We start from the raw sequence: 115343 nt of genomic DNA, 5'->3' as shown, positions 1-115343 counted from the left end.
CCTCCGCCGGGGCCCCCGGGACGACGACGTGCGTCCCGCCCAGCCCGCCCGCGAGCACGAGCAGCTCCCGGTCGCTGCGGCGCAGGCCCTCCGCGGTGTCCAGCACCACCAGTGCCGTGGTCATGGTTCCTCCTCCTGCCCGGGACCGGGCGAGCTCGGGTGTGGGGGCCGGTCTCAGACCAGCTTCTCTGCGACCAGGAACTCCGCCAGGCGGATCCCGCCCTCGCCCTCGTCCACCACGATCCGGCCGGCGGAGCGCGGCGGGCGGGGCACGGCCTCGAGCACCTCGGTGAGGGACCCGGCGAAGCCCACGGCCTCCGCGTCCAGGCCGAGGTCGGCCGCCGACCACGTCTGCACCGGCTTCTTCTTGGCCGCCATGATCGCCTTGAAGTTGGGGTAGCGGGGGGTGTTGATCCGGTCGGTCACCGACACGACGGCCGGCAGCTCGGCGACCACCTCCAGGACCTCGGTCTCGGTGTCCCGGGTGGCGGTGAGCGAGGCGGCGTCGTCGTCGAGGGCCAGCGAGCTCGCGAGGCCCACCTGGGCGAGGCCGAGCCGCTCGGCGAGCTGGCCGGGGACCAGGGAGGTCTCCCCGTCGGTCGAGGCCATGCCTGTGAGCACGAGGTCCACGGGCGCCCCGGCGTGCCGGGCGATCCGCTCCACCGCCGCGGCGAGGACCCGGGCGGTGACCCAGGCGTCGGAGCCGGCGAGGGCGTCGTCGAGCACGTGGAAGCCGCCGTGGGCGCCCAGCTGCAGGGCGCGCTTGAGCGCGCCGGCGGCGCCGGCGGGGCCCATGGTCAGCGCCAGCACCCGGTCCTCGGCGTTGTCGCGCGCCTCGGTGAGCTGCAGGGCCGCCTCGACGGCGTACTCGTCGAGCTCCGAGAGGATCCCGGAGGAGCGGTCCACGACGGGCGGGTCGCCGGCGAGGACGCGCTCCTCCTTGGCGTCGGGCACGTGCTTGACCAGCACGACGACGGTCAGGGGCTGGGTCATGGTCTCCTCCAGGGACTCGTCGGGACGGGCGAGAACGGGCGCGGGACGGGGTCGGGAACCGGGGCGGGCGGCAGGGCCGGGAACCGGGTCAGGCCTCGGCGCGGCGCACGAGCCGCTCGGCGTGGCGGAGCAGGGGCTCATCGACCATCCGGCCGCGGAACGTGAAGACGCCGGCGGCGCCGCGGGCGGCCTCGAGCAGCTCGCGGGCCGCCGCGACCTCCTCGGCGGCGGGCCGGTAGGCCGTGCGGACGGTGCCGACCTGGCCCGGATGGATGCAGGCGGTGGCCGCGAAGCCGACGGCCGCGGCGTCGAGCGCCTCCGCGCGCAGTCCGTCGAGGTCGGCGATGTCCACGTGCACGGCGTCGATCGCGGGCTTGCCCGCGGCGGCCGCCGCGAGCAGGACGGCCGAGCGGGCGTGGCGGGCCACGTCCCGGTAGCCGCCGTCCGGGCGGCGGGAGGACGTCCCGCCGAGGGAGGCCACGAGGTCCTCCGCGCCCCACATCAGGGCGACCACGTTCTCCGCCCGCGCGATCTCCGCCGCGTTCACGACGCCCTCGGGGGTCTCGCACAGCGCGACGACGCGGTGCAGGCCCAGCTCCGCGGCCACGGCGAGCCGCTCGGCGGAGACGGCCTTGGGCAGCATGACGGTGGTGTAGGCGGTGTGCCGCAGGGCGACGAGGTCGTGGGCGAAGTCCTCGGTGTCCTCGGCGTTGAGGCGCACGATCGTCCGGGCGGGGTCCAGCGGCGTGGCCACGAGGGCGTCCCGGGCGGCGAGCTTCGCGGACGGCGCCACGGCGTCCTCCAGGTCGAGGATCACGGCGTCGGCGCGCTCGGCGGCCTTGGCGTAGCGCTCGGGGCGGTCGGCCGGGCAGAAGAGCAGGGCCGGGCCCGGTGGGAATGTGCCGGTCATGGGAGGCTCCTTCGCCGGAGGGTCGGTGCGGATGTCGGTGCGGATGTCGGTGCGGATGTCGGTGCGGATGTCGGTGCGGATGTCGGTGCGGATGTCGGTGCGGATGTCGGTGCGGATGTCGGTGCGGATGTCACTGCGGGGCCGCGTCGCGGCGCCACACGAGCACCGAGCGGGTGCACTCGGCCACCACGGCCCCGTCCTGGTTGCGGGCCGTGTGCTTGACCCGGACGATCCCCTGCCCCGGGCGGGAGGAGGACGGGCGCTTGCCGAGGATCTCGGAGGAGGAGTACATCGTGTCCCCGTGGAAGAGCGGGTGCGGGAAGACGACCTCCTCGAAGCCGAGGTTGGCCACGATGGTGCCCTGCGTCAGCTGCGCCACCGACGCCCCGACCAGGGTGGCGAGGGTGAACATCGAGTTCACGAGCCGCTGCCCGTAGGGCTGGCGAGCGGCCCACGCCGCGTCCAGGTGCAGGGACTGGGTGTTCATGGTGACCGTGGTGAACAGGACGTTGTCCGTCTCGGTCACGGTCCGGCCCGGGGCGTGCTCGTAGACCGTGCCCACCTCGAACTCCTCGTAGTAGAGCCCGCGCTGGCGGACCACCTTCCGGCCCTCGTGCGGGGTCTCCTGGTGCATCGTCACGGCGTCCTCCTGGCAGGTGCGGGTCCCGGCCCCGGATCGCGGGCCGGTGTCACAGGCCCAGATCGCGGGCGATGAGCATGAGCTGGACCTCGGTGGTGCCCTCGCCCACCTCGAGGATCTTGGAGTCCCGGTAGTGGCGGGCCACCCGGAACTCGTTGATGAACCCGTAGCCGCCGAAGACCTGGGTGGCGTCGCGGGCGTTGTCCATCGCGGCCTCCCCGGCCACGAGCTTGGCGATCGCGGCCTGGGTCTTGAAGGGCCGGCCGGCGAGCATCCGGGCCGCGGCGTCGTAGTAGGCCAGGCGGGCGGTGTGGGCGCGGGCCTGCATGCGGGCGATCTTGAAGGAGATGGCCTGGTTCGCCCCGATCGGCTGCCCGAAGGAGGTGCGCTCCTTCGCGTAGCGGATCGACTCCTCGACGCAGCCCTGCGCCGCGCCCGTGGCCAGGGCGGCGATGGCGATGCGCCCCTCGTCGAGGATGGACAGGAAGTTGGCGTAGCCGCGGCCCTCCTCCCCCAGCAGGTTCTCCGCCGGCACGCGGACGTCCTGGAAGGACAGCGGGTGGGTGTCCGAGGCGTTCCAGCCCACCTTGCTGTAGGCCTTCTCGGCCCGGAAGCCGGGGGTGTCCGTGGGGACGATGATCGTGGAGATCTCCTTGCGGGTCCGCCCGTCCGGCAGCTGCGCGGTGCCGGTGACGGCGGTGACGTTGACCAGGCGGGTGATGTCCGTGCCGGAGTTGGTGATGAACTCCTTGGCCCCGTTGATGACCCACTGCCCGTCCTCCCGTTTCGCGGTGGTGCGGGTGCCGCCGGCGTCGGAGCCCGCCTCGGGCTCGGTGAGCCCGAACCCGGCGAGCGCCTGCCCGCTCGCCAGCTGGGGCAGCCACTGCCGGCGCTGCTCGTCGGTGCCGAAGCGGTAGATCGGCATGGCGCCGAGGGAGACGCCGGCCTCGAGGGTGATGGCCACGGACTGGTCCACGCGGGCGATCTGCTCGAGGGCCAGGCACAGGGCGAAGTAGTCCCCTCCCATCCCGCCGTACTCCTCGGGGAAGGGCAGGCCGAACAGACCCATCTCCCCCATCTGCGCCACGATCTCGTAGGGGAACGCGTGCGCCTCGTCGTACTGGGCGGAGACGGGGGCGATCACCTCGTCGGCGAAGTCGCGGACGGTGTCGGAGAGGTCCTGGTACTCCTCGTCGAGCTCGGTGTTCATGCGCTCTGCTCCTCTGCGGTGGGGTCGGCGGACGGCGCCGGACCGGCCGGCGCGGCGCCGGTGTCCTGCGCCGCACCGGCGGGCGCGGCGCCGGTGTCCTGCGCGGCGCCGGTGGCGTGGGGGACGTCGGGAGCCACGCGGGCGAGCAGCTGGTGGAGCTTGACCTGCTCCCCCTGCCGCACGAGGACGTCCACCGTGCCGGCGGTGGGGGCGGTCAGGCGGTGCTCCATCTTCATGGCCTCCACGACGACGACGGTCTGCCCCTCCGCGACCCGCTCGCCGGTGGCGGCCGGGACCGCGACCACCGTGCCGGGCATCGGCGAGTGCAGCTCGGGGGCGGCGGTCCCGGCCGTGCGCTCCAGGGCGGCGAGGGCCCGCTCGAGCTGCTGCTCCCGGGACAGGACGGCGAGCTCGACGGCGAACCCGTCCTCCCCGACCCAGACGCTGTCCCCGGCCGGGGCGGCGGCGAGGTGGACGACCCGGCTCGTGCCGTTCGCCTCGAGCAGGTGGGCGTGCGGCCGGCCGGGCAGCGGGGTCAGGCGCACGGAGCCGTCGACGACGGTCCGCCTGGGCTCCTCGAGCCAGTGGGCCAGCACGACCGCGGGCCGGGCGCGGCCGGTGGCGCGCCAGCCGTCGGGCCGCGACCAGGGACCCTGGTCCTCGGACCGGGGCCGGTCGGCGGGACGGCGCCGTTGCAGGAATACGGCCGCGGCGGCGTAGTGGGTCTCGTCCGGGGCGGTGAACACCAGCTCGGGCAGCCGCCGCTCGATGAGCGTGGTGTCCATGTCCCCGGCCCGCACGGCGGCGTCGTTGATCAGGGCCCGCAGGTACTCGGTGTTGGTGCCCACCCCGAGGACCACGGTGTCCGCCAGGGCGAGGTCGAGCCGGTCCAGGGCCTGCTCGCGCGCAGCGCCCCAGGCGACGATCTTGGCGAGCATCGGATCGTAGGCCGAGCCCACCGCCAGCCCCTCGGCCAGGGAGGAGTCGACGCGGATGCCCGGGCCGGACGGCTCCTGGAGCGCGAGCACGGTCCCGGCAGTGGGCAGGAAGCCCCGGGCGGGGTCCTCGGCGTAGAGCCGGGCCTCCACCGCGTGGCCGGTGAGCACCACGTCCTCCTGCGCCAGGCCCAGGGGCTGCCCGGCGGCGACGCGCACCTGCTGCTCCACGAGGTCCACGCCCGTGACCAGCTCGGTCACGGGGTGCTCGACCTGCAGGCGGGTGTTCATCTCCATGAACCAGAAGGTCTCCGGGCGGTCCGCCGGGACGAGGAACTCCACGGTGCCCGCCCCGGTGTAGCCCACCGAGCGGGCCACCCGGCAGGCGGCCTCGCCCATCCGGGCCCGGCCGGCGGGGTCCAGCGTCGGCGAGGGCGCCTCCTCCACGACCTTCTGGTGGCGGCGCTGCAGGGAGCACTCGCGCTCCCCCAGGTGGATCACGGTCCCGTGCGCGTCGGCGAGGACCTGCACCTCGATGTGCCGGGGCCGCTCGACCAGCCGCTCGATGAGCAGGGTGTCGTCCCCGAACGCCGCGGCGGCCACGCGGCGGGCCGTGGCGAGGGCCTCGGGCAGCTCCCCGGGGGTGCACACCACATGCATCCCCTTCCCGCCGCCCCCGGCCGAGGGCTTGAGCAGCAGCGGGTAGTCCATCCCGGCGGCGGCGGCCACCAGGGCGTCGTCGTCGAGGCCCGGTTCGGAGACCCCGGCGACCGTGGGCACCCCGGCGGCGGCCACGTGGTTCTTGGAGCGGATCTTGTCGCCCATGATCTCCAGGGCCTCGGCGCCGGGGCCGATGAAGACGATCCCGGCCGCCGCGCACGCCCGGGCGAAGGCGGCGTTCTCGGACAGGAAGCCGTAGCCGGGGTGGATCGCCTGGGCGCCGGTGTCCCTCGCGGCCGCGACGATCGCGTCGATGCGCAGGTAGCTCTCGGCCGGGGCGGCCGGGCCCACGCACACGGCCACGTCCGCCTCGCGCACGTGCACCGCGCCGCGGTCGGCCTCGCTGTAGACCGCCACCGAGCGGATCCCCAGGCCCCGCAGCGTGCGGATGATCCGCCGGGCGATCTCCCCGCGGTTGGCGACGAGCACGACGTCGAACAGCTGACCGGTCACGGCGCTCACATCCTGAACAGGCCGAAGGCCGGCTCGGGCAGCGGGGCTCGTGAGCAGACCTCCAGGGCCAGCCCGAGCACCTCGCGGCTGTCCTCCGGGGCGATCACGCCGTCGTCCCACAGCCGGGCGGTGGAGTACCAGGGGTTGCCCTGCTCCTCGTACCGGGCCCTGATGGGGGCCATGAACGCCTCGCGCTCGGCCGGGTCCCACTCCTGGCCGCGGGCGGCCATCTGCTCCGCCTTCACCGTGGCCAGCACCGAGGCCGCCTGGGTCCCGCCCATCACCGAGATCCTCGCCTGCGGCCACAGGAACAGGAACCGCGGGGAGTACGCGCGCCCGCACATCGAGTAGTTGCCGGCGCCGAAGGAGCCGCCGATCACCACGGTGAGCTTCGGGACCCGGGTGGTGGCCACGGCCGTGACCATCTTGGCCCCGTGCTTGGCGATGCCGCCGGCCTCGTAGTCGCGGCCCACCATGAAGCCGGTGATGTTCTGCAGGAACAGCAGCGGGATCCCGCGCTGGTCGCACAGCTCGACGAAGTGCGCGCCCTTCAGGGCCGACTCCGAGAAGAGCACGCCGTTGTTGGCGACGATCCCCACGGGGTGGCCGTGCAGGTGGGCGAAGCCGGTGACCAGGGTGGTGCCGTACTCGGCCTTGAACTCGTGGAAGCGGCTGCCGTCGACGAGCCGGGCGATCACCTCGTGCACGTCGTAGCCGGTGTTGGGGTCCACCGGCACCGCCCCGGCCAGCTCGTCCTCGGCCACGGCCGGGGCCTGTGCCTCCTGCACCGGCCAGGCGCGCGGGCCCGGCGGGGGAAGGGTCGCCACGATGTCGCGGACGATCTGCAGGGCGTGGACGTCGTTCTCCGCGAGGTGGTCGACGACACCCGAGGTCGCCGCGTGCAGCTCCCCGCCGCCGAGCTCCTCGGCGGTGACCTCCTCGCCGGTGGCGGCCTTCACCAGGGGCGGGCCGCCCAGGAAGATGGTGCCCTGCTCGCGCACGATGACGGTCTCGTCGCTCATCGCCGGGACGTAGGCCCCGCCCGCGGTGCACGAGCCGAGCACCGCGGCGATCTGCGGGATCCGGGCCGCCGAGAGGGTGGCCTGGTTGTAGAAGATCCGCCCGAAGTGCTCGCGGTCCGGGAACACCTCGTCCTGCAGCGGCAGGTACGCCCCGCCGGAGTCCACCAGGTAGACGCAGGGCAGGCGGTTCTCCAGGGCGATCTCCTGGGCCCGCAGGTGCTTCTTGACCGTCATGGGGTAGTAGGTGCCGCCCTTGACCGTGGCGTCGTTGCACACCACCATCACCTGCCGGCCGTGCACCAGCCCGATCCCGGCGATCACCCCGGCGGCGGGGCACTCGTCGTCGTACATCCCCTCCGCGGCCAGGGCGCCGATCTCCAGGAACGGGCTGCCCTCGTCCAGCAGGTGGTCCACCCGCTCCCGCGGCAGGAGCTTGCCGCGCCCCACGTGCCGCTCGCGCGAGGCCTCCGGCCCGCCGCGGGCCACCCGGCGCAGCCGGTCCCGCAGCTCCCCTGCCAGCGCGGCCTGGGCGGCCGCGTTGCCGCGGAACTGCGCGCCGGCGGGGTCGACCCGGCTGGTCAGCACGCGCATCCGTTCCTCCGTCCCGGCGGCCCCCGCGGGTGCCCGTTCCGGTTAGTCCCGGCTAACTTGTCGCTCAGGTTAGTGGCCACTAACTAGAATGTCCAGGAACTGACCGACCCGCCGGAAGAAGGACCCATGCCGCGCACGGACCCCCGACCCGCCCCGGCCCCGCCCACCACGGTGCGGGGCCGGGCCAAGGCGCAGCGGCGCCAGGACCTGCTGGGGGCCTCGGCCACCCTGTTCGCCGAGCGGGGCTTCGCGGGCGTCTCGATCGACGACATCGGCGCCGCGGTGGGGGTCAGCGGGCCCGCGGTCTACCGGCACTTCCCGAGCAAGCAGGCCGTGCTGGGGGCGATCCTGCTGGAGGTCAGCCAGGACCTGCTCGACGGCGGGCGGGAGGTCGCCGCCCGCTCCGCCGATCCCGCCGAGCGGCTGCGGGCGCTGATCGCCTTCCAGGTGGAGTTCGCACTGACCCAGCCCGCCGTGATCGTGGTGCAGGACCGCGAGCTGCCCAACCTCACCGAGGAGGACCGCCACGAGGTCCGCGCCCTCCAGCGCGGCTACGTGACGCTGTGGGCCGACACCCTGGGCGAGCTCGCGCCCGGGCGCGACGCCGCCGACCTCGCCCTGCGCGCCCAGGCCGCCTTCGGCCTGATCAACTCGACCCCGCACTCCCTGCGCGCCCGCCAGCGGCTGCGCGCCCCGCGGGACGCGGGCCGGGCCGACGCCGCACGAGCCGCCCTGGAGGACATGGCCTGGGCCGCGCTCGCCACCGCCTGGGCCGCACCGACGACGCCACCGACAACGCCGACGACGCCACCGCCCGACCCGACCAGCCCCGGAGGCACACCGTGACCGAGTCCCCGTCCGCCCAGCCCTTCCCCCTCGGCGACTCCGCCTTCTACGAGGAGGAGCACGAGGAGTTCCGCGAGGTCGCCCGCGAGTTCGTGGTCCGCAAGGTCGAGCCGCACTACGCCTCCTGGGACGCCGAGCACATGATGCCCCGCAGCCTGTGGACCGACGCCGGGGAGGCCGGCCTGCTCGGCCTGGCCGTGCCGGAGGAGTACGGCGGCATGGGCCTGACCGACTACCGGTTCCGCGCTGTGCTCGACGAGGAGCTCGTGCGCCGGGGCGCCCTCGGCGCGGCCCTGGCCTTCCACCTCAACGACGACTGGGTGCTGCCCCACCTGCTCGCCCACGGCACCGAGGAGCAGAAGGAGCGCTGGTTGCCGCGGATCCTCACCGGGGAGCTCGTCACCTCCGTGGCCTGGACCGAGCCGGGGGCCGGGTCCGACCTGCGCGGGGTGCGGACACGGGCCGTGCGCGACCGAGAGGACTGGGTGCTCACCGGGCAGAAGACGTTCATCGGCAACGGGATCAGCGGGGACGCCGCGCTGGTGCTGGCCCGCACCGACGGCCGGACCGACCGCGCGGGCGAGGACAGCTTCAGCCTGTTCCTGGTGCACAAGGCCGACTCCCCCGGCTACGAGGTCGGCCGGCAGCTCGACAAGATGGGCGTGAAGGCCTCGGACACCGCCGAGCTGTTCTTCGAGGACGTCCGGGTGCCCGGGAGCAACCTGGTCGGGACCCAGGGCGGGGGGCTGCGCCAGATCCAGCAGCTGCTGCCCCAGGGCCGGCTCGCGATCGCCGTGGCCGCGGCCGCCGTCGCCCGGGCCGCCCTGGAGGAGACCGTCCGGTACACGAGGGACCGCACGGCCTTCGGCTCCCGCGTGCTGGACTTCCAGCACTCGCGCTTCGAGGTCGCAGACCTGGTGGTCGAGGTCGAGGCCACCGAGGCGTACGTCCGGCGGGCCGTGCACGCGTTCAACGCCGGCGCGCTCGACGTCGTCGGCGCCTCCAAGGCCAAGTACTGGGCGAGCGAGCGCGCGAAGGCCGTCACGGACCGGTGCCTGCAGCTGCACGGCGGCTACGGCTACATCCTCGAGTACCCGGTGGCCCAGGCGTACCTGGCCTCCCGGCTGCTGACGATCTTCGGCGGCACGAGCGAGATCCTCCGGGAGACGATCGGGCGCGCCGTGGCCGAGGGCTGAGCACGTCACACACGACGGGACGTGAGCCGGGTCACGTACAGTGGCGAGCGCCGGACGACCGCCACCCCCCACCGACCGAGCCGGGAGACACCCGTGGAACTGCTGCACGACAACCTGTCCTACGCCGCAGGGGAGGCCGAGCCGCCTCTCCTGGTCCAGACGATCCCCCGGAACCTCGCGCAGACCGCCGTGCGCTTCCCCGACCAGGAGGCCCTGGTGGACGTGGCCGGCGGGAGGCGGTGGACCTACGCGCAGTTCCACCGCGACGTCCGGCGGCTGGCCACCGGCCTGCACCGCTTCGGCGTGCGCTCCGGCGACCGGGTGGGGATCTGGGGGCCCAACACGTGGGAGTGGGTGCTCGTGCAGTACGCGACCGCCGAGCTCGGGGCGATCCTCGTGACCGTCAACCCCGCCTACCGTCCGCACGAGCTGGCCTACGTCCTCCGCCAGTCCGGGATCAGCACCGTGGTGGCGCACCCGGGGTTCAGGAGCTCGGACTACCCGGGGATGCTCGACGAGGTCCACGACGGCTGCCCGGAGCTGCGGCGGGTCGTCGTCATGGGCACCTCCGCGTGGGACGAGCTCGCGGGCGCCGACGCCGACGACGCCCTCCTCGACGGGATCGGCGAGCGCCTGGACCCGGAGGACGCGATCAACATCCAGTACACCTCCGGGACCACCGGCTTCCCGAAGGGCGCCACGCTCAGCCACCGCAACATCCTCAACAACGGGTGGTTCATCGGCGAGCTGCTCGGCTACGACGAGACCGACCGGGTGTGCATCCCGGTGCCCTTCTACCACTGCTTCGGCATGGTCATCGGCAACTTGGCGTGCACCACCCACGGCTCCTGCATGGTGGTTCCGGGGCCCGTGTTCACCCCCGGGTCGGCGCTGCGGGCGGTCGAGCAGGAGCGGTGCACCAGCCTCTACGGGGTGCCCACCATGTTCGTCGCCGAGCTGGGCCTGGAGCACCTCGGCGACATCGACCTCTCCAGCCTGCGCACCGGCGTGATGGCCGGCGCCCCCTGCCCCGCGCCCACCATGCGCGCGGTGATCGAGCGGATGAACATGGCCGAGGTCAGCATCTGCTACGGCATGACCGAGACCTCCCCGGTGTCCACCCAGACCCGCCGGGACGACTCGTTCGAGCGCCGCACCACCACCGTGGGCCGGGCGGGCCCGCACCTGGAGGTCAAGGTGATCGACCCCGCCACCGCCGAGACCGTGCCGCGCGGGACCCCCGGCGAGTTCTGCGCCCGCGGCTACAGCGTCATGAAGGGCTACTGGGACGAGCCGGAGAGGACCGCCCAGGCCATCGACGACGAGGGCTGGATGCACTCCGGGGACCTCGCCGTCATGGACGAGGACGGGTACGTGCAGATCACCGGCCGGATCAAGGACATGGTGATCCGCGGCGGGGAGAACATCTACCCCCGCGAGGTCGAGGAGTTCCTGCTGACCCACCCGGACGTCCTCGACGTCCAGGTCGTCGGCGTGCCCGACGAGACGTACGGCGAGGAGATCATGGCCTGGGTCCGGCTGCGCGAGGGTGCCGAGCCGATGACCGCGGAGTCCCTCAGGGCGTTCTGCGAGGGGCGGATCTCCCGGCACAAGATCCCCCGCTACGTCCACGTGGTCGACGAGTTCCCCATGACCGTCACCGGCAAGGTCCGCAAGGTGGAGATGCGCGAGGAGTCGCTGAGGCTGCTGGACCTCCAGCACTGACCCCCGGCCCGCCGACGGCTCTTCTCATCCGGAGAGCGCCGGGTCATCCGGAGAGCGCCGGGTCATCCGGAGAGCGAGGGGGCTGAGACCCCGTCCCCGGTGTCCCCCGCGTCCTCCGCGGCCATCCGCGCGTACGACGCCGAGACCCGGCGGTAGACCGGGGTCAGGAAGGCCAGCAGCGCGGCGGCGATCATGACGATCCCGGCCACCAGGAACACCAGGGCGATGCCGCGGGAGGTGCCCTCCCCCAGCAGCGGGGCCAGCCGGGCCGCGCCCTCCGCGGACCGCGCGTACGGGATGATCCAGACCTGGGCGATCGGCGCGATGAGGAACGCGGTGATCGGCGCGGCCGCCGACTCGAACGCCATGGCGAACCCGAACACCCTCCCCTGCCGGTGCAGGGGCACCACCCGCTGGATGATCGTCTGCTCGGCGGCCTCCACGAACGGCACCAGGACCAGGTACAGCCAGATGCCTGCCACGTACAGCCACGCCCACTCGCGCAGCGTGAACACCGCGCCGAGGAACCCCATCGCCACCACCGCCAGGAGCATGGTTCGCAGCGGGTTGGAGCCGAGCCCGAACTTGCCGATCAGCGCCCCGCCCACGATGAACCCGGTGGCCCCGAGCGCGAAGTACGTCCCCCACAGCTCCACGGGGAACAGCTCCAGGCCGTAGGGGTCCATCAGCGCCAGGTAGACGCCGCCGATGAAGTTGTTGAACGTGGAGAACAGGATCAGCGCGAACAGTCCGGAAATGGCCAGCACGGCGGCGAAGGAGCCGCGCAGGTCGAACCCGCCGTGCGCGTCCGTGGCGGCCGCGCGCACCTCCTCGGGCATCCGCAGCGTGAGCAGGTGCCCGAAGGCCAGTGCGGTGAGCACCAGGGCGAGGACGATCGTCCAGCCCATGCCCAGCAGCCCGACCGACAGCCCGGAGAGCACCGAGGTGACGATGAACATCAGCCCCTGCACCATGCCCACCAGCCCGTTGGCGTTGGCCCGCCGGTCCGGCTCGATGAGGATGGTGACCGTGGTGGACAGGGCGATGTTGCGCATGTTCTCCACCACCGCGCCGGTCAGGACGACCAGGGCGAAGACCCAGAACCACGGCCGGGTCAGGTCCACCAGCCGGGCGGTGGGGGTCAGCAGGAACACGACCCCGGACAGCAGGAACATCACCAGGGTGAAGCCGGCCGCGAAGCGCATCACGGACAGCTTGCGGTAGCGGTCCACGAAGGTGCCGAAGCTGATGCTGGAGAGGGCGATCAGCAGCATGTACGCTCCGCCGATCACCCCGGTGGCGATCACGTTGCGCGTCTGCAGGTAGACCCAGAACGTCAGGGCGAACCACAGGTAGCTGGTCGTGATGTTGGCGAGCGCGGTGTTCACCAGGATCCCGGCGAAGGTGCGGGACCGCTGCGCCGGGCTGCGCACGGACGTGTCGACGGCGTCGGGATCGGCCAGGCCCGGGGGCTCGCCGCCCTCGACCGGCGCGGGATTCCCCACGGGCGCGGCGGTTGCGGGGAGTCCCGCACCCCCGTCGGGAGCCGCGGCGGCCCGGGGCGGAGCCGGTTCCTGCTCGTTCATGCGGCCCAGTGTAGTGACGCGCCCGGACACGGTTGCCGGCCGTCCGCTCCACCGACACCCGGGGCGAGATGTGCCCGGAAGCCGTGTGCCGCGGCCGTGAGACCGGCGGGCCTGCGGGCCGGCACCACTACGCCCGGAACGACGCGATCATCGCCTGGACCTGCCGGTGCTCCTCGGACGCGACGTACGCCTGGGCCTCCTCGAGCGTGGCGAAGTCGTGGACCGAGCTGAAGATCACCGTGCGGTAGGTGACGCCGTTGGGGGCGACCACCCCGGTTTCGACCGAGCCCAGCCCGTGCATGACGTGGGGGAGCATCCCCGTGGGCGGCGGCACCTCGGCGTCGGTCAGGGACGTCACGAGCCGCACGCTGTCCGGCCAGCCGTACGCGTTCCGGATCTCGGGGGCGGAGGTGAGGTCCATGGCCACGGAGCGCACCACGAAGTCGCCGCTGGCGGACAGCGGCACGCTCCCCGGCACGTCGCCGAGGTGAACCACCGGCGGCGTCGAGCAGTCGGGTCCGCACTCCGCGCCCCATGCGATGAGGACGGACAGGTGGCCGACCGGAGCGCCGTCCGGCCCGACGACCGCCACCGTGCCGCCGACGTCCGTGAACTCGCCGTCGACCGCCCACGTCGCGGGCAGCTCGAAGGCGAACGCGGCGTCGGCCGCCGTTCCGGTGTACGTCACCAGCTTCACGGGCTCGGCCGGCCCGGCCGGCTCCGTCGGCCCGGCCGACGGGGTGCCCGTGGGAGCCGCAGAGCTGGGAGCCGGAGCGGCCGTGGTCGGCTCCGCGGTGGGAGCCGGTTCGGACGCGGCAGTCGTCTCCGGGGCGGGGCCCGGGGTCGTCGTGCCGGCGCTCGCGTCGTCCGGGGAGGGGGCGCCGCAGGCCCCCAGGAGGAGGGAGGTCGCCACCGCGGCCGCGAGGGCCCCGGACGGTCGAGGCGTGGTGGGTGACATGGCGACCGGTCCTCCGCTCCGGGGCCGTGTGCGCCACGAGCCGTCGCCCGGCACGCCCCCGAGGAGTGCAATCTAGCCAGGCGGGCACGGCCGCGGCAACGGTCCGGCGCCCGGGCCGGTCAATCGTTGTCGAACTGCAAATTCTTCGGCCTGCTCGTCCCCGATGCAGTCCGCACCGGCCACGACGGCCGGGCGGCTTCGGGCTCGTGGAAGATCCCGACCGGCCCTGGGCGGCGTCGGAGAGGCTGAGTACGCTCGGAGCACAGAGGTCGGCCGGTGTCGCGGCGACCGGGGCTGGAGGACGACCATGGACCTGAACGGCGCGAGGATCCTCGTGGTGGGCGCGACCGGAGTGCTCGGGCAGCGGCTGTGCGAGCGGCTGGGCGAACGGACCACCGCGATCGTGGTGACCGGCCGCTCCGCGGCGGCCGCCGAGGAGCTGCGGCGCCGGCTCAGCCTGCGCGCCGCCCACGCCCTGGACCTCGTCGACCACGCCGCGGCCGCCGCGGTGGTGGACCGTGCCGTCGAGGAGCTCGGCGGCCTCGACGCCGTGGTCCTCGCCACCGGCGTCGCCGCGTTCGGCCCGGCCGCCGAGGAGGACGACGCGGTCGTGGAGGAACTGTTCGAGGTCAACGCGCTCGGCCCCATGGCCCTGATCCGGGCGGCTCTGCCCCACCTGTCGGACGGCGGCGCCGTCGCGGTGCTCACCGGAGTGGTCGCAGAGCTCCCGCTGGCCGGGATGGCCGCCTACGCCGCCAGCAAGGCGGCCATGGCCTCGTGGCTCGGGTCGCTGCGGCGGGAGCTGCGCCGTCGCCGGATCGCGATCGTGGACGCCCGGCTGCCCCACATGGACACCGGGCTCGTGGACCGCGCGCTCGTGGGCCTGCCGCCCGCGCTGCCCCCGGGCCACGACATCGACGACGCGGTCGAGGCCGTCGAGCGCGGCCTGGAGCGCGGCATCCACATCCTGCGGCTCGACTAGTCTCCCGTTCCGCCGAGACCCCACGGAGTGGTGGACCACCGGCCACCACCGTCAGGTCCATCATGTCGCGACCGGAAGGACAGGCAATGAGTGAAGAAGACCGGATACAGGAGCTCTACGAGCGCCTCAAGCAGGCGTGGACCGACAACGATGCCGACGCCTACGGTGCGTGCTTCACCGAGGACAGCGATTACGTCTCCTATGACGGCACCCGCGCGATCGGGCGGGCGGCGATGGTCCGGAACCACGATCGACTGTTCCGGGGCGTGCTGAAGGGGTCAGCGCTCGTGGGTGACATCGAGTCGATCCGCTTCCTCACCCCCGATGTCGCGATCGTCCACGGAACGGCATCCGTGCTGATGCCATGGCGATCGACGCTGCCCAGGAGACGCCTGTCGCGGCAGACGCTGGTGGCGCTCAAGACGGACGACCAGTGGAAGTTCGCGGCCCTGCACAACGGAAGAGTCAGGCCGATAGGCCTCCCGGATCCACACTCGCTGCCTTCCCGGCTGTCGCACGCCATGGCCTCCGCGGCTCGGGCCGCGGGCAGGGGTCGCCGCCCCTAGCGGGACGTCGTCAGGTCGACCGTCGGCCTGCTCGTCCCCGGGCCTCCTCGATGGAGGCAGCGTTGCCGGCCACGGGGATCCTTCCCCGGTGCCCACGCGGGACTGGCATCCACGAGGACGCAGGCGTAGCGTCGATGGACACCTGACGGAGGCCGGCCGCGGAGGACCACGGTCCGGGCGGCTCCGCCCGGTGCTGAGCCGTTGACGTCAGTCCCTCGGAGGAGCCGGGAATGGCTGGATGGAATGCCGACACTGCCGCCGGTCCACTGGGGCCCGGGACGGTGACCCTGGTGGAGGGTTCGTCCTTCTGCATCTCCGCGTCGAACGGCGACATCCACCCCGAACACCCGCACGGGGTCTTCTGCGAGGACACCCGCATCCTGTCCCGCTGGCAGCTGAGCGTCAACGGCCGGCCCCTGGAACCGCTGGCGGGGGAGACCAAGGAGCCGTACCGGGCCCTTTTCGCCGGTCGCGTGCCCGGGCCCGACGGGCACGCGGACAGCCCGCTGATCGTGGAGCGTCTCCGCGAGGTCGGTGCCGGGCTCACGGAGCAGATCACGGTCCGGAACTACTCATCGGCCGCGGCCGAGTGCGTGGTCGCCCTCGGCGTCGCCTCCGATTTCGCGGACCTCTTCGAGGTGAAGGAAGCGCGCATCCAGCGGCGCTGGGAGGAGACCCGCCGGCCGGAGGGCGAGACGCTGACCATCCGGGCCGCCTGGCACGGCGTCAGCAAGGGCGTCGTGGTGTCGGCCGGCGGCGCCGACGTCACCCCGGAGGCCCTGACCTACCGCGTGGTCGTCCCGCCGCACGGGCACTGGAGCACGACTCTGAGCGTCCTGCCGACCGTGGGGGGATCCGATCCGGTGGCGCCCTTCGTCCGCCCGGACGACGGCGAGGTCTCTCCGCGCGACCGCCGCCGGCAGGAATGGGTGTCGAGGATCCCGGTGCTGCACATCGGCAACCGCTCCATCGAACGGACTCTGCGGCGCAGCTACGACGACCTGGGCGCGCTGCGCATCGAGGATCCCGAGCACCCGGAGCGGGTCGTCGTGGCCGCCGGGGCCCCCTGGTTCATGGCGCTGTTCGGGCGGGACTCGCTGTGGGCGTCCTTCATGGCGCTGTCGGTGGATCCGTCGCTGGCCATCGGGACCATCCAGACGCTGGCCGACCGCCAGGGCCGCGTGGTGGACCCGATGAGCGAGGAGGAGCCGGGCAAGATCCTGCACGAGGTCCGGCTGGACGTCTCCAGCGGGCTGGCCCTGGGCGGGAAGTCCGCCTACTACGGCAGCATCGACGCGACGCCGCTGTTCGTCGCCCTGCTCGGGGAGGTCAGCCGCTGGGGCTACGCCGCGGAGACCATCGCCGCGCTGCTCCCCCACGCCGACCGGGCGCTGGCGTGGATCCGGGACTACGGCGACAAGGACGGCGACGGCTTCGTCGAATACGCCCGGCTCAACGACCAGGGCCTGATCAACCAGGGGTGGAAGGACTCACCGGACGGCATCAACTTCGCCGACGGCACGCGGGCCGAGCCGCCCATCGCGCTGTGCGAGGTGCAGGCCTATGTCTACAGCGCGTATCTGGCCCGCTCCTGGATGGCCTACGACGCCGGTGACAGGACGCTGGCCGCCGAGTGCCGCGACCGCGCTGCGCGCCTGAAGAAACAGTTCAACGAACGGTTCTGGCTGCCCGACCGCGGCTACTACGCCATCGCCCTGGACCGCCACAAGCGGCCGGTCGACGCGTGCGCTTCCAACATGGGGCAGTGCCTGTTGTTCGGCATCGTCGACGAGGACAAGGCCCCGCGGATGGTCGAGCGTCTGATGTCCCCGGAGATGTTCAGCGGCTGGGGTGTGCGGACACTGGCCACCGACATGGGCGCCTACAACCCCGCGAGCTACCACAACGGATCGGTCTGGCCTCACGACAACGCGATCATCGCCGCCGGGCTCCTGCGCTACGGGTTCGTGGAGGAGGCACAGCGGATCTCCACGGCCCTGCTGGAGGCGGCCGACTACTCGGAGGGACGGCTCCCCGAGCTGTTCTGCGGTTTCAGCCGCGAGACGTTCACCGAGCCCGTGCCCTACCCGACGGCGTGCTCGCCGCAGGCCTGGGCCGCCACCACCCCGGTCCACCTGGTGAAGAGCCTGATGGGCTACTTCGCCGACGTGGCCCGCGGGGGATTGTGGATGGATCCCGTGCTCCCGGAGTCCTACGGCGACCTGCACATCACCAACGCCCCGATGGCCGGAGGCCGGATCACCATCGACATCTCCGGGTGTGAGGCGACGATCCAGGGACTGCCGGAGGGCATGACCTATCACCGCGGGACCCGGCCCTGGGCGGCCGACCTGGTGGAACAGGCCCGCACGGGCGACCAGGCGTGACCACGCCGCCGGGCCGGCAGACCTGGGACGAGCACCCGGAACACCGGCCGGTGTGTCCTGTATCACCGCGGAGCCGGACGGGCTATGCTCCTGCCATGGCACGATTCAGCCCCCTGGAGTGGCCGGTCCTCCGGCAGCTCCGCTCAGGCGACCTGCTCGGTCGCGGACCGGCCGTGACCTCGGAGCGCACGCGCGGGACGACCGCGCGGACGACCACCGCGGACCGCGTCGTGCAGAGCGTGTGCCCGTACTGCGCGGTGGGCTGCGGTCAGCGGGTGTACGTCAAGGACGAGAAGGTCGTGCAGATCGAGGGGGATCCTGACTCCCCGATCTCCCGGGGCCGCCTGTGCCCCAAGGGCTCGGCCAGCGAGCAGCTGGTCAACGCGCCCGGCCGGCAGACCGAGGTGCTCTACCGCGCGCCCCGGGCCACCGAGTGGCAGCGCCTCGACCTCGACACCGCCGTGGACATGGTGACCGACCGCTTCCTCGAGTCGCGCCGCAACGGCTGGCAGGACACCGACGACCAGGGGCGTCTGCTGCGCCGCACGATGGGCATCGCCTCCCTTGGCGGCGCGACGCTGGACAACGAAGAGAACTATCTGATCAAGAAGCTCTTCACCGCCGCGGGCGCGATCCAGATCGAGAACCAAGCCCGTATTTGACACTCCGCAACGGTTCCCGGTCTGGGAGCCTCGTTCGGGCGTGGCGGCGCCACGCAGTCCCTGCAGGACATGGCCAACGCCGACTGCATCGTCATCCAGGGCTCCAACATGGCCGAGTGCCACCCGGTGGGCTACCAGTGGGTGACGGAGGCCAAGGCCCGCGGGGCGAAGGTCATCCACGTGGACCCGCGGTTCACGCGCACCTCGGCCGTGGCGGACAAGCACGTCCCCATCCGGGCCGGCTCGGACATCGTCCTGCTCGGCGCCCTGATCAACCACGTGCTCGCCCACAACCTGTGGTTCGAGGAGTACGTCGTCGCGTACACCAACGCGGCCACGCTGGTGAACGACGACTACCGTGACGCCGAGGACCTCGACGGGCTGTTCTCCGGGTTCGACCCCGAGAGCGGGCAGTACGACATGTCCACGTGGGCGTACGCCGAGGGCGACGGCGGCCGGGTGAGCGGGCCCGAGGGCGACCCGGAGCACGGGGCCGAGTCCGTGCCGGAGGCCGCCGGCCAGCAGCTCGGCAGCGGCGGCCCGCCGATGGAGCACGCCCGCATGCAGCGCGACGAGACCCTGCAGGACCCCCGGACGGTGTTCCAGATCCTCAAGCGGCACTACGCGCGCTACACCCCCGAGATGGTCCAGGAGGTCTGCGGCATCGCCCCCGAGGACTTCGCGTACCTGGCCCGGTCGATCACCGAGAACTCCGGGCGGGAGCGGACCACGTGCTTCGCGTACGCGGTCGGCTGGACCCAGCACAGCCTGGGCGCGCAGTTCATCCGCACCGCCTCGATCCTGCAGCTGCTGCTGGGCAACATGGGACGCCCGGGCGGGGGGATCATGGCCCTGCGCGGGCACGCCAGCATCCAGGGCTCCACCGACATCCCGACGCTGTTCAACCTGCTGCCCGGCTACCTCCCGATGCCCGTCGCCGGCACCCACGACACGTTCGAGGACTACCTGGACGCGATCGCCTCGAAGAAGCAGAAGGGCTACTGGGCCGAGGCCGACGCCTACACGGTCAGCCTGCTCAAGGCGTGGTGGGGGGACGCAGCCACGGCTGACAACGACTGGGCCTACGACTATCTCCCGCGCCTCACCGGCGCCCACGGCACCTTCCAAACACTGACGAGCATGCTCGACGACGAGGTGGAGGGCTACTTCCTGCTCGGCCAGAACCCCGCGGTGGGGTCGTCGAACGGGCGGATGCAGCGCATGGCGATGTCGCACCTGAAGTGGCTGGTGGTGCGCGACCTCAACCTCATCGAGTCGGCCACCTGGTGGAAGGACAGCCCCGAGATCGCCTCCGGCGAGCTGCGCACCGAGGACATCGAGACCGAGGTGTTCTTCCTGCCGGCGGCCACGCACGTGGAGAAGGCCGGGACGTTCACGCAGACCCAGCGGTTGCTGCAGTGGCGCCACCAGGCCGTCGCCCCGCCCGGCGAGTGCCAGAGCGAGCTGCAGTTCTTCCACGAGCTCGGCAAGCGGATCCGGCAGCGGCTGGCCGGGTCCACCGACGAGCGCGACCGGCCGCTGCTCGACCTGACGTGGGACTATCCCACCGACGCGCACGGGGAGCCGGACGCCGAGGTGGTGCTCGCCGAGATCAACGGCCGGCACCTGCAGGGCCCGGACGCCGGCAGGCCGCTGTCCTCGTTCACCGAGATGCGGGCCGACGGCTCGACCTCCGGCGGATGCTGGATCTACACCGGCGTGTACGCCGACGGCGTCAACCGTGCCGCTGCCCGCAAGCCCGGCCAGGAGCAGGGCCCCGCCGCCCTGGAGTGGGGCTGGGCGTGGCCGGCCAACCGCCGGATCCTCTACAACCGCGCCTCGGCGGACCCGCAGGGCAGGCCGTGGAGCGAGCGCAAGAAGCACGTGTGGTGGGACGAGGAGCAGCGCACATGGGTCGGGGACGACGTGCCCGACTTCCCGCTCCACCTCGCCCCGGGCACCCGTCCCGACCCCGACGCCGGGGGCGCGGCCGCGCTGGCCGGCGACGACCCGTTCATCATGCAGGCCGACGGCAAGGGCTGGCTGTACGCGCCCAAGGGCATGGTCGACGGGCCGCTGCCCTCGCACTACGAGCCGCAGGAGTCGCCGGTCGCCAACGCCCTGTACACCCAGCAGCGCAATCCCTCCCGGGTGCTGATGGCGCGCCAGGACAACCTGACCGCACCGAGCGCCGGGGACCCGGGGGCCGGCGTGTACCCCTACGTGTTCACCACGTACCGGCTCACCGAGCACCACACCGCCGGCGGCATGAGCCGGTGGCTGCCGTACCTCGCGGAGCTGCAGCCGGAGATGTTCTGCGAGGTCTCCCCCGAGCTCGCCGAGGAGTGCGGCCTGGAGCCCTACGGGTGGGCCACGGTCGTCTCGCCCCGGGCGGCGATCGAGGTGCGCGTGCTCGTCACCGACCGGATGACCCCGCTCGTGGTGCGCGGACGGACCGTGCACCAGATCGGGCTGCCCTACCACTGGGGCGTGGGCGACGACGCCGTGGTCAGCGGTGACGCCGCCAACGACCTGCTGGGCCTGACGCTCGAGCCCAACGTGCAGATCCAGGACTCCAAGGTCGGCTCCTGCCACATCCGCCCGGGTCGCCGGCCGCGGGGCCCGGCGCTGCTCGACCTGGTCGCGGAGTACCAGGCCCGCGCGGGCGTCACCGTCGAGACCGGCAACACCCGGCTCGACGGGCCCGGCGGCGCGCCGGGACCGGACCCGGACACTGACCCGACCACCCACCCCACGAGGGAGAACTGATGGGCCAGCTGGCCGGACCGACCGACCCCGCCGCCGACGCGCACTGGGAGCACCAGCACCCGCGCAAGGGGTTCTTCACGGACACCTCGATCTGCATCGGCTGCAAGGCCTGCGAGGTGGCCTGCAAGGAGTGGAACCAGAACCCCCAGGACGGCGACCTCCAGCTGCTCGAGTCCTCCTACGACAACACCGGTGCCCTGGGTGCGAGCACCTGGCGGCACGTGGCGTTCGTGGAGCAGGACGGCGAGCGGATCGAGGAGGCCCGCGAGTCCGGGCGCGCGCTGGTGAGCCTGGGCATGCCGCGCGTCGGCCCGCCCGAGGCCCGCGCGGCCGCGGAGCCCGGGGACAGCACCCCGCCGGACACCCCGGAGTTCCGCTGGCTGATGTCCTCCGACGTCTGCAAGCACTGCACGCACGCCGGGTGCCTCGACGTGTGCCCCACGGGCGCCCTGTTCCGCACCGAGCACGGCACCGTGGTGGTGCAGGACGACATCTGCAACGGGTGCGGCACCTGCGTGGCCGGCTGCCCGTTCGGCGTGATCGAGCGGCGCACCGACGGCACCGCCGCGCCGAGGACCGAGCGCGAGGGCCGGCCCGGCTCCGAGCCCGCGGTGCCGAACGTGGGCGTCGCCCAGAAGTGCACCCTCTGCTACGACCGCATGGTGGACGACCAGACCCCCGCGTGCGCGCAGACCTGCCCCACGACGTCGATCAAGTACGGCGACCACGACGACATGGTCGACCAGGCCCGGCAGCGGGTCGCCGAGATGCACGCCCAGGGCCGCACCGAGGCCAGGCTCTACGGCGCGAACGAGCTCGACGGCGTCGGCGGCACCGGGTCGGTCTTCCTGCTGCTCGACGAGCCCGAGGTGTACGGGCTCCCGCCCGATCCGCGGGTGCCCACCGCCGACCTGCCCCGGATGTACCGGCGGGCCGGCCTGGCCGCGGCGGGGATGCTCGCCGCGGCGGCCGTGGCCTTCGTGGGAGGCCGCTCGTGAGCCTCTCCGAGTTCGACAGCTACCGCCCGCCGGAGCCGCCGCGACGCCGGCGGCGCGACGGCGCGCGCCGCCGCGGGACCGGGCCGGGAGGCGGGGGCGACGGCGCGCGCGAGATGCCGATGGTCCCCGAGCCGGAGTTCACCTCCTACTACGGCCGGCCGGTGGTCAAGCCGGCGCCGTGGGGCCACGAGGTCGCCGCGTACCTGTTCCTGGGCGGTGTCGCCGGGGGCTCGGCGCTGCTCGCGCTCGGCGGCCAGCTCACCGGCCGTGACGCGCTGCGCCGCAACGCCCGCCTGGGCTCGGTGACCGCGCTCGCGCTCGGCGGGGCCGCCCTGGTCAAGGACCTCGGCCGCCCGGAGCGCTTCCTGCACATGCTGCGCACGTTCAAGCCGACCTCGCCGATGAGCATGGGGACGTGGATCCTCAGCGCGTTCGGCGCCGGCATGGGGATCACGGTCGCCGCCGAGGCCGACCGGATGACCGGGTCCCGGTTGCCCCTGGGCCCGCTGCGGCCGGTGCTGCGCGCCGTGGAGGGCCCCGCCGGGGTCGAGGCGGCCGTGTTCGCCGGCCCGCTCGCCGCGTACACCGCGGTCCTGCTCGCCGACACCGCCACGCCGACGTGGAACGAGGCCCGGGAGGACCTGGCCTTCGTGTTCGTGAGCTCGGCGAGCCTCGCCTCCGCCGGCCTGGCGATGATCACGACGCCGGTCGACGAGACCGGCCCCGCGCGCCGGCTCGCCGTGCTGGGCGTCGTGGGCGACCTGGTCGCGACGCGGGTGATGGAGCACCGGATGGACCCGGTGGCGGCCGAGCCGCTGCACGAGGGGAAGCCCGGCGCCATGCTGGCCTGGAGCGAGCGGCTGGCGGTCGCCGGCGGGCTGGGCACGCTGCTGGGCGGGCGCCACCGGGCGGTCGCCGCGGTGTCGGGAGCCGCGCTGCTGGCCGCCTCGGCCCTGACCCGGTTCGGTGTGCTGGAGGCCGGCCTCCGCTCGGCCGAGGACCCGCGCTACACGATCGAGCCGCAGAAGAACCGGCTCGCGGCCCGGCGCGCGGCGGGGATCACCGACGACTCGATCACCACCGCCGGCTGACGCCCGGCGCCGGGGGTGGGCTCAGCGCACCTCGATGCCGTGGCCGGCGACGGTGTGCCCCACCACGGGATGGCCGGGCAGCTCCCCGACGACCAGCAGGCCCCCGGAGGTCTGGGCGTCGGCCAGCAGCAGCAGATCGTCTTCGGTGACCCCGGACGCGGACCGCAGGTGCGGGCGCACCCAGTCGAGGTTGCGGCGGGTGCCGCCGGAGACGAAGCCGTCCCGCAGCGCCTGCTGCGCCCCGTCGACGAGCGGCACGGCCGCCCGGTCGAGGACCGCGCCCACCCCGGAGGCACGGCACATCTTGTGCAGGTGGCCGAGCAGGCCGAAGCCCGTGACGTCCGTGGCCGCCCGGGCCCCGGCGGCCAGGGCGGCCCCGGCCGCGTCCCGGTTGAGCTCCGTCATCGTGGCGATGGCGTGGGCGAACACCTCACCGGTCTGCTTGTGCCGGTTGTTCAGCAGGCCCACGCCGATCGGCTTGGTGAGGGTCAGGGGAAGCCCCGGCTCGGCGGCGTCGTTGCGCAGCAGCCGGGCGGGGTCGGCCACGCCGGTCACCGCCATGCCGTACTTCGGCTCCGGGTCGTCGATGGAGTGGCCGCCGATCACCGGGCACTCCGCCTCGGAGGCGACCGCCAGACCGCCGCGCAGCACCTCGGTCATCAGCTCCATCGGGAGCACGTCGCGGGGCCAGCCGACGAGGTTGATCGCCATGACCGGACGCCCGCCCATGGCGTACACGTCCGAGAGCGCGTTCGCGGCGGCGATGCGGCCCCAGTCGTAGGCGTCGTCGACGACCGGCGTGAAGAAGTCCGCGGTGGACAGCACCGCGAGGTCCTCGCGCACCAGGACGGCGGCGGCGTCGTCGCCGTCGTCGAGGCCCACCAGCACGCCGGCCCCGGACTGGCCGGTGAGACCGCGGACCGCCTCCTCGAGCTCACCGGGCGGGATCTTGCAGGCGCAGCCGCCGCCGTGGGCGAAGCCGGTCAGGCGGACCGCTCCCGCCGCGCCGTCGCTGGACTGCCGGTTCTGCGTCCTGGTCTCGTTCACGGCGCCAGCCTACAGGGGGGTGCTAGGTTTGGCGGTGGAGGCGTCCGGGTCCTGGTGGGCCCCCCGGTCTTCAAAACCGGTGAGACCGAGCACCTCGGTCTGGCGGGTTCGATTCCCGTCCGCCTCCGCCAGCTTCCGCACCGCGCGACGAGGAGGACCCGTGGCCCAGGACGACCCTCGTCGTCTGATCCCGCGCACCGACCGTCTCCTGGGCCTGCCACCCGTCCACCGGGCGCGCCACCGCCTGGGCGAGCACGTCATCCTCGCGCTGGTGCGGGAGGCCCAGGAGCGGGCCAGGAGCGGTGAGCTCGCCCCCGACGAGGTCGAACCGGCGGTGCTGGCCGCCGTCGCGGCCCGTTCCGCGACGACGCTGCGCCCGGTGCTCAACGCCACCGGCGTCATCGTCCACACCAACCTGGGCCGCGCGCCGCTGTCCGCGTCCGCCGTCGAGGCGCTGGTCTCGGCCGGCGGATACGTCGACGTGGAGCTCGACCTGAGGACCGGTGCCCGCTCCCGCCGCGGCGCCGGGGCCCGGGCGGCCCTGCTCGAGGCGTGCCCCCGGGCCGAGGACGCGCTGGTGGTGAACAACGGCGCCGCCGCGCTGGTGCTGGCCACCACCGCGCTGGCCGCCGGCCGGGAGGTCGTGGTCAGCCGAGGGGAGCTCGTCGAGATCGGGGCCGGCTTCCGGCTCCCGGCGCTGATCGAGTCCACCGGCGCCCGGCTGCGCGAGGTGGGCACGACCAACCGGACCCACCTGAGGGACTACGCCGACGCCCTCGGCCCGGAGACCGGCTGCATCCTCAAGGTGCACCCGAGCAACTTCCGGGTGGAGGGATTCACCTCGGCCGTCGAGATCGGCGAGCTGCGCGCACTGGCCGAGGCGCACGGCACGCCGCTCGTGGCCGATCTCGGCAGCGGGCTGCTGGCCCCCGACCCCGCGCTGCCCACGGAGCCGGACGTCGCCTCCGCGCTGGACGGCGGCGCCGACGTCGTCATCGTCAGCGGGGACAAGCTGCTCGGCGGCCCGCAGGCCGGGGTGATGCTCGGCCGCTCGGACGTCATCGCCCGGATGGCCGGCCACCCGCTCGCCCGGGCCGTCCGCGCCGACAAGCTCGCGCTCGCCGCGCTCGAGGCGACGCTCGCCGGCGGAGACCCTCCGGTCGTCCAGGCGCTGCACGCCGACCCGGACCGGCTGCGCGGCCGCGCCGACCGGCTCGCCCGGGCCGTGGGCGCCCCGGTGGTCGCCCACGACGGCCGGGTCGGCGGTGGCGGCGCCCCCGGCGTGCCCCTGCCGGGATGGGCCGTGCGGCTGCCCGAGGCCGTGGCCCCCCTGCTCCGGACCGGCGACCCCGCCGTGCTGCCGCGGGTCCACGACCACGCCTGCCTGGTCGACCTGCGCTGCGTGCCCGAACCGGACGACGACCGCCTGCTGGCCGCGGTGCGCGCGGCGCTGGCCGGGCTCGACGGCGCCGGGACCGGGGCCGGATGACCGTGCACGTCGTCGCCACGGCCGGGCACGTCGACCACGGCAAGAGCACCCTCGTGCGGGCCCTCACCGGCATGGAGCCCGACCGGTGGGAGGAGGAGCGCCGCCGCGGGCTGACCATCGACCTCGGCTACGCCTGGACGACGCTGCCCTCCGGGCGCGAGGTGGCGTTCGTGGACGTCCCCGGGCACGAACGCTTCCTCGGCAACATGCTGGCCGGGCTCGGGCCGGCTCCGGTCGTCTGCTTCGTCGTCGCCGTCGACGAGGGATGGCAGGCGCAGTCGAGCGACCACCGCGACGCCGTCGCCGCCCTGGGCATCGAGCACGGCGTCGTGGTGCTCACCCGGGCCGACCGGGCACCGGAGCGCGCGGGCGCCGTGCTCGCCGAGGCACGCGCCCAGCTCGCCGGGACCGGCCTGCACGACGCCCCCGTGGTCACCGTCTCCGCGGTCGACGGCACCGGGCTGGCCGACCTGCGCGCCGCCCTCGACGGCGTGCTGGCCCGGATGCCCGCGCCCCCCGCGGGCCGGCTGCGGCTCTGGGTGGACCGCTCCTTCACGATCACCGGCTCCGGCACGGTGGTGACCGGCACGCTGGCGGCGGGCACGGTCGCGCAGGGCGACCGGCTTCAGCTGCTCGGCCACGACGGGCCCCGGGAGGTGCTGGTCCGCGGGCTGCAGAGCCGCAACTCGACGCACTTCTCGCTGGGCCCGGTGGCCCGGGTGGCGCTCAACCTGCGGGGCGTGTCCGCCCACGAGGTGCGCCGCGGCGACGCGCTGGTCACCCCCGGCACCTGGCCGGTCACCGGTGTCCTCGACGTCCGCCGCGCCACGGGAGCGGCGTTCACGAGCGCGCCGGAGCACGTCGTCGTCCATGCCGGCACCGCGGCGGTGCCCGCCCGGCTGAGTCCCTTCGACGACGACCACGCCCGGCTGGTCCTCGACCGGCCCCTGCCCCTCGTCCTGGGGGACCGCCTGGTGCTGCGCGACGCCGGGAGCCGGTCGGTGCTCGGCGGGGCGCAGGTCCTGGACGCCGACCCGCCGGCGCTGCGCCGGCGCGGCGACAGGGCGCGCCGCGCCGGCAGCCTCGCCGGGATGGACACCGGCGGAGACGTCCTCGTCGAGGTGGCCCGTCGCGGCGCGGTGCAGGAGCAGCACCTCCGGCGGCTCGGTCTGCTGTCCCCCGACGACGCCGGTGTCCCCGACGACGTGCGGGTGCTGGGCGGCTGGTGGGTGCACGCGCCGGTGCTCGACTCCTGGCAGCGCCGGCTGCGCGCCGCGGTGGAGGAGCTGCACGGCCGTGACCCTCTGGCGGCGGGCCTCTCCCGGGGCGCCGCTCGCGACCTGCTCGCGTTGCCGGACGCGGGGCTCGTGGACGAGGTCGTCCGCGGCGCCGGCCTCGAGCAGGACGGCGGCCACATCCACTCGCCGTCCCACCGCGCCGGCCTCGGCGCCGCCGAAGCCGCGGTCGCCGAGCTGGAACGCCGGCTCGGGATCGAGCCGTTCCGCGCCCCGGAGGCCGATGCCCTGGCCGCCCTCCGCCTGGGGGTCCGCGAACTCGCGGCGGCCGAGCGCAGTGGGCGGCTGCTGCGCCTGCGCGACGGCGTCGTGCTGCTCCCCACCGCCCCCGCCCTGGCGATGCGCGAGCTCGCCCGCCTGCCGCAGCCCTTCACCACCAGTCAGGCCCGCCAGGCCCTGGACACCACACGACGCGTCGCGATCCCGCTGCTGGAGCATCTCGACGCACGCGGCTGGACCCGGCGACTGGACGCCGGTCACCGCACGGTGGCGCGCTGAGTCCCTCCTGACGCGCCGGGCCCCTGCGGGCGGTGCCGTGTCAGCTCACGCGGCGGTCCGGAGGGCGGCGGCGCGCAGACCGGCCACCGAGGGGATGTGCTCGGCGAGCTCGGCCAGGTAGCCCAGAGCGTCCAGGCTGCTCAGCGCCCGGCGGAACTGCTCGCAGGTGAGCTGGGCCTCGGCGCTCACGGTCTCGAGGTCGGCGGCCCCACCGGTGCCGAGGTGGTCGATCAGGGCGTCGAGGACGACCACCGCGTCCACGCTCACGTGCTCGTCGTGAATGGCGTCCGCCAGCAGCCGCTCAGCGGCGTAGGTGGCGGCATTGAGCAGACGGAAGGAAGAGGTTTGCATTGTGACAAGTCTACCCGCCGCTCCAGAACGGCGCCCTGACACCGGCTGGCAGGACCCTGTGCCCGTATGCGGCTCCCAGGAGGGGCCACGGACGATCCTCTGCGGGCCCGCCCGGCCGGCTGCTCCACCCACGTGTCATCATGCCGCTCGGCTCCCCCGGCTGCGACGGCCGTGTGCGAGCATCGCCGTATGCAGTGGACGGGCGAGATCGAGCGGGGCGGATGGATCCGCGGACGACTGAGCCGGGCGTGGGGCACCGCGGGCAGCGTGGTGCCCGAAGGCTTCGCGGCCTACGCCCGCATCCTGCACCCGGTCCCGGCCTGCCGACCCGAGGCAGGACCCGGCGCCGACGGCTCTCCCGCCCCTTCTGCTTCGTCCTCCGACGGGGAGGCGGACCCCGAGGAGGCGTGGTGGACCTGGGCGCGGGTGGCGGCGGAGACCGACGGCGTGGTGCACTCGCGGGTGCAGTGGACACGGTTGGCCGGGAGCGTGGAGGAACCCCTGCGCGTGCGCGGCGGCTGGGAGCTGAGCCCCCCGGAAGAGGGGCGTCTGGAGCCCCGCCTGCTGGCCCGCCTGATGCGCCTGGCCGGCACCGCCACCACCACTCCTGAGGAGCTGACCGTCGGGGTGTGGGACGGGTGGGGATGGGGGCGCCCGGGATCCACCGCCGCCCTGGTCCGGGAGGGAGCCACGGCGCGGGAACGGCGTGCGGCCGACGCGGAGGTCCGTGCCCAGGCCGTGGCGGCGGTCGACCCGCAGGTGGCCCGGGCCCTGGCCGCAGGACCGCTCCTGGAGCTGCCGGAGCGCCGGTACGTGCTGCTGCGGGCCACGGTCGAGGAGCTGAGCGATCCGGCCTGGCCCGAGCGCGCCGGGATCGGCTGGCACCATGGGCTGGAGGGGCCGATGCCCCAGCTGGTCTGGCCCGCCGACCGTGCGTGGTGCGTGGCCTCGGAGATCGACTGGGACTCCACGCTGGTGGGCGGGTCCCACGAGCTCATCCGCGCCGTCCTGGAGGACAGCGCCCTCGAGGCCGTGCGGGTCGAGCCCTCCGACGACCTCACGTGGGACGGGGACCACCTGAACCGGCCGCCCTGACCGGCTCCCGGGAACGCGCGGAACGGCTCAGCCCGTCACCGGTCGAAGCGCGCGCCCTCCGGGTTCGAGGGCAGGAGGGTGAGCACGAGCAGGACGATGCCGCCCACGAACGGGATGAGCGCGAGCAGGTAGAACCAGCCGGAGAAGTTCGCGTCGTGCAGCCGCCGGACCGTCAGGGCCAGGACCGGCACGATGCTCGCCAGGAGGAAGCCGAACAGCACCATGGTCAGGAGCGCGCTCGTGACGTCCACGTCATAGGCCCCCGCGCTCTGGAAGAGCCCGGCCGGGATGCCCAGCACCAGGTAGGCCACGGCGAAGAACAGCTGCGCCCACCAGTACTCGGAGCGGCTGGCGCGCCCGGAGAACTGGAAGTACTTCGAGTACATGCGCTGCACGGCCTCGACGGGCCCGACGGGCTTGCCGGACTGGCGGCCGAACCGCTGGGGACCGGCGCCGTACGGGTTCTGCCCGCCGTAGCCCTGGTAGCCCCTCCCCTGGTCGAGGAACCACTGGGCCCCGTAGCCCTCCTGGCCGTAGACCTGGGAGGGGTAGCCGGGCAGCGGAGCGTACCCGGTGTCCTGGCCGTAGCCGTTCTGCTTGCCGTTGCCGGAGCGGGCGGGGTCATAGGGGTTGTCGGTGCTCATGAGCGCTCCCGGGGTAAGGAATATGCATTCGCACACATCCTATGCGGGGGCCTCTCCGCCGTCTCCTGATAGCACCCGCGCACGCCCCATCCGCGTAACCTTCGCGCCGGAACGCTCCCCACGAGCGGGTTCGCTGTCCCGGGAGACGCCGGACGGAGCGTCCCCGGACGGCCCCGCCGGGCGCCCGGCCAACTCCGGCATGCGGAGGACCGGTTTGACCACGTCCCCCGACTTGCTGTCGGCCAGGGCCTTCTCGATCTCGTCCAGGCCGTAGTACCGCACGAGCTCGTCGAACGGGAACCGGCCCTGCCGGTGGAGCTCGATCAGGGCGGGGATGAACCTCCCCGTCCGCCCGCCGCCGCCCAGCACGCCGATGACCCGCTTGCCCCACAGCGTGCGCAGGTGGTCCAGGCTGAACCGGGCCTGTGCGGGCGCGCCGCCGATGAGCACCAGGGTGCCGAGCATCCCGACGCACTCCGCCGCCTGCTCGACGACGGGGATCACCCCGGTGCACTCGAAGGCGTAGTCCGCGGTGCCCCCGGTGATCCGGCGGACCTCCTCGAGGACGTCGGCCCGGGAGGAGTTGAGGATGTGCGTGGCTCCGTAGCGGGTGGCCAGCTCGAGCCGGGAGTCGTGCAGGTCCACGGCGATGATCGTGGTCGCGGCGGTGCAGCGGGCGGCCATCACGGCGGCGAGCCCCACGGCCCCGATGCCGAAGATCACCAGGGAGGAGCCCGCCTCGGGGCGGGCCTCGTTGAGCACGGCGCCGGCGCCGGTGCCCAGCCCGCAGGCCAGCGGCCCGAGCAGCTCGAGCGGCACGTCGTCGGGGGCCTTCACGAGGGCGTCGGCGAGGACGATCGAGTGGGTGGCGAAGGAGGACTGGCCGAAGAAGTGCCCGGAGACCTCCGACCCGTCGGCACGGGTGTAGGCGGAGGTCCCGGCGCCCTCGCCCTTGAACCGGCGCCCCGAGACGAGGGCCTCGCCGGTGCGCAGGCAGTACCGGGGCTGGCCGTCGAGGCAGTTCGCGCACTCGCCGCAGGAGGGCCAGCCGATGATCACCCGGTCCCCGGGCGCCACGGCGGTCACCCCGGGGCCGACCTCCTCGACGATCCCCGAGCCCTCGTGGCCGAGGATGCCGGGCAGCGGAAGCGGCATGTCCCCCTCCCGGGTGATGGCGTCCGTGTGGCAGACCCCGCTCGCGACGATGCGGACCAGGGCCTCTCCCCGGCCCGGCTCGGCGAGTTCGACGTCCTCCAGCTCGAACGGGGCCCCGATCCCGTCGACGACAGCGGCACGGATCTTCATGGTGTTCTCCTCGCGTTCGGCGGATGAGCGGCACGGCAGCGCGGCACGGTCGGGTGACACGAATCACGCTCCGACGCTGTCCCGCAGTCTAGGGCCGGGGCCCCGCCCTGTCGCCCGCCGAGCCCCGGGACCCTCAGAGCCTCAGAGCCTCAGCTGACGCCAGCCCGCCGTGTCCCGCAGCAGCTGCCGGTCGTGCGTGGTGAGCACCACCGCGGCGGCCGTGGCCCGCAGCGCCTCGGTCAGCTCGTCCACCAGGGCGATCGAGAGGTGGTTGGTGGGCTCGTCCAGCAGCAGCACGTGCGGCCGGGCGGCCAGCACCACGGCGAGGTGGAGGCGTCGTCGCTGGCCCGCCGAGAGCTCCGCCACCGGACGGCCGAGGTCCCCTGCGCGGAGCAGGCCCAGGTCCGGGAGCGGCACGACCTCCTCCTCCGCCAGCCGTCCCGCCAGGACGAGCCGGACCAGGGCCTGCTCGTACACCTCCTGCGCGCGGCGCCGGCCGGACACGGCCTCCTCCTGCGCCAGGTGGCCGATCCGCACGCCCGGGGCGGCCCTGCGCTCCCCCGCGTCGGGGGCCAGCCCACCGGCCAGGACCTGGAGCAGGGTGGACTTTCCCGCCCCGTTGGGGCCCCGGACCACCAGCCGGTCCCCGGAGGACAGGGCCGCGTCCACCGGGGTGGGCAGGCGCCCCGCCACCGTCACGGCCTCCGCCGCCACGAGGACCGTGCCGGGCAGGGCCGGGAGCTGGGGCACGGACAGCACCAGCGGCGGCTCCGGGACGTCCACGCGGTGCCGGTCCAGGTCCTCCTGCCGGCGGTGCACCGACCGGACGAGCCCCGGGGCGCGGGTGGCGCGGGTGTGCTTGCCCGTGCCCTTCTCCGGGCGCCACCCGTCCACCAGCCGGGACCGGGCACGCTGCAGGTCACCGGCGAGGCGCTCGTGCTCGGTCTGCTGCTCCTTGTGGTCGTGGATCCACCGGGAGCGCTCGGCGGTCCGGCCGGCGCGCCAGCCGGCCACCCCGCCCCCGTACCAGCGCGGGCGCCCGTCGCGGCTGGGGTCCAGGTCCAGGACGGTGTCGACGACCTGGCCCAGCAGCCGGCGGTCGTGGCTGACCAGGACCACCCCGCCGCGGAACTCCCGCAGCGCCGCGCCCAGGTGCGCCAGGCCCGCGGCGTCGAGGTGGTTGGTGGGCTCGTCGAGCAGGAGGATGTCGTGGACCGTGCCCAGCAGGCAGGCGAGGCGCACGCGGTAGCGCTGGCCCACGGAGAGGGTGGCGAGCACCCGGGAGCGGTCGGTCACGGCGTGCAGGGCGCCCATCGCCAGCTCGACCCGGCGGTCGGCGTCCCAGGCGTCGAGCGCCTGGGCGACCGTCAGCGCCTGCGCGTACTTCTCCGCGGCGCCCGGCTCCCCGGCGGTGACGGCGCGGGCGGCGGCCTCGACCTGCGCGATGGCCGTGTGCTCCGCGGCGAGCTCGAGGTCCAGGAGGTCGCCCACGGTGCCCTCGGGGGGCACGGGCAGCTCCTGGTCGACCACCGCGAGCGTCCCGGTGCGGCGGACCGTGCCGGAGTCCGGGAGGAGGGCGCCGGAGAGCACCTCCAGCAGCGAGGTCTTGCCGCGGCCGTTCTCCCCCACCACGCCCAGGCGGGTGGTGGCGGTGACGGCGAGGTCGAGGCCGTCCAGGACGGTGCGGGAGCCGCGGACCAGGCGGATCCCGCCGGCCGTCAGCTGGGCGTGCTCGCCGGCGGGCACGGCGGGGTGGTGGACGGGAACGCTGGACATGCTTCCTCCGGGGTGCGGAGCGGCGCGCGGCCCGATGGGCCGGGGCTCCTGACGAGGGGTGACGGGTGGACAGGACCAGGGCCCGCCGCGGCGGACGCCGCGCGGCGGGATCGGGAACCCGTCAGAGGAAGAAGTAGGGGCGCATGGTGGATCCAGGATAGTCCCGGCGGCCGCCGGAGTCACCGGTCCTCCCGCAGCGGGCGCGGCAGGACCGGGTTCCGGGTGGACCCGGTGGGTCCTCGGGAACGGCTGACCCCGCCCGGCCCGCGCCGGGTCAGGGGGCGCGGCGCTCCCGCAGGACGCCGGCCGTCAGCGCCGCGACGAGCGCGAAGACCGGGACCACGACCAGCGCGAGGCGCAGCCCGGCCGCGTCCGAGAGCGCGCCGACCGCCGGTGACAGGCCGAGGAAGCTGATCCGCATCATCCAGCTCACCAGGGCCAGGCCGGTGCCGGGCTTGAGGCCGGGCAGGTCGTCGGCGGCGTGGAAGGCGGCGGGCACGAGGGTCGCGCAGCCGAAGCCCGCGAGCGCGAAGCCCGCCACCGCCGCCGTGGGGCCCGGGGCCAGCACCACGAGGAGCATGCCGGCCGCGCTCAGCGCCGCACCGGCGCGGGCCACCGCGGCGCGGCCCCAGCGGTCGGTCATGGGGTCCCCGAGCATGCGGCCCACGAACTGCGCCGCCATCATGGCCACGAGCCCCATCCCCGCCGCCGCCAGGGGCGTGCCGAGCACCGAGGCCAGGTACACGGCCGACCAGTTCGCGCCCACGTCCTCGACCATCACCCCGGCCATGGCGATCGCGGCCACGGGGAGCACGCCGACGACGACGACGCGCCAGGTCCCGCCGCGGCCGGTCCCGTCCCGCACCGGTTCAGGGGCGCGCCGGGAGTCGCCGGGGGCGGCGTCCGGCGTCGTCGTGCCGGCCGCCCCGTCCACGGTGCGCAGGGCGGCGCCCTCCTCGCGGGTCAGGGCCGAGCGCAGCGCGAGGAGGGCCACCGCGCTCCAGACGACCCCGCTGCCGAGGAGGTGCCAGGCGAGGGGGACGCCGAGCGCGAGCGCGGCGGCGCCCATGAGCCCGCCGGCCACGGCGCCCAGGCTCCACAGGGCGTGCAGGGAGTTGATGATCGAGCGGCCGCGGGCGCGCTGGACCTCCATGCCCTGGGCGTTCTGGGCGGTGTCGACGTGGGCGTCGAGCATCCCGCCCAGGAACATCCCGGCGAGGAAGAGGCCGACGCCGACCCCCGTCCCCGCTCCCCAGCCGGCACCGATCCCGGCGAGGGCCAGGCCCGCGGAGAGCAGGACGGTGCCGAGCCCCGCCACGCGGGCGGAGCCGAAGCGGCGGATGACCTTGGCGGGGAGCGCGCCGACGAGGATCGCCCCGAGCGGGAAGGCGACCACCGCCAGGCCGTAGAGGGTGTTGGAGAGCCCGAACGCCTCCTTGACCTCGGGCAGGCGCGGCAGCAGGTTGGCGTAGACGGCCCCGTTGGTGAGGAAGAACGCCGAGACGGCGACGCGGGCGCGGCGGACCCGGGCGGGGGCGAGCGCGGTCCCTGCGGTGCTCAGAGCCACTTCTTCCACTTGAACACCCCGTAGAGCCCCACGCCCATGGCCAGCATGAGCAGCATCGCGAACGGGTAGCCCAGCGGCCAGGCGAGCTCGGGCATGTGCTCGAAGTTCATCCCGTACACCGTGCCCACCAGGGTGGGGGCGAAGAGGATGGCGGCCCAGGAGGAGATCCGCTTGACCTCCTCGCTCTGGGCGAGGGCGGACTCGGTGAGCCGCTGCATCTCGTCGTTCTGCCGCTGCCCCACCAGGGTCGCGTGCACGGTGAGGGCGTTCTGCAGGAGGGTGCGGAAGGAGTCGGCGCGCTCGGCCGCGCGGATGGCGTGGTCCTGCACGTCCCGCAGCCGGGTCTGCAGCTCCCCGTCCAGCTCGTACTTCTCGGAGCCGCGCTGCAGGGCATCGAGCATCCCCACGAGCGGCTGGACGGCGCGCTGGAACTCGATCACCTCGCGCGAGAGCTCGTAGATCCGCCGGGAGACGTCCCGGTCGGCCGCGAAGATCTCGTCCTCGATCTCGTCGATGTCGTTCTCCAGGCCCGCCAGGACGGGGAGGTAGCGGTCCACCACCTCGTCGAGGATCCCGTACAGCACCGCCTGCGGGCCCATCCGCAGCAGCCCCGGCGAGGCCTCCAGCCGGTGCCGCACGGCGGCCAGGTCGGGCGCCTCGGCGTGCCGGACGGTGACCACGAAGTCCGGTCCCACGAAGACGTGCAGCTCCCCGAACTCGACCTTCTCGACGTCGTCCAGGTACCGGGCCGGGCGGAGCACCACGAACAGGGTCTGGCCGAAGCGCTCGAGCTTGGCGCGCTGGTGGCCCTTGAGGGCGTCCTCCACCGCGAGCTGGTGCAGGGAGAACTCCTCCGCCACGGACTGCACCACGGCGGGCTCCGGACGGTAGAGGCCGATCCAGGCCATCCCCCCGTGGTCGCGCATGACCTCGTAGGTCTCCTCGAGGTTCGTGGGGCTCGACGCCCGCACGCCGTCCACGTACACCGCGTTGTCCACCAGGGTCACCGCACACCGCCTCTCGTGCTGTTCGTGCTGCTCGGGTCCGCCCTCCATCATGGCAGGACGGCCACGCAGGGGTCGGCGCCGGACCGGCCGCCGAGCAGCTCCAGGCGGCGTCAGGCGGGGCTGGAGCCGGAGGCGACCACTAATGTTTGCGGTGACGGATTCACAAGATTCACAAGATTCACCGACGTTCACAGGAGGGTCCGTGAACAATCCCTTCCGGCCCACGGCAGGTGCCACTCCCCCGGAGATCATCGGCCGGGAGGGTCTACTGGACGAGTTCGCCTACGGTTTGCGCATCCGATCAGGGGCACCCGGGCTGCTGACCATCTTCACGGGCGCCCGAGGCGTGGGCAAGACCGTCATGCTGGGGGCCGCCGAGGACCTGGCCCGCACGCAAGGCTGGGCGGTGGTGGCCGAGACCGCGACCCCAGGGTTCATCGGCCGCATCGGCAATGCCATGCGCCAGCTGGCCGACGAGCTCGGCCCAGGGCCCGGCGGCCGGCGGGTCACCGCCGTCACCGCGGCGGGCTTCGGCATCACCACCCAGCTGCCACCGGCGCAGCAGCTGGAGTGGCGCGAGGAGGGCGTGCGGCTGCTGAGGCTGCTGGACCAGCAGAGAACAGGACTGGTCATCACCGTGGACGAGATCCACGCCGCGGACAGGCAGGAGATCGCTCAGCTGGCAGCGGACGTGCAGCACTTCATCCGGGAGGGCCTGCCCATCGGACTGGTGTTCGCCGGCTTGCCGGCGGCCGTGTCGGACCTGCTCAACGAGGGCGTGGCCACGTTCCTGCGCCGTGCGGACCGGATCGACCTTCACGCGGCCTCCGTCGAGGCGGTCCAGCAGTCCTATCGGGACACCTTCGATCAGGGCGGTTTCACCCTGGAGCCGCAGCTGGCTCGCCGGGCCGCAGAGGCCACCGGCGGCTACCCCTTCCTGATCCAGCTGGTGGGGTACTTCCTCTGGCAGGAGGCCGAGAAGATCTCCCCCGTTCTCACGGAAGGGATGGTCGATGAGGCCGCCGCGGCCGCCCGCCGTCGGAACGGACGCATGGTCATCGAGGCGGCGCTCTCCACGGCTTCCCGGCGCGATCTCGATTTCCTCGAAGCCATGGCCGAGGACGAAGGACCGTCCACCACCGGGGACATCGGAGCCCGGATCCGGGCCAGGCCGAACACCGTCGGCAACTACAGGATCCGGCTCATCGACGCCGGTCTGATCGAGCCGGCCGGATACGGACTGGTGCGCTTCGCCATCCCAGGGCTTCGTGAGCACCTGCTCCAGGGCCGCGATCAGACCTGAGGGCGGACCGGGGTGCCGCACGCGGCCCCAGGCCGGGGAACGGGTGTCGCCGCGGGGCGGCTCCGGGCCGGGACCCCGCAGCGTCTAGCCTGGGCCCATGGGCTGGCACATCGGCACCTCCGGGTGGAGCTACGACCACTGGGAGCACGTCCTCTATCCCCAGGGCACCCCGCCGGCCAGGCGCCTGGAGATCTACACCCGCACCTTCTCCACCGTCGAGCTCAACGCCAGCTTCTACCGCTGGCCGAAGAACTCCACCTTCGCCGGCTGGAACAGGCGCCTGCCGGAGGGCTTCCTGATGTCCGTGAAGGCCCCCCGGGGGCTCACGCACGCGAAGAAGCTCTACGCCCCGGAGCTGTGGACCGAACGGATCACGGCGTCGTGGCACGAGCTCAACGGCCAGCGGGGAGTGCTCCTGGTCCAGCTCGCGCCCGCCCACGCGCGCGACGACGCGCGGCTGGACTGGTTCCTGGCGGGCCTGCCCGACTGGATCCAGGTCGCCGTGGAGTTCCGCCACGACAGCTGGGCGCACCCGGAGGTGTTCGAGCTGCTGCGCCGCCACGGCGCGGCGTACTGCATCATGAGCGGGGCCGGGCTGCCCTGCGTCCTCGAGGCGACGGCCCCCTTCGTCTACGTCCGCTTCCACGGCCCCGACGCCCACCACCTCTACGCGGGCTCCTACCCGGACGCCGACATGGCCTGGTGGGCGGACCGGATCCGGGAGTGGGACGCCGCCGGCCGGGAGGTGTACGCGTACTTCAACAACGACGGCGACGGCAACGCCGTGCGCAACGCCCTGACCCTGCGCCGCTTCCTCGAGGACGGCTGAGCCCCGGCCGGCCCCTGCCGGCCGCGCCGGTCAGCGCACCGTGAACGTCCGCTCGTGCAGGCCCGTGGCGCCGTCGGGGGCGGGCGGGGCCTCCTCCTCGGTCTGGACGGCCCCGCCCTTGTCGACCGCGCGCACGCGCGCCGTGTGCTCCCCGGCCTGGAGGTCGGGGCGGCGCAGCACCCACTGCCGCCAGGTGTCGTCCGAGCTGACCGCGCCCAGCTCCGCGTCCTGCCAGTCGCCGCCGTCGACGCTGACCTGCACCGCGGCGATCCCCACGGGCTGCGCCCACGCGGTGCCGGCGAGCACCGTCCCCCCGCCGTCGACAGTGGCCCGGGCCCTCGGGACCTCGATCCGGGAGGACATCTTGATCGGCCCGCGCGCCGACCAGCCGCGCGGGGTCCAGTACCCCTCGTCGAGGTCGAAGCGGGTGACCTCCAGGTCCACCACCCACTTGGTCGCGGACACGTACCCGTAGAGCCCCGGCACGACCATCCGCACGGGGTAGCCGTGCTCGAACGGCAGCGGCTCCCCGTTCATGGTCACGGCGAGCAGGGAGTCCCGCCCGGGGTCGGTCAGCGCCTCCAGCGGGGTGCCCGCGGTGAACCCGTCCTCGGAGGTCGACAGCACCATGTCGGCGTCGGCGTGCGGCCCGGCCTCGGCCAGCAGCTCCCGGACGGGCACGCCGGTCCACACCGCGTTGCCCACCAGGTCCCCGCCCACGGTGTTGGACACGCACGCCAGGGTCACCGCCCGCTCCAGCAGCGGCCGCGCCGTCAGGTCCTCGAAGCCCAGGCTCAGCTCCCGGTCCACCATCCCGTGGATCCGCAGCCGCCAGTCCGCGACGTCGATCCGCGGCACGGCGAGCGCGGTGTCGATGCGGTAGAAGTCCTCGGCGGGGGTCAGCCACGGCTCCACGCCCGCCACGCCCACGTCCGTGCCCGGCGGGATCGTCTCCCGCACCGCAGGGGCGGGGATCCGCAGCAGCTCGCGGGCGGCCGGGATCCGCGCCGCCGCGGAGCCCGCCCAGCGCCCCGCCGTCCCGGCGGCCGCGCCGAGCACGGCGACGGCCGCGGACAGCCGCACGAACCCCCGCCGGTCGAGCCCCCCGGGGCCGCTCTGCGGGGCGGCCCTGCGGGTGAGCACCCTCAGGAACAGCGCGCCCGCGGCGGTGCCGACGACGACGGGGACCGCGTCCGCCGGGGAGGACCCCGCCCGCGTGAACACCGCCAGCAGCCCGAGGAGCCCCAGCACGCCGAGCAGCACCGTGCCCATGGGCCGGTTTCCCCGCTGGGCCGCGCCGATGCCGGCGCCGGCCGCCATGAGGCCCAGGGCCATGACGAGCAGGAGCACGAGCTTGTCCGCGGTGCCGAACAGGGCGATCGCCGCGTCCTTGACCGGCGCGGGGACCGCATCCACGATCACCCCGCCCACGGCGGTGAGGGGCGCGCCGACGGGACCGGTGACCCAGGCCAGCAGCTCGGCCAGGCCCACGGCGAGCGCCGTGGCGGCCACCCCGGCGAGCCACCAGGGGTCCCGGGCGGGCGTGGTCACATCGCGCCGCCGGGGGTCATGAGCGCGAAGGCCTCGCGGTCCGGGCCCGCCACCAGGGCGAGCCGGCCGTACTGGAAGTCGAAGGGGTGCTCCATGACGGAGCCGCCGGCGTCGAGCACCCGGCGCACGGCGTCGTCGACGTCCACGATCTGGAAGCAGACCGACCAGACCGCCACGGCGTTCTCCTCCCCCGGGTCCGTGCCGCCGATGCCGCCGCCGGGCCGGTCCCCGCCGGGGACGGTGAACAGCGCGTAGGGCACGCCGCCCTCCCCGCCGCCCTCCCCGATGTCCTGGTAGGTGTAGCCGAACACCTCGGCGTAGAAGCGGCGGGCTGTCTCCCGGTCGGGGGTCGTGAGGTCGCACCAGGTCACGGCCCCCGGCTCGTCGACCACGCGGAACCCGGTGTGCTCGCCCGCCTGCCACATGCCGAAGATCGCCCCGGTCGGGTCGGCCCACATGCCCATGGAGCCGAACGGGCCCACCTTCACGGGCGGGAGCAGCAGCTTCGCGCCGGCCGCGATCGCGTTGTCGGCGTCGGCCTCGATGTCGTCGGTGGCGAGGTACACGGACCAGACGTTCGGGTGCCCGGTCATGTCCTCGGGGGTCGGGGAGAGGCCCGCGACGGGCTGCCCGTCGACGAGTGCGTTGCAGTAGCCGCCGAAGTCGGGCAGCGGCTCGGTGAACGACCAGCCGAGCACCTCCCGGTAGAAGGCCTGGGTCCGGCCCAGGTCCGTGACCATGAGGTCCGCCCAGCAGGGCGTTCCGGCGGGCCAGGGTTCGTTGCGCTCGGCCATGGCGAGCTCCTTTCCGACACGGTCAGGGTACGCCCGGGCTGTGCGATGGAACAGCATCGGAGCAGCAGCGGCCCGGATGCGTCCTCCCGCCGCTCCGGCGCCGCGGCAGCGGGCCGCCCCGGGACCCGGGGCGGTCCGCTGCCGCGCGCGGCGGGTCAGCGGGAGCGCAGGATGTCGAACACCGAGGAGTCGTCGTGCCGGCCGTGGCCCTCGCGGCGGCCCCGCACGTAGAGCTGCTCGGCCGCGGAGGCCAGGGGCACCGGCTGGGCGACCGCACGGGCGGCGTCCGTGACCAGGCCCATGTCCTTCACGAAGATGTCGAGGGCGGAGCGCACCTCCGCCTCCTCGCCCTGGAGCATCCGCGGCCCGCGGTCCTCGAACATGAAGGACGTCGCCGCCCCCGTGGAGAGCACCTCGAGGCACTGCGCCGGGTCGAGGCCCATGGAGTCCGCGAGGGCCAGGGCCTCCCCCGCCACGGCGATGTGCACGCCGCAGAGCAGCTGGTTGACCACCTTGAAGCGCTGGCCGTCGCCCACCCGGGCGCCCACGGCCGGCGCGTTCGCGGCCATGGCGTCGAGCAGCGGGCGCACCGCGGCGACGTCCGCCTCCGCCCCGGAGACCATCACGAGCAGGTCCCCCGTGGCGGCGCGGGCCGTGCCCCCGGAGACGGGCGCGTCGACGATCCGGACCGCGCGCCCCTCCAGCCGTGCGGCGCAGGCCTCGACGGCCTGCGGGCCGACGGTGGACATCACGAGCAGCAGGGTCCCGGGGCCCAGGGCGTCGGCGATCCCGCGCTCCCCGAACAGGACGTCCTCCAGCTGGGCGCCGGTGGCGACCATGACCACGACGGCGTCGGCGCCCTCGGCGGCGGCCCGGGGGTCGGCCAGGACCTCCACGGCGTCCCCCACCTGCTCCTGGGCGCGCGGGGAGACGTCGAAGCCCCGGACGGGGAAGCCGGCGCGGGAGAGCGTGACGGCCATGGGGGCGCCCATGGCGCCGAGACCGATCCAGCCGACGGACAGGGGTGTGCTCATGAGAGGTTCTCCTTCGGGGTGGCCGCCGCGGCGGCGCGGGCGGTGGCGGTGGCGAGGACGTCGACGACGTCGGCCAGGGCGGACTCGCCGCCCACGTTGCCGGGGAAGACCACGTAGGGCCCGCCCCGGGTGTCCTCCGGGGCGTCGACGGGTTCGAAGAGCGAGATCTGGCCGGGGAAGAACTGGCCGACCACCGTGGCCCGGCGGATGCCCAGGGCGCGGTGGGCGATCTCGTGGGAGGTGATGCCGCCCTTGGCCACGACCCAGGCCGGGCGGGCCTGCGCCACGCGGCGGACGACCTCGACGACCGCGTCGGAGACCGCGCGGGCGATGGCCAGCGACTCGTCGGGGTCCTCGGTGCGCACGAGGTCCCGGCTCGTCCAGAGCACGACGTCGGTGCTCGCCAGCGCCTCGACGATGTCCGTGACGGCGTGGTCCACGTGGGCGTCGCGGGCCTCGTCGTCGAGCAGGGCGGGGACGCGCAGCTCGAACTCGTGCAGCCGCCGCCGGGCGCGCAGCTCGGTGAGCTGGCGGTTGGTCAGTCCCACGTGGGAGCCCACGGCCACGAGCCCGTGGGGCAGGCGGCCGGGCCCGACGGGGATGTCCTCGGGGCCCAGGGGCTCGGTGGCCGCGAGCCCCGCCAGCGAGCGCACGAAGGAGGGGCCGCACCGGGTGACGAAGGTCCGGCCCTCGGCCTCGAGGAGGGCGAGGGCGTCGGCGACCGTGTCGAGGTCCGCGTAGTCGGTGGCGTTGACGACGATCCAGGCGCGGCCCCGGGCCCGGCGCAGGATCCCGGCGACCGCGGCCACGCCGCCGGAGCGGATGTCCTCCAGACCGATCGACAGGATCGCCGACCGGTCGAGCGTCCCGCCGGAGCGCTCCACGAGGAAGTCCTTGAGGTCGGAGGAGGCGTAGCCGAAGGTCGCGTCCGCCGCGAAGTCGGTCTCCCCCACCGGCATCGGCCTCCCCTGGAGGACGGCGTAGTGCACGTCGCCCTCCGTGTAGCGGCCGGCCTCGATCATGGCCGGGGCGAAGAGGAACCCGTCGACCGCCACGCCCTGCTCCGCCAGGGCGTCCGCCAGGGCCGCGGGCTCGGCGAGGACGTGGCCGCGCAGCGTGGAGTCGCTGCGGGAGACGAGGTGGGGCAGGGCCCGTCCCTCGGCGGTGAGGGCGCCCAGCACCGCGGTGACGAGGTCCGTGTTCAGGGCCACGGCCTCCGCCTCGGGGCGGGAGCGGCTGTTGGTCAGGACGAAGCAGGTGCGGCCGGGCTCGCGGACGACCTCGAGCACGGGCCCGGGGTCGACCTCGAGGACGACGTCGACGTCGTGCACGCACTGCGACCCGGTCGGGTCGTCGTCGAGCACGAGGAGGGTGCGGGTGGACATGCGCTGGGGTCCTTTCGAGGACGGGGACGGCTCAGGACAGCCCGGAGAGGGCGAACCACAGGACGGAGACGACCACGAAGCCGACGACGGACGTCGCGGTGCACAGCACGGTGTAGGTGCGCAGCGCGACCCCGGTCGGGACCCGGAAGTAGCGGCTCCAGACCCAGAACAGGGAGTCGTTGACGTGGCTCAGGGCCATGGAGCCCACGCCGATGGACAGGGCCAGGAGCGCCAGCTGGACGGGTGCCAGCCCCTGGGCCGCGGCCAGCGGCGCCATCAGCGGCGCCGTGGTCAGGATGGCCACGGTCGCCGAGCCCTGGGCCGCGCGGATCAGCGCGGCCATGATGTAGGCCAGCAGGATGATCGGCAGCCCGGTGCCGCCGAGGACCTCCGCGACGGCCTCGGAGACGCCGGTCTCCCGGAGCACGTAGCCGAACATGCCGCCCGCGCCGGTGATGAGGATGACGGCGGCCACCGGGGGCAGCGCGGAGTTGATGACGTGCTCGGTCTCCTCCCGGCCCCAGCCGCGGCGGTAGCCCAGCAGGATCGAGGCGGTGACCACGCCGATGAGCAGCGCCATCGGGGACGCCCCGACCATGGAGAGCACGGTGCGGACCGCGTCCCCCTCCGGCAGCACCAGCGAGCTGGTGGTCTGCAGCATGATCAGCACCAGCGGCAGGGCGATCATGGAGAGCACCAGCCCGGTGCTGGGCGCCTTGGTCTGGACCACCCCGGTGTGGCCGGTGCCGCCGACGCTCTGCAGGACGTCGTCCTGGGTGACGTCCACGTGGGCGGTGCGGGACAGGCGCATGGCCAGCCAGTGGCCGAACAGCCACATGGGGATCGCGGGGATGAAGGAGAGCAGCAGGACCAGGCCGATGTCGGCGCCGAGCAGCTCGGAGCCGCCCACGATGCCGGGGTGCGGCGGGACGATGACGTGCACGGTCAGCATCGCGATGACGATCGGCAGGGCGTAGGCGAGCATGTTCCCGCCCAGCCGGCGCGCGACGCCGAAGACGATCGGGATCAGCACGATCAGCCCGACGTCCACGAACACCGGGATGCCGAAGATGAAGCCGGTGGCGCCGAGCGCGAAGGGCGCCCGCTTCTCGCCGAACTTCTCGAGCAGCCAGCGGGCCAGGACGTCGGCGCCGCCGGAGACCTCGATGATCCGGCCCAGCATGGCGCCGAGGGTCACGATCAGCGCGACGCTGCCCAGCGTGTTGCCCATGCCGGTGGTCAGGGTCGGGACGACCTCGGCGAGCGGGATGCCGCCGGCGAGGGCGAGGGCGGCCGCGGCGATCATCAGGGCGAGAAAGGGGTGCACCTTCCCCTTGATGATCAGGCCCAGGATGACCGCGACGGCGGCGAGTCCCAGGAGGACGAGTGTGGTGGTGGTCATGGGATCCTCGTTGATCTCCGAGGCCTCGGCCCCGTAGTTGTCAGATATCAGATATCATGTGTGACGCAGGACACGTCGTCAAGGAGGGGCCGTCGCCGGGCGGCCTAGACTGGCACGGTCACCCAGCGAGACCAGGACGGGCACCCACGATGAGCACGCGGCGAGCCGACGACGCCGCCAGGAACCTGCTGGCGTCGATCACGGACGGAGAGTTCCCCCCACGCGCCGAGCTGCCGCCCGAGCAGCAGCTGGCCGAGCGCTTCGGGGTCTCCCGGCTGACCGTGCGCGAGGGCATCCGCGCCCTCGCCGGCCACGGCGTGCTGACGGTGCGCCACGGCAAGCGCAGCGTGGTGAACCCGGTCGAGGAGTGGTCCCCCCTGGACGCCGAGGTGCTGCGCGCCCGGGGCCGGCTCAGCGGCAACGCGCTCGAGCTGCCCACCCAGCTCGTGGAGGCGCGGCGGGCCATCGAGGTGGAGGTCGCCCGGCTCGCCGCGACCCGGGCCACGGACGAGGACCTCTCGGCGCTCGCCGGGACGCTCACCGCCATGGAGGAGTCCCTGGCGGACCCCGGCCCCCGCTTCGCCGAGGCCGACCTCGCCTTCCACGCCGGCGTGGTGGCCGCCGCCCGCAACGTCTACCTCGCGGCGGCGTACCGACCCCTGGAGCAGGTGCTCCACGTCGTGCGGCTGGAGACCTCCCGCGACCCGCAGATCCGGGAGCACGCCCTGCACTGGCACCGCCGGATCCTCGAGGCGCTGCGCGCCCACGACCCCGACCGCGCCGCGGAGCAGATGCTCCTGCACATGCACCAGACCCTGGAGGACATCGCCGAGCGCGTCGGCGGGGCGGCCTTCCGCTGAGGCCACCTCCGCCGGGACCCTGTGCGCCAGGGACCCCTTCCGCAGGGATCCCTTCCGCAGGGACCCTGCGGCCGGGCCCCGGGGCGGCGGTCAGGAGATCTGCAGCCCGCCGTTGATGTCGTAGGTCGCGGCCGTGATGATCCCGGCGTCCTCGCCGAGCAGGAAGCAGATCAGGGCGGCGACCTCCTCGCGCGACGCCACGCGCCCCATGAGCGAGCCCTGGGACATCGCGGCCTTGCGCTCGTCGTCGAGGGTGCCGCCCATGATGTCGGTGTCCACGGGGCCGGGGGCCACCGCGTTGACCGTGATCCCGTGCTCGCCGACCTCGCGGGCCACGGCGCGGGTGAAGCCGATGATGCCGGCCTTCGCCGCGCTGTAGGCGACCTTGGAGTATGTCCCGCCGCCGCGCTGGGCCGAGATCGAGGACAGGCTGACGATCCGGCCGGTGCCGGCCTCGATCATCGCGGGCAGCGCGCGCTGGGTGACGAGGAACGTGCCTTTCATGTTGACCTCGAAGACGCGGTCCCACTCCTCGGGGGTGATCTCGAGGAACGGGGTCGGGGAGCTGATGCCGGCGAGGTTCACCAGGCCGGTGGCCGGCGGCAGCTCCTCCTGGACGTAGCGGAAGGCGGCGTCCACGGAGGCGACGTCCGTGACGTCGACGGTCAGCCCCAGCGCGGGGACCCCGAACTCCGCGGCGATCCCCGCCGCGGCATCCTCGGCGCCGCGGACGTCCAGGATGGCGACGGCGGAGCCCTCGGCGGCCAGCCGGCGCGCGGCGGCGAGACCGATGCCGCGGGGGGAGGCCGCTCCGGTGAGAACGACGGTGCGGGCGGGGGTGGTGGCGGTGCTCATGGTGTCCTCCTCGACGGGGCGGGTCGCCAGATATCTGATATCTGATCTCTACGGAGTGTAATCTGCGTCACCCCTGCTCACAAGGCAGCACCCACCGGCCCCGGCGCATCACACCGCGCAGCTCGAGCCCCCGGTCCACGACCAGCAGGTCCGCGCGGGCCCCGGGCACCAGGGCACCCACCTCCCCCGCCAGACCCAGCACGCGCGCCGGCACGACGGTGGCCGAGCGCAGCGCGTCGTCCAGCGCCACCCCGGCCGCCACCGTCCGGCGCAGCACCTCCAGCAGGGTCGCCGTCCCGCCGGCGATCGAGCCGTCGGACGCCAGCGTCGCCGCGCCGTCCCGGACCCGCACCGCGGCGGGGCCCAGGCGGTAGGTGCCGTCCGCGAGGCCGGTGGCGGCCATCGCGTCGGTGACCAGGGCGATGCCGTCCGCCCCGACCAGCTCGAACACCCAGCGCACCACGTACGGGTCGAGGTGGACGCCGTCGGCGATCAGCTCGACGACGGCCTGCCCGGCCGCCGCGGCGCGTAGGCAGGCGGGCACCGGGCCGGGCGCCCTGTGGTGGAGGGCGGGCATGGCGTTGAACAGGTGCGTCACCGTGGGCACCCGCCGCTCCGGACCGGCGCCCCGGAGCAGCTCCGCCATGCGGGCCAGCGCGTCCTGGACCGTCGCGGCGTCCGCGTCGGTGTGCCCGACCGACGGCACCACGCCGCGGGAGACCAGCAGCTCGGCGAGTTCGCCCGAGCGCGGGAGCTCGGGGGCCAGGGTCATGGTCCGCAGTGCGCCCGCCGCGGCGTCGACGAGCTCCGCCGCGAGCCGGAGGTCCGGCTCGCGCATCCCCGCGGGGTCCTGCGCGCCCCGGCGGGCGGGCGACAGGAACGGGCCCTCGAGGTGGATCCCGGCGATCACCCCCTCCCCCGCGAGGCCCGCCAGCACGGGCAGGGCCCGCAGCAGCTCGCCCCGGGCGGCGGTGACCAGGCTGGCCACCGGCGTCGTCGTGCCGTGGGCGTGCAGGGCACCCAGGGCGCGGCGGATCTCCGCCGCCGGGGAGGAGGAGAAGTCCGCGCCGAAGCCGCCGTGGCAGTGCAGGTCCACGAGCCCGGGCACGACCAGCCGCCCGGACGGCAGCTGGTGATGCTCGCCCCGGTGGAAGTCAGGACCCCCGGCGCGCGGCCCGGCACGGAGGACGCGGCCGCCCTCGACCACCACCACGCCGTCCTCGACCTCGGCACGGCCGGTGTGCAGGCGGCCCGAGAGGACCGTCCTGGGCGGGGCGTCCTCGGCCGGCATCGGCGCTCCTGGGGGTCGGCGGTCGGGGGTCGCGGGATCGAGGGTCCCGGGTCGGGGTGCACCCCCATCGTGCCCCGTCCCACCCGGGCGGTGCACCCCTCCCCGCGCGGCGGCGGGCAGATCGCGAGAGGATGGGAGGAGACGGAACCCCGAGCGCCCAGGAGGCACCCATGACCACGCTGCACGACTTCACCGCCACCACCCTCGCCGGCCGCGAGCAGCCGCTGTCCGAGTACGCCGGGAAGGTGGTGCTCGTGGTGAACACCGCCAGCAAGTGCGGGTTCACCCCCCAGTACGCCGGCCTCGAGGAGCTGTGGGAGACCTACAAGGACCGGGGCCTGGTGGTGCTCGGCTTCCCCTGCAACCAGTTCGGCGCCCAGGAGCCCGGGACCGAGGAGGAGATCGGGGAATTCTGCAGCCTCAACTACGGCGTCTCGTTCCCGATGTTCGCGAAGGTCGACGTCAACGGCCCCGGCGCCCACCCGCTGTGGACCTGGCTGCGCCAGGAGAAGGGCGGCGTGCTGGGGGACGCGATCAAGTGGAACTTCACGAAGTTCCTCGTCGGCAAGGACGGGCGGGTCATCCGCCGGCACGCCCCCACGACGACGCCGGCCCAGCTCACCGCCGAGATCGAGGAGGCGCTCGCCGCCTGACCGGATGCCCGCCGGCAAGGGAGTGCGATTCGATCCCCATGTAGTTGAAGGAGAAACTATTCGGTGCTAGAGTGGGGGCCACGTCAACAGCTGGGATCCCGCCGTCCCGGCTCCCGCGCACCAGCCACCACGAGGGGACACCCCACCATGCCGATCTTCGCCCAGCACCCCGATCCCCGCTCCCTCGCCCAGCGCCCCGCCGAGGACCTGCTGGCCGCCGGCACCCGGATGGGCGCCGTGGAGCTGCTGGTGCACGACCTCGACGCGATGGTCGCCTACTACACCACCGGCGTCACCCTCGAGGTCCTGGAGCACGCCGGGGACACCGCGGTCCTGGGCCGGCACGGCGAGACGGTGATGCGGCTGCGGCAGGTCAAGGACCTGCCGCAGCCGCGCCCCGGCCAGGCCGGGCTGTTCCACACCGCGGTGGTCTTCGAGGACGAGGCCGCCCTGGCCGCCGCCGTCGCCTCCACGGCGACCCACGCCCCGGGCTCCTTCACCGGCAGCGCCGACCACCTCTACAGCCAGGCGTTCTACTTCGACGACCCGGAGGGCAACGGGGTCGAGCTCTACACCGACCGCCCCCGCGACACCTGGCGGCGCGAGGCCAACGGTCTGCTGACCCTGGCCACCAACCCCCTGGACCCCAACGCGTTCCTGCAGTCCCACCTGCGCCCGGAGGACCTGGGCCGCCCGAGCACGCCCCCGGCCACCCTGGGCCACGTCCACCTCCAGGTCGGGGACATCCCCCTGGGCCGGCAGTTCTACGTGGACGTCCTGGGCTTCGAGGTGATGAGCGACATCGGCTCGGCCCTGTTCATCGCCGCCGGCGGCTACCACCACCACATCGCGCTCAACACCTGGAACAGCGCCGGGGCCGGGCCGCGCGCGGCCTCCCTGGGGCTGGGCCAGGTCAACATCGACCTCCCCACCGCCGACGACGTCGCCGCTCTCGAGGCGCGCCTGAAGGACCACCGGATCGCCACCCGCCACGACGGGGCCGTGCTGCGCTTCGAGGACCCCTGGAAGACCCTGATCCAGGTCGGCGCCACGGCCTGAGCCGCCCGGCAGGACGAGAGCGACCGGAGCCCCGGAGCACCGCGACGGCGGATGCCCCGGGGCTCCGGAAGTGGGCGGGTCCGGTCAGCCGATGGCGATGGCGTCGAGGTCCTCCCCGACCACCAGCTCGCCCGAGAAGCTCGCCCCGGCCTTCTCCCACTCCTCGACCGGCCAGTTGCCCGGGACGAGGTGGTTGAGCACGAGCGTCCTGACCCCGGCGCGCTCGGCGATGTCGCCGACGTCCTCGATCGTGGTGTGCGCCCCCACCAGGTGCTGGTACTCGGCCTCCGCCGCCGCGTCGCGGGGCTCGGGGTAGCGCTGGGCCACCCACTGGGCCGCGATGACCTCGTGCACCAGGATGTCCGAACCGGTCGCGAGCTCCACGAGGTTCTCGCTGGGGCCGGTGTCCCCCGAGAAGGTCACGGACCCGGTGTCGGTGTCGAAGCGGAACGCGAAGGCCGGGAAGACCGGGGCGTGCTGGACCAGGGTGGCGGTGACCTTGACCCGGTCGTCCTCGAAGACGTCGACGGGGCTCATCCGGGGGTGCGGGTCGCCGTTGGGGTCGTCGACCAGCTCGGCGGGCAGCGCGATGTCACGGCCGGTGAAGAAGTCCCGGGGCGGCGGGTAGCCGGAGTCGATGATGCGGTCGTTGAAGTCCGTGGCGAAGGTCTTGACCATCGCCTCGATCGTCTCCCGGGTGCCCGGGGTGGGGTTCCGGGGGTTCACGACCTGGTCGGCGGGGATCTGCTCGCCCCGGAAGCTCACGGGCAGGGCGCCCCGGTTGCCCGGGCCGAAGATCTCCAGGACCCGGTCGGGGATGGCCACCCCGTTCTGCAGGCCGGTGCCCAGCAGGTTGTAGAGGTCGGAGATGTGGTCGGAGTGCAGGTGGGAGAGGAACACCGCCACCAGGGCGTCGAGCGGACCGCGCATGTCCGGGGTCCAGGTGCCCAGCTTCGCCTTCTTGATCTGCTTGCCGACCCCGTCCCCGGCGTCCACGAGGTAGTACCGGTCCCCGACGGCCACGGCGGAGGACACGCCCTCGCGGTGGGAGTCGTTCCACCAGGGCGGTCCGCCGCTGGTGCCCAGCAGCACCAGCCGGTTCTGCGCGTCGGTGGTCAGCGGGTCGCGCCCCGGCGGCCGCCCGGGTGCGGCGGCCGGGGGCGAGGACGTGGTCCCCGACGCGCCGGCCCCGGCCGAGGACGCCTGGCTGGCCGGGGAGCAGGCGGTGGCGGCCAGCGGGGTCAGGCCGACGGCGGAGGCCAGGCCCAGGGCCCGGCGACGCGAGATGCCGTTGCCGGGCGTGCCCGGCGGGAGTCGATGGTTCACGGGTCTGTCCGTTCCTCCGGGTTCGGGTGTCCACTCCCCCGGACCGGCACCGCTGCCGTCCGGGAAAGGCCGTGCATGGCGTGGTCCAGTCTCGCGCACGACGGGATCCTCGCAGCCGGCTGGCCGATTTCGGAACCCCATCGTTGTCTCGGGTCCGGTCAGGCCACGGTGGTGCCGAACAGCATGCCCAGGAGGTAGGTGACCGCGGCGGCCCCGTAGCCGATCGCGAGCTGGCGCAGCGCCATCCGCACCGGCGACCCGCCGGACAGCAGGGCCACGACCGCGCCCGTGGACAGCAGCGCCAGGCCGACGATCACCGACGCCACGACCAGCGCGGTGAGGCCGCTCAGGCCGAACAGGTACGGCAGCACGGGCAGGATCGCGCCCGAGGCGAAGAAGCAGAAGCTGGACGCTGCCGCGCCCAGGCCGGTGCCCACCGCCTCGTGCTCGTCGACGTCCGGCGCGGGCGCCGCGACGTCGCTCTCCTGGTGGGGGGCGTCCAGCGCCCGGGCCGCCTTGATCTCGGCCTGCTCCGGGGTCATGCCGCGGGCGCGGTAGATCAGGGCCAGCTCGTTGGCCTCGACGTCGAGCAGCGGCACCTTGTGCCGGGTCTCGGCGTTCGGGGTGGAGGCCTCCAGCAGCTCCCGCTGCGAGCGCACGGAGACGTACTCCCCGGCCCCCATGGACAGCGCGCCGGCGAGCAGCCCGGAGATCCCGGACAGCAGGACCACGTGGTTGGAGACGCCGCTGGCACTGATCCCCATCACCAGGGCGAGGTTGGAGACCAGGCCGTCGTTGGCGCCGAAGACCGCCGCCCGGAAGCTGCCGGCCATGCGGTTGCGGCCGCGGGTGGCCAGGGCCCGGACGACCTCCTCGTGGATCTGCTCGTCGGCCGCCATCGCGTCGGTGGCGTGGTCGTCGTCCTCGTACGGCGAGCGGGACTCGGCCCGCTGCATCAGCGCCAGGACGAAGACGGAGCCGAAGTGCCGGGCCATGAAGCCCAGGAAGCGGGAGCGGAGCGTGCCGCGCTGGGGGTGGCCCACGTGGTGGCCGAGCAGGGCCAGCCAGTGCTGCTCGTGGCGGCTCTCGGCCTCGGCCAGGCCCAGCAGGATGGCGCGCTCCTCGCCGCTGCGCCGGGCGGCGAGGTCGCGGTAGACCGCGGCCTCGGAGCGCTCGTCGGCCAGGTAGCGCCGCCAGCGGCGGATCTCGGCAGGCGTGGGTGCGGGGGTGGTGTCGTGCTCGGGAGTGTTCGTCATCGCGGTCCTAAGGCAGGGCCCGGCCGGATCCGCGCGAAGGGTGCACGAGGCCGGCCGGAGCGGTGTCCGGCCGAAGGTCTCGCTCGCCCGGCACCGTGGATGCTCGGGTGGCGCACCGGGCGTACCGTCCTGGGACGCCAGTATGTCGATGCACCGCAACGTCCGTCCTGTTCGGACGGCGGGAACTACTCCCCTTCGACGCCCCCAGCCTACCGAACACCGCCCCGTGCTGCCGAGCCGGCCGGGAGTGGCCCTCGGCACGCACGCGCCCGGACGACGACGCCCCCGCTCACCGGCCGCTCCCGCGGCCCACGGCCGGGCTCGACGAAAGGTGTGGCGGAAGGTCCATGGCCGGTCCCGCGCCGGCCTGCCTACGGTGGCGGCGGACCACCCCCGCCGTGCCCCCTCGACGAAGGACATCCCCATGATCCGCATCCCGTCCCGCCGCGAGCTGCTCCTCGGCCTGGGCGTGGCCACCCTCGCCTCGACGTTCGTGCTGATCCCCGGCCCCGCCGTCGCGGACGCCGCCCAGGACGCCGCCCAGGACGCGGCGCCGGGCGTGGTCCTGGAGGCCGGGCCGTCGCCCTTCTGACCCACCCCGGCCCGCCCCAGACGTCCCAGGCCCGGCGGGCGGTCGGCTCAGCCCAGGAACTTGATGATCCGGCCCCAGTTGCCGGACTCCGCCGCGACGGCCATGTTGATCAGCCCCAGGCCCTCGAGCCAGTGCGCCATGGACAGCCCGCCCACGTCGATCGGCCGCAGCCCGGCGGCCTCCACGAAGGCGGCCAGGGTGGCCTTGGCGTCGTCGTCGTCGCCCGCCATGAGGACGTCCAGGACCTCGCCGTCGACCTCGCCGTTGACCAGCGGCCCGGCGAAGGTGGTGTTGAACGCCTTGACCACGCGCGTGCCGGTCGGCGCGGCCTTGGCGATCTCCTGGGCGCCGGAGGTGTCGACCGGGACGGTCAGCCCCGCGAAGGTGGAGAAGTCCACGGGGTTGGTGATGTCCACGAGCACCTTGCGGTCGAGGGCCCCGGCGTACAGGGAGACGATCTCCGAGGCCGCCTCGAAGGGCACGGCCAGCACCACGATCTCGCCGGTCAGGGCGTCGCCGACCGCACCGGCCTCCCCCGCGCCCAGCTCCTCGGCCAGGGCGGCGGCCTTGTTCGCGTCCCGGTCGAGGATCTGCAGGTCGTAGTCGGCCGCGACGGCGCGCGCGCCGATGCCGCGGGCCATGTTGCCGGAGCCGATGACGGTGATGCTGCTCATGCTGCACGCTCTTTCGGGGTCTGGGAGGCGCCCGGGAGGCCCCGCGCGCGGACGCCGGGTGGGCGGGTCCTGGGTCCAGCAGACCCGCCCCTGATTTCCTCGTCAAGGGCGACGGCCGATGCGTCCCCCGGAGTCCCGGGCGCGGCCACGCGCGCCGGGCATGGACAGAGCGTGGCGCGAGCCGCCACCATCGACGCAGGGCGCCCGACCGGCGCGCCCCGGACGGGGCCCTCACGGCACGTCCGCACCGGAGCCCAGGAGGATCCATGGCCCCGCACTTCGACGGCTTCGACATCCACGTGGTCCCCGTGTCCGGGGCCGTGATCCACGCCCACAGCGCGGGCGACGGGCCGGCCGTGCTCCTGCTCCACGGCTTTCCGCAGACCTCGCACATGTGGCACCACCTCGCGCCGGCGCTCGCCCGGGAGTTCGCCGTGGTAGCCGCGGACCTGCGCGGCTACGGGCACTCGCGGGCGCACAGCGAGGACTTCACCTTCCGCGCCATGGCCGCCGACCAGGTGGAGCTGATGCGGCACCTGGGGCACGAGCGGTTCCACGTCGTCGGGCACGACCGCGGGGCCCGGACCGCCCACCGCCTGGCCTTCGACCACCCCGGCGCGGTGCTGTCCGTGACCCTGCTCGACATCCTGCCCACCCTCGAGGTGTGGCGGTCGATGGACGCGTGGCTGATGCACAAGTACTACCACTGGGCGTTCCTGGCCCAGGGCGGCGGGCTGCCGCAGCGGCTGATCGGCTCCGACCCGGCGTTCTTCGTGCGGCACACCCTGCAGGGGATCAGCGGGACGGCCGTGGACTTCGACCCGGAGGCGCTGCAGGCGTACGAGGACGCCGCCCAGCACCCCGAGGTCGTGGACGCGTGGTGCCGCGACTACGCCGCGGCCGCGGGGCCCGACCGCGAGATCGACGAGGCCGACGAGCACGAGCAGCGGGACATGCCGGCGCTGGTGCTGTGGGGGTCGAAGGGCGTGGTCGGCGTCCGCGAGGACCCGCTCGCCCTGTGGCGGCGGCGCTTCCCCCGCGCCGTCGGCACCGCCGTGGACGCGGGCCACTTCCTGGCGGAGGAGAAGCCGGCGGAGGTCGACACGGCGGTCATGGACCACCTGCGCGCCTCCTCGTAGCCCTCCTCCCGCGAGGTGCCGCCCGGCGGCGCCGGCAGCGCCGGCGTGCGGCGCCTCGCGGGAGGGTCAGAGCTCCGCGCTCGCCACCACGGGCAGGGTGGGCGTCTGCGAGCCGCCGACCGGCTCGACCGTCATGGCCACCGCGGCGGCGTCCCCGACGTCGCCCTCCAGCCAGGTGCGGACCTCCCCGCCGGAGAAGTGCACGTCCGGGACGGGGACGCCGTCCTCCATCAGCCACAGCTGGTACTCCCGGCCCTCGCCGGGGTCGGGCAGGCCGGAGGAGACAACCAGCGCCTCCCCGGCCTGCCGCGAGGCGACCACGGTGGCGGTCCGGCCGTCGAGCTCGATGGCGCGGGTCACCACATCGGGGGCGCCCAGCAGCCGGTTCTGCCGCGTCTGCTCCTGCTCCTCCTGGGCCGCGAGCTGCTCCTGCTGCCGCTGCTCGGTCTGCACGCCCAGCGCCCAGCCGCCCAGCGCGGCCGCGCCCACGAGCACCGCGGCAGCGGCGGCGGCCGGCAGCGGGCGGCGTCGGCGTCGTCCGTCGAGGGACACGACCGTCGCCCCGCGGTCACCGGCAGGAGGCACGGGAGCGGCAGGTGCGCCGGGCAGCGCCGGCAGGGGCGCGGTGCCGCGGATCCCCGCGAGCACGTCCTCCCGCAGGGACGGGGGCGGCGCCTGCGCCACGCCGTCGGCCAGCTGCGCGCCGACCTCGGCGTACTCGGCCACCTCGCGGCGGCAGGAGGCGCACTCCCGCAGGTGCTCCTCGAACGCCTCGCGCTCGCCGGGCTCCAGCGCGTCCACGGCGTAGAGCGCCGCGGAGTCGTGGATCTCGCTCATCGCCCCACCCCCAGTGCCGTGCGCAGGCTGCTCAGACCGTCCCGGATCCGGGCCTTGGCCGTGCCCAGCGGCACGTCCAGCCGCTGGGCCACCTCCCGGTGGCTGCATCCCTCGTAGTAGGCCAGGGAGACGGCCTCGCGCTGGATCGGCGTGAGGGCGTCGAGGCCCGCCCGCACCTCCTGCGTCTCCATGACCCGTTCGACTCCTTGCCACGTCTCGTCGGCGGGGATCTCGGCCCGCACGCTCCCGTACTGCTGCTCGCGGTCGCGCTCCCGCTGGACCTGGCGGACCCGGTCCACCGACCGGCGGTGGGCCAGGGTGCACAGCCACGCGAGGACCGTGCCGCGCTCCGGGTCGAAGCGCGCGGACTGCTGCCAGGCCATGAGGTAGACCTCCTGCACGACCTCGGCGGCGATCTCCGGGGAGCGGGTGACCCGCACCGCCAGACCGTACACCTTGGCCGCGGTGAGGTCGTAGACCTGGGCGAACGCCGCCTCGTCCCCGGCCCCGCTGCGCCGCAGCAGGGCGCCCAGGTCGGGCTGCTCGTCCACGGCGGCACGGCCCTCCCGGCCCGTGCCCGTTCCTGGTTCAGTCATCCGTTCTCGCTGTCCGTTCCCCGTGCCGCGCCGCGGCTGCGCCGGTGTTCACTCCCGGCACTGTCCCACATCCGGGGGACGCAGCCCCGCGGGACGCGCGGAGGCCCCGGAGCGCGGGCCGCCTCATGCCTCCAGGGAGGCGTGGACCACGTAGTTGTCGTCGAACTCCCCGGTGCCCGGGTCGAAGCCGTCGCAGGTGATGAGCCGCAGCTCCGCCCCCTCCGTGTTGCCGTAGACCTCCAGGGTGGGGAAGTCGTCCTTGCCGTGCTGCTCGCCGCGGTCGACGACGAAGACCGCCGTGCTCCAGTCCTCCCGGAGCACCTCGATCCTGTCGCCGGGGACGAGCGAGCGGAGGCCGGCGAAGACGCCGGGGCCGCCGCCGGTGGCGTTGACGTGGCCCAGCAGCACAGCCGGGCCGCGCTCCCCCGGCGCCGGCGAGCCGTCGTACCAGCTCGCCGGGGAGCCCGGGCCCTCGGGCGGGACCTCGAGGGACCCGTCCTCGCGCAGGCCCAGGTGCAGCAGCTCGGAGCGGAGGCCGATCGCCGGGATCACCAGGGACTCCGGCGCCGAGGCCGCCAGGACCGGGGGCAGGCCGGCCGGTGCGGCGCTCGGTTCAGGGCTCGGCGCTGTTGCCGCCGAGGCGGTCGGCGCCGCGGTGGCCGCGGTGGTGCTGGGAGCGGACGCGGCGCCGTCGTCGGGCGCGGGCCCGGCGGCGCACCCGGCGAGGAGGGCGGCGGTCGCCGCGGAGGCCAGCAGGCCTCCGCGGCGACCGGTGTGGGATCCCGTCATGGCAGGAGCCGTGCCCTGGGGTCAGGCCCGGGACGCACGACGGCGGAGGGCCCAGGCGCCGCCGGCCGCAGCCGCCAGGACACCGCCGCCGAGGGCCACGGCCCCGGTGGTGGAGCCGGTCTCCTGGGCCACGCCGGTGTCGGCGCCGCCCTCGGGCATGGCCCCCATCTGGGAGGAGGCCAGCGTGCCGCAGGCGGCCGGGAGGGTCGCGGCGGCGGGCAGCGCCGGGTCCAGGTCGCTCATCTTCTCCGCGGCGGCGGCGGGCATCCTGGCCGGGTCCACGCCGTGGACGACGACGACCGCGGTGCCGTTCTTCAGGGACTCGGCCGTCTCGGCGTCGAGCTCGAAGGTCCGCTCGTAGGAGTAGGCCGATCCGCCCGGGAAGCGGTCCACGGCCAGGCCGGAGTCGGCGCCGATGTCGCCCTCGGTGGTGAGGGACGTGCCGATGTGGCCGTAGAAGGGGTGGCCCTCGGTGGTGCTGACCACGCCGTCGCCGTCGGTGTCCGCCTCGGGGCCCGGGCAGGTGCCCTGGGCGGCGATGTGGATGTGCTGGGCGTGCGGGAACGGGCCGTCCATGAAGGTCTCAGCCGCGCCGGACACCTCGACCGTGACCGTGGCCTCCGTGCCGTGCACGTCGACCATGGCCTGGCCGGTGGTGCCGCTGTTGTTCAGGGTGTTCAGGGTGGCCGGGCTCGACCACATGTCGCCCTCGTGGGCGGTCGCGGGGGCCGCGGCCATCGACAGGGCGCCGAGCGCCAGGGCGGGTGCGGCGAGAAGCATCTTCGTGTTCATCGGGGGAACCTCTTCCGTGTGTGCCGTTGGTCCACGTCGTCGACGTGTGTACCGGGTGTTCGGCGCCGGGGGCGAGGTGGATGGGTGGTGGCCGGAACTTTTTTCCGCGAGTTGGCCGCTGAGGGCGACCGGGGGTCTGCTCTTCGCCGTCAGCGGGAGCCGCGCGAGGGGGCCGGGCATGCAGGAACGCCCCCTGCCGGTGGCAGGGGGCGTTCCCGGGACGACGTCGGGCGGTCAGCCCGGCGTCGGGAGTCTCAGACCGAGATCAGAAGGATCTCAGGCGACGACCGTGATGTTCGCGGCCTGGGGGCCCTTGGGGCCGTCCTGGGTCTCGAACTCGACGCGATCGTTCTCGTTGAGGGAGCGGAAGCCGCTGGAGGCGATCGCCGAGAAGTGCGCGAACACGTCCTTGGAGCCGTCCTCGGGGGTGATGAAGCCGAAGCCCTTGTCAGCGTTGAACCATTTGACGGTGCCAGTAGTCATTTTTGACCTGTCTTCCTGAAAAGCGGAGCGGTCCCCGGCGGTCGGGGTGCTCGAACGTTGTGATGCCTGCCAAAAACGTCTTCTCAGAAAAACTGCCTTGCCCAGAGCGGGCCGAAACGGCTTGAAATGCAAAAACGAAAACTTCAACAACTGGTGATGACACTACACGGGTCGGCCGAAAAGCACAGTGACGGTTGTCACGGGGCGGAATTGTCCCCTCGGAGAGGGATGGTGCGGCAGAACCGCCGTCGGATATCCCGGCGCCCGGCAGTCCCAGAGGGCCTCCCGGCGCCGCGTCACAGAAGATGCCCGTCCGGGCATCCGCCCAGGTGGGAAGCCCCCGGTGCCGGGGGGACGGGACGGTCTCGGCCGACACCCCGGTGGCCGGGTTCCGGGGCCCCCGTTCCGGGGTACCGTTCGCCTACTGATCGCCCGCTCCACGGCGGCCGCAGGAACTCCTCCGGGACCGTCGGGCGACGAATCGAAACGGAGGCTCTTCCATGGATCCGAACAGGAGCGGCCAGACCCCTGGCTCCGACCCCACGAACTCCCCCTACGGCCAGGAGCAGTACGGTCAGAACCAGTACGGCCAGAACCAGTACGGCCAGAGCCAGCCCGGACCGGGGCAGTACGGCCAGGGCCAGTACGAGCAGAACCAGTACGGGCAGAGCCCCTACGGCCAGAACCAGTACGGTCAGCAGCCGGGACACCAGGGCGGGATGCAGGGCTATCCGGGCGGGATGCAGGGCTATCCGGGCGGGATGCAGGGCAACGCCGCGCAGGGGCAGAAGCACAAGACCACCTCCATCGTCCTGGGCGTCGTGGGCCTGTTCATCCTGGGCATCGTCCTCGGCCCGCTCGCCCTGTGGCAGGCCGGCAAGGCCGAGCGTCTCGGGGTGAAGGCCACCGCCGGCAAGGTCCTCGGCTGGATCGCCATCGTCGGCAGCCTGATCGGCATGTACGTGCTCTTCAGCGGGAGCGGGCAGGTCTGACCCGCGCCCGGCACCGCAGCAGAACAGTGCAGAACGGCGCCGCCCAGGTTTCCTGGGCGGCGCCGTTCTGCACTGTCGGGGAAAAGATTCTCGGGCCGGGAGAGCTCTCGGGCGGGGAGAGCTCGCGGGCGAGGCGAGCCGGTCAGGCCGTGCGGTACTGCCCGAACCAGCGCGCGACCGGAGCCTTGAACGCGGTCACGAGCCACAGGATGTTGGCCACGACGAACAGGGCCCCGACCACGATCATGACGATGCCCGTCCCCCCGTAGGCCAGGGCGCCGATGAAGCCGAACAGGGTGCCCACCGCTCCGAGGATCGCCAGGACGATGCCCAGGATCCGGGCCCAGTTCCTGCCCTTCTTGAGGAACACGTAGACCAGGGCGTAGAGCGCCATGGCGATGACCAGGGTGATGACCGAGGTGGCCGTCGCGACGCCGCCCGCCTGCTCGGCCATCAGGGCGGCCTGGTCGCTGGGCATGCCCATCTGCCGGTACACGTCCGTCATGTCCGTGCTGGCCGTGGCGAAGATCGCCACCGCACCGCTGAGGAGGTAGAGCCCCGCCGAGACCAGGGTCAGGGTCAGGAGCTTCTTCAGCTCCGCCGGCGCGGCCGCGGTGCCGGTGTACTGGTTCGGGTCGTAGGCGCCGGTGCCGTACCGGCCGCCGGCGGCGCCGTACTGGTCGGTGCCCGGGGTGTACCGGGGCGGGCCCCCGGCAGGGGAGGCGTGGTCGGGGTACTGCGGGGGCTGGGTGCTCATGGGGTGGTCTCCTTCGGTGGGGGCGGCTGGGGGTCGGCGGCGGAGGGGTGGGCGGCTCGGGGCGTCACTCGTAGCGCAGGGCCGTGATGGGGTCCTTGCGGGCCGCCCGGACGGCGGGGACCGTCCCCGCGAGGAAGGCGATCGCCATGACGGCGAGCACGATCAGGGCGACCTTCCCGGGGTCGAAGGCGAACAGGGACAGCCCCGGCAGCCCGGAGAGCAGGCCGTCGGAGAGCACCCGGCTCACGGTGGAGCCGACCGCGATGCCCGCGGCGGCCCCGATGGCGGAGCCCAGGAAGCCGATGAACACGGCCTCCAGGGAGAACAGGCCGAAGACCCGGCCCCCGCTCATGCCCATGGCCTTCATCAGGCCGATCTCCCGGGTGCGCTCCTGCACGGACATCATCAAGGTGTTGACGATGCCGAAGCCGGCGGCGACCAGCGCGATGATGGCGAACGAGTTGAGGATCCAGACGATGCCGTTGATGACGGCCTTGAACATCCCCAGCTGGTCCTCGACCGTCACGCCGATCATCTGCTCGTCGGCCAGCTGCGCCTTGATCTCCCCGGCCCGGGACACGTCCTCCACGTTCGCGACGGCCATCATGTAGCTCTCCGGGACCTCCCGGGCGCCGCCGCTGACCTGGTACTCGTAGAGCTTCTTCTGCAGGCCGGTGGACGGGACGGGGTTCACGGCCGTCCCGGCCAGGTTGGCCTGGGTGACGCCGGAGACGGTGACCTCGAAGGGCCGGTCCTTGCCGGCCATGTCGGTCATGACGATCTCCACCGTCCCGCCGACCGCGTCCTCGGCGGAGGAGAACCCGAGGTCCTCGACCCAGCTGTCCGGGACCACGACCTCGTCGGCGTCTGCGGCCGGGATCTCCCCGGCCACCATCTGCAGCCCGGCGGCGTCGGCCGGGGCGCCGAGCGAGAGCTCGAACCGGTCGCCCGCCTCGTTCGCGAGGTAGGTGGGCGTCACGTTGTACATGGGCGCCACCCACTCCACCCCGTCGATGGCCCGGATGGTCTCGATGTCCTCGGCGGACAGCCCCGCGAAGGACATGCCGAACCCGGTCTCGATCTCGGCGGACTCGGGGTCGTACTCGCGGGGCCCGTCGTCGTCGGACGGGTTCGCCATGGGCTGGGACTTCTGGACGAAGATCGCGTCCGCGTCGCCGAAGCCCGCCACGGTGTCGTCGATGTAGCGGTTCACGCCCGTGCCCACGCCGGAGGTGAGCGTCAGGGTGAACGCGCCGATGAAGATGGCGATCACGGTCAGGGAGGTGCGCACCTTGGCGCGCAGGGTGTTGGAGACGGCGCTCCGGAGCAGGTCGACGAGCTTCACCGGGCACCTCCTGCGGACTCGCCCTCGGCGGCACTCGGCGGCGCGACGTGCCGGCCGCGGGAGACGGGCCGGGGCGCGGGCAGGGACGCGGACGGGGTCTCCGACCGGGGCTCGGCCGCGGTGGCCGTCACCTCCTCGACGACGAAGCCGTCGCGCAGGTACACCTGGCGGTCGCAGCGGGCCGCGAGGTCCTCGTCGTGCGTGACGATCACCAGGGTGATGCCGCGCTCGCGGTGGAGGCCGAAGAGGATGTCCTCGACCACGGCGCCGGTGGCGGAGTCGAGGTTGCCGGTGGGCTCGTCGGCGAAGATGACGGCGGGGTCGTTGACCAGGGCGCGGGCGATCACCACGCGCTGCTTCTGCCCGCCGGAGAGGTCCGTGGCCCTGCTGGACGCCTTGTCCGCCAGCTCGAGCCGCTCCAGGACCTCCATCCCGCGGCGCCTGCGCTCCGCGGCGCTCACCCCGGCGATCTTCAGCGGCAGGACGACGTTCTCGAGGACCGTCTGGTTGGGCGTCAGGAAGAACTGCTGGAAGACGAAGCCGAACGTGGCGTTGCGCAGCCTGTTGACCTCCTTGTCCGCCATGGCCGTCGCCGGGCGGCCGTCCAGCGCGACCACGCCGTGGGTCGGCGCGTCGAGGAGGGCCAGCAGGTGCATCAGCGTGGACTTGCCCGATCCGGACTTGCCCACGATCGCCACGGACTCGCCGCGCCCGATCTGGAGGTTCACCCCCTTGAGGGCGTCGAACCGGGTGTCGCCCCGGCCGTAGATCTTGACCAGGTTCTCGGCCTCGAGGACCGCGGAGGTCGCCACGTCTTCCTTCCGTCGGAGTGTGCAGTCGGCGGGCGCGTCCGGGCGGCGTCCTGCGCGGACGGGGGTCGGGACGGCACTCCCCTCCATCCTCTCGGGAAATTCGCAATGGCACCTCCATCTGGAGGACCAGGCGTGTCTCCTCCCGTGGGAGGAGACCGCGGCAGGAGGGTCAGGCCACGAGCTTCGCGTAGACCACGTAGTTGTCGTCGAACAGCCCGGTGGCGGGGTCGTAGCCGTCGCACGTGATCAGGCGCAGCTCCGCGCCCGCGGTGTTCCCGTAGACGGCCGACGTGGGGAAGGCGTCCTTCGCGTACTGTTCCCCGCGCTCGACGGCGAAGACCGCGGTCGAGCCGTCCTCCCGGAGCACCTCGACCGTGTCACCGGGAGCGAGGCTGCGCAGGCCGGCGAAGATCCCGGGGCCACCTCGGGCTGGGCGGGCACGCTGCCGGCGCAGCCGCTCAGCAGCAGGACCGCGACCGCCGCAGAGGCCAGGCGGCCCCTGCGGCGGTCGCGGGTCGGACTCGTCACGGAGGAGATCCTGTCGGTCGGTCCAATGGCTGGCGGAGCTACGCCCGGGCGCCGCGGCGGCGCACCACGAGGGTGGTGCCGGCGGCCGCGGCCAGGGCCAGGCCGCCGAGGGCCAGGCCGGACACGGAGGAGGACTCCTCCACGGTCACGCCGGTGTCGGCGCCGCCGACCGGCACCTGATCCACCTGGGAGAACTGGTCCGATCCGGGTCCGGCCCCGGGCACCCAGTCGTAGATGTGGTGCTCGTACACGCCGGGGCTGGTCTCGATGGGAATGCGGGTGGGGTCGAACGGCCAGTCGGCGCTCTCGCAGGCGACACCGTCGGCGTCGTCGTCGAGGGCGGCGCTGTAGCTGGGCGAGCCGGCCGGGATGTTGTAGACGCCGAACCCGGCCGCCTGGGAGCAGTCGGTGAACACGAAGGCGGCCGAGGCCGGGGTCATCGAGAGGGCGGAGAGCCCCACTCCTGCCGCCAGTGCCACGCCTGCTGCTGCGCTCTTCTTCACGGGGTCCCCACGATCTCTGGAAGGAGTGGTGTGCGAACGCATCGTAAGTCGTTAACGAGTGCAATGTCAGTAGCCGGATCGAGATCTCCGGCCGCACCCATCGCCCCGCATGCTGCGCGCCGCAGGGGTGATCAGACGACGAGCTTGGCGTAGACCACGTAGTTGTCGTCGAACTCGCCGGTGGCGGGGTCGTAGCCGTCGCACGTGATCAGGCGGAGCTCGGAGCCTTCGGTGTTCCCGTAGACGGCAAGCGTGGGGAAGGCGTCCTTCCCGTACTGCTCGCCGCGGTCGACGGCGAAGACCGCGGTCGTACCGTCCTCCCGGAGCACCTCGACGGTGTCACCGGGAGCGAGGGCGCGCAGGCCGGCGAAGACGCCGGGGCCGCCGTCGGTGGCGTTGACGTGGCCGAGCAGGACGGCCGGGCCCCGCTCTCCCGGCGTGGGCGAGCCGTTGTACCAGGCGGCCGGCGATCCCGGATCGCCCGGCGGCACGTCGAGGGAGCCGTTCTCCCGCAGCCCGAGGCTGAGGAGCTGGGACTCGGTGCCCACGGAGGGGATCCGGACGGACACCGGCGCGGACTCCTCCATGACCGGCGGCAGCGCCTCGGGCGCCGGGGACGCGGCGGCCGAGGGCGTGGGAGCGGGCGTGGCGTCGGGCGTTGTCGCCGACGGGGCGGGAGCGGGTGTGGCTGTCGGGGTTGTCGCCGACGGCATGGGAGCAGCCGAGGGCGTCGGAGCCGGCGCGGGCGTGGCGGACGCGGTCGCCGACGGCGTGCTCGTGGCGGCAACCTGCTCCGGCGCGGCGGCTGCACAGCCGGTCAGCAAGAGCACGACGACCGCCGCAGCAGCCATCAGGCCCCTGCGGCGGTCGTCTAATGAACTCATCACGGAGGGAATCTATCCGATCAGTTCGAGGGATCCGTCAGGACTACGCCTGGGCGGTGCGGCGGCGGACCATGAAGGTCGCGCCGGCAGCCGCCACCAGGGCCATGCCGCCGAGGGCCAGACCGGACACGGAGGAGGACTCCTCCACGGTCACGCCGGTGTCGGCGCCACCGACGGGCACCTGGCCGACCTGGCCGTAGCCGGTGCCGGTGCCGTTGTTCCAAGACTCGGGCACGTAGTCGACGATGACGTCCGTCTGCACGTCGCCACCGGTCTCGCAGGCAATGCCGTCGGAGTCACCGTCGAGGTGGGCGGCGTAACGGGGATCGCCGACCGGGATGTCATACGCGCCGTACGCAGCCGCCGTATCGCAGTTCGGGAAGCTGTTCGCCGTGGTGTCCGTGACCACCGAACCGGGAGCGGTCAGCACAGGTGCCAGCGGGAAGTCGGAGTTGTCGCAACCGTAGCCGTCGCCATCACCGTCCAGCGTCGGGTCGAAGCGGTAGTCGCTGGAGTGGATGTTGTACACGCCCTGCGCCTTCGCCTCGCTGCAGTTCGCAAAGTAGGGCGCGGCCGAGGCCGGAGCCATCGACAGACCGGTGAACCCTGCGGCGGCGAGCACAGCGGCGGCTGCGGTGAACTTCTTCATGTTGTCCCCTTACGGATCGAGCAAGTGTTTGCATATGCATCATATGGAGCCGTGTGGGCTCTTGGGGGGACGGGGGTGTCCATGACGCCCAGGTCCGTGAAAACCGCCAGAAATCAGGGACTGACCAGGCGCTATACAACCCTTTCCTGACGCCGAACACCTTCGGCACAGCCTTCGGCGGAGTTATCCATCCCCCCAAAGAGGGACACGACAACAAAATGGGTTGTGGTCGAGAAGCCGCTAGCCCGAGCGCCCGCCGAGGGACACCAGCTGACCCACCGCGTGCTCGACCACTCCGGCGAACTCCTGCGACGACGCCGGGTCGGCCACCAGCGCCGTCACGTAGATCGCAGCCCAGGCAGCGGCACGGCGCCACACGTCGTCGTCGTACCGGCCGCTCCCGTCGGCGATGTCACGGAAGGCCGAGCGCTGGGCGGCGTCGAGGGTCAGCCAGGCGGTGGCGAGGTCGGAGGCGGGGTCCCCGGCGCAGACGTCCCCGAAGTCGATGAGCCCGGCCAGCCGCTCCTGCCGGTGGACGAGGTTCCACGGGTGCGGGTCGCCGTGCAGCCAGACCGGCGGCCGCCGCCACGGGGCGGCGCGCAGTCCGTCGTCGACGATCCTCCTGAGCTGCTCTCCCCGGTGAGCCCCGAGCGCCGCGTCGACGGACGGCCGGCGCTCGGCCACACTTCGGATCCGGTCGGCGAGCGGGACGCCCCGGTACGGATTGTGCGGAGCGTCCTGCGGCGCCGGCCGGTGCAGCGCGGTCAGCGCTCGTGCGAGGGCCGGGGCGAGGCGGTCGCGCCGCCCGACGGGCAGGAGCGCGACGGCCTCACCCTCGATCCACTGCGTGACCGCCCAGGGCCAGTGGTACCCGGCGCCGGGCCGGCCGTGGAAGACCTGCCGGGGAGTCTCCACCCCGAGCACGGCGAGCGGCGCAGCGGCACGAGCCGTCCACCGCATCTCGTTGGTGAGGCACGGCACGGAGGCCTGGCGGACGGGCAGGCGCACGACGTGAGAGGGGCCCAGCCGGAACATCGCGTTGTCCCAGCCCTGGACCACCGGCCCGAGCGGCTGGGCGGCGAGCGCCTGCAACGACTCCGGCAGCTGCGCCTTGAGGAGGCGGCGCACCAGGGCGGCCGTCGGGTGGAGCTCGGCCTCCGGCACGCTTCCCTCCTTCTCCGGTCTCCGTCCTCCGGTCTCCGTCACCTGCTGCGGCACGGTCGCCGGACGGGCCGTTCCCAGGGGAACGCATCCTCCCACGGGCGCACGCTCCGCACGGCTGCGGGACCGCGTCCTCCGCCAGGACCCGGCGCAACACCGCGACGCATTGCCCGATGATCAGGCTCCTTGCACGTGAGACCGCCCACCATTTGCGCGTTCTCCCAGGTCAATCCGGATAATGGGAAGGGCCGGCCCGGGCGACGTCGCGGGGATCGGCCCCCCATCCCGCGACCTGACGAGGACCTCACCATGACCATGGAAAAACCCCGCACCGACACCTCACCCGCCGAGGACCGGTCCCCCGACGCCGAGACGGCGGAGAAGCCCGAGAAGAAGGGCCCCGCCCTGAACATCCCCGGCCTGGTGGCCGGCGCGGCCACCGCGGCCACCATGTCGGTGATCGGCGGCCACCTCAGCGTGGTCGGCACCGTCATCGGCGCCGCGCTGACGAGCATCGTCTCCGGTGTGGCACTCGTCGTCTACTCCACCTCGCTCGAGAAGAGCCGCTACGGCCTGAAGAAGGTGCGCACGGTCGTGGCCCAGCGCGTGCTCACCCGCGACGGGGTGGTGGTCCCCGAGACCCACGGCAGCACCGCCGTGGAGCCCGCCGACCGCCTCGGACGGCTCCGGCAGCTGAAGCTGAAGCCCGTCCTGGTCAGCGCCGGCGTCATCCTCGGGCTGGCGTTCGCGGCCATCTTCGGCGTCCAGGCGCTGACCGGCACCGAGCTGTCCGGCGGCACGGGCACGATCCAGCGCACCGTGACGGGCAGCGAGTCGGTCTCGGTGCGCACCCCGGCCACCACCGCGCCGGCCGACGAGCAGGCCCCGGGCGCCGGTGAGGTCACCCCGACCACGGGCACCGACGGCATCGCACCGACGGAGGCGCCGACGACCGCCCCCACGGTCGAGGAGGGCGCGCCTGCCCCGGAGGCCACCACCGGTGCAGCCGAGACCGACAGCGGCCTGCCCGCCACCGGCGACGGCGCCGCAGGCACCCAGCCGCTGGACGGCAGCCAGACCGGCACGGACACCGGCAGCGGGACGGACACCGGCACCGGATCGGGCGCCGGCCAGCTCGGCTCCGACGGTGCGGCCCAGCAGGGCGCGACGGGCGGCGACGCCGGAGCGGCTCCCGCCGCGCCCTGAGCGGCGTCCCGCCGATGCCGGCGCGAAGCGCCGTCCCGGGCGGTACGTGACGCATCCGCGTCACGTACCGCCCGTTCATTGTCCGGCGCAGGGAGCAGTCCTAGCGTGGAGATGCCGCGAATCCACGGCACGTCAGAAGTGATTGCAGTTCCCGTTCCGCAGAGGAAGGCAAGACACCATGGCCGATCCCCAGAGCCCCGTGAAGGACGCCAACTACGACCTCCTGTCCATCCTGGAGGCGTCGCTGAAGATGGCGTGGAAGGTGGACGCCTACATCAAGGACGCCGACGCCGCAGGCGACACCGAGCTGGCGGACTGGTTCCGCAAGATCCAGGAGAACAACCTCAAGGCCGGCACCCAGGGCAAACGGATGCTGATCGAGCGCCTGCAGAAGGAGTCCGGCTGAGCGTCCCGCTCACCACGAGCTCCACCGGGTCCGGAGGCGCGAGCCCCAGACCCCGCACACGGGCTCCGGCGCACTGCTGCGCCGGGGCCCGTCCCTGTGCCGGGCCGGCCCCCTCCGCTCACGCCCGCCCCCGGAAGCGGTCCTTGGCCTGCAGGACGAAGCGGTAGTAGTCCCCCAGGGCCAGCCCGCCGGCCGCCGGCTCGTCGAGCACCACCGTGGCCCGGCGGTGGAACTGCAGCACCGAGGCCGGGCACATGCTCGACACGGGCCCCTCCACCGCGGCGGCCACGGCCGAGGCCTTGCGCTCGCCCTGCGCCACCAGGACCACCTGCCGGGCCTCGAGGATGGTGCCCAGGCCCTGCGTGACGCAGTGCGTGGGCACCTCCTCGTCGTCGGCGAAGAACCGGGCGTTGTCGGTGCGCGTCTGCGCGGAGAGCGCCTTGACCCGGGTGCGGGAGGACAGCGACGAGACCGGCTCGTTGAAGCCGATGTGGCCGTTCGTGCCGATGCCGAGGATCTGCAGGTCGATGCCGCCGGCCTCCGCGATCGCCCGTTCGTAGTCCTCGCACGCCCGCTCCAGGTCGCCGGCCCGGCCGTCGGGGAGCCGGACCCGGGAGCGGGGCAGGCGGAAGGGGCGCGCGACCTCCCGCTCCAGGAAGGTCGCGTAGCTGCCCGGGTGGCCGGGCGGCAGCCCGACGTACTCGTCGAGGGCGAAGCAGCGGATCCCACCGAGGTCGAGCGCGCCCTCCTGCTGCCGCCGGGCCAGCTCCCGGTAGATCCCCACCGGCGACGACCCCGTGGCCACGCCGAGCACGGTGTCGGGCTTCCGCGCGATATGGGCGGCGACGAGGTCGGCCGCGTGCGCCCCCACGTCCGCGGCGGTCGGCAGGATGACGACGTCCACGGGAGTCCTCCTCGGTGCGCAAGTCCGGTGCCCAGATTGTCCCCCGGCGCCCGGTCCGGGAACACCCCGGGAGGCCACGACGGCGGCGCCCCACGACACCCGCGGCCGCCGCCGGTACGGGGATCCTGACCCGCGTCATCGTGGTGCTCCCGGGTCCTGCGGGCCCGTGGCCGGCCGGCGCCGGCCGTTGAGCAGGACGGCGACAAGGGTCAGCGCTGCCACGGCGGCCAGGCACACCAGCGCGGCGGGGTACCCCAGGACGGGGGCGGCCAGGGCCAGCAGGTACGGCCCGGCCAGACCGGCGTAGGCGAGGCTGTAGTACACGGCCACCACGGACCCGAGCTCCTCCGGCGCCGCCAGCTCCTCCACCTCGGTCAGGCCCACGATCATGCACACCCCGTACCCGAGACCGAGCAGGATCGCGGCGGCCGCCGCGGCCGGCGGACCGGGCCGGGCGGTGGCGAAGGCGGCCACCAGGCATCCGGCGGTGACGAGTGCCAGCCCCACCGCCCCCGCGCCCGCCCCGCCGGAACCGTTCAGCCCGGCGTGCAGCCTCCGTCCCCAGGGCTGGACGGCGGCCCCGGCCACCAGGGCGAGCGCGGCCAGGAGTCCGGGGAGCACCAGGCCCAGGCCACCACCGGGTCCGACGGCGTGGGCGGGCAGCGTGGTGAACACCAGCGTGACGCTGCCGAAGACCCACGGCGCCATGGGAACCACCACCCCGCGGAAGCGGGCCGTCGTGGCCGAGGCCGGGACCAGACGGGCCCGGCCTGTCCCCCGCGGCCGAGCGGGCCGGGTCTCGGGCGCGCGGAGGAGCAGCACGAGGGCGACGGCGGCCAGCACCAGGTGCACCAGGTAGGGCACCAGCAGCGGGGCCGGTCCCCACTGGGCGAGGACCCCTGCGACCAGCGGGCCGACCCCGAAACCGGCGGTCAGCGCCAGGGCCGCCCGGCGGGCACCGGCCGCCGCCGGGGCGTCCGTGGAGAGCTCCTTGATCCAGGCCGTGCCGATGCTGAAGACGGTCCCGGACACCACCCCGGTGAGGAAACGACCGGCGTACAGCCCCGCCACGCCCCACTGCCCGGTGATCAGCACGGCGGTGGCCACCAGGGACAGGGCGGCGAAGGCGATCATGAGCCGCCGGCGCCCGTGCACGTCGCTGGCCCGCCCGCCGGCCACCAGCCCCGGGATCAGCCCGAGGGCGTACACCCCGAAGACCGCAGTCGCCTCGGCGTCCGAGAGCCCCAGCGTGGACCGGTAGGCCACCAGCAGGGGGACGAACTGGTTGGCCCCGTACCCCACGGCGAACATCGCGAGGGCGGGCCACCGCCACGACCCCGCACGGCCCCGGTCGCCCGGGCTCACCCGGCGGTGGTCGGCGTCCCGGCGAGCTCGCACGCGGCGCGCAGCAGCACCGCGACGCCGTCCGCGCAGGCCTCGGGCGTGGACCACTCCCGGGCGTTGTGGCTGATCCCGTCGTGCAGGCCTGGCACGAACACCATCCCGGCCGGGCCCACGGCCGCCATCTCGCCGGCGTCGTGGGCCGCCCCGGAGATCATCTCGCGGGAGCTCAGGCCGAGGTTGGAGGCGCTCTTGGCCAGGGCCGTGCGCACCTCCGGGTCGAACTCCACCGGCGGGGTCCGCGCCGTCACCCGGACGGAGACGGCCACCTTCGCCTCCTCGGCGGCCCGGTGGATCGCGTCGTCGAGCGCCTCCTGCGCCGCCGCCATGTGCCCGGCGTCGGAGCAGCGCATGTCGATGGTCATCAGCGCCGAACCGGGCACCACGTTCGTGGCGTTCGGCTGCTGCTCCACCCGTCCCGCGGTCGCGCGCATGTCGCCGTACCGGCCCGAGCGCACCATCTCGTGGAGGGCGACCGTCACCAGGGCGGCCGCCAGCCCGGCGTTGTGGCGCAGCTCGTAGGGGGTCGTGCCGGCGTGGGCGGCGACGCCGGTGAAGACCACTTCTTTCCACGTGATCGCGAAGATGCCCGTCACGAGTCCGACCTGGAGCTCCTCGGCCGCGAGGACCGGGCCCTGCTCGATGTGGCACTCCAGGTAGGCGTACGGCTCCGGGGCGGGGACGGGGTCGCCGTCGGTGAAACCGTGCCGGTCGAGCTCCTCGCCCACCGTGACGCCGTCGCGGTCCGTGAGGGCGCGCGCCTGCTCCAGGGGGATCCGGCCGGCGGCCACGGAGGAGCCGAGGGTCACCGTCTCGAACCGGACGCCCTCCTCGTCGGTGAAGATCACGATCTCGAGCGGACGCTGGGTGGTGACGCCGGCGTCGTTGAGCGCGCGCACCACCTCGAGGCCGCCCAGCACGCCGAGCGCGCCGTCGAACCGGCCGCCGGTGATCACGGTGTCCAGGTGGGAGCCGATCCGCACCGGGGCCAGGCGGTCGTCGAGGCCGGGGCGGCGGGCGTAGACGTTGCCCATCCGGTCGTAGCGCACGCTCAGCCCGGCGTCCTCGAACCACTCGAGCACCAGGCGGCGCCCGGCGAGGTCCTCGTCGGTGAGGGCGAGGCGGCGGACTCCGACCGTGCCGGCGTCCTCGTCGTCGTAGGCCCCGATGCGCGCGAGCTGCTCCAGGGAGGACCACAGCCTGTCGCGGTCGACCTCGATGATCTCCGGTGAATCCGTCATCCCCAGCTCCCGTTCCGCGTGCGTCCTGCCGTTCCCCCACTCTGGCCGACCCGGCGGGCGCAGGGAAGACGGTGCGGGAAGAACGGCGCGGGGAAGACCGGACAATGACCGGCCACCCCATTCCCCGATCCCCCTCGCACTCCTACGCTGTGACCATGGCCACAGAACAGACCCGCCCCACCGTCAACTCCGACCTGGGCGAGGGCATCGGCCTGCACCGCTTCGGCAACGACCCCGAGCTGCTGCAGATCGTGGACCTCGCCAACGTCGCCTGCGGGTTCCACGCCGGGGACCCGGACATCATGTCCGCCACCGTCGCCGCCGCGGTGGAGCACGGCGTGGCGATCGGCGCCCACCCCTCCCTGCCGGACCAGTGGGGCTTCGGCCGCCGTGCCATGGTCCTCACCCCGGAGGAGGTCGAGTCCCTGGTCCGCTACCAGGTCGGGGCCCTCACCGGCTTCCTGCGCCGGCACGGCGCCGAGCTGAACCACATCAAGCCCCACGGCTCGCTCTACGGCATGGTCGCCCGGGACGCCGCGCTCATGGAGTCCGTGGCGGCCGTGGCCGCCGACTACGGCGTCGCCGTCCTCGGCATGGCCGGCACCCCGCACGAGAGCGTCTGCGCCGAGCGCGGCGTGCCCTTCGTGGCCGAGCTCTACGTGGACCTGGACTACAACGCCGAGGGCGGGCTGATCATCCAGCGCACCCCGCACGCCACCGACCCGCAGGCGGCCGCGGACCGCGTGCGACAGGCCCTGACCGAGGGCTCCATCCACGCCGACGACGGCACCGAGCTGCCGATGCGCTTCGACTCCGTGTGCGTCCACTCCGACGCCCCCGGGGCGCCCGCGGTGGCCCGGGCCGTCCGCGAGGCGATCGACGCGCTCCGGACGGCGCCCGCCTGACCCGGCCGCACGGCGCCGCCGCGCCCCGCAGGACTTCCCGCAGGACCTGACGCAGGACACCTGAAGAATCCACCGAAAGGACCCACCATGGCCGAGATCCAGTCCCCGCTCCCCGGCGTCTTCTACCGCAAGCCCGGCCCCGACAAGGACCCGTACGTCCAGGAGGGCGAGCGGGTCGAGACCGGCCAGGTCATCGGCATGGTCGAGATCATGAAGCAGTTCACCGAAGTCCACTCGGACGTCGCCGGCACCCTGGAGAGCTTCTCCGTGGAGGACGCCGCCATGGTGAACCCGGGGGACGTCCTCGCCGTCGTCGACGAGGGCTGAGCCGTGGCCATCTCCACGCTCCTGGTCGCCAACCGGGGCGAGATCGCGGTGCGCATCATCCGCTCCGCGCAGGACATGGGCATCCGCACCGTCCTGGCCGTCAGCGAGATCGACCAGCAGTCCCTGGCCGCCGAGCTCGCCGACGTGGTCGCCGTCGTCGGCCCCGCCCCGGCCCAGGCCTCCTACCTCAACGCCGAGGCGATCGTGATCGCCGGCAAGGAGACCGGCTGCGACGCCGTCCACCCCGGCTACGGGTTCCTCTCCGAGAACGCGGCGTTCGCCCGGCGCGTCCAGGAGTCGGGGATGACCTGGGTGGGACCGGATCCCGACGTCATCGACCTCATGGGCCACAAGACCCGCGCCCTGGAGGCCGCGATCGCCGCGGACGTGCCCGTCCTCCCCGGCTCCAACGGGCCCCTCGAGGGCGACGACGACGCCGTCCTCGCCCTGGCGCGGGAGGTCGGGTTCCCGCTGGTGATCAAGGCCTCGGCCGGCGGCGGCGGGCGCGGCATCCGTCTGGTGCGGGCCGAGGAGGACCTGCTGAAGACCGTCGACGTCGCCCGCGCGGAGGCCTCCGCGAGCTTCGGGGACCCGACCGTCTACCTCGAGCGGTACGTGGAGCGCGCCCGGCACGTGGAGGTGCAGGTGCTCGGCGACGGCGAGACGTTCCTGCACCTGGGCGACCGCGACTGCTCCCTGCAGCGCCGCTCGCAGAAGATCGTCGAGGAGGCGCCGGCACCGGACCTGCCCGACCACGTCCGCGAGCGCATCCGGGAGTCGGCGGTGAACCTGGCCCGGCTGGCCGGGTACACGGGCGTGGGCACGGTCGAGTACCTCTACGACCCCGTCCGGCACGAGGCCGCGTTCATCGAGATGAACACCCGCCTGCAGGTGGAGCACCCCGTCACGGAGTTCGTCACGGGTGTGGACCTGGTGGCCGAGCAGCTGCGGATCGCCTCCACCGGGCGGACGGAGCTGCGCCAGGAGGACATCCGCTTCGACGGGCACTCCATCGAGTGCCGGATCAACGCCGAGGACCCGGACCGCAACTTCCTGCCCAGCCCGGGCACGCTCACCCGGCTGGACTGGCCCGAGGGCGAGGACTACCGCGTGGACACCGGGGTGCGCAGCGGGGACACCGTCGCGCCCTTCTACGACTCGCTGCTGGCCAAGCTCGTCGTCCACGGCCACGACCGTGCGGAGGCCGTCCGCCGGATGAGCGAGGGCCTGGCCGCCACGCACATCGAGGGCATCAAGACCACGGTGCCGCTGCTGGCGCGGCTGGTGACTGACCCCGTGTTCGAGAAGGTCGGGCACTGGACCACGTACATCGAGACCGAGATGCTGAGCACGGGGAGCCCCGAATGACCGAGCAGTCGACCGAGACCATGTACCTGCCCACCGCCCGGTACACCTGGGGCGGTGACGAGTTCCTGTTCGTGGAGTTCGACGAGGCCATGAACCTCACGGCCAACTACCTGGCCACGGCGGTCGCCCACGGGCTGGAGCAGCTGGACCTGGACGGCGTCGTCGACGTCTGCCCGGCCAACGCGTCCCTGCTGGTGCGCTTCGACCCGGACGTCCTCGCCGGCGAGGACCTCAAGCGCCGCACGCAGGAGCTCGAGGCGCAGGCGAGGACCGCCACCCAGCACACGGTGGAGACCCGGATCATCGAGGTGCCGGTCTGGTACCAGGACCCGTTCACCGCCGAGGTCTCCCAGCGGTTCCGCGAGGGCTACCACCAGGAGCCCGGCGGGTCCGACCTCGACTTCGCCGCGAAGGTCAACGGCCTGGACGGCGCCGACGAGTTCGTCCGCCGCCACCACGGGTCCCCGTGGCTGGTGTCCATGGTGGGCTTCGTGGCCGGGCTGCCGTTCCTCTACCAGCTCGTCCCACGCGAGCGGCAGCTGCAGGTGCCCAAGTACCTCAGCCCCCGCACGGACACTCCCCCGCTGACCGTGGGACACGGCGGGTGCTTCGCCTGCATCTACTCGGTGCGCGGGGCCGGCGGGTACCAGATGTTCGGGGTCGCGGCCGCGCCCATCTACGACCCCGGCCAGGAGCTGCCGGACTTCGAGGACTTCCTCATCCTCTTCCGCCCCGGGGACCTCGTGAAGTTCCGGCCCGTGGACGAGGCCGAGTACCGCGCCATCCAGGAGCAGGTCGAGGCCGGCACCTGGCGGTACCGGCAGGCCCCCGTGACCTTCGACGTCGAGGCCTCGATCGACGATCCCGAGTCCTACAACCGAACCCTTCTGGAGGCCCTCGATGGCGCTGACAATTGAGCAGCCCGGACTGCTGACGACCGTCCAGGACCAGGGGCGGATCGGGTACTACAACGTGGGCATCCCGCAGGGCGGTGCCATGGACCAGGAGTCGGCGCAGGCGGCCAACAAGCTGGTCGGCAACACCGCGGCCGAGGCCGTCCTGGAGTGCACCTACATGGGGCCTTCGTTCACCGTGGACGCCCCGACGACGATCGCGGTCACCGGCGCCGATATCCCGGTGCTGCTCAACGGGACCGAGCAGTCCGCGTGGACGCGGATCGAGCTCGCCGAGGGCGACGCCGTGAAGTTCGGCGTGCTGCGCGGCGGCGCGCGGTTCTACCTGGCGGTGCGCGGCGGCGTCGACGTGCCGGAGGTGCTCGGCTCCCGCTCCACCTACGCGATCGGGCGGCTCGGCGGGGTGGACGGGCGGAAGCTGGAGGCCGGCGACGTCGTGCCCGTGGGCTCTCCTGTCGGGGAGCTGCCGTCGGTCGCCGAGATCCCCGAGAGCCTGCGGCCGGCGCTCGGCGGGGACCAGGAGCTGCGGATCGTGTGGGGCCTCTACGACCACCTGCTCACCGACGAGGGCCGGCGCCGGCTGGTCGAGGAGGAGTGGAAGCTCACCCCCGTGGCCGACCGCATGGGCCTGCGCTACGAGGGACCCGGCGTGGAGTGGATCCAGCGGGAGCAGCCCTTCGGGGCCGGCCAGGACCCCTCCAACATCGTCGACGCCGGCTACGCCGTGGGCTCCATCCAGGTCCCCGGCGGCACCCAGCCGATCGTGCTGCACCGGGACGCGGTCTCCGGCGGCGGCTACGCCATGGTGGGCACCGTGATCTCCGCGGACATGGACCTGCTGGCCCGCGCCACCCCGGGGACATCCACCCGGTTCCGGGCAGTGTCGATGGAGGAGGCGCTGGAGGCCAGGAGGGAGCGGGCGCGGCGGATCGAGGGGCTCTGGGGGCTCTGACGCTTTTCCGGTGATGTAGCGGTGCCCCGGGGCGAGAGATGCCTTGGGGCACCGTTGTCCGGTGCCGCTCGCCGTTCCGACCGGTCAGGGCTGCTGGTCAGTGCTGGTGGTCGGGGTCGTCGTCGCGAACCGCGCCCGGTACTGGCTCGGCGCGAGGCCGAAGCGGGCCACGAAGGCCCGGCGCATGGTCTCGGTGCTGCCGAAGCCGGCGGCGCGGGCGGTGGCGGTGATGCTGTGACCGGCGTCGAGCAGCCCCTTGGCGTGGTCCAGGCGGGTGCGCTCGACGAACCGGGCCGGGGAGACGTCCAGTTCGGCCGCGAAGAGGCGGGCGAGGTGCCGGGGGCTGACGCCGACGGCGGCGGCCAGCGCGTCGGTGCCGTGGTCGAGCGCCGGATTCGCCGCGACGAGGTCGGCGGCGGCGCGCAGCGCGGGGGTCCGCGGCGGACGCAGCTCCAGGGGCGCGGAGAACTGGGACTGGCCGCCGGGGCGCTGCATGAACATCACCAGGTTGCGGGCCACCTCGCGGGCCAGGTCCGGCCCGTGGTCGTGCTCCACCAGGGCCAGGGCCAGGTCGATGCCGGCCGAGACACCCGCCGAGGTGAACACTCCGCGGTCCTCGACGAAGAGGGCGTCGGGCTCCACCGTGATGTCGGGGTGGGCGCGGGCCAGGAGCGCGGCGTGGCGCCAGTGGGTGGTCGCCCGCCGCCCGGACAGCACTCCGGCCGCGGCCAGGACGAAGGACCCGGTGCAGATGGAGACCAGCCGGCGCGGTCGGTCCCGGAGGCCCCGGACCGCCTCGACGAGGTCCTGGGGGATCGGGGCGGCCACGAGGCCGTCGCCCCCGGCGACGACCAGCGTGTCCACGTCCGCCAGTTCCGAGGCCGCCGAGTCCACGGGCAGGGGTGTCCCGATGGAGCTCGCCACCGGGTTCCCCGACGCTGAGGCGTAGGCCAGCGCGTAGTCAGCACCGAGGCCGTTGGCCTCGGCGAACACCTCGGCCGGGCCGGCGACGTCGAGCATCTTCACGCCGTCGAACACGAGGAAAACCACACGCCGGGAGCTGGTCATCACGGCCTCACGCTATCGTCCGCACCGCCCCCGGTTCACTCGGGCCAGGCGTTGTCCTGGATGATCCGCACGAAGTTCTCCCGGTGGAAGTCGGGGTCGAAGTGGGCGAGCACGTCGTCGTTCATGGTGCCGAAGGTGGTCTCGGGGCGGTCGGCCATGCCGTGGTAGAACGCCCGGAGGATCTGGTTCTTGAAGTCCGTGCGCGGGTGCGCGGCGACGACCGCGGCGCGGTCCTCCTCGCTGATCTGGTCCAGGTCCAGCCCCAGCACGTCGGTCTCCACCCCGAGGGTGACGACGGCGACCTCGGGCGCCAGGTGGTGGGGGATCTCCGGGGTGGTGTGCAGGGCGATCGCCAGCCAGACGTTGCGCGCCTCCTCCGGCGACCGGCCGTGGTCGCGCAGGAAGCCCTGCGCCGCCTCGGCGCCGTCGATCTCGAACCGCTGGTCCTTCGTGCGGTGGGCCGAGGTCAGGCCGAGGTCGTGGAACATGGCCCCGACGTAGGCGAGCTCGGGATCCACCTCGAGCCCCCGTGCGGCGGACTTGAGCATCCCCCAGAGGAAGACCCGGCGGGAGTGGTTGAACAGGCTCTCGTCGGCGGCCTCCCGCACCAGCGCGGTGGTGTCGCGGACCAGGGCGGAGTCCGGGACGGTGATCCCGGCGATCGTCTCAGGCACAGTGTCTCCTCGTGATCGGTGCATGGTGTGGACCGGCTCGTCGCCGGTCCACCTCCACCCTCCCGCCTCGCTCGCCCTACCGACACTGTCCCGACGGACCATCTCCCCACAGATCCGGACATCTCGGTGGGGTGCTGCCTCCGGTCCGTCCCATCGGGATCGGTGAGGAAGCCCCTCCGGAGCGGAGCGGTGGCTGGATACAGTGGAACGTCCCCTCCGCGGGACGACCGGAGCACCGACCAGGGAGAGCGCCCCACCGTGAACCAGCACGTCCGAGGCTTCTTCGAGCTGCCCTCGGGACGCGGCCACCGGGTGCCAGCCCTGCGGGTGGGGGCGGGCATCGCCCTTCCCCTGCTGGTGATGCTGCTCCTCGGCCGGCTGGACCTGACCGTCTACGTGATCTTTGGGGCACTGACCGGGGTGTTCGGCCGGGCGGAGTCGCACCGGCTGCGGTTCCGGCACCTGGGCTCCGCGGGAGTGCTGATGGGCGTCAGCATCGTCGCCGGCGCGACGGCATCCCTCGCCGGGACGGGGCCCTGGGCCGTCGTGCTGGCCGGGACCGTGCTGGCGGGAACGTTCTCCGTCCTCTCGGACCGGCTCGGTCTGCGCCCGGCCGGCCCGTTCTTCTTCCTCTTCGCCTTCACCACCACCGCCGGCGTCCCGTTCGCCGGTCCGCTGTCGGAGGCGGCGCTGGCCGTCGTCGGCAGCGTGCTCACCGCGGTGGCGCTGGGTCTGGCCGGCACGGTGACGGGTCCGCGCTGGGATCCGCCGCCGCCGTACGGGCCGCTGCCGTGGTCCGCGATGCTTCTGCGCGCCGGCCGCTACGCGCTCGCCGTGAGCCTGGCCGGCGCCGTGGCCACCGCCCTGGGGCTGGGCCACCACAACTGGGCGATGCTCGCCGCCACCGCACCGCTCGCCGCCGCAGGTCTGGCGGGGCGGCTGAACCGGGCCGTGCACAACGTCGTGGGCACCTACGCCGGCGTGGGGCTGTCCGCGGCGCTCCTGACCGTGGACTGGACCCCGCTGCAGCTGGCGCTGCTGCTGGCCCTGCTGCAGTTCGCCGGGGAGGTCTACGCCGTGCGCCACCACAGCCTGTCGCTGGTCTTCATGACCCCGGTGGCCCTGATGATGACCGGCTTCGTCGTCTCCGTCCCCGCCCACCGACTGGTCCTCGACCGCGCCGTGGAGACCACCATCGGGGCCGGGGTGGCCGTGGCGCTCGTCCTGGCGACCGAGCGGGCGGTGCGGCGGGCCCGAAACTCGGGGCCGGTCGGCGCGTCCGGCCGCTGAGATCAGAAGAGGGCACCCTGTGCGTCAGCCGACTCTGGTGGACCGCGGTCGTCCATGTCCTCATCGACACTGCTCATCTGCACTTTGTAGATGAGCAGTGTCGATGAGGAGCCCACCACTGTGGATGTGCTCTACGCGGGCGGTGCGGCGGGCTCGCCGCGTCCTGGAGCCGGGCCGCCCGAGCGTCCGCTGACCGGCTGACCCCTTGACGCCGGACGCGGATATCGGTTTGTGACGGTCCCCGAGATGCAAACTCCTCATTGAATGGCATCTAGTTGCAAGTGCAATTTACGATTCAGTAAAGCGAGAACGAGGGGTAGCAACATGGGGAACAGGCGGCTCACAGCCGCCTCGGCAGTGCTGATGACAGCAGCACTGGTCACGGGGTGCAGCAGCAGCAGCGGGGCCGAGACGGCGCCTCCGCCCGGCCAGATGGTCGTGATCGCCGGGGACCGGCAGGGGATGCCGTCGATCGTGGACGAGTCCGGGCGTGAGCCCGAGATCGTCATCTCCTCGCTGCGGGAGGAGCTGAAGGGCCGCTTCGACCGCGACATGACCGTGTCCGTCGTCCCCGCCGACGGGGACCCCCGGACCGCGCAGACCGAGACGTACGAGCTGGACACCGACAACCCCACCCAGCAGAAGGAGTCCCCGGAGAAGCGGCTGGAGGAGCTCAGCGAGAACCTGGCGGCCCTCCAGTCCACCGCCGGCGAGTCCGACGTCCTGAGGGCGCTCGACATCGGCGGACGGCCCACCGCGGACGCGGAGAACAAGGCCCTCTACGTCTTCGACAGCGGGGTCTCCACCGCAGGCCCGCTGGCCATGCAGAACGGCCTGCTCGGCCCGGAGACCGACGTCGCCGAGATCGTGGGGCAGCTGCGGACCACGGGCAACATCCCGCACCTGAACGGTGTGGAGGTGCACTGGTGGGGCCTGGGCCAGGTGATGGACCCGCAGGGCACCCCGCCGGTGTGGGCCAAGACCAAGCTCGAGGAGCTGTGGACGGCCATCGTCGAGGCCGGAGAGGGGACCGTCGTCTTCCACGACGACGCGGTGCAGGCCACCGCCCCGACCGGCGAGCTGCCGGCGGTGACCCCGGTGACGTTCAGCGACGTCGTGGCCAAGCCCGTGGCGGTGACCATCCCGGAGTCGCAGATCTCCTTCCAGCCCGACACCGCGGAGTACGCCGCGCCGGACGCCGCCGCTCGGACGCTCACCGAGCTCGTCTCCACCCTGGAGACCTCCTCGGCCGAGGCCCTGTGGGTGACCGGGTGCACGGCCAATCCCGAGGGCGTCGCCGCGGAGTGGATGCAGCAGCTGTCCGAGGAACGAGCTCGCACGATCGCCCGGTCCCTGGAGGGCGCCGGGCTGAGCACGACCGTGCACGTCCAGGGGCTGGGGCCCGCCTGCCCCGGCCGCACGCCGGAGACCGAGGGCGGCGAAGGACTCGAAGCGGCCCAGGCCAAGAACCGCCGGGTGCTGATCACCTCCACCAAGCCCGCCCCTGTGGCCGTCCAGGACTGAGACAGGTCCCGGCCCCGGCGCCGCCCGCCGGCGACGGGCCCCGCTGCCGCCGGTTCGTGGGCAGCTCCCGCTCACCAGGTCCCGACGACGTCGCGCGACCACGACAGCAACCCCATGACTCGGCGGCCCGGAATCGGGAAAGGATCCCACGATGAGCACAGCTCCCCCTGAACAGTTCCGCACCTCCTTCCCGGCCTCCCCCGCCGTCCCGGGCCCCGACATCCCCGGCCGGCCCGATCACGCGCAGTTCACCGACGCCTGCTTCCAGGACGGCCTCGCGGACGCGGCGCGCGGGATCTACGACAAGTACTCCTTCACCTCGCAGGCGCCCACGACCTTCGAGCACCGGTGCTCCAGCTGGCTGGGCTTCGCGCTGAGCAAGGCGATCGACCAGCGGCACGACGACCTGCACGCGGCCCGGGACATCGCCGCCCAGGCCGAGACGGACCTCGCCCAGGTCCAGGGCCGGTGCCGTCAGGCGGAGGAGGATCTGGCCGAGGTCGAGTCGCGGATCGACGAGACCCGGGCCCTCCTCGAGGACCCCCGCGACCCCCTCTACGAACCGCTCACCGAGATGCTCTCCTCCCCCGAGCCGGTGGACAAGAAGGCGGCGAAGAAGTCGCGGAAGGCCTCCCGGCCGGCGCTCCACGCGGTCCGGCCGGTCCTCCACGCGCTGCGCCGGCTGGGCTCCTGGTTCTGGCGCCGGCCGTGGGCCCACGTGCTGCTGTGGATCCCGCTCGTGGCCGGCGAGGTGGGGCTCATCTTCGGGATCACCCAGCGGCTGGGCGACGACCCGCGGACGGGACAGCTGCTGGCCCTGTCCGTCTCCGCGCTCGCGGTGGCGGTCGCGTGGCTGGCCATCCCGCCGCTCATGAGCTCCGCCGCCTCGGGCGCCCGGAAGGTCCTCAGCGCGATCGCCGTGACCCTCTACGTGGTGACGATCCTGGCGCTGGGCTGGCTGAGGTACCTCACCTCCCGGCCCGATGTGCTGGAGCTGGTGGAGGACGCCGCCGATTCGTCCTTGGAGGCCGTCTTCATCCCCTGGTTCGGCGACGTCCTGCTCTTCTCGCTGTGGACGGCGCTGCCCCTGGCGCTGACCGCGGCCATCGCCCTCCTGGAGACCGACCTCGTGGCCAGGCGAACCAGGAAACACGCCGCCGCGGGCGTGGACGAGTCGACGTCCCGGCCGGTGGAGACCGAGGCGCCCGCCCCCGGGCCCCAGGACAGCACCGCCGACGACGACGTCGAGCTCGAGCACCGGCGGAACCAGCTGCTCGGCCACCTCAAGGGCCTGCGGATCCAGCGGAAGCAGCTTCAGGAGAAGGTCATCGCCCTCAGGACCGAGGAGACCCGCGCCGCGGCCGACCGGGAGAACGTGAAGCTCAGCGAGAGGGCGATCGACCAGCGCACGCGCGCGCACCTGCAGTCCCTGCCGCAGATGGTCCGTGACGGCTTCCTGTGCTACCTCCAGGGGCTGGAGCAGGCCCTGGCCGATCCCACCGTGACGGCGCACCTCCACGAGGCCGCCGCAACGTACATGGCCCGGTACGAGGTGGCCGCTGAGGCCAAGATGAACGAGTACCTGGTCTATCTCGACGAGCACCCCCTCGCGCAGACCGCCGGCGCGCGCGGCGCGAGGGATGTCTGATGTCCGACGACCTCACCGGCTGGCTCGTCGCGGCGTTCCTCCTCCTCGTGATCCTCGCCCTGCTCGGGAGCTGGGTCCTCCGGCGTGGTTCCGGTGAGCCCCAAGCCGCCCCCGACTCCTGCCCCGCGTGCCCGGGCGAGCTCCAGGAGTGCTCCGGCTGCGGAGGGCACTGGCGGGACCGCCGGTGCACCGACTGCCGGCTGGGCAGGACCTGCTCCCGGTGCCACCTGTCGTGGGCCTACTACGTCAAGAACGAAAGGAACGCGCGATGAGCCGTTCTCTGCTGCGCTCCGAGCACCTGCTGGCCGGTGCCCCGCCCATGGCCTCCCGGGTGGGGTTCCGGGAGCGCCGAGCCGCCCTGCGCGCCGGCCGGCGCAGCGCGGCCACGACCGTGCCCGACGCCGAGGGCCACCACCCGGCCACCCGCGCCATGGCCGCGGAGACGGCCCAGGTGGAAGCCCAGATCCACACCGCCCTGATCAAGGCGGTGGAGGGCCTGGACCGCAGGATCGCCCCGGCCGAGGCGCAGATCCGCCTGCTCACCGCCGGCCTTCCGCCGCAGACCTCCGCGGAGCCGCCCGTTCCCCGCGCGCCGATGACCGCCGCGGAGCAGGAAAGAGCCCGCGCGCAGGAGGAGGCCCTCCACCGGCACACGGCGCACCGCGCCGCGACCCTCCAGCGCCTGAGCCAGCTCCAGGAGGAGGTCGCCGAGCTGAGCCAGCAGCGCGAGCACCTGCACTCCACGGCAGCCGGCATTCTCTCCTCCTGGGCCGCCCGGTTCGACAAGCTGGTCGCCTTCCACCGCGCGGGCTTCGTCCGCGCCCTGACCCGCCGGTTCTTCCGCTCCACGCTGAAGGTCGAGGATCCCGGGAACCTGCCGATGCCCTCCTACCGCCCGACCCACGGCTGGGTCAGGGGCGAGCAGCTGTCCGTGACCGTCACCGAGGTCCATCCCGACCAGCAGCCCACGCTGCGGTGGGCCCACCTGCCCTGGAACCTGGACCGCCTGAGCGCCTCGGCGTCCCGGAACCGCTGAGCTGAGGCCCCGGAGCAGGCCAGGTGCGTCCTGTCCGTGCCGCGAGAGGGTCTCCCGCGGCACGGACAGCGCACCGTGTCCTCATGCGGCGGCCAGCGTCTCCCCCGAGGCGCACCGACGTGCGGAGCGGACCTGGTCCAGGAAGGCCGAGAAGAGTCTGCGCCGATCCGGCCCGGACCATTGGGCGTCCTCCGGGTGCCACTGCACACCGACGACCCACGTGCGGTCGCGGTGCTCCGCCGCCTTGACGACGCCGTCGTCGGTCACCGCAGCGGCCCGCAGCTCGGGGCCCCCGAGGTCGAGAGCGTGATGGTCGTGGGACCGGACCCTGAGCCGCCCGGCGCCGAAGAGGGTGGCCAGCCGGCTGCCCGGTTCCAGAGAGACCTCTTCCTCGGGGCGCACCGGCAGTCCTGGTTCGCCGCGACGCCGTGGGGCGGTGTCGAAGCCGGGGACGCGAGCGCCCATGCACGCGAGGTTGAGCAGGTGGGATCCCCTGCCGACCGCCAGAACAGCGGCGTCACGGTCGAGGGCCCGGCGGAGGAGATCAAGGGTGTAGAGGTCAGCACACAGGTCCGTGCTGTGCTCACCGGGCACGGTGTCTTCGCCCCCGTGGACGGAGGAGGCGGCGACTCCGCCGCCCAGCACCAGCATTCCGTCGGCGCCTTCGGCCAGGGCGGGATCGGGACGCTCCGGGGCGCTGGAGTCGATCAGGGTCGGACGGGCTCCGGCATTCACCAGAGTCTGCAGAGCTGTCCTGGTGAGGCGACGCGTCAGGTTCCGGCTCTCGGCGGTGCGGCCGGGGACGTTCAGCGGGACCACGACGGCCACGGTGGGCGCTCCGGCGCGCAGGCTCCACAGCCCGACAGGTGTCACTTCGTGCGCAGAGAGGCGAACGGTCTGGTGGTTCATGGGATCATCTCTTCCTTGATCGTGGTGGGACCGCTCCGCGGAGCGGGCCGGGTGCAGAAGGATCTTCGGGGTCCTCGTCGTGCTCACCGGATCCCGGCGGTCTGGGTGCTACCGCCCGGAGCCGTGATGACAGGACTCCCCATGGAAGAGCGGCCGCCCTGATCGTGGTGTCCTCAGGTTGTTCACGCTCCGTGTGTGATGCAGATCACTATGGCGCAGGGCGGAGCGTGTTGAACCCCCGAAGATGAAAGAACTTCGGCGGATCTTCACGGACGTGGAAGAAGCCGTCCTTTGCACCCGATCTCGTCACCCCGTCCCCCGGCGCCGTCGGCGGTTGGTTCAGGTTGCCCGCGCCCGGCTCTCCGCTCAGGGACGGGCGATGCGCCGCTCGCGGGCCGCCGGCCGGTTCCGGATCAACCCGAGGAGCACGAACAGGGCCAGCACCAGGACCATGCCGGCGTATCCGGCCGCCGTGGGCACCAGGCCGATCCTGCCCGCGACGGCACCGGCCACGACGGCGGGGATGCTGTGGGACAGGTAGCTGACCACGTAGATCGCCGAGAGGAGCCCGGCCCGCTCGTGGGGCGCCGCCTGCGGCAGGAGAAGGCGCAGCACCCCGAGGAAGCCGGCGCCGAAGCCGATGCCGGCCACCACCGTGGCGGCGAAGTACAGCGCGACGGAGCCGGCGGCGAGCGCCGCGATGGTGGCGGCCATGCCCACCACCAGGAGGCTCATGCCCACGGCGAGCACCCGCTCGGGCGCTGTCGAGCCGAGAAGGAGGATCGTGATCCCGCCGGTGCCCGTCAGCGCCGCGACCACGACGCCGGTGAGGACCACGGAGTCCGCCCCGGTCAGCAGTCGGACGAGGTTGGGGCCCAGGGCGATGATCAACCCGCCCAGGGCCCAGCACGCGGCCGCGGCGGGCAGCACCCACACCGCCGAGCGTCGCACGTGCGGCGGGAAGTGGACGCGCGGGCGCAACGAGGCCAGCGCCCCGGGAGCACGCTCCACGGTCTCGGGGCCGAGCGCCGTGCCCACGGTCTGCAGCACCAGCAGCCCCAGCAGCACGAGGAAGATGAGGTCGATCATCTCCGGGGCGGTGGCGACGATGAGGCTCGAGGCCACGGCACCGCCGGCCAGGCCCAGGACCGGCCCCGCACCGGTGATCACGGTCCCCAGACCCCGGCGGCCCTCCGGCTCGAGCTCGATGACGTAGGCACCGAGAGCGCCGGTGGCGGTGCCGGTCGCCACACCCTGGACCAGACGTGCCGCCACCAGAGTCGCCTCGCTGTCGGCCAGCACGAACACCAGCATCGCGGCGATCTCCAGGACCAGGGCCACCAGCAGCACCGGGCGGCGCCCGAGGTGGTCGGACAGCGCCCCGACCGTGAGCAGCGCGGTGAGCAGGGCCACCACGTAGGCGGCGAAGATGACGGTCAGCACGACCGGAGGGAAGCCCCATAGGTCCTGGTACAGCGGATACAGCGGGCTGGGCGCACTGGAGGCGGCCATGACCACCACCAGCACCGACGCCTGCACCCAGAAGGCCGCACGGGCGGGAAGCACAGGACGACGGCGGGGCGCGGCGCCAGGGGCGGAGGGCATGCGGACCTTTCACGACGGACCGGAGGAACGCGAAGATTCCGCGCGGAAATGACGATAGTTCCGCTCCAGAGGTATCACAGAGAAGCCATAGCGCCTCTGCGTCGGCCCGTTCGGGGAGGGTCAGGCAGCGACACCGGGAAATACTGTGAGCGATCCGTCGCTGTTTCGTTCGATTTCGATCGCAACGTCAGCTTGGGGGATTCCTGCGTTGAGGTCATCGCCGAGGGCTCGAAGTCGATACACAGCCTCCAGAAGGTTGTCCACCTCTCCTTGCGTGAACATGATGCTGCGGAAGCCGCCGCGACGCTTCAGCTCGAGAGTCGACAGCCGAAGAAGAATGGAGGCAATTCCGGATTCCAGTTCGTCGACGCGACGCTCGTCGTCCTGCAGCGTGCGTACGAATGTCTTGAATGGGTGGCTCGCGCCCTCCAGCTGTGCATGCTCAACGGCTTGAAGAACCAGCACCCGGCGTTTCAGGGCGATCGCAAGCTTCGCAAGTTCAAGGTGTGCACGGAAGGTGCCGCCTTCCTCGGTGATGCCGGGAAATGCTTTCGCGAGGGCTCCGACTTCGACCGGTCCATCCGGAAGCCCACCCAGCGCCTCCTGCCACTTGGCAAGGCGTCTACGAGTCCGCTCAATTGACTTGCCTATCGCGTGCACGGCGGAGTCAAGGCCCAAGGACAGGCCGATGCGGCCCTGATCGAGGAGGATCGAGGTGGCCTTGTCAATGGCATCACGGCAACCGTCGAGCTCGCTGCGCTCGTTCTCGAGCTTGTCCTCGTGCAGCTGCTCCAGCAGATCGGTGATCCGCTCGATCGACTCCTGGCGCTGCTGCTCGGCATGAGCGCTGACACTGACCGCGACCGCCATGAGCACAAGGGGCGCGGCCACGGTCAAGGCCCCGGCGCTCGCGACAGCCACACCAGCGGTTGCGGCAGAACCGGTCGCCGCTCCTGCAACGGTTGCCTTACCGGCGACGGGAACAAGAGTGGCCTTCGCTACGATGCCGGCGGAGTCGACCAGGTCGCCGTAAACGGCTCCTGGATGTGCCTTGGCAGCCATGGGCTTCACAAGTCCTTTGCCGACCTGCGCGGCGACTTTTGCCGGAACCACCATTCGGTAGAGCACGTCACCGGTAGCGGCGACATTCGGCGTCTGCGGCGCTGACCTCGCCGTCTGAGCGACGAGATGCGACAACTGTTGCGCGAGCGGACTGGCTGCGTGAAGCGCAATACCGTCCTTCCGATCGCGTTTGGTCGACAATGGATGCGCTTCCAGCGTCGCGATCGGAGCAACTGCAAGTGTTGCCAAAACCGTTCTCAGTTCCGCGAGACGTCCGGGCGTCATGCCCTCATCGCCTAATACATTCGGGACGCTGACGTCCTCAGTAGCAAGTGTCCACACCGGCACGGGCGCGGTGTTATCGGCAGTCACGTCTTGTTTCCTTCCGGATCATTCCTCCCACCATAGGCGGTCTCAGTGACACCTGAGGGGGAACTCTGCGCGCAATCTGAATTCCTGGTCCAAAATGTCGTCGCTGTCCGTTCCCGTCCACCACAGGGGCGTGCCATATATGAATCGCCAACTGAAGGAGGACATGACGTCACTGGCTCAGACCGGGATGCGTGAGGCCGGCGGTTGATTGCCGCAAGCGGTGCGGGGCCGATGGCAGCGGTTGCGCTGGGCCGTGGCGGCGGCGTGGACATTCTGAGGACCGTTGACATGCTCCGATCCGAGGACAAGCGGGTGCTGCTGCACTGCGTCCAGGCCCCGAGCCGCACGCTCATGATCGTGGCTCTCCACGGTTCCCTGGTCACCGGGGCTCCGGCATGTGAGGAGCAGCTCAAGATTGCCCGCATCCTGCCGGAGGCGGAGGTGAACAGGCCGTTCGAGCGGGAACTGCGGAGCCCCGTGCCGTCCGCCGCTTGAGCCCCGTGGAGCAACGATCCGATCACCGAGCTCATCGCGTCCGATGGCGTGGCTACATTAATTGCTTAAGTGATTCGAATCCGGGAGCGCCACCATGACGAACGCCAAGAACGCCAGCAACGAGGATACTGCTGTGGGGTGTCTGGGGCTGATCCTCCTGGGGGTCGTCGGCCTCGTCATCAACTTCGTCGTGGAGCACTGGGAGTTCTTCCTTGGCGCCGGACTGGGCATCGCGGCGATCGTGGTGGTCGTCCTGGTCGCCAGGGCCACGATCCGCGGCACGGTCGGTAAGAAGCGGGCCGCGGAAGCATCCGCCGAGCAGGCCAGACGAGCACGAGTGGCCACGCTGGAGAAGGCCCGGCACGCGGGCGAGAGCGACATGCGCGCCGCCTGGCTCGAGTGGCAGCTCGGCTCCCCTCCTGCTCAGCAGGCGCCCCGGCTTCTCGCGGCAGTCAGCGAAAGACTGGCCGTGCTCCCCAAGGCCAGCTGGAACGTGGCCCAGCTCCGGATGCACGGCCGGGCGGTGTGGGGCCTCCGGAACACGTCCGACCCGTCGCCCCTACAGCGGGAGGTCGAGGCCCGCCTGGACCGGGTGGCGGCCATGATCTCCGACCTCGGGGACGGGGAGTTCGACACCGGCCGGGGCCAGACCGACGACCAGTACCTGTACCACCCGGACCGGGAGATCCGCGCCGCCTACCTCGAGGGCGGCGCTAAGGGCATCGAGACGATCATGGGCACCATTACCGCGGCCCGCACCCAGGCCCGTGAGGACGCCGCGGCGAAGGCCGCCGCGGACGCCCTGGCCCGGCAGCGAAACGCCGCGCTCAAGGCCCTGCGGGAGACCCAGCAGCCCACCGAGACCCGGGACGCCCACACCGCATGGGAGGCGGAGGCCCAGCAGATCGATGAGTAACGGGCGGGACCACCGGAGCACCTTCTTGGACGGCGCGGCCACACTTCTACATCTGCACCAGGCTCAGCACGAGGCCCACCAAATTGCCGCCGAGGAAAGCGAGAGGTGTCTCCGCGCCCCCGACCGCACAGATTGGTGAGGTCACGGAGCATGAGATCTAAAGCAGATCCCACTCCTTCTCGAGGAGACCGACCAGGTTCTCCTGCCGGTCTTCCAGCACCTGGGGAGTCCAGGAGGCTTGGCTAAGCACCTGTATCGTCAGGGCGAAGGTGGGAACACCACCGGAACTGCGAAAGTAGCTGTTTTTCTTGTCCTCGAAGTCATATCGGCCAGCCTGCGAATTCTTTCGCCTGTTTAGGAGAACAAGGTTGGCCAGCTTGTGCACCCAGTGCTGCCGTTGGGCCTCGGTGAACATTCGGACCCACTCGCTGTCCGCGGCCGGATTCTGCGGTAGGACGTGCTCGATCGAGACGACGGCGTGGGAATACGTCACACCCGGGTGATTGGCCAGCACTTCGTCGAGCCGCTGGAGTACATACCTGCGGCAAGGAGGCACCGTGTAGATATCGTCCCGGAGCGCGGCGCGCGTGGCTGCCTTCTCGCGGTCATCCAGGTCGAAGGCCGGCGCCGCCGGCCCGTGCTCCTCCACCTGCTTGAGCAGGTCGCCATAGCGCTGTTGACGGGGAGTGGCATAGGTCCTTTGCAGAAGCATGGACGCAGCCAAGCGCTCGAGTTTTCGCAGGAACGCGTCCAGCCACTGCGGGTCTTCGTGATGAGTCTTCAGGGCCCAAAGCGCGGCGGGGCGCCAGTCCTCGTTGTCGATCTCCGAGAGGCGCCGGACCCAGGCATTGACCGCTTCGGCGCCATGGGAAGCACTGTAGCTGTGGCTCGTGATCTCCGTCAGGGCATCCGCGTAGGGCACGACCCACTCGTCCACAAAGCAGGCCGCGCGTCCGGGCAGGAAGTCGGGGAGTACGGAAATTTCGTACTCCTTGAAGAGCGAGGTTGTGGGGCGTTTCTTCTGGAAGATCCATCGCAGGTAGAGGAACAGATCGTTGAACGCGCTGCGGCCGACTTCCTGTTCCGCGTTTTCCCAGCGATCGGCGTACTCCGCTCGTTTTTCGCTGTGCATGCTTCCGATGATCTTGGACTTGAGCAGGTCCGCGGTGGACAGCTCCAGTCCACGGGAGTTCATCACTGTGAAGATCCGGTAGGCGCTCTCCAGATCGGAGGTCTGAACGACGACGAGGAAGGTCTGTCGGCTGATGGTCACCGCGAGCCGTGTCCGCTCCCCGTCGCTCATCTTCACGAGAGCGGCATGAATTTCTGCGGCATTGTCACGCATCGCCTTCTGGGCGTCGGTCCCGAAAAAAGCCGCGTTCCGCGTCAGAAGATCAGTTGTGGCGCCTGGCTCTTGGATGCACTTCCGGAAGAAGACGGCGTCCCGATCGCGGACGGTCAGACGCGCCTCTCCATCCGTACCGGAGAGCAGATCCCCCTCGTCCATGATCAACTTGTTGAGCGAGGCTTCCAGCTTCGGGTCAGTGGTGAGGTCCCGCAGCACGGACAGAAGGATCGTCAAGGTGGTGAGGCGTTGCTGACCGTCGATGACCTGAGCTTCCGGATTGTGGTCGTCCTTGATCAGCACGATAGAGCCCAGGAAATACGGCTCTTCCGCGCTCCGGCCCATGTGGTCCCGGAGATCCTGCACCAGCTGCATGGCCTGTTCAGGCTGCCAGGAGTACGGCCTCTGATAGTCCGGGATCTTGAACGCGTAGTTCTTCGACAGCACGTCCAGAATCTTGTGCTCCGCGGCCTGTATCGCCTTGCTCACGCACACCTCTCTTGTGGTCCGCATTTGTTCACGACTGCGAGCCTCACCCTACGGGGTCGCCACGACGGCATGTGTTCTCGACGGAAACGGCGTGGCACGTCCTCGATGAGGCTCCGGGGGCAAACACATCCAGCAGATGTCATGCCGGCTTGCGGGATGGACAGTGGGAAGGTCCTACGATGCCCGTTTCAACCTCTGGCCATTTATGGACCGACACTCGTGGGCCCGACTACCTCGTACAGGGATGTCTCAGCATTCCTCATCTCGTTCTCGATGGCCTCCGCCAAGTTGGCGTTGTCCACGTGCACTCCCAACTCGACGTTGTTCCACTCGGCGCTCTTGGAGAAGTTGGCACTGGTCACCAAGAGAAAGCGGTGATCAATGATCAAGAACTTGGCGTGGTTGCGCACCAGCGTCCCGTCGAATGTTCTCGTACGCAGCACGGTAGCCGGGCGAAGGTGATCCGCCACCTCCTGAGTCGTAGGCGACCACTCATGAGGTTCTGTGTCGGCAGCACCGGTATCGAGATAGACCCGCACGGTGAGCTCCGGGCGCTTGCTAGCGTCCCCCAAGGCCTTCCACAGCACCGATGACCGTTGGAAGTTGAACGTGGAACACATGATGGACGTTCGGGCATTTTCCACCAGCCGAGCCACGGACCCCGTCAACGCGCCGGACTGCGCCAGGTGCCCGGGCATGGTCCACCGGGGTTCCACGGCAGTTGCGGTGGAGCGGGCACCGTGCAGCGCCCGCAGGACCACCACGGTCCGTTCGCGATCCACGCTCCCAAGCCCTGAGCGCCTCAACAAATCACGGGCAACTTCCCGCCGGCCAGGTGCAACAGCGTTCAATGCCATGGTGATAGTGGCACCGGACGCGAGACGATCGGCCACTTCCTTCGCCTCGGTTCCGGTCAGGAAACGCCCAAGGTCAAAGGCCGGCGCGTTCTCAGCCGTCGATATTTCCGAAGAACCCAAGGGTGCTCCCAGGGAGGTTGACGAGGAAGCGTCGGTCCAGGAACCTGTTGCCTCGCTCGCAGGACGTCTCGGATGCCATGGAGCAGCAGTGACAAGAGGCACCGTGCAGAAAGTCCTCAGGATCCGTCGGAGTGCGCATCGCGCAGACAGGGTCCGAGGAGCACCGAGTGGCACGGTACAGCGCTCCCTTCACCACCTGTTCGAGCCGAGCGGGTTCACTGAGCTGCACCAGTCCACCGAGCGTGCCATCGCTGTCCGAGGCGGTGGTGGCAATGAGCACTCCAGCGGCTGGGGGGCGGCCTTCGACACCTTCCCAGGCGTAGAGCCGCTCGGTGAGGCTTGCAGCCGAGTAGCCGCAGGTCATTGCCATCTCACGCAGAAGGACGTGGGCGAGGGTGTGAATCAGCCAGTAGCGCGGCGGCTTGAGGCGCTCGTCCGGGTTGACGTCGGCGGCCGTTTCCGAGAATCGCCGGTTGAAGTTCCGTCGATGGGCGTCACGATGAGCTTCCCACGTGTCGCTCGCATAGATCCGCTTCTCCCATGCCGCGACCTCGTTCTCGTCCAGCTGCAGGAACACGCCCTCACCGCGGTCCTCCGTGGCAACGGTCCATGCCGGCCGTGAGGTACGAGTCAGGGGGACGAGTCGTCGGGGCAGGTCACCCACGCGGTCCATGTCGTCGATGCGGGTGAAGCCGAGGAGGGCGTTGACCTTGCGGAGCCGTTCGACCGCGAGGACCCGCGTGATCTCGGGACGCAGTTGGGGACCACGTTGACGGGTGGACAGGGTAAGCCCGCTGGCGCGGTCCTCGTGCCGATCACCCAGTGGATCCTTCAAGAGATAGTTCCATTCAGGAACGAGCAGATCAACGGGATCCCACGTCTGGATCTTCTCATCCTGTTCCTCGTCCGACGGCAAAGGAGCTAGGGCCTGCGCAACTGCCTCGGCAAGCGACTCATCCGGCACTTCTGCAAGATCCACCTTCTCTTCGGACAGGTCACGGATCATATCCAGCTGCGATTGATACTTGGCGAGCTTGTCACCAAGTGCCAGCCGAAGGCGGTCAGCGAGTTCAACCTCTTTTTCGGTGTTGGACTCAGGCATCACGATGATGGACTGCGTCGCAGCGAACCACAGGTTGGAGGCCCCGACCAGCATGAGTTTGGTCTTGTTCTCGCAACTGGGGGCGAAAGCGTCCAAGTGCGGGTGGCGGCCGCGGCACTGGGGCAATTTGGACGCACCGACCTCGCCCTGCGCTTCATTCATGGGGCGCCGTGCCTGGCACGACTCGCATGCGATAATCGCCGACGCGCCCTTACCGCTGGTCCGGTCCACCATCCTGAGCGCCGGAAATTCCGCTTTAGAACACTTCTGCCCGTGGTGCACCCACGCGTCGTAAGGGAATTCGTCGAGGTGCCCATCGACGCAGGCCAACAAATATCGAGCCGGCACAGCTGTCTGTCGCCGGGCCTTGCGCGGGCCGGAGCCCGGCCGGCCGGTGCACTTGGCGTGCTCAAAGCGCGCTTCATCAGTACGGAAAGGATGCGTGTTCTTGTAGTCGAACCGCGGCAGAGGGGCGAGCATGTCGCACCCGGTGCATCTCAACCATTGAGGAAAGACCCGCGAGGGAACACCCAGATCTTCGCCTTCGTGCGACATGGACATCTTCTTCGGCTGCCACGGGAACGGCCGGAGCTGCACGTCCGGGGACTTGAGCATCATACGGACGACGTCCCGGAGACGGGGAGCGTGAATGATCGGCACTCCGTCCCGTCGCGCCCAGATCCGGTCCCAGTCGTCCAGCCCGGCGGGCATGATCGTGAACTGGGGCAGGTCCATGATCGCACCGGGGCCGTAAGTGTAGATCAGTGAGGAGGGGCGTCCAGAGCCCACCTTGGCGCGGTTGTGCTTGGTCCCCTTTTCGGCTTCCTGTTCGGCATCACCGAGTGGATCGAGCTCCTGCTGGGAGTCGTAGACGAGCTTGGCGGTCACGAGGCGTCCTCTTCTCCGCTCGGCATCTGCCAGACGGGGGTCTTCTCTGTTTCACGGACGAACAGCCGGTCCTTGATGGGGCTGACCAGCAGGTTGATCTCGGGCTGCACCTCGCGCATGGAGTTGGCCACGACGAACGGCGAAGAATCCTTGGACTGATCCTGTGCCCGCACGTTCTCTGCGCTGATGATGAGGGGCCCGGCCTTGCCCTCATCGGTGACGCGCTCATAGACGAGATCCTTGTGTTCTTGGCCCAGGTACTGCCGCCGCTTGATCCACTGGTCGAGTCGGTTCTTCAACCGGTTGCGCGCCGTTTCCGCCGACGTCTCATCCGAGGCCCGCTTCACGCGGGCGGTCAACGCCTCGATGAGCGCGCCGACAGCCTCTCGTTCCGAATCAATCTGCCCGGCGTTTTTCTCCGGGGAGAGCCCACCCTTGCGAGCCGCCTGCAGAACACGAGTCGCACTGACGAGCACGCCGTCGAGTCCACGGTCCATGGACGTCGCGGAGAACGGCGTGACCGACAGGGCCTCCACCTGCGCGTAGAAGGTCTCGTGGTAGTGCCGGAACTGCTCGAAGTGGGCGAGGTCCCGGGGGCGGGCCCAGTTGCCCAGACTCACCACGAGCCCCGGACGGCTCGGATCACGGCCCACGCGGGAGGATGCCTGAATGTACTCCGCGGTGTTCTTCGGCTGGCCCACCATCAGCATGAGCCCGAGCCGGGTGACGTCCACACCGACCTGGAGCATCGACGTCGCCAGGACGACATCGAACGGATTCACGTCGCGCTTGGCCGGCGTCTTGCCGGCCTTGATCTGCTCGGCGCGCTCTTTCCTGCCCTCCGTGGAGTCGAACGCAGGGTCGAAGTCGACTGCCATGTCGTCCAGCGTGGTGGTGATGTCGTCGCTCGACACCCGGGAGGTCAGCTCGGCGAGGTGGAGGTTGCCGTAGTCCGTCCCCCGCCGCCGAGGCAGTGAGGAACAGCGACGTCCTCCGCTCAACAACGTCTGCACGTCGTCGAGCATGTAACGGGCCATGCCGGCGAGCTCACGGGTCGCGTTGAAGTACCCGACCAGCGTCAAATAGGGATCGGCGACTTCTCCCGCACGATCCAGGAGCAACTGGCCCGCAGCCATGAGAATCTCCGCCACGCGGATCTCCGCCGTGGTAAGGCGGACTCCCGTGGTGCTGACCCCGACATATCGGCGCCCGGGATATTCCTCGGAGACCTCTCGCTCGGTGGAGAAGAAGGTGTTCCCCACGTCCAACACTTGAGGGGGGAACACCGTGACATCACGGCCATAGAGAGCCCGCACCTGATCGGCCGCGTTGCGCACGGTTGCCGTGGAAGCCACCACCAGCGGCTGCACTGTAGTGCCGTTGTGATCCCGCCAGGAGCACATGAGGTCGATGCCCACCTCGAAGAGACCCACCGTAGTGCCCAAAGCCCCGGTGATGAGATGAAGTTCGTCCTGAATGATCAAGTCCGGCGGGCGCAGCCGACCGACGGCGCGAACGGCCGCCGGCGGCGCGCCGTCCTGAGACGCAGGATGCTTGTTGCCGTCCTGGATCTCGCAGTGTCGGTAGTCCGTGTGGACGTAACCGTGGCGCTCGCAGTGCTTGCGGACGTACCCGAACAGGGATGCTGCTTCCCCTTCACGGGCCAATCGGGCGAATTTGTCGACGGTGGCGATGAGGAACGAAGGAGTGAGGCGGTAGATCTCTTCATCCACGGTCAGGACGGGAAGTCCTTCTTCGGCCGTACCTCCTTCGGAGAAGGGGCAGTCAGCGAACTCGTCACCGCAGAAGACGTGGACCCTGCGGGTGGCCTTCTCGGGACGAACATTGCTGACGGTGATCCGGGTGCCGCACCACGGGCACCGCTTGAACTGCAGGACGGTCACGCGTCCGCCCTTGTTGTGGTTGGCGTTGGAGACCTGCTTCTCGGCCTCGTCGAACCGCTTGGGGCTGACATCCGTGCCCACCCACAGGCCGATCCGGAAGGGCTCGGCGCCCCAGGTCTCAGGATCGGCGCGGCGGGCCATCTCCGCGGCGCAGACGAGGGCTGTGGCCCGCTGGAACTGCTGGGCGGTGAGCAGCCGCAGGGTGTACCGCATCAGCACAGCGACCCCGGACATCCCGTTTAGCTCGCCGTCCGGCGTCGTGACAATGCCCTGCCGACGGCGCATGGCGAAGGTATAGGCGGCCAGCCCCAAGTAGGCCTCGGTCTTACCGCCACCGGTGGGGAAGAACAGCAACTGCGCTTTCGCCAGATCCCCGGATCGAGCGGTTGCTGCCGGATCAGTAAGCAGGGGCAGCTGCATGAGGATGAAGGCGAGCTGGAACGTGCGCCACGAGTGAGCCAGGGGGCCTCGAGCCAGCACCTTCTGCCGGGCGTCGAAAATCCCAGCACTGGAGTCCGTGGCGCGATCACTGGCGAGCTGGGTCTGGATGCGCTGATCGGCCATGACGATGTTCATGAACCGGAAGCAGCGCAGCGCTTCCTCATTGTTCAGCAGGTGCTCGAGCCCCTCCGCGAGTTGCTTGTGCACCTGCCCGGCCTCTTCGATGAGCTCCTGCGCATCCTCCTGCAGATGAGGAGGCAGATCGGACACGCGATGCCCTTGCTGATCCAGCCACTGTGCGTAGCCCGCGACGATCGGTTCGAGACCCTCCCTGAGTTCATGGACATCGGCCTTGGCGAGCACCGTCATGTCGAGGGTGGCCGCCTCGATCTCCTCGGCTGTGGTTTGCGGAGTCTCGGAGGTGGGCAGCCAGGTGGTCCACACCTTGGTCGCGCGGCGCGACCCTTTGGCGACGTGCCAGTCGACGGAGCACGTCCGTCCGACGGCGAATTCGAGGCGGTCCCTGTACTGGAGATTCAGCCGGCGTAGTTCGGTGTCCCACTCGAACCGGGTGTCCTCCAGGACGTCACGCACCGGCAGGAAGAGATCCTCGCCTCCCGCGTCCACGTAGAGCTTGGTCTGGTACAGCCACGCGTCCACGGGAATCTTCCGCGGCGTCTCGCGGTCGTTGCAGAGCGCTACTTCCACCAGACGCCGCTTGAGTTCGGGGTCTTCATACTGGTCGATGCGTAGCACAACGTCGTCCATGAGCGGGAACGTCGTCGTCTCCCCCGCCTTGAGCTGGGCGACCTCCACGACGACGGGAATGTCCACCGGCGTCCGTTTGTAGCGAGTCGTGCTGGGCTCTTCGCCGGGCATGCTCTTGTAGACGCCCCACGACGCTGTGACTGTGAAGGATGCACAGTCCAACGGGATCTGAAAACGCAAACCCATGGACGCCGGGACCATGAGACCGCGTTTTGGAGGGTCATCGTCCACGTCGTCCTCATCGGCGTCAGCAGTGCTGTCGTCGACTGCCGTCACGGGAACACCACGGCTCTGCGAAGCCGCCACGGCGTCACCCACGTCCGTGGCAGCTTCTTCCGATCCTTCCTCCACAGGATCTACCGATCCGCCGGTCAAGCGCACCGGAGCAATTCGTCCGACAAGGTAGGCGACATCCGGAGGACCGTCGAGGACCTCCTCGTCCCCGCCTGCCGGACCGAGGAGCTCACGCTCTAAGATGTCTGAAAGGTTTTCGCGAGCTGTCCAGGAGCGATTGTCGGGCTCATAGGTGAGCTCGTAGGGAGCACGCTCGGCTCGCACGCTCGGCTGGGCATCCTTGTGGATTATGGAGTTAGTCATGCGTACTGCTCCTCAAGGATTTCCTCGGTCGACGGCAACACATTGCTCTGCTTAGCAGCCCGACGATGATTCTCTTCAAGAAGGCGGTCAAGAATTTCTACACGCGCTGCAGGATCAACTGACCATCGAGTCTTATGCCGATACGCATAAAAACCATGATTTAGCGAAACATCATCCCAGCCATAAGCTCTCATCACCGCCATATCAACCTCCACATGTATATCTCTCAGAAGGGAAATGTCAGAATCAGCCATGCTAGTAATTTCTGGATCATTTATTAGATTGTACAATTTTGTCAACCCAAGTCCACGTCTCAACATAATCGCTCGGCGGTGCACATCCAAGAGGTTGCCGACATGCTCCAGTGCATCGTTGGCAACAGGGCGAGGAAAAGTCTCAAAAACCGTACCTACCCCGTATATTAACCGTGTCTCCAGAGTGGTGCCGTACATTGCTGACCAAAGAGAATGCATCGACGAGGAGAGAGAGGCCAATAAATCTCCAGAATTTGAGGCGAAAACCACCAGGCGATCGCTAAATACAGGCCCTGTGGCTATTTTCAATGGTAGGCCTACGTCACTAACGCGCGTAATCACCAGAACCTCATCAAGCAAAGAGATTGCATTGCGCATGGCGGGTCGAGTCCGAAGGAATTGCCACCATGGCAGGTCCCTAACCGCTTTTGATTTGCCAGAACGCTCGGGTTTTACCGTATGGAAGATCCGCTCATATGGAAGCTTATATTCTCGAGCGACCTCTTCGGTCTTCCCAGTAAAATCAATTACCCAACGTGTGCCTGAACCATTAGGATTTGAGTTCAGATCTTCACCATTCAAGTACGGGAACAAGACTTCTTGATTCCGAGGATCTTCATCAATCCACTGTTGTGCTTCGGGATGGCCAAGCATAAAGCCTTTCCCCAACACGCTACACCCCTGGAAGCCGATTTCCATGTTTTCTTCCAGACGCAGGGGCTGGCCACTGACTCGCCCCGCAGGCTCAAGGAGAGAAGATATGGCCCGAACAATCGACCCTTCAGAAGCACGTTCCGAGCTCGGAGACACCTCTCCGAAAGTTCCCCATACGGCAGCATATTCCAGATTCGCACTTCGAGCAGGCCATCTGCGGCTTTGGATGGAACGGGTTATGGTAAATCCATTTCCAATCATTTGATCCAAACCAACGATACGCGTGACCCCTTGTGCAATGGTGTTTGTTGCGATCATGCCCATGCAGCCATTTATTTTCAACAAGCTTGCGGCGCGGAGGAAAAAATATGCAACCAAATCTGCACTTCCCTTAGCTTCCTTCGCCTGGATATTAACGAGCCAATCACGCATGTTTGTACCCATTGATCCGGTCAACTTTTGCCCACCAAGGAAAGGAGGATTGCCGATTATTGCATTGAATCCTCCATTAGCCATAATGTCGGGCACCGCTAAAATCCAATGCAATGGCTTCCAGCGCTCATAGTCAGTTGTCGCCGTCGGGGTCAGCCCGCGGGCAATGATGGCGTCCAGCATGGATGAGCGAGCCGCCTCGCCCACGACGGGGTATGCGCGCTCCACAGCGATCTGCAAGTTTTTATATGCCTCATTTAGTGCACGGCCAGGCTTACCGCCCAGTTTGAGACCAGCGGCTACTACACCATCGGCGATGCGGCTCAGCGTGGCCGTAAGTTCTTGGTATTCCCGCCATTGGCGCCGCTTTGTAGCCGCCGAGCGTTGGGGATCGGAGTCGTCGATTTCCGTAGCCAGCCGTCGGCGCAAACCCGCGGCTTCGGCGAGGATGCCTGAGACATCGAGATCGAAGAAGCTGACGTTCTGGGACGCGGCCTTTGGGTCGATGTGCAGACGTTCAAGTTGCTTGGCGTCGGTCAGGCCAAGCAACGAATTGCCGTGAAGGACCTTGTCGTCGACAAAGGAGAACGGCAACTTTGGGTCCAAGGACACCAACCACAGCGAGAGCTTGCACATCTCTACGGCCATCTCGTTGATGTCGGCACCGTAGAGACAGCTCGCCACGACCTGTCTCACCGCATGCGTCTCCAAACTTTGGGCGCTCCCTCGCGCGACGCCCTCTCGGTGCCACGCCTCGACGAGGCGCTTTCCGAGGTAGCGAGCAGCGGCCACCAGGAATGCGCCGGATCCACAGGCGATGTCCGCGACCTTGAGGTCGAGGATCTTGTCAGAGGAGATGGGCCTCCACTGGTCCCGCTCAGCGGTCTGGTGCGACCCCGGCGAGTAGACGAGCGGCTCCAGGGCGTGTTCCACGACTTCCTCGGCGAGGGAGCGAGGAGTGTAGTGAGCGCCGGACGTGGAACGGGATGGAGTCTCCACCACCACAAGTCCTCCGGGCGGAATGACCACAGGGCGGCCACGCAGATCGCGGCGAATGATGCCCATCCAGCTCCGTAATCGGGTGCGGAGTCCCTCGTCGGCGCCCGTCACGGTCAGAAGGGCGCGCTCAGCGTCCTCCATGCTGTCGCCCGAGGCCAATGCCTTGGCGAGCCTGGACTGGGTCGGTGCTTTAGCCGCCGGCTGGTTGTCCTTGACCCACTTGAGGATCGACTTGGCGATCACCGTGTCGTCGAGCTCTCCGTCGGAGAGGTCATCCAAGACATCTAGAGGAATCTCCGGCTCCGCTCCGTCGGTCCCCAGCAGTCCGACGACCACTCGGTCGACCTCTCGGCTGGAGTATCCCAACAGGCCCTCGTAGATGTAGCCGATCTGCTCGACGTCGATGTCCCGGAAGGAAATCCGGCGGGCCGGCTCGCCCTTCAGCTCGGTGACCTGCACCGACCGCAGCACCTCAAGCATGACGCGGTCGCTTACCGTGACGGCAAGCGTGCCACGCTCTGTGCGAGCCGTGAGGAAGGGCGTGCGCGCGGCGTCGAAAAGGGAGCCGCCGTAGGAGGGCAGGCGCATGTCCTCAAACGACGCGCCCCGGTACAGCGCCTGGGAGGTGGCGAGGAGCCGGTGCCAGGTGAGGTGGGTGGCATCCAACGATTCGGCGCCCTCGTCACGAGCCCGTTGATCGAGGAGGTCCAGCTGGTCGCTGATGCCGTAGCCCATGGCGAAGAGGCGCCCTTGCGGTAGAAGCCCGCGTTCCTCGGCGAAGAGGAGGAAGACCACGCGCATCATCACGGTGACCGCAGCTTCATACACCTCACCGCGAATCTCAGGCAGAGGGTCCGGATCGCCGCGACGCTTCGTCTCCAGTCCCGCTTCGGAGAACGCCTGTACGAGGAGCTCCACGGCCTTCCGGACCTGGACGCCGAGGGCGTCCGTGATCTCCTCGGCAGCCGCCACGGAAGCTCCGAACAACTCGGTGAGCCGCTCGGCGGGTTTCCCGCCGAGCATCCGCTTGCGCTGTAGCAGCTCGACGAACGCGTTGCGGGTTGCCGGCTCCTCGATCCAGATCTGGGAGTCGACGACGCCGGAGGCGACCATCGTGGATTCTCGGGCGCTGACGATGGCCCACCACCGTCCGTCGGTGACCACCCCGATGCGCACCCCGCTGTGGCGCAGCAGCTCTTCCATTCGGTCGATCGGACTCGCGGCCCATCCGTCGTCGAGGGCCGCGCGGAGGGAGTCGACGGGATCGACCTCGAGAACCAAGGCCCCGACGTTCTCACCATGGACGAGCACCCCCGAGGGGAGGACGGTGACGGTGTGGTTCGGCGAGCGCACTCCCGCGGCAGCATCAGCGACTGCGGGTAGAGCGAGGTCGGTGACGTAACTATTGCCCCAGCCCAGGACGTTCCTGAGCACCGTCTCGACCCATGTCTGCCGCGCCTGGCGGTAAGCATTCAAAACGCTGGTGTCATCGCGATGGGCATCCCACCGTTCCCAGGCTCGTTCGAAAACAGGTTTGATCTGCTTGAGGACGGCGAGCGCGTCGCTGTCCATCGGGGGCATGCCGTATCTCCACACGCTCTTGAGCGCGGGCACGGACAGGAACGGTCCGTCGGTGTCGACGAGCTGGAGCCAGTACCGGTGGCTCTCGGCCCCGTCTCGCGGGCGTCGGTCGATTCGGCGCAGCATCAGCGGGTCACCTTCCCCGCCGCCGCGTCCGCCGGCGTCAGTGCGAACACCACGGCGGCCGCGGAGACGTGCGGTTTGATCTCGGCATAGCGTTCCCGGATGGCGTCCACTTCGCGTTGCTCCTCCTCGGCCAGGCTGGCCAGTCGTTGCTCCATCGCCTGCATGTCCCGTCGTCGTTGATGCTGTTGGTCGTCGGGCAGCAGCGTCTGTTCCTCTTCCTGAATCTCCCGGGCGAGACGCTGCCGGGACTCGGTGAGATTGAGGCGGAAGGCCTGGAAGATCTCCCGGGCGCGTGCAACGTCGGCGTCCCGCCGTTCCTCGAGCGCGGCGGTGACGCGTTGCTGATGGCGCTCAGCGCGGCGCTCCATGGCCGAGCGCAGTCGTTCCCGGAGGTAGGAGTTGTCGGCGTTCCACTGCTCCACGAGGTACTCGCGCACCGGACGATCGGCGAGCGCAAGGTTCTCTGCGTCCAGCGTGTCGTTGAGGAGGTCTTCGACCTTGGCCTCGGCGATGTCCTGACCGCCGATCCGGATACCGGTGAGGAACACCTCCTCGTGGAGGCGGATGCCGCCACGTCCCACGAGGACGAGGCGGGACACCGCCGCCACACAGGACTGCGGAAGGTCGTCGACCACCACGGCGGTGACGCGGTTGACCTGCGAGTCGGTGCTGAACAGCGCCGAGCGCAGCAGGCGCGCCGACTTCTGCATCAGGGCGTGGCCCAGGTGGACGTAGACGAGGTCGTCCCGATCAGCGGCGGCTTGGTCGTCGAAGGTGATCGGACGCCACTGGCCTGGTGTGAGGCGAGTGTCCAGCCCGCGCAGGGCCGTCTGCCAGGAGGGGCCGAGCGCCGGGACCGCGAAGACCTGAGCGTTAGTCCACTCGTTCCCGATCTCCTCGAGCTGGGGCTGGGTGGTCAGCGCGAGGGCGGTGTCCAGCACCCGGCGGGCGTTGCCGGGGGTGAGGTGCATCTCCTCCTTTCGCTCGGCGTAGGACTGGGAGAGCTCCGTGAGCTGTCGGCTGAGGTTCATGCCGCCGGCCAGCGTGCGTGTGATGATGGCGTTGCCGGTGTCCTGCGCCGACTTGGCAGCCTTGCGAGTGCGGCTCGGGCCGGTGAAGTGCTCCTGGACCTCCGCGTCGATGACCTGGTTGGCGGAGCCGAGGTCCTGGGCGACGTTGCCGATCTTCTCGGCAATGCGACGCATGAAGTCCATGTCCGCCGCGTACGTCGTGGACTTCGACGCCGGCGCGAAGTGATAGATCTCGGGCGTGCGCTTCTGGCCGTATCGGTCGACGCGGCCGATGCGCTGCTCGAGCCGGGACGGGTTGAAGGGGATGTCGAAGTTCACCAGGCGGTGGCAGTAGGCCTGGAGGTCGATGCCCTCGCCGGCGGAGTCCGTGGCGACCAGGACGCGCGGAAGCTGTTCGGTGCCTTCGGTGCTGGGGTCGGTGCTGAAGCGGGCACGGATGTCCTCGCGCTCTTCGGCCGGGGTTGAGCCCTGGATGACGGCGAGCACGTCGTCGCTGTAACCCTTCTGCTGCAGCACGCGCACGATCCAGTCCAAGGTGTCGGCGTACTCGGTGAAGACCACGACCCGTTCGTTGGTCCATGTGCCGTCGGGGCGGCAGACGGCGTCGAGGAAGCCGATGAGCTCCTGCAGACGGGAGTCCGGGCGGTGCTCGTAGCTGCTGCCCCAGGCGGTGAGCTCTCGGATCTCCGCAGGAGTTGCGGTGCTGAGAGGGTCCGACTTCTTGCTCTGCCTCAGCGTGTTGAACTCCGGCTGGTCGAACAGGCCCTCTTCCTCGTCGGAGGCCCCACTGCCGAGGACCTCCTCGTAGTAGTCCTCGTCGTCGAGGTCCGACAAGCGTCCGACGGCGGATGCCGTTTCGTAGTGCTGCAGAGTGCGGGCAAAAGCCCACGGGCTGGAAAGGAACCGCTTTTTCAGAAGCATCGCGACGATGTCACCGGAGGACTTCTTCCCGTTAGCCCGTGCGCTGTCCACCAGGATGCGCGCCAGCTTCTCGAACTGTTCCTGCTCGTCCGCGTCGGGGGTGAAGGGAAGCGTCTTGACCTGGCGGGCCTTGAAGTCCTTGTCCTTGATTTCGGACTTGAGGCGCCGGACCGCTACCTCCTTGAGGGCTCGCTCGTCGATGGTGGCCCCGCGGCTGAAGCGCCGGCTGTCGATCATCTCCAGCAGGGCGGTGAAGGACTCTGGGTGTCCGTTGTGCGGTGTGGCGCTGAGGAAGAGGCGGTGCTCGCACTTCTCGGCCAGCGCTCGCACTGCGCGCGTGCGATCGCTGTCGACGGCGTAACCGCGGCTGCCGGGAGCGGCACTCGGGCTGGCCGGGGCGACGTGGTGTGCCTCGTCGACCACGAGGATGTCGAACGCGAAACGGCGAGCGCTGTTGGCGTCGCGCACCTGGGCGTAGGCGTCGCGGAGGAGCCGTTGCGCCCGGAGGCCGGGGAGCCAGGCCATGCTGACGATCACCCGGGGGAACAGGTTGAACGGGTTGGCGTTGAGGCCGTGCGTCCGGCGGACTTCGGCCATGAGGTCGCTGTTGACGATGACGAAGTCCAGGCCGAACTTGTCCCGCATCTCGTCCTGCCACTTCAGCGACAGGCTGGGCGGGCAGACGATGACCACGGACCTGGCCCGGTGGCGCAGCAGCAGTTCCTGGATCACCAGGCCCGCCTCGATGGTCTTGCCCAGACCGACGTCATCGGCGAGCAGCAGATTGGTGCGGGGGGCCTGGAGCGCTCGGCGGAGCGGCTCCAGCTGGTAGGCCTCGACGGTCGCGCCGGAGCGGAAGGGGGACTGGTAGGCCTTGGCGTCGGCGGAGGTGACGGCGCCCCACCGCACGGCGTCCACGAAGGCAGCCAGCGTGTTGGGGTCGTCGAAGCCTTCCGGCGTGATGGTATCGGGGAGCCCTTGGTCCGGAGCGACGGTGTGACCGACTTCGAGCTCCCACACGACGTCGAGCTCTTCGCCGAGACGGTCCTCGTCGAGGGACTGCAGCGAGACGACATGCTCCATCCGCGCCGCGGACTCGTCCGCGGGACTGCGTCCGAGCCCCTGCGTCTGGACGTCCGCGACGGCCCATCGCGAGCCGCGCACCTCGACCACCTGACCCGGCTCAGGGACAGGCGGGAGCCCGTTCCCAAGGTGCGCTTCGGTTTCTTCCTGCGCTGCGATGACGCTTTCCGCTACGGCACTCATCGGCCGCCCCGCTCTCCCTCGTCCGCGCGACGTGCAGAACGTCGCGGGGAGGCGCGCGGGCCCGTCCGGCAAGCTGCGTTCGTCGCGGGGACCGCGAGGGGGAGAACGCAGTTGGATCGCTCGGTCCACGACGTAGTCTCATGCTATGGCAAATACATGAAAATGGATCTTTAAGTTGCCCAGAGACCTCGTAGAGCGCAGACACGGCGTAAACATTGAGACGTAACCCCCATCGGGCTGCGGCTCATCAACGATTCGAGGGTCCCCTTCTCATTGGCAGACCGCGAACGTTGCACTCAGGACTCAAGGACTCAGACTCTCGTCCCCTCCCTCAGGGACAGCTGGGGTGCGAGAGCTGCGCAACCCGTAGTCAGCTCGAAGAAGCAGTCACGGACAACAACCGTTTCTGAATGGCCATCGCCGGTGCTGCCAGGTCGACCGTGAGAACACGGAAGACGTGCCCGTGCATCTCAGTCGTCACGTCCAGCGCCGGCGCCTGCTCCGTCGCCGGGTAGAGCAGGACCCCCTCGGTCCGGACGTCGCCACCCACAAGCTGCTCCTGGCTCCGGACGTACGTGTACAGCTGGTAGAGGTGCTCCGAGCGCAGCCCGCCACCGCGGTGACCGAACTGCTTCGAGAAGGCGGTCGTGAACTTGGTGTCGAGCACGATCCTCCGTCGGCTTTGTCGGTGTTCCAGCACAACGTCCGCCTCCATCACCGGCAGCAGTTGCCCCATGGAACTCGTCGACGAAGAGGGCCAACGGAGCTGCTGCTTGCCCACGGACCAGCCCTCCGGGCGGAGGTGCACTGCGAGGAACCGTCGCACGGCCTCCTCGAACAACCGGCGGAGGCCATGCTCCGACCAGTCGAGTCCTCGAATCGCCGTGCGGCCGGTCGCGTGGCTGGGCAGAGCCAGCTCGAGCAGGAGCTGAGCAGCGGCGACCATCCTGCGGTCGTCGCGGTCGAAATGGCTGTAGGTCTGTGTCCGCGGCGTCAGCGGATCCGGACGTCCCGCGGTGACGCCGAGCCGCTGCATGTCGGCCGCCGCAGCACGGCAGTCATGTGCCAGCGATGAGTCCCGGAACGGCTGGGCGGAACGGGGAACCCCCGTGCCGCCGAGCCACCGTGCGGCGGTCAGGAGCGCGGCGCAGACATAGCGGTTGCGCGGGGTATCGACCGTCAGCTCCTCGAAGTCGCACGCGACACGTCCTCGTTCGAGCAGCATGCCCCGCGCGGTGGTGATCTGGTCCACCCGGTCCCGCACGTGCGTGAGCACCTCGTGCCGAGCGACATATCCGGGAGTCAGCCCGCGTCGCAGTCGGCTTCTAACCTCGGCGAGCAGGATCCGCGCGGCCAGATCCGCGAGCGCAGTCGGGTTGCTCTCTCCCTGCACCCGCTCGGACGTCGACAGGTGCTCGTACAGCTCCGCCGCGTACAGGTAGAGCAGCCAGAGGTTCCGGATCGGAATCCGGGTCGAGCCCTCGCCGACGACGACGCCGACGGCGCCGTCGTCCGGCTCGCTCATCGTCATGCCCGGACGGCGAGCAGCCGGTCCGCTGCCGCGGCCGCGCGTTCGGGGTCGTCGAACCAGTACTCGTGCAGGAGCGGACGAATGGAGGTCTCCACCTGTTCGCGATACCACCCGGGGGCGTCGTCGACGACGTCGACGGGTGTCACGAAGCTGTGCCCGATCACAAAGTTGCCGCCCAACGAGGGATCCGTGCGGATCTGCTCGTTCAGCTCGTCGATGCCGGCCTTCACCGCCCGGACGAACCTCCCCGCGTCCACTCCCCGGCTCCTGATGCGGGAGGTCGTCCACTGCATCCACGCCTCGTTGAGCTGAGGTTCGAGCGTGATGAAGGAGAAGCGCCGGCGCAGTGCCAGGTCAACCAGCGCCAGCGATCGGTCGGCGATGTTCATCGTGCCCACCACGTGCAGGTTCGGCGGCAGCCACACGCCGCCCTCGTCGTCGTTCTTCTGGACGTAGGTGAGGTTCATGGCGTGCTCCTCGGAGCGCTTGGACGCCTCGATGAGCGTGAGCATCTCGCCGAGGGAACGGGCAGGATTGCCCCGGTTGATCTCCTCAATCACCATTACGTGATCGACTTCGGGTGTCTCCTGCGCCCGCTCGGCCAGGCGCAGGAACGGCCCGTCGGTCAGCACCAGCCCCGCCGCTCCGTCGTCGGTCGCCTGCGGGCGATATCCCCGGATGAAGTCCTCGTAGGAGGTGTTGGGGTGGAACTGCACCACCCGGACGGTGTTCGCACGTCGTTCGCCGGCGAGGATCCACCCGAGCCGTTGAGCCAGCCAGGTCTTTCCCGTTCCCGGGGCTCCTTGCAGGATGACGTTCTTCTTGTGCCGCAGAGTGTGGAGCACGGCCGTGATCTCCGCCTGTGGCAGGAAGCACCCGTCCGCGATGAGGTGGTCCACCCCGTAGGCCGCATCGTCGTCCGGATGGGGGTCGTCCTCCTCGGTCATCGCAGGGGCAGTCGGGAACTGCTCCGACGGAAGATCAGCGTCTGTGTCCACGGAGTCCTTCTTCCCTTCGGTGTCATGGGACATCTCCGCGATGCTGCGATGTTTCGCGGTGGGACTTAACAGATACTCCTGCACCCGACGGAGCAGACTGATGTACGCCTCCACGGCATCGTCGCTCGTGGGTGGAGGGGTCTCGAATCCGAACAGCTCTCGCACGAAAGCCCGGTGTTTCTGCCCGAGGGGGAAGAAGACGTTGGGGCGGACGTAGAACAGGCCCACGGCGGCCCTCCAGCCGAGGTCAGTTCGCTGCAGGACCGAGGCCAAGGCCGTTCGGAACTCCGCCTCGAGGTCAGGGTCGTCGAAGCGGTCGGCCCATGCGCACCCGGCGATGAACAGGCGCCAGATCCGGTCGACCTCGTCCGTCCGCTTCGACGCGTAGTGGAACCACCATGCCTGCTTCAAACGGGTCACCGTCGCTCCGACGAAGCTCGACGGCACAGGAGCATCCAGACCAAGATGCTCGGCGGCGAGTCCGGCGAACCGGGAACGGCGCGCTGGGCGCCCGTCCTGGCTGAACAACCACATGAACGTGAACGGGCACATGTCCTGCACCGGCCCCTCGTGGCCGTCAGGGAACACGTCCGGGTACACCTTGGATCCCACATCTGCCCGTACGCCGTCGAAAGCCCTGGCCAGCCCGGGTCGGTCGTTCCGATAGTCGAGCAGGCGGGTGGCCACGGCCTCGTAGAACGGGATCCAGTGGAAGGGAGCATCCTGCGACACCATAGGACGGCCGGCAGTCTCTATGCCAGTCACGTCCGTCATCGCCCCTCCGACTCCCGGTCCACCACGTAGACCTCCCGCATCGGCTTGCGGGAGCGCCACTTCTGGGGCAGGTCCTTGTAGATGTCCCGCATCGTGACCATGTCGATCACCGTTCTCCTTCTATGTCGAGGGCAGGCATTGCTGGTACGAAGATCAGATGGCGCCCGCACTGGGTCACGCGGACCGCCGGACAGGCATCCGCTGCGAACGCCGGCGGTGCCCCGTTATCTGACCCGAGCCGGGGAGCTGACCTCTTCGACCGCTCTCCAGAATTGAGCCCGCAGGTCCACCTTCAGGTCGTAGCTGAGCACATGGTTCGCGTCCCCGCTCTTGGTGGTGAGGTCCTGGAGCAAGGACCGGTCCACGTCCTGCGGGATGGACGGTTTGCCCCGGAGCGCCTGCTGCAGCTCCGCCTGGGTGATGGAGCCGAGCCAGCCCTTGGCCACGGTGCGCGCCACGTCCGGGATGTACTCCGCCAGTTCCTGGTCCACCGCGAGGTCCCCGTAGTAGTACCCGGTGCCGCCCGAGCCGGTGCTGTACACCGTGCGGCTCGAGCTCGATGCCAGGAAGGGAGCAGAGCCGTTGAACATCGCCGGCGACGGAACCGGGCCCCGCCTGTCCGCGGCTGGTACAGGCGCGGGGGCAGGGGTGGGGCACACCGGTGTAACCGGTGCGATCTGCGAGACCTTGCTGGGCCTGATGGCATCGCGGAGCAGCTCGGGCTTGATGGCGGTGCAGGTGTCCACGATCTTGACGAGGTTGTAGGCCGTGGCCCGTACCGTCAATCGGGAGGTGTCGTCGGGGACGTTGAACAGGTGGACGCGGAGACCGTACTCCTGGGCCATCTCCACCGCCTCGGAGATGTCGTCGTCCCCGGAGATGAGATACACGTCAGTGACAGCCTTCTGCAGGGCCAGGTTGACCATGTCCAGACCGATGCGCAGATCCACGCCCTTCTGCTGCCCCTCGGAGTTCATCCTGCCCAGACGCAGCTTCACGTCGTCGATGAAAGGCAGGAGATCGTGCTCCCGGTTGCGCTTGGCTGTCCGCTCGACATCGGTGGCGTCGTACCAGAACAGGCGGAGCAGTTCGGAGGAACAGGCTCGCTCGGAAACGCCCTCCTTGAGGTGCTGGATGAGCTTGTCCCAGTCCACCTGGATGGACCGTCGCAACGAGGTGCCCTGGATCATGTGAGCAGAAGCGGCAAGGAGGTATCCGGCGTCCACCAGGATGGCATGTCGGCGTGGGACACCGGTGAGGGTGAGTGTCATGGCTTCCTAGTCGGACGATGAGAAGAGTGGTGTGTAGACCTCAAACCATGAGGTGTAGTCAGTTGCACGGGGGTGGGTACCGTTCAACTGATGAGCCGGCCTTTTCCGCGGTCACTGACGGCAAGGCAGTCACAGCTGTCTCCGTCGGGACGGAGGGATGTCGGATGCTCCTGGGCCAAGGGCCGCCCGGCCCGCAACCCCCTTGTTTGCGATCGTACAGATTCCTTGCGGCTACTTCATCTGAACCACTGTCCCCATATATGCGGATGCATATTCCTGCTCTGAGGCAGCACAATGGGGTCAACGCACATGTGTGTCTGCACCGCTCCTCGCAGACAGCAAGGCGTAAGGTCGCGGCTCCTGACGAGGAGCGCTGGCCGACCGCTGGAACCTGACGAGGTTTCCGGCTCTCGCGGGGCCCGGCACCGCTTCCCACTCTGTGGTGGGGCGGGGGCGGCTCTCCAGGTGTGGTGTCTGGAGAGAAGTTCCGGGCCCCGCGAGCCTTCTTCGCCTCAGCTTTTTCGTGCGGTCGGCTCCGGTCGTTACGGCGACCGGCCCTGGGAAGCCGGCGTCACGACACCCCCCCCATTGCCGCACCAGTTCAGTACGGAAATCAGAGAACATGCACCCATCCAGTGACACCACGCCCAGTGGGCCTTTTTCGCCCCGCCGCGACGAGAACCCCGGCACCTCCATGCACCTCAAGAGTTCCCCGAGCGGACGCGTTCCGCAGTGGGTCGTGGAAGAGGCCCTGGAACAGCAGCGGCACGCTCGGCTGGATCCGTGGCGGCAACGGCGGGAGCAGCGGCGCGCCGCACGGGTCACTCGGAAGACCGCCCGCCGGTGGGCAAAGGCCTCGAAGCGTCGCAACAGGGTGTGGCGGGCGTCCCCCGCGATCGGGATAGGCCTGCTGGCGGTGCTGTGGTTCGGCCCCACCATTTTCAATCAGTACGCCTTGCCCGCCATCAGCCCATATCTCCCGAACGCCTCGGCGCCCCCGCCCCGGCTGACCGCCTCCCGGGATCCGCTCGGCGTTCCTCCGGCCGTCGCGGACACAGGCGGCTACCGTTTCATGGACTCGCCGGACCCGGACCAGGAGATGGTCGCCTACGATCCCTGCCGCCCGGTCCGCGTCGTCGTGCGCCCCGACAACGCTCCCCCGGGCGGCCAGCAGCTCATCGACGAGGCCATCGCCGAGGTCTCGGCGGCGACGGGCCTGCAGATCGTCGACGCCGGGACCACCACCGAAGCCCCCTCGAACCGGCGCGAGCCGTACCAGCCCGACCGCTACGGCCGTCAGTGGGCGCCAGTCCTCATCGCCTGGTCCGACGCCGCCGAGCACCCCGACCTGGCCGGGGACGTGGCGGGGCTGGGCGGCAGCACGGCGCGGCAGGTGGACGGCCGGCCTTTCGTCTACGTGACCGGCCAGGTGGTCCTCGACGCCCCGTCCCTGACTGCGATGATGGAGAGCCCGGACCACGTGCGCGCGGTGATCATGCACGAACTGGCGCACGTGCTCGGCCTGACCCACATCGACGACCCCAGCCAGCTGATGTACGGGGACAACCTGGGCTTGACCGACTTCGCCGCCGGCGACCGTGCCGGCCTGGCCAGACTCGGCGCCGGGACGTGCGTGCCTCGACTCTGAGGCGCCGGGACCTAGGCTTGGGCGCCGCCTCCCGGGACGGCAGCGTGGTGACCGACGAACAACGACGACGCCCGGGGCGGCAGCGGCCCCGCGCCGTCATGACTCCTCGAATCTCCACGCAGAGGGATATATTTACAGGTGCAATTACTTCTCCCCCTCGTGAATGGCGCCATGAAGTTCAATACACCTCCCCGCTGGCCGCAACCCCCCGCGGACTGGACCCCGCCTCCCGGATGGTCCCCCGATCCCTCCTGGCCTCCCGCACCCGAGGACTGGCAGTTCTGGATCGAGGACGATCCCGCGACTGCCTCCCCGGCTGCCGCCCCGAGGAACACGAAGAAAAGAACGTCCTTGCCGACGCGGCTGAGGAAGGCCTGGTCGTATGCGGCGTCCTCGGACAGCCGCCACTGGATCTTCGGGGGGACCGGGCTGGCCGCCGGACTGCTTCTGGGAGTCGTGGTGGGCGCCGTCGCGTCGTCGCCCACCACGCCGAGCGCTGCGGGTTCCAGCACTGCCGTGGATTCCAGCACTGCCGACGTGGACTTCGGCTCCACCGACATCGAGACCGCAGTCGAAGACTGCGGACTGACGGACGTGGCCGGCATCTCGGTCGGCGACGAGGGACACAGCGTCACGATCCAGACCACCGGCGACGAGAACAGCTACGGCGCAGTGGTCTTCGAGATGGTGTGCGTGCTCCAAGGACTGGAGGCCTCGGACAGCGTCATCTCGCGCATGGACAACACCCGCGCCCTCGACGGGCGGCAGACCGGCACCTGGGGCGACTTCGAGGCGTCCTGGGGCTACCACCCCGACGACGGGCTCAACCTCGTCATCGAGGAGATGTAGCCGTGCCGGAGCTGGACTTCGTCGCCGTCGACTTCGAGACGGCCAACAGCGCGAGAGAGTCGGCGTGCGCCGTGGGCGTGACCGTCGTTCGGGACGGCCAGGTGCAGTCCTCGGACTCCTGGTTGATCAAACCGCCGCCGCCGGCGGACCACTTCGACCGGGTCAACACCGCGATCCACGGCATCACCCGGGAGCAGTGCATGATGGACGGCCTTTCCTGGCCGGAGACCTCACAGCGCCTGAGCCGGCTCTGCGCCGATCTGCCCGTCGTCGCGCACAATGCGTCCTTCGACGAATCCGTGTGGAGGGCCGCCAACCGGGCCTCCGGTGTGGAAGCGCCCCTTCCGCGGTTCCACTGCACGCTCCAGCTGTCGCGAGGCCACCTGGACCTGGTGGACCACAAGCTCCCCACAGTGGTGAGCCATCTCGGCCTGGACGACTTCCCGCACCACCGTGCCGAGGCCGATGCCCTGGCCGCGGCACAGGTGACCGTGGAACTGGCACGCCGCACCGGGGCGTCCTCCGTGGAAGAACTCTGGCGCAGCGCACCGCAGCGCTCCACCCGCGGGTCCTCCTCCCTGCGAACCACGACTCCCCGGCGCGTCCCCGAGTCGGTGTTCCGGACCCATGTGGACCGGCCGGTCGCCGGCCCGTCGCTCGCCGATCCGACCGCCCCCGCCCCGACCGTCCTGGAGGGCGAGGTCGTGCTGATCACCGGAGAGCTGACCTTCGGTGCCCGCGAAGGGATCCAGGAGCGGCTGCGCCAGGCGGGCGCAGCCGTCGCGCAGAGCCTCACGAAGAAGGTCACGTGCCTGGTGATCGGCGCCGGGGCCGACGTCCGGAACCCACCGCTGACGGGGGCCACCGGCAAGGAGCAGAAGGCTGCCGAGCGCATTCGGGAAGGCCAGCGCATCGCCGTGATCGGGGAACCGGAGCTGCGGGAACTTCTCGAGCAGGCAGAAGGAGGATCGGCCGTCAGGAACGACGCCGAACGACCCGCCGCCCTCGACGACGTGACGGCTTTCGACTCCAGCCTCCCGGAACCGCCTAATGACACCCGGGGGGCGACCTCCGCCCCGGAGCCGGCCGGCACTCAGGATCTGCGCTCCGACATCGGATCGCGTGGTGATGCGCAGACCGTCGGGAGCGACGCGGCCCCGGACCGGACGGCACCGCTCGCGGCACCGCCCCGGACGGCATCCGCGGAATCGGCCCACCAGCCGTATGCCGCACCACCCCGACAGCCGTGGGACCCCCCGCTGTCCGTTCGCCCGCGACAGCCGTGGGATCCTCCGCTCCCTGGTGCGATGCCTCCGGCGAGACCGAGACGCCGCTGGGCGTTCCACGTGGTGATGTGGTCGATCATGCTCTTCCTGGTCGTGGGCATGTTCGTCGTCGGCCTGCTCCTCAGCCTGGCCGGGGCACCGGAGTCCGTCTGGGCCGCCGTCGTCGGGATCTCATGGCTGACCGCGCCGCTCGTGTTCCTCGTCTGGCTGGTCGGAACCGTCGTTCGGCTGGTGAGAGGCCGTCATGGACGGTCCACCGCCGGAGGGACAAAAAGGGCTCCTCGCGAGTTTTCCTGGACCCGCTGACCTCCTCCTTCCACACCACCGCCAACGCCTCTGGACCGCGCACATGCGGTCCATGAGGGCCGGCACGAGCCCGCTTCCGTTGGCGAGTTACGTTTACATCTGCAATATCCATTCGATCCCCTGGATGTCACCATGCGCTTCAATGCTCCCCCCAATTGGCCGCTGCCCCCCGCCGGCTGGACCCCTTCCCCCGAATGGTCGCCCGATCCTGCCTGGGGTCCCGCCCCCGATGGATGGCAGTTCTGGGTCGACGACAGCGGCTCCACCGTGCCCGGGCCCTCGACACAGCCGATGGATGCCGCAGCTCTCGGGCCGGAGGTGGAGGAGAGCACCGGCTCCGGCCGCAGCACTCGCGGAGCCAGCCCGGTGCTCGCGGGAGCGTGGTCCCGCGTCAAGGCCCCCTTCACGAAGGAGCGACCTGCCGACGACGCCGAGCCGTCCGGCCAGGAGCCCAGCAAGAGCAGGACCAAACTGATCGTTGCGGCTGTGGGGGCCGTCGCGCTCCTGGCCGGCGGCATCGGCATCGGAGCCGCAGCCTCGGATCCCACCGCGAGCGATGAATTCGTTGCCCTGGCCTCCACCAAGGCGGACGTCGAGTCCGACTACGAGGCGCTCCAGGCCGACTACGACGCGATGTCCTCCGGTCTGGAGGACCGCGAGGCCGCCCTCCAGGAGCGCGAGGACGCCGTGAAGGAAGCCGAGGGCGCGCTGAAGGAGCGCGAGGACGGCATCAAGGAGGCCGAGGGCGCCGTGAAGAAGCGGGAGGAGGCCGTCTCCGGGGCTGAGCAGAAGAAGGCGGAGAACACCATCCAGGAGGGCACGTGGACCGTCGGCGTGGACATCGCACCGGGTACGTACCGTTCCACGGGTGACGTGGGCTCCCGTTGCTACTGGGCCATCCTCGCGAGCGGCACCAACGGGGACGACATCATCGCCAACGACATCCCGGGCGGGGGCCGGCCGTCCGTGACGCTTTCCGAGGGACAGGACTTCGAGACCGCGCGTTGCGGCACCTGGCAGCTGCAGTGATCTGACGCCTGCTGACAGCTACCATCCGATACGCGCAGACGGCCTCCGCCACCAGGGCGGGGGCCGTCTACGCGTGCGCCGTCCAGCGACTGTGCGCTCGTGCCGGCCATTCGACATTTCCCCAGGCATCGAGCAGCCGGCTCAGGGCCTGAGGCCGTCGAGGAAGAAGTCGAGCAGGAACACACCCACATAGATCAACAAGCACGCGTACGCGAGTCGCGCGGCGACGTGCACGCTCCGTCTGACCCGGGCCCATGCCCTGCGCCGTCGTCGGGCCGCACGGACACGCGCATGCAGAGCTCCGAAACGGCCGTGCAGTGCCACAGGATCCTCGCGTGCTGGTGGGTCGGCGTGCCAGGTGGCCGGTTGAGCGGCCACCGCGGCAATTCTGCTGACCTGCTCAGAGGTGAGCACCGGCGGGCGACGACGCAGCCAGCGCAGCAGCTTTCGCTCGGTGATCACGGTGACCCCGGCCGGTTTTTCCTTGACCGCCAGGTTCTCGGGCTCGACCAGGACGAGCACTCCGGTGACAGGCACCGCCTCCCCCACCGCAGCAGTGAGCAGGTCCTGCGCGCGGGCCGCTTCGTGGAAGGCCTTGGGAATGTGGAACTGCTTCTGCCCGGACACCATCAGCGTGCGCCCAGCCACCCAGACCGATTGGCCGGAGTGGTTCTTGGTGTTGAGCGTGAACACCCCGCCCGGACCGATCACCACGTGGTCGATGTCCGATGCCCCGGCACCGACCGGAACCGCGTGCAGCACCGTCCACTCCGGTCCCAGGCGGGACAGGATCGACCCGACTGCGATCTCGCCCAGCGCGCCCTGGTACCAGGACCGGGTCTGATCGGTGAGGGGACTGGTGCCCACGAAACGGTCCCACCACGAGCGGGCAGGCCCCTCCCCGTGGAGAGCGAACAGCTGCTCCATGACCGCCTGCCCGGGAATCCGCTCGATCAGCGAGGCGGGACGAGGCCGGTCAGCGGCTGACGAGCTGTCGATCACTCTCGGCACTGCCGGCATTGGCGGCGCCGGTTCAACGGACGGATCGAGGAAGGTCATGGTCGGATCCTTCGAGGTGAGGGAAAAGAAGCATGCATGGGTGTTCGCTCCGCCTGCGCTCTACATCCGGGCATAGGCCACGAACGACCCGCCCTGCGTGCGGGAGCACGTCCAGGAGGGCACCGTGGCCCCGCCCCGCTCGGCCGGCGCACGGGTGCACGCGGTGTCGTCGACGACCTGGGCGTCCTCGTCGGCCGGCGTGCCCTTGCCCTCGAGGAACGGCTGGAGCATGCCCTTGGCCTCCGGGCAGGTGAGACCGTCGACCTCGGTGAACTCGTAGTTCACCCCCACGCAGTCGACCGCGGCATCGTCGACGTCCGGAACCACGTCCTCGACGGACTCACGGTCGGTGTCCTCCTGGACATCCAGGAGCGGGTGATCCCACGTCACGACGATCGGATCCAGATTGAATCGGACGTCCGGAGTCCCTCGGGGCCCGCACACGTACATCGGATCATGGAACTCCGTGGGATCGGTGCCCCTGGTCTCGCACAGGTGCTCGTTCGTGGCGACCGTGTACGCGTCCTTGGCGCTCGCCCTCTCGCGCAGCTCGCCGATGATCCAGGTCGCCTCGTCGCAGTCCAGGCCTCGCAGTTCGGTGTAGACGTAGTTGCCGTCCTGGCAGACGGTCCCGGTGACGGAGGGATCCATGGTGAGGCTCGCAAGCATCGCCAGCACGGACCGGCCTTCGGCCGACGCCGTGTACGCGGCCATCTCCCGGTCGACTTCCTCCTCGGAGAGCATGGTGGAACCGTTACCGATGTGCCGGATCCCGCTGAAGGTCAGGAAGGAGGCATCCGCGGCCCTGATCCATCCGTAGTTCGCCGCCGGGTCGCCGCCGTCGGCGAGTCCGAAGGCGATCGCCTCGCCGCCGATGCTCTGACCGGGGACCAGCCCGACCACAGCCGAGACGTTCCGACCCAGAGGATCAGCGACCCCTGGCACATCGACCGATGCATAGGTGGTGTTCGGGTAGACCGGGCTGGCGAGCGGGCCGGCCGGCCTCCCGACCCCGAGCCCGGCCACCGCCTGGCCATCGCCGCGGCGGACCACATACTCGCCGTCCTGGGACGGGTCCTCGGCCACAGTCCAGTCAGCGGGGTGCTGGAAGCTGTAGGCGCCGTCCGGGGTGGTAAATGTTCTCACCGCTGCCGGCTGGGCTGCGTCCGCCACTTCAGGTGCGGCCACCGGCTCGGGAGCGGGCGAGTCCGACGACGACGCAGGCCCCGTCGTGGCCGGTGCGGTCGCCGCAGGAGCGCTGTTCTGCGGCGTCTCGACGGCGACCTCCACACTCGTGCAGCCGGCAAGGAGGAGCGGAGCGGCCAGCGCCAGTGCCCACAGCCGGACGGCCGGGCGAGGGAACGGTGCTGCCTTCGGGGCAGGACGGCGCATGAGGAAACCTACTTCTGGTTGATCATCGGACGTGCCGCGGGGGAAGGGTGCGACATGGAGACTGCAGACGGTGGATGGCCGGCGGCCGAGAATCGACACGTCTTTTGCTGGGAGCTGTGGGGGGACGTCACTCGGGGACTTTTTCCGGAGCACCGGAGGCGACAATCAGAGCCTATGCGTTCGCATTTACTAGCGTGAAGAGCCAGTTGTGGTGACAGATCTTCACCGGAGATCTTCCACCTCACCCATGCCTCACCTCAAGGAGTTCCCGTGGAAGCAGCAGCAGTCGCCCAGTGGATGTTCATCGCCGAGTGCCCCATCCCCCACGACGTCGCCGAGATGATGGTCCCGGGCGAGCAGCCGGTGGCCGCGTACAAAACCTTCCGCGACAGCGCCGTTTTCACAACCAGGCGGCTGATCGTCCGAGACGCCCAGGGGCTGACCGGCCGGAAGGTCGAGGTGTACTCGCTGCCGTACTCGGCCATCAACATGTGGTCCTCGGAGAACGCCGGCACCTTCGACGTCGACGGCGAGCTCGAGCTCTGGACCCGCGCCGGCTACATCAAGGTCCGCGTGGGCAAGAAGGTCGACGTCCGGCGGCTGGACATGCTGATCGCCCACTCCGTGCTCGGCGCCCAGCGCTGAGCGTCACTGTCCCTACTCGTGGGGACAGCTCGCGTGCCATTCTTTAGTGGCGTCCCCTAGCGTGGTGTACACCCGGCCCTGAGGGCGTGGCGTTCCGAACGTGAGGCGGCCA

97 protein-coding genes and 1 tRNA gene (1 of these 98 running past the window's edge) are annotated in these 115343 nt (G+C 71.3%); 40 read left to right on the top strand and 58 right to left on the bottom strand.

All coding sequences use genetic code 11. The annotated features are described in order from the left end of the window. The 7 genes from IEW07_RS10975 to IEW07_RS10945 form a co-directional block, all read right to left on the bottom strand. A protein-coding gene (locus tag IEW07_RS10975) for an electron transfer flavoprotein subunit alpha/FixB family protein (protein ID WP_188537124.1) crosses the window boundary here: on the bottom strand, positions 1-124 show its start. 824 nt of this gene lie to the left of the window's left edge; only the first 124 of its 948 coding nucleotides appear in the window; its start codon is at positions 122-124; the stop codon falls past the left edge of the window. A gap of 50 nt (positions 125-174) precedes the next feature. Then, a complete protein-coding gene (locus IEW07_RS10970; RefSeq protein WP_188537123.1) occupies positions 175-993 on the bottom strand; it encodes an electron transfer flavoprotein subunit beta/FixA family protein in 819 nt (272 codons plus the stop codon). A gap of 88 nt (positions 994-1081) precedes the next feature. After that, positions 1082-1903 carry an HpcH/HpaI aldolase/citrate lyase family protein gene (locus tag IEW07_RS10965; protein ID WP_188537121.1) on the bottom strand — a complete coding sequence of 274 codons (822 nt, stop codon included), beginning with the start codon at positions 1901-1903 and terminating at the stop codon, positions 1082-1084. Between the two features lie 130 nt (positions 1904-2033). Further along, positions 2034-2537 carry a MaoC family dehydratase gene (locus IEW07_RS10960; protein WP_188537182.1) on the bottom strand — a complete coding sequence of 168 codons (504 nt, stop codon included), beginning with the start codon at positions 2535-2537 and terminating at the stop codon, positions 2034-2036. Positions 2538-2592: 55 nt separating this feature from the next. Beyond that, on the bottom strand, positions 2593-3753 hold the full coding sequence (locus IEW07_RS10955) for an acyl-CoA dehydrogenase family protein (RefSeq protein ID WP_188537119.1): 1161 nt from the start codon (positions 3751-3753) through the stop codon (positions 2593-2595). Continuing rightward, positions 3750-5861 (bottom strand): ATP-binding protein, encoded by a 2112-nt coding sequence (locus IEW07_RS10950; RefSeq protein ID WP_229741773.1) that lies wholly within the window; start codon positions 5859-5861, stop codon positions 3750-3752. The genes IEW07_RS10955 and IEW07_RS10950 overlap by 4 nt, the downstream gene beginning before the upstream one ends. Before the next feature lie 5 nt (positions 5862-5866). Next, the gene (locus IEW07_RS10945; RefSeq protein WP_188537117.1) at positions 5867-7474 is read right to left on the bottom strand and encodes a carboxyl transferase domain-containing protein; all 1608 of its coding nucleotides are present in this window, start codon (positions 7472-7474) and stop codon (positions 5867-5869) included. A 126-nt stretch (positions 7475-7600) separates the two neighbouring features. On the opposite strand from IEW07_RS10945, the gene IEW07_RS10940 reads away from it, so the two are divergent. The 3 genes from IEW07_RS10940 to IEW07_RS10930 all read left to right on the top strand — a co-directional run bounded on the left by IEW07_RS10940 (position 7601) and on the right by IEW07_RS10930 (position 11241). Then, positions 7601-8320 carry a TetR/AcrR family transcriptional regulator gene (locus IEW07_RS10940; RefSeq protein ID WP_188537115.1) on the top strand — a complete coding sequence of 240 codons (720 nt, stop codon included), beginning with the start codon at positions 7601-7603 and terminating at the stop codon, positions 8318-8320. Continuing rightward, positions 8317-9516: an acyl-CoA dehydrogenase family protein gene (locus tag IEW07_RS10935; protein ID WP_188537113.1), complete on the top strand. Its 1200-nt coding sequence runs from the start codon at positions 8317-8319 to the stop codon at positions 9514-9516. Before IEW07_RS10940 ends, IEW07_RS10935 begins: the two co-directional genes overlap by 4 nt. A gap of 93 nt (positions 9517-9609) precedes the next feature. Further along, on the top strand, positions 9610-11241 hold the full coding sequence (locus tag IEW07_RS10930; RefSeq protein ID WP_229741772.1) for an AMP-binding protein: 1632 nt from the start codon (positions 9610-9612) through the stop codon (positions 11239-11241). Between the two features lie 62 nt (positions 11242-11303). On the opposite strand, the gene IEW07_RS10925 is transcribed toward IEW07_RS10930, so the two are convergent. Both IEW07_RS10925 and IEW07_RS10920 read right to left on the bottom strand, forming a co-directional pair. Then, positions 11304-12827, bottom strand: a complete 1524-nt coding sequence (locus tag IEW07_RS10925; protein WP_229741771.1) for an MFS transporter — start codon at positions 12825-12827, stop codon at positions 11304-11306. A gap of 127 nt (positions 12828-12954) precedes the next feature. Further along, positions 12955-13785 carry a hypothetical protein gene (locus IEW07_RS10920; protein ID WP_188537111.1) on the bottom strand — a complete coding sequence of 277 codons (831 nt, stop codon included), beginning with the start codon at positions 13783-13785 and terminating at the stop codon, positions 12955-12957. Between the two features lie 307 nt (positions 13786-14092). On the opposite strand from IEW07_RS10920, the gene IEW07_RS10915 reads away from it, so the two are divergent. From IEW07_RS10915 to nrfD, 6 genes are all read left to right on the top strand, one after another. Beyond that, positions 14093-14767 carry an SDR family NAD(P)-dependent oxidoreductase gene (locus tag IEW07_RS10915; RefSeq protein WP_188537109.1) on the top strand — a complete coding sequence of 225 codons (675 nt, stop codon included), beginning with the start codon at positions 14093-14095 and terminating at the stop codon, positions 14765-14767. An 86-nt stretch (positions 14768-14853) separates the two neighbouring features. After that, on the top strand, positions 14854-15333 hold the full coding sequence (locus tag IEW07_RS10910) for an SgcJ/EcaC family oxidoreductase (protein WP_229741770.1): 480 nt from the start codon (positions 14854-14856) through the stop codon (positions 15331-15333). 230 nt (positions 15334-15563) lie between these two features. Further along, positions 15564-17720: an amylo-alpha-1,6-glucosidase gene (locus tag IEW07_RS10905; RefSeq protein ID WP_188537106.1), complete on the top strand. Its 2157-nt coding sequence runs from the start codon at positions 15564-15566 to the stop codon at positions 17718-17720. Positions 17721-17815: 95 nt separating this feature from the next. Continuing rightward, positions 17816-21151 (top strand): formate dehydrogenase, encoded by a 3336-nt coding sequence (fdh, locus tag IEW07_RS10895; RefSeq protein ID WP_229741769.1) that lies wholly within the window; start codon positions 17816-17818, stop codon positions 21149-21151. After that, the gene (locus IEW07_RS10890; protein WP_188537100.1) at positions 21151-22149 is read left to right on the top strand and encodes a 4Fe-4S dicluster domain-containing protein; all 999 of its coding nucleotides are present in this window, start codon (positions 21151-21153) and stop codon (positions 22147-22149) included. Before fdh ends, IEW07_RS10890 begins: the two co-directional genes overlap by 1 nt. Next, a complete protein-coding gene (gene nrfD, locus IEW07_RS10885; protein ID WP_188537098.1) occupies positions 22146-23240 on the top strand; it encodes an NrfD/PsrC family molybdoenzyme membrane anchor subunit in 1095 nt (364 codons plus the stop codon). Before IEW07_RS10890 ends, nrfD begins: the two co-directional genes overlap by 4 nt. Before the next feature lie 21 nt (positions 23241-23261). Here nrfD and selD read toward each other — a convergent pair whose 3' ends face one another. Continuing rightward, positions 23262-24287 (bottom strand): selenide, water dikinase SelD, encoded by a 1026-nt coding sequence (gene selD / locus IEW07_RS10880; RefSeq protein WP_188537096.1) that lies wholly within the window; start codon positions 24285-24287, stop codon positions 23262-23264. A gap of 36 nt (positions 24288-24323) precedes the next feature. Between selD and IEW07_RS10875 the strand changes: the two genes are divergently transcribed. The 3 genes from IEW07_RS10875 to selB all read left to right on the top strand — a co-directional run bounded on the left by IEW07_RS10875 (position 24324) and on the right by selB (position 27569). Further along, positions 24324-24418, top strand: a tRNA-Sec gene (locus IEW07_RS10875). Positions 24419-24447: 29 nt separating this feature from the next. Continuing rightward, positions 24448-25776, top strand: coding sequence for an L-seryl-tRNA(Sec) selenium transferase (gene selA / locus IEW07_RS10870; RefSeq protein WP_188537095.1), 1329 nt, complete (start codon positions 24448-24450; stop codon positions 25774-25776). Further along, the gene (selB, locus tag IEW07_RS10865; protein ID WP_188537094.1) at positions 25773-27569 is read left to right on the top strand and encodes a selenocysteine-specific translation elongation factor; all 1797 of its coding nucleotides are present in this window, start codon (positions 25773-25775) and stop codon (positions 27567-27569) included. Before selA ends, selB begins: the two co-directional genes overlap by 4 nt. A gap of 45 nt (positions 27570-27614) precedes the next feature. Here the strand turns inward: selB and IEW07_RS10860 are convergent, their stop codons facing one another. Then, positions 27615-27920 (bottom strand): hypothetical protein, encoded by a 306-nt coding sequence (locus IEW07_RS10860; RefSeq protein WP_188537093.1) that lies wholly within the window; start codon positions 27918-27920, stop codon positions 27615-27617. 189 nt (positions 27921-28109) lie between these two features. On the opposite strand from IEW07_RS10860, the gene IEW07_RS10855 reads away from it, so the two are divergent. Next, entirely contained in the window at positions 28110-29015 is a 906-nt protein-coding gene (locus IEW07_RS10855) for a hypothetical protein (protein ID WP_188537092.1), read from the top strand. Between the two features lie 35 nt (positions 29016-29050). On the opposite strand, the gene IEW07_RS20990 is transcribed toward IEW07_RS10855, so the two are convergent. The 5 genes from IEW07_RS20990 to IEW07_RS10830 form a co-directional block, all read right to left on the bottom strand. Next, entirely contained in the window at positions 29051-29659 is a 609-nt protein-coding gene (locus IEW07_RS20990; RefSeq protein ID WP_229741768.1) for a DUF805 domain-containing protein, read from the bottom strand. Between the two features lie 39 nt (positions 29660-29698). Continuing rightward, the gene (locus tag IEW07_RS10845) at positions 29699-30964 is read right to left on the bottom strand and encodes an NAD(P)-dependent alcohol dehydrogenase (protein WP_188537091.1); all 1266 of its coding nucleotides are present in this window, start codon (positions 30962-30964) and stop codon (positions 29699-29701) included. 141 nt (positions 30965-31105) lie between these two features. After that, the gene (locus IEW07_RS10840) at positions 31106-32740 is read right to left on the bottom strand and encodes an ABC-F family ATP-binding cassette domain-containing protein (protein ID WP_188537090.1); all 1635 of its coding nucleotides are present in this window, start codon (positions 32738-32740) and stop codon (positions 31106-31108) included. A gap of 274 nt (positions 32741-33014) precedes the next feature. After that, positions 33015-34307 carry an MFS transporter gene (locus tag IEW07_RS10835; RefSeq protein WP_229741767.1) on the bottom strand — a complete coding sequence of 431 codons (1293 nt, stop codon included), beginning with the start codon at positions 34305-34307 and terminating at the stop codon, positions 33015-33017. After that, entirely contained in the window at positions 34298-35314 is a 1017-nt protein-coding gene (locus IEW07_RS10830) for a magnesium and cobalt transport protein CorA (RefSeq protein WP_188537088.1), read from the bottom strand. Before IEW07_RS10830 ends, IEW07_RS10835 begins: the two co-directional genes overlap by 10 nt. A 202-nt stretch (positions 35315-35516) precedes the next feature. On the opposite strand from IEW07_RS10830, the gene IEW07_RS10825 reads away from it, so the two are divergent. Next, the gene (locus tag IEW07_RS10825; RefSeq protein WP_229741766.1) at positions 35517-36617 is read left to right on the top strand and encodes an ATP-binding protein; all 1101 of its coding nucleotides are present in this window, start codon (positions 35517-35519) and stop codon (positions 36615-36617) included. 97 nt (positions 36618-36714) lie between these two features. Beyond that, the gene (locus IEW07_RS10820; RefSeq protein ID WP_188537084.1) at positions 36715-37446 is read left to right on the top strand and encodes a DUF72 domain-containing protein; all 732 of its coding nucleotides are present in this window, start codon (positions 36715-36717) and stop codon (positions 37444-37446) included. A 30-nt stretch (positions 37447-37476) separates the two neighbouring features. On the opposite strand, the gene IEW07_RS10815 is transcribed toward IEW07_RS10820, so the two are convergent. The 5 genes from IEW07_RS10815 to IEW07_RS10795 all read right to left on the bottom strand — a co-directional run bounded on the left by IEW07_RS10815 (position 37477) and on the right by IEW07_RS10795 (position 43612). Next, on the bottom strand, positions 37477-38997 hold the full coding sequence (locus IEW07_RS10815) for a molybdopterin-dependent oxidoreductase (RefSeq protein WP_188537082.1): 1521 nt from the start codon (positions 38995-38997) through the stop codon (positions 37477-37479). Then, on the bottom strand, positions 38994-39791 hold the full coding sequence (locus tag IEW07_RS10810) for a VOC family protein (RefSeq protein ID WP_188537080.1): 798 nt from the start codon (positions 39789-39791) through the stop codon (positions 38994-38996). The genes IEW07_RS10815 and IEW07_RS10810 overlap by 4 nt, the downstream gene beginning before the upstream one ends. Positions 39792-39946: 155 nt before the next feature. Further along, positions 39947-40825 (bottom strand): NAD(P)-dependent oxidoreductase, encoded by an 879-nt coding sequence (locus IEW07_RS10805; protein ID WP_188537078.1) that lies wholly within the window; start codon positions 40823-40825, stop codon positions 39947-39949. Further along, positions 40822-42210, bottom strand: coding sequence for a four-carbon acid sugar kinase family protein (locus tag IEW07_RS10800; protein WP_188537075.1), 1389 nt, complete (start codon positions 42208-42210; stop codon positions 40822-40824). The genes IEW07_RS10805 and IEW07_RS10800 overlap by 4 nt, the downstream gene beginning before the upstream one ends. Before the next feature lie 31 nt (positions 42211-42241). Further along, the gene (locus IEW07_RS10795; RefSeq protein ID WP_188537073.1) at positions 42242-43612 is read right to left on the bottom strand and encodes a GntT/GntP/DsdX family permease; all 1371 of its coding nucleotides are present in this window, start codon (positions 43610-43612) and stop codon (positions 42242-42244) included. A 149-nt stretch (positions 43613-43761) separates the two neighbouring features. Here IEW07_RS10795 and IEW07_RS10790 point away from each other — a divergent pair, with 149 nt between their 5' ends. After that, positions 43762-44472 carry a FadR/GntR family transcriptional regulator gene (locus IEW07_RS10790; protein WP_188537071.1) on the top strand — a complete coding sequence of 237 codons (711 nt, stop codon included), beginning with the start codon at positions 43762-43764 and terminating at the stop codon, positions 44470-44472. Between the two features lie 90 nt (positions 44473-44562). Here the strand turns inward: IEW07_RS10790 and IEW07_RS10785 are convergent, their stop codons facing one another. Together IEW07_RS10785 and IEW07_RS10780 are read right to left on the bottom strand one after the other, a co-directional pair. Further along, positions 44563-45327 carry an SDR family NAD(P)-dependent oxidoreductase gene (locus IEW07_RS10785; RefSeq protein WP_188537069.1) on the bottom strand — a complete coding sequence of 255 codons (765 nt, stop codon included), beginning with the start codon at positions 45325-45327 and terminating at the stop codon, positions 44563-44565. A gap of 67 nt (positions 45328-45394) precedes the next feature. Beyond that, positions 45395-46618: an N-acetylglucosamine-6-phosphate deacetylase gene (locus IEW07_RS10780; RefSeq protein ID WP_188537067.1), complete on the bottom strand. Its 1224-nt coding sequence runs from the start codon at positions 46616-46618 to the stop codon at positions 45395-45397. A gap of 170 nt (positions 46619-46788) precedes the next feature. On the opposite strand from IEW07_RS10780, the gene IEW07_RS10775 reads away from it, so the two are divergent. Continuing rightward, positions 46789-47271 carry a glutathione peroxidase gene (locus IEW07_RS10775; RefSeq protein WP_188537065.1) on the top strand — a complete coding sequence of 161 codons (483 nt, stop codon included), beginning with the start codon at positions 46789-46791 and terminating at the stop codon, positions 47269-47271. Between the two features lie 147 nt (positions 47272-47418). Then, the gene (locus IEW07_RS10770; protein WP_188537063.1) at positions 47419-48330 is read left to right on the top strand and encodes a VOC family protein; all 912 of its coding nucleotides are present in this window, start codon (positions 47419-47421) and stop codon (positions 48328-48330) included. A gap of 84 nt (positions 48331-48414) precedes the next feature. Here the strand turns inward: IEW07_RS10770 and IEW07_RS10765 are convergent, their stop codons facing one another. Both IEW07_RS10765 and IEW07_RS10760 read right to left on the bottom strand, forming a co-directional pair. Beyond that, positions 48415-49656 (bottom strand): MBL fold metallo-hydrolase, encoded by a 1242-nt coding sequence (locus IEW07_RS10765; RefSeq protein ID WP_229741765.1) that lies wholly within the window; start codon positions 49654-49656, stop codon positions 48415-48417. A 158-nt stretch (positions 49657-49814) separates the two neighbouring features. Continuing rightward, the gene (locus tag IEW07_RS10760) at positions 49815-50912 is read right to left on the bottom strand and encodes a VIT1/CCC1 transporter family protein (protein ID WP_188537061.1); all 1098 of its coding nucleotides are present in this window, start codon (positions 50910-50912) and stop codon (positions 49815-49817) included. Between the two features lie 424 nt (positions 50913-51336). On the opposite strand from IEW07_RS10760, the gene IEW07_RS10755 reads away from it, so the two are divergent. Then, positions 51337-51504 carry a hypothetical protein gene (locus IEW07_RS10755; protein WP_188537059.1) on the top strand — a complete coding sequence of 56 codons (168 nt, stop codon included), beginning with the start codon at positions 51337-51339 and terminating at the stop codon, positions 51502-51504. Between the two features lie 47 nt (positions 51505-51551). Here the strand turns inward: IEW07_RS10755 and IEW07_RS10750 are convergent, their stop codons facing one another. Then, entirely contained in the window at positions 51552-52178 is a 627-nt protein-coding gene (locus tag IEW07_RS10750) for an NADPH-dependent F420 reductase (protein WP_188537057.1), read from the bottom strand. 266 nt (positions 52179-52444) lie between these two features. Here IEW07_RS10750 and IEW07_RS10745 point away from each other — a divergent pair, with 266 nt between their 5' ends. Then, the gene (locus IEW07_RS10745) at positions 52445-53317 is read left to right on the top strand and encodes an alpha/beta fold hydrolase (RefSeq protein WP_188537055.1); all 873 of its coding nucleotides are present in this window, start codon (positions 52445-52447) and stop codon (positions 53315-53317) included. Positions 53318-53383: 66 nt separating this feature from the next. Here the strand turns inward: IEW07_RS10745 and IEW07_RS10740 are convergent, their stop codons facing one another. From IEW07_RS10740 to cspE, 5 genes are all read right to left on the bottom strand, one after another. Further along, positions 53384-54154, bottom strand: coding sequence for an anti-sigma factor (locus tag IEW07_RS10740; protein WP_188537053.1), 771 nt, complete (start codon positions 54152-54154; stop codon positions 53384-53386). Further along, positions 54151-54750, bottom strand: coding sequence for an ECF RNA polymerase sigma factor SigK (sigK, locus tag IEW07_RS10735; protein ID WP_188537051.1), 600 nt, complete (start codon positions 54748-54750; stop codon positions 54151-54153). The genes IEW07_RS10740 and sigK overlap by 4 nt, the downstream gene beginning before the upstream one ends. A gap of 123 nt (positions 54751-54873) precedes the next feature. After that, complete coding sequence (locus IEW07_RS10730) at positions 54874-55539, bottom strand: class F sortase (RefSeq protein WP_188537049.1); 666 nt, start codon at positions 55537-55539, stop codon at positions 54874-54876. A gap of 21 nt (positions 55540-55560) precedes the next feature. Further along, positions 55561-56331 carry a hypothetical protein gene (locus IEW07_RS10725; RefSeq protein WP_188537047.1) on the bottom strand — a complete coding sequence of 257 codons (771 nt, stop codon included), beginning with the start codon at positions 56329-56331 and terminating at the stop codon, positions 55561-55563. 276 nt (positions 56332-56607) lie between these two features. Then, the gene (cspE, locus tag IEW07_RS10720; RefSeq protein ID WP_188537045.1) at positions 56608-56814 is read right to left on the bottom strand and encodes a transcription antiterminator/RNA stability regulator CspE; all 207 of its coding nucleotides are present in this window, start codon (positions 56812-56814) and stop codon (positions 56608-56610) included. Positions 56815-57314: 500 nt separating this feature from the next. On the opposite strand from cspE, the gene IEW07_RS10715 reads away from it, so the two are divergent. After that, on the top strand, positions 57315-57806 hold the full coding sequence (locus IEW07_RS10715) for a DUF4190 domain-containing protein (protein ID WP_188537043.1): 492 nt from the start codon (positions 57315-57317) through the stop codon (positions 57804-57806). Between the two features lie 142 nt (positions 57807-57948). Here the strand turns inward: IEW07_RS10715 and IEW07_RS10710 are convergent, their stop codons facing one another. From IEW07_RS10710 to IEW07_RS10675, 8 genes are all read right to left on the bottom strand, one after another. Further along, on the bottom strand, positions 57949-58563 hold the full coding sequence (locus IEW07_RS10710; RefSeq protein ID WP_188537041.1) for a hypothetical protein: 615 nt from the start codon (positions 58561-58563) through the stop codon (positions 57949-57951). A 64-nt stretch (positions 58564-58627) separates the two neighbouring features. Next, a complete protein-coding gene (locus tag IEW07_RS10705; protein WP_188537039.1) occupies positions 58628-59908 on the bottom strand; it encodes an ABC transporter permease in 1281 nt (426 codons plus the stop codon). Then, entirely contained in the window at positions 59905-60720 is an 816-nt protein-coding gene (locus IEW07_RS10700; protein ID WP_229741764.1) for an ABC transporter ATP-binding protein, read from the bottom strand. Before IEW07_RS10700 ends, IEW07_RS10705 begins: the two co-directional genes overlap by 4 nt. A 169-nt stretch (positions 60721-60889) precedes the next feature. Next, positions 60890-61132 (bottom strand): sortase domain-containing protein, encoded by a 243-nt coding sequence (locus IEW07_RS10695; RefSeq protein ID WP_268235532.1) that lies wholly within the window; start codon positions 61130-61132, stop codon positions 60890-60892. Between the two features lie 154 nt (positions 61133-61286). Beyond that, positions 61287-61751 (bottom strand): excalibur calcium-binding domain-containing protein, encoded by a 465-nt coding sequence (locus IEW07_RS10690; RefSeq protein WP_188537035.1) that lies wholly within the window; start codon positions 61749-61751, stop codon positions 61287-61289. Between the two features lie 131 nt (positions 61752-61882). Continuing rightward, positions 61883-62464 carry a class F sortase gene (locus tag IEW07_RS10685; protein WP_229741762.1) on the bottom strand — a complete coding sequence of 194 codons (582 nt, stop codon included), beginning with the start codon at positions 62462-62464 and terminating at the stop codon, positions 61883-61885. Between the two features lie 214 nt (positions 62465-62678). Further along, complete coding sequence (locus tag IEW07_RS10680) at positions 62679-63284, bottom strand: excalibur calcium-binding domain-containing protein (protein ID WP_188537033.1); 606 nt, start codon at positions 63282-63284, stop codon at positions 62679-62681. A 240-nt stretch (positions 63285-63524) separates the two neighbouring features. Continuing rightward, the gene (locus IEW07_RS10675; RefSeq protein ID WP_188537031.1) at positions 63525-64448 is read right to left on the bottom strand and encodes an aminoglycoside phosphotransferase family protein; all 924 of its coding nucleotides are present in this window, start codon (positions 64446-64448) and stop codon (positions 63525-63527) included. Positions 64449-64754: 306 nt separating this feature from the next. Here IEW07_RS10675 and IEW07_RS10670 point away from each other — a divergent pair, with 306 nt between their 5' ends. Together IEW07_RS10670 and IEW07_RS10665 are read left to right on the top strand one after the other, a co-directional pair. Continuing rightward, the gene (locus IEW07_RS10670; RefSeq protein ID WP_188537029.1) at positions 64755-65651 is read left to right on the top strand and encodes a hypothetical protein; all 897 of its coding nucleotides are present in this window, start codon (positions 64755-64757) and stop codon (positions 65649-65651) included. Between the two features lie 178 nt (positions 65652-65829). Further along, a complete protein-coding gene (locus tag IEW07_RS10665) occupies positions 65830-66057 on the top strand; it encodes a hypothetical protein (RefSeq protein WP_188537027.1) in 228 nt (75 codons plus the stop codon). 118 nt (positions 66058-66175) lie between these two features. Here IEW07_RS10665 and nagB read toward each other — a convergent pair whose 3' ends face one another. The 3 genes from nagB to IEW07_RS10650 all read right to left on the bottom strand — a co-directional run bounded on the left by nagB (position 66176) and on the right by IEW07_RS10650 (position 69603). Continuing rightward, positions 66176-66961, bottom strand: a complete 786-nt coding sequence (gene nagB / locus IEW07_RS10660) for a glucosamine-6-phosphate deaminase (RefSeq protein WP_188537025.1) — start codon at positions 66959-66961, stop codon at positions 66176-66178. A gap of 135 nt (positions 66962-67096) precedes the next feature. Continuing rightward, entirely contained in the window at positions 67097-68326 is a 1230-nt protein-coding gene (locus tag IEW07_RS10655) for an MFS transporter (protein ID WP_188537023.1), read from the bottom strand. Further along, positions 68323-69603, bottom strand: a complete 1281-nt coding sequence (locus tag IEW07_RS10650) for a M20 family metallo-hydrolase (RefSeq protein WP_188537021.1) — start codon at positions 69601-69603, stop codon at positions 68323-68325. The genes IEW07_RS10655 and IEW07_RS10650 overlap by 4 nt, the downstream gene beginning before the upstream one ends. A 155-nt stretch (positions 69604-69758) precedes the next feature. On the opposite strand from IEW07_RS10650, the gene IEW07_RS10645 reads away from it, so the two are divergent. From IEW07_RS10645 to IEW07_RS10625, 5 genes are all read left to right on the top strand, one after another. After that, positions 69759-70508, top strand: a complete 750-nt coding sequence (locus IEW07_RS10645; RefSeq protein ID WP_188537013.1) for a 5-oxoprolinase subunit PxpA — start codon at positions 69759-69761, stop codon at positions 70506-70508. Between the two features lie 87 nt (positions 70509-70595). Then, positions 70596-70835, top strand: coding sequence for an acetyl-CoA carboxylase (locus IEW07_RS10640; protein ID WP_188537011.1), 240 nt, complete (start codon positions 70596-70598; stop codon positions 70833-70835). Between the two features lie 3 nt (positions 70836-70838). Further along, complete coding sequence (locus IEW07_RS10635; RefSeq protein ID WP_188537009.1) at positions 70839-72203, top strand: acetyl-CoA carboxylase biotin carboxylase subunit; 1365 nt, start codon at positions 70839-70841, stop codon at positions 72201-72203. Then, positions 72200-73120: a 5-oxoprolinase subunit B family protein gene (locus tag IEW07_RS10630; protein ID WP_229741761.1), complete on the top strand. Its 921-nt coding sequence runs from the start codon at positions 72200-72202 to the stop codon at positions 73118-73120. Before IEW07_RS10635 ends, IEW07_RS10630 begins: the two co-directional genes overlap by 4 nt. Next, positions 73104-74069 carry a 5-oxoprolinase subunit C family protein gene (locus IEW07_RS10625; RefSeq protein ID WP_188537007.1) on the top strand — a complete coding sequence of 322 codons (966 nt, stop codon included), beginning with the start codon at positions 73104-73106 and terminating at the stop codon, positions 74067-74069. Before IEW07_RS10630 ends, IEW07_RS10625 begins: the two co-directional genes overlap by 17 nt. A gap of 84 nt (positions 74070-74153) precedes the next feature. Here IEW07_RS10625 and IEW07_RS21435 read toward each other — a convergent pair whose 3' ends face one another. Together IEW07_RS21435 and IEW07_RS10615 are read right to left on the bottom strand one after the other, a co-directional pair. After that, positions 74154-75137, bottom strand: a complete 984-nt coding sequence (locus tag IEW07_RS21435) for a GlxA family transcriptional regulator (RefSeq protein ID WP_188537162.1) — start codon at positions 75135-75137, stop codon at positions 74154-74156. 35 nt (positions 75138-75172) lie between these two features. After that, positions 75173-75811, bottom strand: coding sequence for an HD domain-containing protein (locus tag IEW07_RS10615; protein WP_188537005.1), 639 nt, complete (start codon positions 75809-75811; stop codon positions 75173-75175). 258 nt (positions 75812-76069) lie between these two features. Here IEW07_RS10615 and IEW07_RS10610 point away from each other — a divergent pair, with 258 nt between their 5' ends. The 5 genes from IEW07_RS10610 (at position 76070) to IEW07_RS10590 (ending at position 81309) form a co-directional block, all read left to right on the top strand. Next, positions 76070-77101 (top strand): FUSC family protein, encoded by a 1032-nt coding sequence (locus tag IEW07_RS10610; protein ID WP_188537003.1) that lies wholly within the window; start codon positions 76070-76072, stop codon positions 77099-77101. 363 nt (positions 77102-77464) lie between these two features. Then, on the top strand, positions 77465-78625 hold the full coding sequence (locus tag IEW07_RS10605) for an OmpA family protein (protein WP_188537002.1): 1161 nt from the start codon (positions 77465-77467) through the stop codon (positions 78623-78625). 151 nt (positions 78626-78776) lie between these two features. Next, complete coding sequence (locus IEW07_RS10600; RefSeq protein ID WP_188536999.1) at positions 78777-80273, top strand: hypothetical protein; 1497 nt, start codon at positions 78777-78779, stop codon at positions 80271-80273. Further along, positions 80273-80545 (top strand): hypothetical protein, encoded by a 273-nt coding sequence (locus IEW07_RS10595; RefSeq protein WP_188536997.1) that lies wholly within the window; start codon positions 80273-80275, stop codon positions 80543-80545. The genes IEW07_RS10600 and IEW07_RS10595 overlap by 1 nt, the downstream gene beginning before the upstream one ends. Beyond that, on the top strand, positions 80542-81309 hold the full coding sequence (locus IEW07_RS10590) for a hypothetical protein (protein WP_188536995.1): 768 nt from the start codon (positions 80542-80544) through the stop codon (positions 81307-81309). Before IEW07_RS10595 ends, IEW07_RS10590 begins: the two co-directional genes overlap by 4 nt. A gap of 81 nt (positions 81310-81390) precedes the next feature. Here the strand turns inward: IEW07_RS10590 and IEW07_RS10585 are convergent, their stop codons facing one another. From IEW07_RS10585 to IEW07_RS10575, 3 genes are all read right to left on the bottom strand, one after another. Continuing rightward, positions 81391-82218 carry a gamma-glutamyl-gamma-aminobutyrate hydrolase family protein gene (locus IEW07_RS10585; protein ID WP_229741760.1) on the bottom strand — a complete coding sequence of 276 codons (828 nt, stop codon included), beginning with the start codon at positions 82216-82218 and terminating at the stop codon, positions 81391-81393. A 366-nt stretch (positions 82219-82584) separates the two neighbouring features. Then, positions 82585-83823, bottom strand: coding sequence for an MFS transporter (locus IEW07_RS10580; RefSeq protein ID WP_188536993.1), 1239 nt, complete (start codon positions 83821-83823; stop codon positions 82585-82587). A 120-nt stretch (positions 83824-83943) separates the two neighbouring features. Further along, complete coding sequence (locus IEW07_RS10575; protein ID WP_188536991.1) at positions 83944-85257, bottom strand: hypothetical protein; 1314 nt, start codon at positions 85255-85257, stop codon at positions 83944-83946. A 288-nt stretch (positions 85258-85545) separates the two neighbouring features. Between IEW07_RS10575 and IEW07_RS10570 the strand changes: the two genes are divergently transcribed. Together IEW07_RS10570 and IEW07_RS10565 are read left to right on the top strand one after the other, a co-directional pair. Next, entirely contained in the window at positions 85546-85752 is a 207-nt protein-coding gene (locus IEW07_RS10570) for a hypothetical protein (RefSeq protein WP_188536990.1), read from the top strand. A 94-nt stretch (positions 85753-85846) separates the two neighbouring features. Then, entirely contained in the window at positions 85847-86668 is an 822-nt protein-coding gene (locus IEW07_RS10565; RefSeq protein ID WP_188536988.1) for a hypothetical protein, read from the top strand. Positions 86669-86825: 157 nt separating this feature from the next. Here IEW07_RS10565 and IEW07_RS10560 read toward each other — a convergent pair whose 3' ends face one another. The 9 genes from IEW07_RS10560 to IEW07_RS10520 form a co-directional block, all read right to left on the bottom strand. Continuing rightward, complete coding sequence (locus IEW07_RS10560; RefSeq protein WP_229741759.1) at positions 86826-88502, bottom strand: DUF262 domain-containing protein; 1677 nt, start codon at positions 88500-88502, stop codon at positions 86826-86828. A gap of 203 nt (positions 88503-88705) precedes the next feature. Beyond that, complete coding sequence (gene drmC, locus IEW07_RS10555) at positions 88706-89479, bottom strand: DISARM system phospholipase D-like protein DrmC (RefSeq protein ID WP_229741758.1); 774 nt, start codon at positions 89477-89479, stop codon at positions 88706-88708. Further along, on the bottom strand, positions 89451-91469 hold the full coding sequence (gene drmB / locus IEW07_RS10550; protein WP_188536984.1) for an MrfA Zn-binding domain-containing protein: 2019 nt from the start codon (positions 91467-91469) through the stop codon (positions 89451-89453). The genes drmC and drmB overlap by 29 nt, the downstream gene beginning before the upstream one ends. Further along, positions 91466-95179, bottom strand: a complete 3714-nt coding sequence (drmA, locus tag IEW07_RS10545) for a DISARM system helicase DrmA (protein WP_188536982.1) — start codon at positions 95177-95179, stop codon at positions 91466-91468. Before drmA ends, drmB begins: the two co-directional genes overlap by 4 nt. Then, the gene (locus tag IEW07_RS10540) at positions 95176-99225 is read right to left on the bottom strand and encodes an Eco57I restriction-modification methylase domain-containing protein (protein WP_188536980.1); all 4050 of its coding nucleotides are present in this window, start codon (positions 99223-99225) and stop codon (positions 95176-95178) included. The genes drmA and IEW07_RS10540 overlap by 4 nt, the downstream gene beginning before the upstream one ends. Next, the gene (gene drmD / locus IEW07_RS10535) at positions 99225-102572 is read right to left on the bottom strand and encodes a DISARM system SNF2-like helicase DrmD (RefSeq protein ID WP_308738227.1); all 3348 of its coding nucleotides are present in this window, start codon (positions 102570-102572) and stop codon (positions 99225-99227) included. Before drmD ends, IEW07_RS10540 begins: the two co-directional genes overlap by 1 nt. 241 nt (positions 102573-102813) lie before the next feature. After that, positions 102814-103974: a 5-methylcytosine restriction system specificity protein McrC gene (locus IEW07_RS10530; protein ID WP_188536978.1), complete on the bottom strand. Its 1161-nt coding sequence runs from the start codon at positions 103972-103974 to the stop codon at positions 102814-102816. Continuing rightward, positions 103971-105746: an McrB family protein gene (locus IEW07_RS10525; RefSeq protein WP_188536976.1), complete on the bottom strand. Its 1776-nt coding sequence runs from the start codon at positions 105744-105746 to the stop codon at positions 103971-103973. The genes IEW07_RS10530 and IEW07_RS10525 overlap by 4 nt, the downstream gene beginning before the upstream one ends. Before the next feature lie 224 nt (positions 105747-105970). Further along, entirely contained in the window at positions 105971-107017 is a 1047-nt protein-coding gene (locus IEW07_RS10520) for an NYN domain-containing protein (RefSeq protein WP_188536974.1), read from the bottom strand. Between the two features lie 1072 nt (positions 107018-108089). On the opposite strand from IEW07_RS10520, the gene IEW07_RS20975 reads away from it, so the two are divergent. The 4 genes from IEW07_RS20975 to IEW07_RS10500 all read left to right on the top strand — a co-directional run bounded on the left by IEW07_RS20975 (position 108090) and on the right by IEW07_RS10500 (position 112135). Next, positions 108090-108665: a matrixin family metalloprotease gene (locus IEW07_RS20975; protein ID WP_229741755.1), complete on the top strand. Its 576-nt coding sequence runs from the start codon at positions 108090-108092 to the stop codon at positions 108663-108665. Positions 108666-109181: 516 nt separating this feature from the next. Next, positions 109182-109514: a hypothetical protein gene (locus IEW07_RS10510; RefSeq protein WP_188536972.1), complete on the top strand. Its 333-nt coding sequence runs from the start codon at positions 109182-109184 to the stop codon at positions 109512-109514. 2 nt (positions 109515-109516) lie between these two features. Beyond that, positions 109517-111106 carry an exonuclease domain-containing protein gene (locus IEW07_RS10505; protein WP_188536970.1) on the top strand — a complete coding sequence of 530 codons (1590 nt, stop codon included), beginning with the start codon at positions 109517-109519 and terminating at the stop codon, positions 111104-111106. Between the two features lie 291 nt (positions 111107-111397). Beyond that, positions 111398-112135 (top strand): Rv1352/Rv1906c domain-containing protein, encoded by a 738-nt coding sequence (locus IEW07_RS10500; RefSeq protein ID WP_188536968.1) that lies wholly within the window; start codon positions 111398-111400, stop codon positions 112133-112135. A gap of 141 nt (positions 112136-112276) precedes the next feature. On the opposite strand, the gene IEW07_RS10495 is transcribed toward IEW07_RS10500, so the two are convergent. Beyond that, entirely contained in the window at positions 112277-113194 is a 918-nt protein-coding gene (locus IEW07_RS10495) for a nuclease-related domain-containing protein (protein ID WP_229741753.1), read from the bottom strand. 60 nt (positions 113195-113254) lie between these two features. Continuing rightward, entirely contained in the window at positions 113255-114340 is a 1086-nt protein-coding gene (locus IEW07_RS10490) for a hypothetical protein (protein ID WP_188536966.1), read from the bottom strand. A gap of 543 nt (positions 114341-114883) precedes the next feature. Here IEW07_RS10490 and IEW07_RS10485 point away from each other — a divergent pair. Beyond that, positions 114884-115231 carry a PH domain-containing protein gene (locus IEW07_RS10485; protein ID WP_188537149.1) on the top strand — a complete coding sequence of 116 codons (348 nt, stop codon included), beginning with the start codon at positions 114884-114886 and terminating at the stop codon, positions 115229-115231. Positions 115232-115343: the final 112 nt, after the last annotated feature.

The organism is Kocuria dechangensis (assembly GCF_014636775.1).
GTDB lineage: Bacteria > Actinomycetota > Actinomycetes > Actinomycetales > Micrococcaceae > Kocuria > Kocuria dechangensis.
The sequence above is the reverse complement of the archived record's forward strand: the minus strand, read 5'-3'. Positions and strand labels throughout refer to the sequence as shown.

Excerpts from the sequence above, each read along its gene's own strand:
- IEW07_RS10775 (WP_188537065.1), top strand. The coding sequence starts at position 46,789 with ATGACCACGCTGCACGACTTCACCGCCACCACCCTCGCCGGCCGCGAG.
- IEW07_RS10650 (WP_188537021.1), bottom strand. The coding sequence starts at position 69,603 with ATGACGGATTCACCGGAGATCATCGAGGTCGACCGCGACAGGCTGTGG.
- IEW07_RS10955 (WP_188537119.1), bottom strand. The coding sequence starts at position 3,753 with ATGAACACCGAGCTCGACGAGGAGTACCAGGACCTCTCCGACACCGTC.
- IEW07_RS10530 (WP_188536978.1), bottom strand. The coding sequence starts at position 103,974 with ATGACGATGAGCGAGCCGGACGACGGCGCCGTCGGCGTCGTCGTCGGC.
- IEW07_RS10890 (WP_188537100.1), top strand. The coding sequence starts at position 21,151 with ATGGGCCAGCTGGCCGGACCGACCGACCCCGCCGCCGACGCGCACTGG.
- IEW07_RS10525 (WP_188536976.1), bottom strand. The coding sequence starts at position 105,746 with ATGACGGACGTGACTGGCATAGAGACTGCCGGCCGTCCTATGGTGTCG.
- IEW07_RS10945 (WP_188537117.1), bottom strand. The coding sequence starts at position 7,474 with ATGCGCGTGCTGACCAGCCGGGTCGACCCCGCCGGCGCGCAGTTCCGC.
- IEW07_RS10710 (WP_188537041.1), bottom strand. The coding sequence starts at position 58,563 with ATGAGCACCCAGCCCCCGCAGTACCCCGACCACGCCTCCCCTGCCGGG.
- IEW07_RS10970 (WP_188537123.1), bottom strand. The coding sequence starts at position 993 with ATGACCCAGCCCCTGACCGTCGTCGTGCTGGTCAAGCACGTGCCCGAC.
- IEW07_RS10760 (WP_188537061.1), bottom strand. The coding sequence starts at position 50,912 with ATGACGAACACTCCCGAGCACGACACCACCCCCGCACCCACGCCTGCC.
- IEW07_RS10860 (WP_188537093.1), bottom strand. The coding sequence starts at position 27,920 with ATGCAAACCTCTTCCTTCCGTCTGCTCAATGCCGCCACCTACGCCGCT.
- IEW07_RS10500 (WP_188536968.1), top strand. The coding sequence starts at position 111,398 with ATGGATGCCGCAGCTCTCGGGCCGGAGGTGGAGGAGAGCACCGGCTCC.
- IEW07_RS10910 (WP_229741770.1), top strand. The coding sequence starts at position 14,854 with ATGAGTGAAGAAGACCGGATACAGGAGCTCTACGAGCGCCTCAAGCAG.
- IEW07_RS10600 (WP_188536999.1), top strand. The coding sequence starts at position 78,777 with ATGAGCACAGCTCCCCCTGAACAGTTCCGCACCTCCTTCCCGGCCTCC.
- IEW07_RS10645 (WP_188537013.1), top strand. The coding sequence starts at position 69,759 with ATGGCCACAGAACAGACCCGCCCCACCGTCAACTCCGACCTGGGCGAG.
- IEW07_RS10855 (WP_188537092.1), top strand. The coding sequence starts at position 28,110 with ATGCAGTGGACGGGCGAGATCGAGCGGGGCGGATGGATCCGCGGACGA.
- IEW07_RS10920 (WP_188537111.1), bottom strand. The coding sequence starts at position 13,785 with ATGTCACCCACCACGCCTCGACCGTCCGGGGCCCTCGCGGCCGCGGTG.
- drmA (WP_188536982.1), bottom strand. The coding sequence starts at position 95,179 with ATGACTAACTCCATAATCCACAAGGATGCCCAGCCGAGCGTGCGAGCC.
- IEW07_RS10520 (WP_188536974.1), bottom strand. The coding sequence starts at position 107,017 with ATGACACTCACCCTCACCGGTGTCCCACGCCGACATGCCATCCTGGTG.
- sigK (WP_188537051.1), bottom strand. The coding sequence starts at position 54,750 with ATGACTGAACCAGGAACGGGCACGGGCCGGGAGGGCCGTGCCGCCGTG.
- IEW07_RS10665 (WP_188537027.1), top strand. The coding sequence starts at position 65,830 with ATGGCCGATCCCCAGAGCCCCGTGAAGGACGCCAACTACGACCTCCTG.
- IEW07_RS10640 (WP_188537011.1), top strand. The coding sequence starts at position 70,596 with ATGGCCGAGATCCAGTCCCCGCTCCCCGGCGTCTTCTACCGCAAGCCC.
- IEW07_RS10605 (WP_188537002.1), top strand. The coding sequence starts at position 77,465 with ATGACAGCAGCACTGGTCACGGGGTGCAGCAGCAGCAGCGGGGCCGAG.
- IEW07_RS10485 (WP_188537149.1), top strand. The coding sequence starts at position 114,884 with ATGTTCATCGCCGAGTGCCCCATCCCCCACGACGTCGCCGAGATGATG.
- IEW07_RS10670 (WP_188537029.1), top strand. The coding sequence starts at position 64,755 with ATGACCATGGAAAAACCCCGCACCGACACCTCACCCGCCGAGGACCGG.
- IEW07_RS10905 (WP_188537106.1), top strand. The coding sequence starts at position 15,564 with ATGGCTGGATGGAATGCCGACACTGCCGCCGGTCCACTGGGGCCCGGG.
- IEW07_RS10740 (WP_188537053.1), bottom strand. The coding sequence starts at position 54,154 with ATGAGCGAGATCCACGACTCCGCGGCGCTCTACGCCGTGGACGCGCTG.
- IEW07_RS10585 (WP_229741760.1), bottom strand. The coding sequence starts at position 82,218 with ATGAACCACCAGACCGTTCGCCTCTCTGCGCACGAAGTGACACCTGTC.
- IEW07_RS10940 (WP_188537115.1), top strand. The coding sequence starts at position 7,601 with ATGCCGCGCACGGACCCCCGACCCGCCCCGGCCCCGCCCACCACGGTG.
- IEW07_RS10590 (WP_188536995.1), top strand. The coding sequence starts at position 80,542 with ATGAGCCGTTCTCTGCTGCGCTCCGAGCACCTGCTGGCCGGTGCCCCG.
- IEW07_RS10625 (WP_188537007.1), top strand. The coding sequence starts at position 73,104 with ATGGCGCTGACAATTGAGCAGCCCGGACTGCTGACGACCGTCCAGGAC.
- IEW07_RS10820 (WP_188537084.1), top strand. The coding sequence starts at position 36,715 with ATGGGCTGGCACATCGGCACCTCCGGGTGGAGCTACGACCACTGGGAG.
- IEW07_RS10495 (WP_229741753.1), bottom strand. The coding sequence starts at position 113,194 with ATGACCTTCCTCGATCCGTCCGTTGAACCGGCGCCGCCAATGCCGGCA.
- IEW07_RS10745 (WP_188537055.1), top strand. The coding sequence starts at position 52,445 with ATGGCCCCGCACTTCGACGGCTTCGACATCCACGTGGTCCCCGTGTCC.
- IEW07_RS10730 (WP_188537049.1), bottom strand. The coding sequence starts at position 55,539 with ATGACGGGATCCCACACCGGTCGCCGCGGAGGCCTGCTGGCCTCCGCG.
- IEW07_RS21435 (WP_188537162.1), bottom strand. The coding sequence starts at position 75,137 with ATGACCAGCTCCCGGCGTGTGGTTTTCCTCGTGTTCGACGGCGTGAAG.
- IEW07_RS10840 (WP_188537090.1), bottom strand. The coding sequence starts at position 32,740 with ATGTCCAGCGTTCCCGTCCACCACCCCGCCGTGCCCGCCGGCGAGCAC.
- IEW07_RS10795 (WP_188537073.1), bottom strand. The coding sequence starts at position 43,612 with ATGACCACCACCACACTCGTCCTCCTGGGACTCGCCGCCGTCGCGGTC.
- IEW07_RS10580 (WP_188536993.1), bottom strand. The coding sequence starts at position 83,823 with ATGCCCTCCGCCCCTGGCGCCGCGCCCCGCCGTCGTCCTGTGCTTCCC.
- IEW07_RS10540 (WP_188536980.1), bottom strand. The coding sequence starts at position 99,225 with ATGCTGCGCCGAATCGACCGACGCCCGCGAGACGGGGCCGAGAGCCAC.
- IEW07_RS10960 (WP_188537182.1), bottom strand. The coding sequence starts at position 2,537 with ATGCACCAGGAGACCCCGCACGAGGGCCGGAAGGTGGTCCGCCAGCGC.
- IEW07_RS10750 (WP_188537057.1), bottom strand. The coding sequence starts at position 52,178 with ATGAGCAGCATCACCGTCATCGGCTCCGGCAACATGGCCCGCGGCATC.
- IEW07_RS10925 (WP_229741771.1), bottom strand. The coding sequence starts at position 12,827 with ATGAACGAGCAGGAACCGGCTCCGCCCCGGGCCGCCGCGGCTCCCGAC.
- IEW07_RS10770 (WP_188537063.1), top strand. The coding sequence starts at position 47,419 with ATGCCGATCTTCGCCCAGCACCCCGATCCCCGCTCCCTCGCCCAGCGC.
- IEW07_RS20975 (WP_229741755.1), top strand. The coding sequence starts at position 108,090 with ATGGACTCGCCGGACCCGGACCAGGAGATGGTCGCCTACGATCCCTGC.
- IEW07_RS10685 (WP_229741762.1), bottom strand. The coding sequence starts at position 62,464 with ATGCCGTCGGCGACAACCCCGACAGCCACACCCGCTCCCGCCCCGTCG.
- IEW07_RS10915 (WP_188537109.1), top strand. The coding sequence starts at position 14,093 with ATGGACCTGAACGGCGCGAGGATCCTCGTGGTGGGCGCGACCGGAGTG.
- cspE (WP_188537045.1), bottom strand. The coding sequence starts at position 56,814 with ATGACTACTGGCACCGTCAAATGGTTCAACGCTGACAAGGGCTTCGGC.
- IEW07_RS10565 (WP_188536988.1), top strand. The coding sequence starts at position 85,847 with ATGACGAACGCCAAGAACGCCAGCAACGAGGATACTGCTGTGGGGTGT.
- IEW07_RS10785 (WP_188537069.1), bottom strand. The coding sequence starts at position 45,327 with ATGAGCACCGCCACCACCCCCGCCCGCACCGTCGTTCTCACCGGAGCG.
- selB (WP_188537094.1), top strand. The coding sequence starts at position 25,773 with ATGACCGTGCACGTCGTCGCCACGGCCGGGCACGTCGACCACGGCAAG.
- IEW07_RS20990 (WP_229741768.1), bottom strand. The coding sequence starts at position 29,659 with ATGAGCACCGACAACCCCTATGACCCCGCCCGCTCCGGCAACGGCAAG.
- IEW07_RS10780 (WP_188537067.1), bottom strand. The coding sequence starts at position 46,618 with ATGCCGGCCGAGGACGCCCCGCCCAGGACGGTCCTCTCGGGCCGCCTG.
- IEW07_RS10570 (WP_188536990.1), top strand. The coding sequence starts at position 85,546 with ATGCTCCGATCCGAGGACAAGCGGGTGCTGCTGCACTGCGTCCAGGCC.
- IEW07_RS10755 (WP_188537059.1), top strand. The coding sequence starts at position 51,337 with ATGATCCGCATCCCGTCCCGCCGCGAGCTGCTCCTCGGCCTGGGCGTG.
- IEW07_RS10715 (WP_188537043.1), top strand. The coding sequence starts at position 57,315 with ATGGATCCGAACAGGAGCGGCCAGACCCCTGGCTCCGACCCCACGAAC.
- IEW07_RS10805 (WP_188537078.1), bottom strand. The coding sequence starts at position 40,825 with ATGAGCACACCCCTGTCCGTCGGCTGGATCGGTCTCGGCGCCATGGGC.
- IEW07_RS10800 (WP_188537075.1), bottom strand. The coding sequence starts at position 42,210 with ATGTCCACCCGCACCCTCCTCGTGCTCGACGACGACCCGACCGGGTCG.
- IEW07_RS10680 (WP_188537033.1), bottom strand. The coding sequence starts at position 63,284 with ATGAAGAAGTTCACCGCAGCCGCCGCTGTGCTCGCCGCCGCAGGGTTC.
- IEW07_RS10630 (WP_229741761.1), top strand. The coding sequence starts at position 72,200 with ATGACCGAGCAGTCGACCGAGACCATGTACCTGCCCACCGCCCGGTAC.
- IEW07_RS10845 (WP_188537091.1), bottom strand. The coding sequence starts at position 30,964 with ATGAAGATCCGTGCCGCTGTCGTCGACGGGATCGGGGCCCCGTTCGAG.
- IEW07_RS10790 (WP_188537071.1), top strand. The coding sequence starts at position 43,762 with ATGAGCACGCGGCGAGCCGACGACGCCGCCAGGAACCTGCTGGCGTCG.
- IEW07_RS10965 (WP_188537121.1), bottom strand. The coding sequence starts at position 1,903 with ATGACCGGCACATTCCCACCGGGCCCGGCCCTGCTCTTCTGCCCGGCC.
- IEW07_RS10595 (WP_188536997.1), top strand. The coding sequence starts at position 80,273 with ATGTCCGACGACCTCACCGGCTGGCTCGTCGCGGCGTTCCTCCTCCTC.
- IEW07_RS10810 (WP_188537080.1), bottom strand. The coding sequence starts at position 39,791 with ATGGCCGAGCGCAACGAACCCTGGCCCGCCGGAACGCCCTGCTGGGCG.
- IEW07_RS10725 (WP_188537047.1), bottom strand. The coding sequence starts at position 56,331 with ATGAACACGAAGATGCTTCTCGCCGCACCCGCCCTGGCGCTCGGCGCC.